Source organism: Alphaproteobacteria bacterium (assembly GCA_016870095.1).
Taxonomy (GTDB): domain Bacteria; phylum Pseudomonadota; class Alphaproteobacteria; order Paracaedibacterales; family VGCI01; genus VGCI01.
In genome coordinates this window covers 230,687-333,508 of the sequence record VGCI01000001.1, presented here as the reverse complement: position 1 = coordinate 333,508, position 102,822 = coordinate 230,687, and the positions used below count along the sequence as shown (strand labels likewise).

The following is a 102,822-nucleotide window of genomic DNA, read 5'->3' as shown; positions in this document are numbered from 1 at the left end:
AGGTTTTACAAGAGACTTTGCCGCAGTTGCAGGTTCGCCTGCAGCCGTTGAAACAGAAGGATCTGCGGCAGCTAATTTACCTGACTTCTTCTTTTTTGCTGGGAGTGGCGGTGGAGCAATGGGTGCTTCCACAACTGAGGCATTAGCTGCTTCTGCGCTCAGATTCGTCGCATCTGATTTTTTCTTCGCTCTCTTTGCTATCTCTGCCTGTAAATCTTGATCTGTAGGTTTTACAAGAGACTTTGCCGCAGTTGCAGGTTCGCCTGCAGCCGTTGAAACAGAAGGATCTGCGGCAGCTAATTTACCTGACTTCTTCTTTTTTGCTGGGAGTGGCGGTGGAGTTGGAGCGATTGGCGCATTGGCTGTTTCTGCGCTCGGATTCGTCGCATCTGATTTTTTCTTCGCTCTCTTTGCTATCTCTGCCTGCAAATCTTGATCTGTAGGTTTTACAAGAGACTTTGCCGCAGTTGCAGGTTCGCCTGCAGCCGTTGAAACAGAAGGATCTGCGGCAGCTAATTTATCTGACTTCTTCCTTTTAGCTCGCGGCAATGGGGGTGGTACAACTGTTGAAGGTACAATTGCTGCATCAGGTTGTCCTAGATTGCTGGATTGAGGCTCTACAACAGGGGATTGCTGAATCGGGGTTTGTTGTACAAAGGATTGTTGTGCCGGCATTTGCAAAGCGGGCGGCTGTTGAGTTTGAAATTGAGGTGTTTGAGTTTGTTGCGGTGAAAACTGCTGCCCAAAATTTGACTGAGGAATTTGAATTTGACTCCCTTGTGTGTTAAAACCAACTCTTCCTTGCGCCGAGAAACCTGCTTGAGAATTATTCATTGGATTTCCATAAGACATCTGGTTCCCATAAGGCATTGCCCCCATCTGACCGCCAAATTGCATTGGATTCCCATAAGACATTCCCCCCATGTAGGGAGATCGATTCATCATATTGGCATTATATTGATTGGTCATGGCTTGCTGAGTCAGAGCTTGTTGCATACCCATATTTTGAGAAGCAAGCCCGTAGTTTTGTGCTGCCTTAGCTTGGGCTGTTGTTGCGCCTGTCGTAAGGGCAGTCGTTGCCACATTGGCATTTGCCGTTGTGTTGGTATTGGCTATACTTCCAATCGTTCCAAACAAGGCCGCAGCGTCACTTCCTCCAGCCGTAGCAGGAGCTGCAGTACTTTGAGCTGCCATATTTGGTTGAGACATAGGTAAAGGGGGCGGTGCCGCAACCTGTTGTGGATATTGTTGCATCTGGGGTTGAGGTGGGTAAGGCATTGGTGCAGGCGTTGGTTGCGGATATTGTTGACTTGGATCCATGTATGAAGATTGGCCTGTTCCGTAGGGATCCATTCCCCCCATGCCTAATTGACCTGATAATGAATTATCCATCCCTAAACCTGATGGATCCACACCATATTGTGAATCTGGATCTGAATAGGAGCTATCATAACTGGAATCATAGCTTGAACCATCATTATAACCACTAAGGGATGGATCATTCATTCCCATAAGGGAGCTTGAACCTTGCGTTTCACCACTGAGAAAGATAGATGAAAAAATGAAAAGTATTGAACCAAAATATTTTGCATATTTATTCATTAAAGCCATCCTCAAGCGGATAATTACAACATAAAATCCTCCTATTATCTTATTATAAAATGTATTAATGGCCCGTTAATGGTATATCGACTACTTACTGATTACTCAGTACTTTAACTCTAGTTTTTGTTGCGATGAAATGTTTGTAGATTATCATTTTAAATATCCAGGATAGGGAATGACAAAATTTTATTTCTTATATGAGCCCCATTGACTTTAAAGATGTATGGCCACCTTTTCCAATAATGAGGTGATCATGCACTTCAATACCTAAGTGACGAGCAGCTTCTTGAACTTTTAAAGTCATTTCAATATCTCCTCGTGAGGGCGTTGGGTCACCACTGGGATGATTGTGAACAATGATAAGTGCGGAGGCGCCTAACTCAAGAGCGCGTTTTACAACTTCTCGAGGATAAAGCGGAGCATGATCTACTGTCCCGGTTTGCTGAATTTCATCGCCAATAATTTTGTTTTTGCGATCCAAAAATAGCAATCGTACACTTTCTATCTGATCATACGCCATTGAGGCTTTGCAATAATCTAGAACACTTTGCCAACTGGCAAGTAAAGGTTTATCGATGACTTCTTGTTGCAGTACATTAACCATGAGAGTTTGTATGAACTCAATCACATGTAAAGCAGATACCCCCACACCTGGTGTTTCTAAAATTAACCCTTTATCTGCTCTGAAGAGAGCGGCTAAAGATCCAAATTTTTGAAGGAGATTTTTGGCAATTGGTTTTACATCACCACGAGGTATCGCTAAAAATAAAAGCAATTCTAAAAGCTCATAGTCTGCAAGACCCTTGCCTTTTGCTTGGTCAAACTTAGCACGCAACCGCGCTCGATGCCCATGAAAATGGGGCATTTGGCGGGGTGAAGATTCACTTTTCTGAACGCGTAAAGATTTCGTAGCCATTTGTTGTTACACCCAAGGAGTGTTCGAATTGCGCGGAAAGAGACTTATCTCGCGTCACTGCCGTCCAATTATCAGATAAAATTTTGACTTCATACCGACCTGCATTAATCATTGGTTCAATTGTAAAAAACATCCCCTCTCTTAGCTCAAGGCCTTGTCCGGGTTTGCCAAAGTGAACAATATTGGGAGGGCTATGAAATATTTTTCCAAGGCCATGACCACAAAAATCGCGTACGACAGAAAATCCCTGCTTTTCAACAAAGGATTGAATAGCATATCCAATATCCCCAAGAGTAGCGCCCGGTCGAACAACTTCAATCCCTCGCATCATCGCTTCATAAGTGACGTCTATTAATTTCTTTGCTCTCACCCCAACCTTACCCACAGTAAACATACGACTGGTGTCGCCATGCCAACCATCTACAATAACCGTGACGTCAATATTCAAAATGTCACCATCCAAGAGTTTTCGATCTCCCGGAATACCGTGACAAACAACGTGGTTAATTGAAGTACAAATAGACTTTGGAAACCCTCTATATCCTAAGGGAGCGGGAATAGCACCTTTTTCAACAATAAATTTATGACATAACTGATCCAACTCTTCAGTGGTAACGCCTGCTTTTACAAAAGGAGTAATAAAATCTAAGGTTTGCGATGCCAATTTGCCGGCTTTGCGCATTCCTACAAAATCTTCAGCCCCATGGATGGTAATATCATTGTTTTCCTCTTCCTCACCATGGTCGTGGTCACAAGGGCCCTCATGATGGTGATGATGCAAGCGTTTTCCCATTCCAAACATAAAATATCTCAATTCTCTAAAAGGTTAATGCGTTTCATTCTATAGAACTTTAAATAAGAAAGAAAGCGAAGGATTACAAGCGTTTTGAGTCAACAAATCTTTTGGCCTCTTCCCATAATTCAAGCATGATATCAAAAGATTGATTTTTTAATGAATCATAACCCCGAACTTTCATTATAGTTTCAAGAGCATCAAGGCGTCCCTGAAATTTATTTGCCACATCCGCTATGATTTTTTCAATATCTAGTCTTTCATAAACACTCAAAGATAAAACAGATAATAGCAAATCTCCAACTTCCTCTTGAAGCCTATCATTGCCTTCTTTCAACGTGAGAGATTGACGAATCTCATCACATTCACTTACGACTTGATCAATGATTGCCAAGGTATTGGGCCATTCAAAGCCTAACGCTTCTGCTTTGAGTTCAAGGGAGATCAGTTTTTGCAATGAGCTCATAGCTTACTCCTGAATGGTCAGGCAAACCTTTTCCCAAGGGAGACGGGGCTTTGGTTAAGCTTGAAGAGGGTAATAGGGTTTGAATCATAGCCCAAATACGTTCAAATACGCGGCATAAAGCACCATTTGCCATAACATTACAACTTGTAATTAAAGGATCTAAAACCACATTCAACGCAAGAATAATGGCGATCATTTCCGGTGTAAAATTAAGATAAGATTCATAAATTGGCAACATAATAAAGATCGCACCCCCAAGGACAGCTGCAGTAGCAAATCGGGCAAGAACGAATACGCTACTAAACAGAAGCCACGTCATCATGTCAGGGTTATGGCCGAAAAAATGTCGATAGATTAAAAAACATAGAAAGGTGTTTGCAAAACAATCTCCAATTTGCTGTATGTTCGTCGTCGCTGGAATTATGGCTTTTGCCAATAACGGATTATGAAGGTTTTTAGCAGATCCTTCAATCGTCCAGGGCATAGTGGACATACTGCAACTGGACGTTAAAGCCATTCCCCCTGCCGGGAGCATATTTTTAATATTTGACAGAATACGGGTTACAGAAAATCCGGCTCCGAGGAAGAATAGAAATATTAGATATACAAATAAAAATGCCGTTAGCCACATAACCAAAACAGCATAATGAGTCATTACATGGTCAAGTAGTTTTGTTTGAATCATATGGGCAGCAAATCCCAAAACAAAAATCGGGATAAGCTGTGCAAAGACACGCGTCAGTATCCATTCAACTGTGTTCTTACCCTTTTTCAGGAAAATCTTTAATTGCGAACCTTTAGTAAAAGCAGAAAATATTCCCAATACAAGGCCAATAAAAGCCCCTTTTTCCGTAGACCACCAGCGGGGGCGATCGAACGGTATACGCCATAATGCATTAAAATCACTCTCTAAGCTTGTGGCTTTAATTAAGGGCAAATAGTCTGCAGCAAATGTAGCACTTCCAAAAGCATACCAAACACTCGAGAAGTTTGAGCATGTTTCAAAGATCAATAAAACAAGAACAAAAAGGGGAGCTTGTCGTTCAAAGGAATTAACCGTGTAAGCAATAAAAAATCCGACGGTTAAAGGCATAATCCATATTAAGGTATCCTTCATAAATAAACTTATTGTATATAATCCTTCATGGATTTCACGGGGCAAATAAGGGGCAATCAATACATAAGCTACGAGAAAAAGGATCGTTTGAATGCTCCTTTGTTTAAGAGAGTCCCACAACGTTACAAGAAAATTATCCATAAACAAATACCTTAGTTGTTATCCAGCTTTATGTGCCCTATTAAGAGAACTACTGTAAAATACAGGTTTTAATATTACTTGTCACCAAAGATCGGTTACATAAAATAATATATTCCCCTTAATGGCTTAATTTCCATGCATCCATGTGTCCACAAACTGTGAAGCCCGCGTGACAGCCTGTTCATTTATATTTGTGAGATATCCTTCTTCCTTTAATGCAGCTAGAATCGCTTCTGTCGCCACATTTCCCGTGGCTTTTTCGCCATTTTTACCCGTTGCATAAGGGCACCCCCCTAGCCCATAAATCGCTGAATCAACAATACGAATACCTTGGCGTAAGGCTTCAAGAACATTCTGGATCGCACCCCCATAAGTATCATGACAATGAATGGCCAATTTTTCTACCGGCACCTGATTTCTTACAGTTTTAACAAGTGTGCCAATTGTTTGAATTGTTCCCTGCCCAATCGTATCCCCCAAAGAAATTTCAGCACATCCTAAATCCATCAAGCGCCAAGCAATATTTCCAACAACATCTGCAGAAATTGCTCCTTCAAAAGGACAAGCAATGGAACAAGAGACATAACCTCGCACTCGAATTTCCTGATCTCTCGCTGTCTTCATGAGGGGCTTAAAGCGCTCAAAACTTTCATCAATTGAGCAGTTAATATTTTTTTGGCTAAAGGTTTCTGAAGCGGCTGTAAAAATTGATATTTCATGAACACCTGCAGCAACCGCCTGTGCCATTCCTTGTTCATTGGGAACGAGCACAGAATAGCGACAAGTCATATTTTGTTGAATTTGACGATAGACAAGGTCTGTATTCGCCATTTGAGGAATCCACTTTGGCGAAACAAAACTGCCCACTTCAATTTCTGCAAAACCGCAATCTGATAATAAATCTATGAGTTGAACACGCTGTCCAACTGTCATGATTTTTGATTCATTTTGAAGTCCATCACGTGGACCAACTTCAACGATGCTAATAGCTGGCTTGGTCATAAAGCTAAATTATTTCCATAATTGTCATCTAGAAAACACTCATCTTCATCCTATCACGGAGTAGATTGAGAAATAGGACTTTTTTTAAAGAAGACCTTTTAGTCGAATCAATTCAACTCCCTCATCGCAAAAATCCCCGGATGAAAATGGAAGAAGATCTACAATACCATTGTGGGGTGCTCGAATCGTATGTTCCATCTTCATTGCTTCTAAAACAACCAAGGGTTGGCCCGCTTCAACCATTTCATTCAAGGCCACCATGACTGAGACAATGCGTCCAGGCATAGGTGAGGTAAGAGGAGCAGATCCTTGATTTATGATCTCTTGCTGCGAAGTCAATGTTCCCAATTTCAAGATATAAAACTCATTTTCTAAACTCACATGAATTTCCTGATCTTTCTTAACAATTTTACCCTGATATTTTTTTCCATCGATTGAAACATCAATTTCATTACCCAACGAAATGCGGGGGAAGTGAGATTGATAATTTTTGCCCTCAAAATGAAGCGCCAATTTACGTTGTTTTGGGAGAACAGAAACAGCTTCTTTTCCTTGAAGGGGAAAATAATGAACGGGGGGAATATTGAGGCGCCAACCATCCCCCTGCTCCCAAGGTGATACGTTTGGAGCGCGTAAATTATGATCATATAACCATAATGCAGCTAAGAGATAAGCAACTTCTGGTACATTCTTCTTGAGGTGATCAACATACCGATCAATAAAATCAATATCAGGTGCCCTCGTTAATACCTCGGGATGACTCAGCAAATTTTGAAGAAAGGATTGGTTTGTTCTTATTCCCTTTAATTGAGTTTCAAATAAAGCATCTGATAACCCTTGCAAAGCTTCTTCGCGGTTTTTTCCCCAAACAATCAACTTAGCAATCATCGGATCGTAATATATGGTAACCGCATCGCCTGCACGACTGCCTGTATCAACACGCAGATTTGTTTTAATGGGGAAATTCAGCTTTGTAATTGTTCCTGTTGAGGGTAAAAAGTTATTTTCTCCATCTTCAGCATATAGTCGAGCTTCAACAGCATGCCCTTGCGGATATTGCACTTCTTGCAAAGATAAGGGTTCTCCCGCAGCTACGCGTATCTGCCACTCCACAACATCTATCCCCAGGATTAACTCCGTAACGGGATGCTCGACTTGTAATCTCGTATTCATTTCCAAAAAATAGAATTCACTGTCGTGGGTTACTAAAAACTCTACTGTTCCCAAGCCTTCATAAGCAACTAACTTTGCAATGCACAAGGCGGCTTCATGAAGTTTAGTCCGTAAAGAAGAGGAAAGATTAGGGGCAGGAGCTTCTTCAATGACTTTCTGATGGCGGCGTTGTAAGGAACAGTCCCGATCAGACAAAACGATACATTTTCCAAAAGAATCTCCAAAATTTGTACTTCTATATGACGAGGTCGAACCAAGTACTTTTCCAACATAACCTGATCATTACCAAATGCAGCCATCGCTTCACGTCTGCAAGCCGCCAAAGCGTCATTAAATTCGCTGACTTCATTGACCCGACGCATCCCCTTCCCACCCCCACCGTAAGAAGCTTTAATCAGCAAAGGAAATCCTAGATTTTCTGCTTCATTAAGTAGATCCCCTTCTCCATGATATCCGCAAATAACCGGTATGTGAACAGACTCAGCTATAGATTTTGCTTGAGTTTTTGATCCCATTACGCGAATGGCTTCAGATGAAGGTCCAATAAAGATTAAACCCGCTTTCCTTACCTCGTCAGCAAAATCTGCATTTTCAGACAAAAAACCATAGCCGGGGTGAATTGCCTCAGCACCATACTGAAGAGCCGCTTGAATAATAGCATAACCATTTAGGTAACTATCCCTTGCCTCAGGGGTCCCAATGACCACGGCCTGATCGGCCATTTGCATATGGAGAGTGTCTTGTTCTATAGAAGAGCCCACTGCAATGGTTTCGATACCAAGACGATGGCATGTCGCTTGAATACGGCAGGAAATCTCCCCCCGGTTTGCAACCAGAAGCCGCTTAATACCGTTTATTTGACACTCTTTCACAAGGCCCATGAGGGTGTCCGTTTTGCTAAAAATGCTTCTATTCCTTCTTTACCTTCAGCAGATAATCGAGCCGAAGCAAGCCGACGCGCTGTTTCCTTGTGAGTTGATGAATCGATGGGTCGAGATTCAACGAAACGAATCAATTCTTTTGAAGCTTTTATAGCCGCCGGACTTCCTTTGAGAATAGATACAGCTAATGTCTCAATTGCTGCTTCCAACTCCCCTTGCATTACGACTTGGTGGACTAACCCGAAATGCAGAGCATCCCCAGAACTCATACGGTCTGCAGTTAAGACATAGCGACGAGCCTGCCGTTGCCCTATGGCATTAATAATATAAGGGCTGATCGTGGCTGGAATGAGACCCCATTTGACTTCCGAGAGACAAAAAACAGCCTCTTTTGCACAAACAGCAATATCACAAGCGGCGATTAACCCAACACCACCACCAAAAGCGGCACCTTGTATACAAGCAATCGTTGGTTTAGGACAAGTATCAATAACGTCGAGTAACTGTGATAGTTTCATCGCATCTTCAATACTCTTATCTTGAGACAAAGCTGAAACCCGTTTCATCCAATTCAAATCGGCACCAGCACAAAAAACTGTCCCATTAGCTGCCAACACAATTGCTCTTACGGATGGATCTTGGCTAAGTTTGAGAAAAGCTTTGGTTAATTCCTCAATTGTTTTTTCATCCAAAGCATTGTGCACATGTGGGCGATTCAATGTAATTTTAGCAACACCTGTTAACTCTTCCATAAATTCATGGATTATGAGTGGTGTCATCGAGGTCGTTTCGGATTTTGCTCGCGTAGACATTCTTAACTCTCTTTCGTAAAAACTACAGTCTGAAAACACCAAATTTTGTGGTTTGCGTATGATTTTGCTGGGCAAGTGCCAAACCTAATCCTAAAACACGACGTGTGTCTTGAGGATCAATAATGCCATCATCCCAAAGGCGGGCCGAAGAATAATAGGGATGGCCTTGTGTTTCATATTGTGTTTGGATCTGAGCTCGAAATTGGGCTTCTTGAGCTGAATCTCTTGTCTTGCCTTTGGCCACGTCTGCATCGGTTTTTATCTGATTCAAAACCATAGCCGCCTGCTCACCCCCCATCACAGATATGCGCGCATTTGGCCACATCCACAAAAAACGAGGTGCATAGGCACGCCCACACATAGCGTAGTTACCAGCTCCAAAACTTCCCCCGATAACAACTGTGAATTTCGGAACAGCTGCACAAGCAACCGCATGAACTAATTTGGCTCCATCTTTGGCAATACCTCCAGCCTCATATTTTCGTCCCACCATAAAGCCACTAATATTTTGCAAAAAAACGAGAGGAATATTTCTTTGGCAGCACAATTCTATAAAGTGAGCCCCTTTTTGAGCACTTTCGGAAAATAATATGCCATTATTGGCGATAATGCCTACCCAATGCCCAAATATACGAGCAAAACCACAAACCAATGTTGCACCATATAGAGGCTTAAATTCATCAAATTCACTACCATCTACTAAACGAGCAATAATTTCTCGTACATCATAGGGATGTTTTAAATCTTGACTCACTATCCCATACAAATCAGAGACATCATAAAGCGGGGACTGAACATCTTTTAAAAACTTAACTTCGCTACGGTTTAAAGAGGCAACGATTTGTCGGGCCATACTCAAGGCCTCTCTATCATTTTTTGCAACATAGTCCACAACGCCTGAGGATCGAGCATGCACACTAGATCCCCCTAACTCTTCAGCTGAAACTTCTTCACCGGTTGCGGCCTTTACTAGTGGTGGCCCGCCTAAAAAGATTGTACCCGTTTTTTCCACAATTATTGACTGATCTGCCATTGCTGGGACATAGGCCCCACCAGCTGTACACGAACCCATTACAACAGCAATTTGAGGAATACCCGCAGCTGACATATTAGCTTGATTATAAAAAATTCGGCCAAAATGATCGCGATCCGGAAAAACTTGATCTTGGTTAGGGAGATGCGCACCGCCAGAATCAACCAAATAAAGACAGGCCAAACAATTTTCCCTAGCAATTTCTTGTGCACGCAGATGCTTTTTTACTGTTAAGGGAAAATAAGTCCCGCCTTTTACTGTCGCATCATTGGCTACAATCATGCAGGGTTGATTCTGAATCATTCCAATACCTGTCACAAGGCCAGCTGCGGGGAGAGCTTCATCATAAACATCGTAAGCTGCAAGTTGAGAAAGTTCGAGAAACGGACTACCCGCATCTATCAAATGATCGATACGATCACGAACAATCATTTTACCTCGGGCTTTATGTTTCGCCTCACAGGCTGGCCCGCCACCTTGAGCTATGAGAGCAACTTTATCTCGCAAATCTGCCACCAAAATCTGCATTGCCAGTTTGTTTTTCTGATACTCTTTAGATTTTGGCTCTACCAGGGTCTGCAACACAGTCATCACTTTGAACCCATTTTGTTATAAAAAATTTTCAATAAACTCTCTTAAAAAATTCACGCTGCATTCTAAACTCGCACAAAGGCAAGGCATACAGAAAACATCTTAATAAAAGTATAGAGAATTTTTCGTTAAATAGAAGTTAAGGAAGAAAGCGCTGAAAAAAAGCTTTATTGAGTACAATCACAAAGACTTTTTCTAATGCCTCATGCGGTAGGCATCAAATTCCCGAAACGGGTTAAACTACCCTCAAAATAGAGTCGAACGGTCCCAACAGGGCCGTGGCGCTGTTTGGCGATAATGACTTCAGCTTGATTCGCAATTTGATTCATGCGAGCTTGCCACTCTGCATGCTTATCGGTACCTTCAGGAGGTTGGCGGCGCACCTCATAGTATTCTTCTCGAAATATGAACATAACCACATCAGCATCTTGCTCAATGGATCCTGATTCTCGCAAATCTGACAATTGGGGACGCTTATCCTCACGTTGTTCAACAGCACGAGACAATTGCGAAAGGGCAATTACGGGCACATTTAATTCCTTGGCCAAAGCTTTCAAAGCTCGGGTAATGTCTGAAATTTCTTGTACACGGTTGTCCTGTCGGCGGTTTGAACCACCAGATTCCATAAGTTGAAGATAATCAATTACAATCAAACCAAGACCTTCTTGACGTTTCAATCGTCTGGCGCGTGTTCGCAAAGCCGATACACTTAAAGCCGGCGTATCATCAATAAATAACGGTATGGAACTCAAACGCCTGCTCACCTCAACAAATGTTGGAAAATCTTCAGCTCGAATCTCTCCTCGTCGAATTTTATCAGATGAGACACCCGACTCAGACGCCAAAATACGGGTGGCAAGTTGTTCAGCTGACATTTCAAGAGAAAAGAAAGCCACAGATGCCCCATTTTTGTTGGCTTCCATAGCCGCAATTGCCGCATTAAAGGCAATATTTGTTGCCAAAATTGTTTTCCCCATAGAAGGGCGTCCCGCAATAATAAGCAAGTCGGAAGAATGAAGCCCTCCTAGCCATTTATCTAAATCCAGCAAACCGGTTGTTACACCCACAATATGGCTATCTCGACGATAAGCGACTTCTGCCATTTCAATAGATCCGGTCAGCGCATCGCGAAAACTCTGAAACCCACCAGAAACATTGCCCGATGTGGCTAAATCAAATAACTTCTTCTCAGCTTCTTCAATTTGTTGCACAGCATTGATATCTAAATCATGTGTTCTGGCCGTAAGGACCATATCCTCACCGATTCCCATTAATTGACGGCGCAAGAAAAGATCGTAGATCAATTGACCATAATCCCCAACACTGATGATAGAGACCACACTTTGAGCAAGATCAATTAAGTATCGTGCTCCCCCAACGGGCTGCAAAGCTTCGTTTTTATCAAAATAATCTTTTAAGGTAATGGGGTCTGCAACTTGTCCGCGTTCAATGAGACGCACAATGGCTTCAAAAATTTGACCATGTATAGCGTCTGCAAAATGAAGGGGACGTAAAAAGTCTCCCACTTGCTCCAAAGAGCTATTATTCAGGAGAAGTGCACCCAATATGGATTGTTCAGCCTCCAAATTGTAAGGAGGTGCGTCCCCCTCAAGTTGAGAAGGTCTATCCACGGCAGTAATACTGTCGCTGCGTATAATTGTTAATTCTTGAGTCATAGTTATACTTTTAACAGAACCCCACCTATTTTGAATAGCCCTGTTAACTCCGTTTTAAGAGAATCATTCCTATAATTATTTAGAGATTCTCGAGGAACTAACTGGATAAAAGATGAAAAGCAATTTGATGAATATTTTTCGTGTCATACTGTTGATAGTAATTATCCCTACCGGCACGACAAAAGCCATGCTTCCTTTTCCCCCTCTTTATACGCCACAATACTATCAAACAAATCCTGCATTTAGAATGGATCCTCAAAGGCGTTTCGCTGTACAACAAGCCTTCATTTGGGCTGAAAATGCTTTCCGACGCAACCATTATATTTGCCGCAATCGAAATGAATGCCTAAATCTTGATTTAAGATCTTTAACGAGTTACATCTATACTTATCCGATGCATCCCGCAACTTTAATATTTAAAAATATTTATACAATTATTAGTCAAGACTCGCAGCAGCAAAAATTTGTCAGTGAATGGGTTGTATTTCAAAGCTTATCCCCCATTCGTCAAATGGAGTATCGCAATGGGCTTCGTGTCACCCCGATCCAACCACAATATGTGAGAGCTCCCTGGGGATCAACTTGGGTCTCAACACCTGGCTTTTTTAATCAAGATGATGTTTTGACTGATCTCATTCAACAATTAGGTCACAACCACAGAAACTGTGATAGATATGTAAATTGCTTAAGAGGCGATTTGCAAATTGTTACAAATTTGATGAATCGACTTGCTCCCCTTGATCCGGTCAGAATAACTTTGTCAAACGTAAGACAAAATATCAGCAGGCTTGCGGAGACAAAGATATTTAATACATCTCTTTATTTATCATTGTACAATCCCTTAAGCCCTTCATGGAATGATGTGCTTAAGAAACAAAAAGCGAAAAAATTAGCGGGATATGGATATATTGAATGGCAACAAATAGAAAAGAATACCCGCGCCACCAATTGGCGCAGCCCTAGATTTACAAATGGAACGCCCATTCAACAACCTCTACCCTATGGCAGCAACCGACCGTACTAGATCTATTGAAATATCTAAGACGAAATCAAGCTGGGATTCTTTTCCTTGGGAAATTTATTTTTTATTTGCTGAAAGTTTAATAACCCCACCAATAAATAGAAATAAATAAGAACAACCAAACTACGTCAACAAAATGCCAATACCAGGCAGCCGATTCAAACCCCACATGATGATCAGGCGTAAATTCAAACCGATAAGCCCGAAACCAACAGACCATTAAAAAAAGGGTCCCCACAATTACATGAAAACCATGAAAGCCCGTCGCCATAAAAAAAGTTGACGGATAAATGCCTCCCTTAAAGGAGAAAGCGGCATGAGAATATTCAATAGCCTGCACTGTCGTAAATAAGAGTCCCAAGCCAATAGTGACCCCCAAACCCGTTAACACGTCTTTTCGATTATTCTCCAGCAAGGCATGATGAGCCCATGTTATGGTCGTCCCGGATAATAATAACAATAGCGTGTTAAAATAGGGCAAATGAAAGGGATCAAAAGGAATAATATTTTTGGGCGGCCAAACAGAACCAATAGCTTCTGTAGGGGCCAAAGCTGCATTGAAGTAAGCCCAAAAGAATGCAACAAAAAACATAATTTCTGAACAAATAAACAACAGCATACCAACACGCAAACCCCGTCGTACAGCTTGGGTATGTAAACCAGGAGTGTTGCCTTCTCGCACAACGTCTCGCCACCAACCAACCATAGTCAAAAGGATCATAAACACCCCTACCGGAAAAACTCCCTTATCAAGACCATGCATTGCTAAAACAGCCCCTACAGCTAGGACTAAAGAAGAAAGCCCCCCCACGAAAGGCCAAGGACTTGGATCAACAAGATGGAATGAATGCTTTATAAGACTCGTTGTCGTTTCTGGCACCGAATTCCCTCCAACTTTCCCTCTGCTTTGACTTTGAGTCTTATCTTCAAAATTAGCCATCTGATTCATTCCTTTTCCAAAAAGATTAAGATCAGTATACAAAACTTGAAGTTAATTATATCCTACTATTTGCCCATAATCCAAGATAGCTTTGACTGTATCCACGCCCCAAACCCACGACTTTCAGAGGATTTTGTAAGGCTCTTATCGGCTACAATGGGGGTTGGTTTTGCCCACCACCATTCCAAAGTATTCGTTCCTACTAATGGATTGAAAGGCGGAAATTCAACTCTATCCGCCCAATAGGCCCAATAAATTGTATTATCATAAAACATGGGAACAAAGTAATGACGTCCCATCACGACACGATCCAATGCGCGAACAGCAGCTACATGTTCCTCAGCTGATTTTGCGTTAACCACATTTTCAGCAAGGGCTTCAACTACAGGATCCTTCATACCAATATAATTGCTGCTTCCTTTTACATCGGCATTTTTTACACTAAAGTAATAAACTTGCTCATTGCCTGGGCTGAGAGAATTTGACCATAAATGACTGATCATATCAAAATCAGACTCCCCAACTCGCGCTTCATATTGTACAGAATCCACAAAACGTAAGCGCAAGTTAATCCCGAGTTGAAGAAGATTTTGTCGGAAAATTGTGAGAAATCTTTCTAAACGGGGATCTTTATACATATACTCAATAACCAAAGGTTCTTTCGTTTCTTTATTGATACGTCGTATAACATTTTGCTGCGTCACAGGGTCTTTTTCTGTGACAACAACCCACCCAGCTTCATTTAATAGTTTATCTGCTGCTTCTAGATTTTCACGCGCATCCCCGTCCCCTTTTGTCGTTGGAGCCCTATAGCCATATTGAAGTAAATCTTTTGAAATACTATCTTTATAGGGGGCTAAATACTTTAATTCTAACCCTTGAGCTGGACCTGCGTGTGCGAGATGTGTATTCGCAAAAAGGCTAGTTGTGCGCTGATAATCATCGTTACAAATCATTTTGTTCACGGTTTCCCAATCAAACGCTAAACCAATAGCTTGTCGGACTCGAATGTCTTGAAACAAAGGGCGTCGCATATTAAAGATTGATGTGCGAACCGTCACAGGTCTTTTATGCTTAGCTTCAACTTTTAAGATTTTTCCCGATCGAACGGCAGGAGTATTATACCCATCTCGCCATTGTTGAGAATTTACCTCAAAAAATGCATCAAATTCTCCCGCTTTAAACGCTTGAAACTGAGCTTCTGCGTTTTTGTAATAATCGAGCTGAATAATGTCAAAATTGTATTTCCCCTTATTAACGGGCAAATCCTTACCCCAATAATCTTTAACTCTTTCGTAAGTAATTGAACGTCCGGGTTCGGCCTTAACCACTTTATAGGGGCCACTTCCTAATAAAGGAGTCATGCCGGTTTCCCGAAAATTTTTTCCCTCATACTGTTTCTTGGAAAAAACGTGTAACATAGAGGTAATTAAAGGAATTTCAGGATCATAGTCTCCCGTTTCTGTTTTTTTGAAAGTGAGCTTAATTGTTGTTGGATTGATAATATCAATTTTCTCTATTTTGCCATAAAATTGCCGATACCGGGGCAATCCTTGTTCTTTCAACATTTCATAGCTAAATTTCACATCTTCTGCTGTGATTGAGGAGCCATCATGGAATTTAGCAGCGGGATTCAGATAATAAATTATAGATGAGTTATCAGCCGCAAGATCAACTTTTTCTGCTATAAGCGCGTATAGAGAAAAAGGCTCATCCACCGCTCTTGTCATTAAAGAGTCCATAGTTAAAGAACCACTCTGAATAGCAAGAACAACAGGGGGAATTCCTTTAGCAATGTATTGATTTAAGGTATCAAATGTTCCAAAAGTCCCCATTTTTAGTTTACCCCCCTTAGGAGCTTCGGGATTAACATATGAGAATGCTTTAAAGTCAGCAGGATACTTTGGGTTACCAAATCGAGCCAAACTATTTTTAGGTTCTGCCGAGGTTGCTGAAACACCCAGCATGATCATAAGGGAGATATTGCGAATCCATAATTTCATATTTTTGTAACCTTATTATTTGTTGAGTTTAAAAAAAGTGTAGGAAAGGGTTATGGTGTTTACATCTTTCAAATCTGGATCGCTAGCAAAGTCAGGATCAATAAAAAACTGAACTGGCATTTCGACCCGTTGTTGGGGGGATAATACTTGCTCCTCAAAGCAAAAACAAGCAACTTTATTGAAGTAAATCCCTGCTTTATCAGGAGTAACGTTATAGGTAGCCATACCACATACCGGCTGATCTGACCAATTTTGAGATTCATAAAATGCTAGCGCATTTTCACCAACCTTAACTTTTATCTCCGTTTGGAGAGGACGAAAGTGCCACGGCAAGTCTCGATGGGTATCGCCATTAAAGCGAACGGTAATGATTCTATCTATGACTTGAGTCGAGGCACTTTCTGCTCTCTGGGTAGTCCCTCCATATCCGGTTTTTTGACAAAACATTCGGTATAAAGGCACGGAAGCATATGCCAGGACTAACATTGTTACACACACGCCTGTCAGAACAACACCCAGGTTGCGTGTCGCTACCATTGCCCCAATCGCGCGAAGGAAATAAAGTATAATAGGAGAGAAAAACCACCCAAAGCGTAAAGCATGGCTTTATTGCGAAGAGCTAGTTTAGTGTTTAAAGAATTTTTCATAGACATATCCGATCCATAGTCATCACCAAAAATAAAGCAAATAAATACACAATAGAATAGACAAACAACTGCACGGCAATTTTAGGATTACCATGACGCATGACTCGCAAGGCTAAAATCATAAATCCTACCCCCAGAAGACTGGCTATTCCCCCATATATCCACGTAACCATCCCGATAATCGATGGTAATAGGCTCATGAAAAATAACAAAAAACTATACAATACAATTTGGCGTTTGGTTGCTGCAATACCAGCCGTAACAGGTAGCATGGGTACGTCGGCCCGCGCATAGTCTTGGTGATTATAAAGCGAGAGCGCCCAAAAATGAGGGGGAGTCCATAGGAAAATAATACCAAAAAGTATCCAAGCTTCCATGGGTGCCGTTTGTGTTACAGCACACCATCCAATAACAGGGGGTAAAGCGCCAGCTGCTCCGCCAATAACTATATTTTGTGGCGTCCAACGCTTCAGCCACATTGAGTAAATTACGATATAAAATAGAATAGTGGTTGCCAATAAGGCTGCGGCAAACCAATGAATAGCCACACCCATAGTTATCACAGATAAAACGCTCAAAATGACTCCAAAAGATAGAGCACTATCAGGATCGATACGACCCGCAGGTATAGGACGCTTTTGCGTACGACTCATGAGTTTATCTATGTCCCTATCCCACCACATATTTAAACAACCAGCAGCTCCCGCTCCCACAGCGATTGATAAAATTGCTGTGAAGGCCAGTAGGGGGTGAATAGTACCAGGTGCCATTAAAAGTCCGCACAGACCAGTAAAAACCACCAGAGACATGACTCTGGGTTTTAAAAGATCAAAGTAGTCTTGAACGTCAGCCTCATAGGGTGGGTTAAAAGTCGCTACAGCTATTGTCATATCAATTTCCTATTTAATAATCGGCTGATATTTAAAGGTATGGAAGGGTGGCGGGGAGGAAACATCCCACTCTAAAGTGGTTGCCCCATCGCCCCAAGGATTTGCGGGACATATTGCTTTATCCTTAAATAGCCGATAAATGATATAAAAGAAAAATAGGGCCGAGAAACCTGAAAGAAAAGCTCCAAGGGAAGAAACATAATTCCAACCGGCAAAGGCATCTGGATAATCCGGTATACGTCGTGGCATGCCCGAAAGCCCTAAAAAGTGCATGGGGAAAAATAGTATGTTAACACCCAAAAAAGTCAGCCAGAAGTGAATGTTTCCCAAACGTTCATTATATTGGTAACCTGACATCTTCCCAACCCAATAATAAAAGCCTGAAAATAGCCCAAAGACCGCCCCCATGGATAGTACATAATGAAAATGAGCCACAACATAGTATGTATCATGTAAAGACATATCCACTTCACCATTGGCAAGCACAATCCCTGTTAAACCACCGATCGTAAACAATAAGACAAACCCAAGCGCAAATTTCATCGGCACTCGAAATGATATCGCTCCTCCCCACATGGTTGCAATCCAGCTAAAAACCTTAATGCCTGTCGGAACGCCTATAATCAAAGTGGCAACGGTAAAATAGGCACGCGTGTTGGCACTCATCCCTACAGTAAACATATGATGCGCCCATACAACAAATCCTAATACACCAATGGATACCATTGCATAAGCCATACCCAAATAACCAAAGACGGGTTTACGAGAAAATGTAGAAATCACCGTACTCACAATACCGAATGCCGGCATAATCATAATGTAGACTTCCGGATGACCAAAGAACCAGAACAAGTGTTGGAACAACACAGGATCTCCCCCACCTGCTGGATCAAAAAACGTGGTTCCAAAATTTCTATCCGTAATTAACATCGTAATCCCCCCTGCTAACACAGGAACAGACAACAGCAACAGAAAAGAGGTAATGAGCATGCCCCAAATAAATAGAGGCATTTTATGAAATCCCATACCAATGGTGCGCATATTAAAAATTGTTGTGATAAAATTGATCGCACCTAAAATCGAAGATGCACCCGCCAAATGGAGACTTAATAAGAGAAAATCAACCGCCGGCCCGGCATGGCCAATGACAGAACTCAAGGGGGGGTAAAAGGTCCATCCCGTGCCTGCACCCGTTCCAACTGTACCGGCTAAAATTAATAAGATTAACGACGGCGGCAAGAGCCAAAAACTTATATTATTCAATCTGGGAAAAGCCATATCGGGTGCCCCAATCATTAAGGGAATAAACCAATTCCCAAAGCCTCCAATAAGAGCAGGCATAACCATAAAGAAAATCATTAAGAGGCCATGAGCAGTAATAATCACATTATAAAGTTGATGGTCCCCGCCTAATATCATGCTGTTGGGATACATGAGCTGCAGCCGAATGATCATAGAAAGAGTTCCACCTAGCAATCCGCCCACCATGGCAAATATCAAGTAAAGCGTTCCAATATCTTTGTGATTTGTTGATAGCAGCCAACGACGCCACCCTGTAGGATGATCGCTTCCATGGTGAATTTGGCCTTGTACGTTATGGTCTGCTTTTTGGCTCATTTTTTCTGATCCTTATTCGATTCTTGAGTTGTAACCTCAGGCGTTTTTTGACTTCCTGCCCCTTTTGTTTCCGGCACTTTTTTATTGCTTTTTAATTGTACCCACGCTTCGTAATCTGGTTTGGAAACGGCTTTAACATGAATAGGCATGAAACCATGTTTAACACCACACAATTCAGAACATTGACCATAATAATTTCCGATTTTTCCTATACGAAGCCAAGTTTCGTTTAATCTGCCCGGTACCGCATCTTTTTTAATTCCCAAGGCAGGAACTGCAAAACTATGAAGCACATCTTGAGAGGTAACCAAAATACGAACTGTCGTATCAATCGGAACAATAATCGGATTATCTACAGATAGCAGGCGAATTTGATCAGCCTTTAGATCCTTTTCTTCAATCATATAACTATCATAGCTAATTTGGGTTTCAGGATATTCATAAGACCAGTACCATTGATGTCCAATTGCCTTCACGGTCATGGTAGCATCTTGTGCCTTATCGAGAGAAAAGAGCAATTTTAGGGAGGGAATAGCAATAGCAATCAAAATAAACACAGGGATGATTGTCCAAACGACCTCTAACAAACTATTGTGTGATGTCTTGCTGGGAATCGGGTTACGAGAAGCTCGGAAACGAACCATAACATACCCCAATAAAACAATAACCAGCAAAGCAATGAGGGTAATAATGACCAACAGCAGATCATGCATATGGCTTATACCCTCCATCATCGGCGATGCAGCGGGCTGAAATCCTAACTGCCAGGGTTTCGGAACCGAAGCCAAAGTTGGACAAACCATGCCAAGTATTAACCCCCATGCTTTTATAAGATAAGATCCATATAAGGGGTTTAAGATAGATTTTATACGTTTCTTAAAAAGCTGCATTCATATCTGCCTAAATTTAATTTCTCACCATAAGCATTTTGACGCTAACGCCACATAGACACAAGAGGTTATAGTGAGAAAAAATGGGTACAGATTTTTTATGTTTATATTATTTCTACAATGATATAAATAAATTAATGACTTACATCTAAAAAATATTCAGCAATCACTTCTTCATTGACATCACTCAAATTTGAGGGACTCCAGGAGGGATTTTGATCTTTATCAATAAGTAAGGCTCGAATCCCTTCAAGAAAATCATGTTTTGCCACGCAGTGCTGACTCACCTGAAAGTCTAACGCCAAAACATCCCTTAAGGACATTCCTTTGTTACGTCTTATCATTGATAATGCCAATTTTAAACTCGTCGGCGACTTCTTCCAGCTCTTCTTTAACCATTCACGGGCAACTGAATCTGATCCTTGCTGAAGAGCTTCAAAAATCTCCTCAATGGTGGAGAATGAAAAGCAGCGATCAATAAGATTGCGATGGGTTTGTAAGAAACAATCGCTCTGCCCGCCCGCTGCGTCTTGCAAAATATCATCAACTTCTTCCTGGGATTGCGCTTCAGTTAAGGCATTGTAAATGGCTTCAACATCCCGAGATGCGAGGTGATGGGTGGCCAGACCAGCATAAAGCGCATCTTCACCTGAAATACTCTCCCCCAATACTCCAAGAAAAGTTCCAATTTCCCCCGGACATTGATTGAGAAAGTAACCTGCGCCCACATCTGGGAAAAAGCCAATATTGGTTTCCGGCATTGCTAAGAGGGCTCGTTCGGTTACAACCCGATGACTGCCATGAATAGAAAGTCCTAACCCCCCGCCCATGGCGATGCCATCAATAAGGGATATATAGGGTTTTGGGTAAATACTGATCATAAAATTAAGAAGATATTCTTCTTGAAAGATATTTACTGTTAACTCTTTATCGCCCTGTAAACGTGCATCGTAAACAGAACGAATATCTCCCCCAGCACAAAAGGCTTTATCAGTACTGCTTCGAATCAGAATGGTTCTTACATGCTTATCATCTTTCCACCTTAATAAGTTTTGTGTAATTTGGCGAATCATATCCAAAGAAAGGGCATTTAAAGCTTTTGGACGATTTAAGGTAATGACACCAGCATTGCCCTCAATTTGGCACAAGATTTCTTGATCATCAGCTGGTTTAGCGGAGGGCACAAGGGTCATTCTTTAAACGTCTCAATCAGTTTACGGGCAATAATAACCCGCATAATTTCATTTGTTCCTTCGAGAATTTGATGAACACGCAAATCTCGCAAATAACGTTCTACCTGAAAATCCTTAATATAGCCATACCCCCCATGCAATTGAAGAGCATCATTTGCCACTTTAAATCCTGTATCTGTGGCCAGTCGTTTGGCCATAGCACAGAAAAGGGTAGCGTCAGTATTTCCCTTATCCAACATGCATGCCGCCTTATGAACCATTAATTGTGCAGCAGCCAATTCTGTAGCCATATCTGCTAGTCGAAATTGGGTTGCTTGAAATTCGTTAAGTTTGTTGCCAAATTGTTTTCGCTCATTGGCATATTTTAAGGCAAGTTCTAAGCAAGCTTGCGCACCCCCTAAAGAACATGCGGCTATATTTAGCCTTCCCCCATCAAGACCATTCATTGCAATCTTAAATCCATCGCCTTCTTCGCCTAAACGGTTTGCAACAGGTACACGAACACCATCCAACACAACCATCGTTGTTGGTTGGCAACGCCACCCCATCTTATCTTCACATTTCCCAAAGCTTAATCCTGGCGTATCTTTTTCAATTAAAAACGCGGTGATACCTTTTGCCCCTGGCTCTCCAGTCCGTGCCATACATAAATATAGATCACTCACCCCTCCCCCAGAAATGAAGGCTTTTGTACCCGTTATTTTGTAAAAATCACCCTCACGTATGGCCTTAGTGGCAAGAGATGCGGCATCACTTCCAAACTCCGGCTCTGTTAAACAGTAACTTGAAAGCCATTGCATGGTCGTTAATTTAGGTAACCATTTCTGATGTTGGTTGAATGATCCATACCGATCCAGAAGATATGACACCATATTGTGAACAGATAGGTAACCTACTGTGGAAGGACAACCTTTAGCTAATTCTTCAAAAATCAATACACTATCTAAACGTCCTAAGCCACATCCCCCAAACTCGGGGCGAACCATTATCCCTCCAAATCCTAATTCAGCCGCCTTTCGTAAAGTGGGAACGGGAAAAATTTCCTCCCGATCCCACGTACTCGCAAAAGGGGCCAATTGGTCGTTGGCAAAATTTCTGGCTAAGATTTGGAAAGAAGCTTGTTCTGGTGATATTGAAAAATCCATGAGGCCCCGCAATCGAAATGCTTATCCACTGAATATAATACGTAACATTAGCGTATAAACTTTAAAAATCAGTCAGATATTTCCTGTCTCTCATTTCCTAAATTGATTTTCGCAATGATACTGACTTTAAGTCCACAAAAAAATATGTTGTTTTTTGAGAAATATAGAAAATGGCATTGCTTTAAATAATGACAATCACATTAAGTAAAATATCCTTGAAAGACTTATGAAGGGTCTATTGCTAATGATGTTAGATTCTTTTATAAATTGAGGAAAGTTGAAACCCAGGGACAAGCTTATGAACTTCGGACAGTTTCCCGAAACGAGATTACGACGCTTACGCACTCATAGTTGGTTGCGTGATATGGTCCAAGAAACGCAGCTTCATCCTTCTGACCTCATTCTTCCCCTTTTTATTCGCTACCCCGATGGACAAGCGGATATTCCCAGTATGCCAGGTGTACGACGATGGAGCCTTGCAGAGCTTCCTCAGATTATTGAACAAGTCGTTGAAGCTGGTATTCCCGCAATTGACTTGTTTCCCCTAACCCCTCAAGGTCTTAAAACTCCAGATGGGCGAGAAGCCTTTAATCCAGAAAATCTTATTTGCCAAGCCATCCGCGCCATTAAAGAATTAACACCTCTTGTTGGCGTGATAACCGATGTGGCTCTTGATCCCTACACAACTCATGGCCATGATGGTGTCTGGAATGGTCAAACTATTGATAATGATTTGAGTCTTGAATTGTTAGCCAAACAATCTGTTGTACAAGCAGAAGCGGGTGCGGATATTATTGCACCCTCCGATATGATGGATGGCCGCATTGCTGTCATTCGTAAAGCTCTGGATGATCATAATTTTCAAGATAGAGCTATAATGAGCTATGCAGCGAAATATGCTTCGGCTTTTTATGGTCCCTTTCGCGAGGCCGTCGGTGCTGTAAAATTGCCAGGTCAAAATGGACGCCCTGTCGGAGATAAGAAGACGTATCAAATGAATCCAGCTAATGCACAGGAAGCTTTACGAGAAGTCGCTATGGATCTGCAAGAGGGGGCCGACATGGTTATGATCAAACCGGGCCTTCCTTATTTGGATATTATTTCCCGTGTTTCACAAACATTTAAGGTGCCTACATTTGCTTATCATGTTAGTGGAGAATATAGCATGATAAAAGCAGCAGCAGCCAACGGTTGGCTTGATGAACAGGCGGCGTTGCTGGAAACGCTATTATCTTTGAAACGTGCAGGTGCAACGGGAATTTTCACCTATTCTGCTTTGGAAGTAGGTAAAAGACTAAAATCTAATTGAATTTGGGGAACAATAGGAAGTTTAGAATCACTATTTCATTAATCACCCAAAAATATCCCTAAGCCACGAGCTGTGCGAACCATAGCACCGTGGATATCAACCTCTTGAAACTGATTGATCGCATCTTCGATGGGTACATCTTCGACCTGCCGATTATGCCATGCCACCATTCGATCAAATTTTCCTTGCGAAATTAAATCCACAGCATGTACACCAAACGCTGATGCGAGAATGCGATCTTGGGCACACGGCTGCCCGCCACGTTGTACATGACCCAAAGCCATCGCTCGAACTTCAGCCCCTGTGGATTCTGTAATTTTTTCTGCCAAATACGATGAAATACCCCCATAGCGAGCCCTCGTGCCTTCATTGGCTTGGATAACAGGGCTACCATCTTCAGTTTTCACGGCTTCTGCAACAATAATAAGGGCAAAAGTTTTTCCTAAATCAGCAAGAGATGAAATTTTATGGGTAATTTTCTCTAAGGTATAAGGAATTTCAGGTATAAGAATAATATCTGCACCACCCGCAATGCCGGCACTTAAAGCAATATGCCCCGCGTCCCGCCCCATTACCTCAAGAATCATAACGCGTTTATGGCTAGCCGCTGTGGGTTGAAGACGGTCTAAAGCTTCCGTTGCAACCTCAACAGCTGTTGGATAGCCAACTGCACTTTCCGTATGGCCTAAGTCATTATCAATGGTTTTAGGAATGGTCACGAGATTCAAATTTCCCTGCTGAGCCAGTTGCCGCAGGATCCGCATGCTTCCATCCCCCCCAATCCCGATTAAAGCATCAAGACCTAGTTCGTTGTACCCATCTATGAAATCTTGAGAACGATCGGTGCGATTGCCACGGCTATCTGGGAAGCTAAAAGGGTCGTTTTTATTTGTGCTTCCTAGCATCGTGCCGCCACTGCGCATCATCATGCTGTTGCAGGTAGTCAGAGTCAATTCTTGGTAATCTAGTGGTCGAACAATTAATCCTGTCGTACCATTATGAATACCGATCACATGCCAACCATAAGTTTGAATTGCCCGATAGGTAATAGCGCGAATGGCCGCATTTAACCCCGCGCAATCTCCCCCACTGGTTAAAACACCAATTTTTTTAATCAAAATTTTTCTCCCGTGTGGTTTTTATGTACCGTAACATTTTTTTTGAAGGTGTGTTAAGCTTGATTTTGCAAAGCATCATGGGAAATATGGATTTTATCAAAAAGCTTATCTTCCAAGCGATTATAATAATTATTTGATTTTTTTGGAAATTTTCACATGACAACTCTGATTATCGGAATAAGTGGAATCTCCGGGGCTGGGAAAACAACAGTCACTCAAGCTCTGTCAAAAGTTCTAAACGCAACAGCTGTTTTTTGGGATGATTTTGACGAAATTTCTACAAGTCCAGATGATTATGTTGCTTGGCATAACAGTGGGCAGGGATATGAAACTTGGGATTATCCAACTTTAGCTACAACTTTAGATACCTTAAAGAAGGGGAATTGTGTAATCCACCCTGTATTAAATAACGAATTATTCCCCACAAAGTATATTATTTTTGATGCGCCTTTAGGTCGCTTTCACCAACAAACAGGTCATTTCATCGATACATGGATTCATATTGATACGCCCTTAGATGTTGCACTTGCACGACGCACTTTACGAGATTTTAAAAAAGATCCTCGAACGGTAAACCATGTTCTTGAAGATCTTCAATATTATCTTGATCATTCTCGTCCTTTATTCTTTGATACTGCCGAGAAAACGGCTGCGGATTTTGTCGTGGATGGCACATTAAGTATTGAGAAGCAGATAAGATCTATTCGAAATTTTATAGGCAAGTAAAGTAAATACGGGTTATTCCTCACTTGGCTTTCTCCAACCTTCTACCAACTTCCCCCCACTTACTGGCTGATTAACACCCGTTGTGGTTGGAAAACTTGTGGGCAAACCCGCTTTTACACGAACCGCCAGATAAGCAAATGCGAAGGCTTCCAATAAATCTCCATCCCAACCTAGGTCTTCCACACTATCAACAGAATAAGAAGCAAGCGCTCGTAAGCGCTGCATTAAATGTAAATTCCGCCGCCCTCCCCCAGTCACATACAATTTTTGGGGCAATGCAGGCATTTGAGTTAATGCATGGATAATACTTCTGGCCGTTAATTCCACGAGTGTTGCCGCTCCATCAGCGGGAGACATGATTTCAATATCCTTAATAAGGCCGTTAAAATCATTTCGATCTAATGACTTAGGATATGATTTAGCAAAATAAGCCTGTGCAAGCCACTGCTGAACGCAAGCTTCATTTACCTTTCCTTGGGAACTTAATAGACCATTTTCATCATACGGCAGTCCGATAGTCTTTAATGTCCAATCATCCAACAAGGCCCCCCCTGGACCTGTATCACAAGCGATTAAGGGCCAATCTTTTTGCATCCATGTCATATTTGCCACACCGCCCACATTAACAATAGCTATGGGAACTTCAGTTTCGATGAGGGCTCTGTGAAAAATGGGAACCAATGGGGCTCCTTGACCGCCTTGCTTCATATCTTGCGAACGAAAATCATAAATAACATCAACTCCCACTTCTTTTGCGAGAAGTTCTCCGTCACCAATTTGTCGTGTAAAAGGGGGAGCATGAAATATTGTCTGACCATGAAATCCAATGACATCAAAAGACTGGATTTTTTGGGCCTCTTTTACGATCTGAGCTTGAAAAAGAGTCAATTCCCGTTCAATAGATTTGACCTCAAGAGTCATGACATTTTGCCCAAGAATTGAGCGAATTTTTTCTCGCAAAGGCATTGGATAGGGGACCATAAGTCCCTCGCCTATTTTTTTTATCGTCGTGCCATCTGTCTGCAACCACGCAACATCGACGCCGTCTAATGACGTACCACTCATTAATCCTAAGGACCAAATCGGTTCCATTTTGCCATTCCGTTTTAAATGTGATACATCATGTATAATGTCAATTTATTGAATTAATTATTCGTAGTATACCCCGAAAGACCCACGATGAAATCAGAATTTTTGCAAATTATTCAATCCCGCGGTTTTTTCCATCAAGCAACAGACATCGAAACCCTTGACACGCTTATGTCAACCAAAAGTATCACAGGATATATCGGATTTGACATGACAGCAGACAGTCTTCATGTGGGTAGTTTGGTGCAAATTATGATGTTACGCTGGTTGCAAAAAACCGGCCATCGCCCCTTAATCTTACTGGGAGGAGGCACAAGTAAAGTTGGCGACCCTTCCGGTAAAGAGGCAGCTCGCCAAATGTTGGACAATGCGGCCATCCAAAATAACACCATAGGTATTCGAAAATCTTTTGAACCATTTATTGATATGAATCAGGCCATCATGCTCAATAACGATACCTGGCTCAGTACGCTCAATTATATCGAGTTCTTAAGGGATTATGGTCGACACTTTTCCGTAAATCGAATGCTGGCTTTTGATAGTGTGAAGTTGCGCCTAGAACGAGAACAAAATTTAAGCTTTCTAGAATTTAATTATATGATTTTACAAGGATATGATTTTCTTGAATTGTTCCGTCGTCATGACTGTGTCCTTCAAATGGGCGGATCTGATCAATGGGGAAATATTGTCAATGGAATTGAACTGACACGCCGATGTTTAAGTCAACATGTCTATGGACTGACTTCACCCCTTATAACAACTTCAAGTGGAGCAAAAATGGGTAAGACATCTAGTGGTGCTGTTTGGCTCAACACAGATCGCTTGTCCGCCTATGATTATTGGCAATTTTGGCGGAATACGGAAGACGCCGATGTGGGTCGCTACTTACGACTCTTTACGGAACTTCCTCTCGATGAGATTAACCGACTGGAAGCCCTTCAAGGGGCAGAAATTAATGATGCTAAGAAAATTTTGGCTGATCACACCACTGGTCTTGCTCATGGAAATGAATGTTTAACAAACATACATGATACCACAGCCAGTTTGTATGAAAATCAATCTGGCTCTCTTGATAGTCTCCCTACTTTTGAGATTTCCTCAACAGACGTTAACAAAAATATGCTGATCATTGATCTCTTGACTCTGTCAGGATTAGCAGCCAGTAGAGGGGAAGCTCGACGCCTTATTCAGGGTAATGGAGCTCGTTTGAATGATAGGCCAATTTTAGACGAATCTCAAAAAATTATCCCAGAGCTTTTCCAGGACGGAATTTTAAAGTTGTCAGCCGGGAAAAAAAGGCATGTGGTGATAAAATATAATGAATAACTCACTTAAAAGCCTTTAGAAATAAAAAAGCCCCCCTTTATATAAGGGGGGCTTTTCTTAGGAGCATAACCATAAACTAGCCAAAATTCGAAACTGTTTTTACAACTTCTCTCTCTTGAAGGTTCGGAGCAATACCGGCGGTCGTTACTGCGCTCTTTTCAACGCGCTTGGCTTCATCGGATGTCAATTCTCTAAGGACATATCCCCGGCCCCAAACTGTTTCGATATAATCCTCCCCATTTAAGGCTTCAGCCAACTTGCGACGAAGTTTACATATAAATACATCGATAATCTTCAATTCAGGTTCATCCATTCCACCGTAAAGGTGATTTAAAAACATTTCTTTTGTAAGCGTTGTGCCTTTACGTAAAGATAACAACTCAACTATGGCATATTCCTTACCTGTCAGATGAAGAGGTTTGTCATCAACGCTGGCGGTGCGATGTTGCAAGTTCACACTCAACCGACCGGTGCGAATAATAGACTCTGAATGGCCCCGCGAGCGACGAATAATAGCATGAATACGGGCTAGCACTTCTGCTTTATTAAATGGCTTTGTCAAATAGTCATCCGCACCAAACCCAAGGCCACGAACTTTATCATCAATTTCAACTAGGCCAGATACAATTAATATAGGAGTTTTAATTTGAGCTGCTCGTAAGCGACGCAAAACTTCATAACCGTCCATGTCGGGTAAAATTAGGTCCAGAACAATAAGGTCATACTCATATAGTTTACCAATTTCTAGGCCATCTTCCCCTAGATCTGTTGTATCACAAACAAATCCTTCTGAGCGAAGCATCGTTTGCAATGTTTTTGCTGTAGCGGAATCATCTTCGATTAATAGTACTCTCATCAAAACCTCCAAATGATTGAACTGCTAAAATGATCGTAACAAATAATTTTTATTATAACTAATAGAATATTTTTATTTTTTTTCGTATATCTTAACGATTTGTTTACTATTACTCTTAAAGACGGATTTTCTTTTATTATAATTGAATTTAAGGGTTATAATCTTGAAGATCAGTCTAAATTCGCTAGCAAGGTTGCATTCCCACCAGAGGCTGTTGTGTCCTGACAAAATGTCCGCTCAACTGTAAATCTGAGGAGATAATGAGGCCCCCCTGCCTTAGGGCCTGTTCCCGAAAGCCCTTCTCCACCGAAAGGCTGCACACCAACCACGGCTCCTATCATGCTACGATTAACATACAGATTCCCAACTCTCGCTTTTTTGCGAACAAGCTGAATGGTTTCATCAATACGACTGTGGATGCCCAAGGTTAATCCATAACCCGTTGCATTAATTTGATTAATAACCTTATCTAAATCTGTACTCTTGAATCGCACAACATGTAATATAGGGCCAAATACTTCCTCAACCATATGAGAACCATCTGTTAACTCCCAGACTTGAGGGGAAAAGAAGCTGCCCTCTTGATGAGTCTTATCCAATTCCACTTTATAAACGAGCCGTGCTCTATTCTGAAGACTGACTTCATAGGCTTGCAAAGCTTTACGGGCTTCATGATCAATGACAGGGCCCACATCTGTGGACAATAGACTTGGATCTCCAACAGAAAGTTCTGCCATGGCACCTTTAAGCATTTTTAAAAATGCATCCCCAATTTCTTCTTGAATATAAACCAAGCGTAAAGCGGAACAACGCTGGCCTGCACTTTGAAATGAGGAAATGATAACATCTTGAACCACTTGTTCTAGTAAAGCGGAGGAATCAACAATCATTGCATTCATCCCCCCTGTTTCAGCAATTAAGGGAACAATAGGCGCATTGCGGCGGCCAAGAAGTGTTTTTGCAATTGCCTGAGCCACAGCTGTTGAGCCAGTAAACGCAACACCAGCTGTACGTAAATCTGCAATAAGTTCTGCGCCTAAAAGGCTTCCCGAACCTGGTAGAAAATGCAAAACCTCCTTTGGTATTCCCGCTTGATAAGCTAATTTAATAGCCTGGCAAGCAACTAGAGGTGTTTGATGGGCAGGTTTGGCAATTACACAATTTCCTGCAGCCAATGCAGCCGCAACTTGCCCTATAAAAATTGCCAAGGGGAAATTCCAGGGACTAATGCATACAAATACTCCCCGCCCATGAAGAGTTAATTCATTGGTTTCCCCAGTCGGACCTGGAAGGGGAAAAGGAGATTTCATTAATCGTCGCGCTTCACTCGCATAGTATCGACAAAAATCAGCGGCTTCCCGAACTTCTGATAAAGCGTCAGGAACTGTTTTTCCACCCTCATATATCAATAACGACATCAATGCTTCTCGGTGACTTTCAAAAAGATCTCCTAAGCGATCTAACGCTTCTGCCCGAAATTCTGCAGTCGTTGTACTCCAATTCTCAAAAGCATCATTAGCAATCGTCATGGCTTGATTGGCCAACTCAACTGTTGCCTCACCCGCTCGGCCCAAAATTTGAGAATTTATCGCTGGATTTTGTCTCTGAGTAGTCTTACCTGGTTCAATCTTCTTTGACCCCACAAGCGGGGAAGAATTCCAAAGAATCCCTTGAGGGATACTCGCTAAGTGAGCTTCATTTTTAGCATAAAAATCTTGAATATCTGCTAGGTCATAAAAATCAATACCCAGCGCATTCTGCCGTTGAGGTTGCAACAAATCTAAGGGAAGTGGAATCTGTGGGTGTGGAATAATATTAAGACTCCGCGTTTCTTCTACAGGATCAGCAACCAAAGTCTCAATGGGTACAGATGGACTATAAATCTTATGGACAAAAGATGTATTTGCCCCATTTTCAAGCAACCGCCGTACAAGATATGCCAATAAATCTTGATATTCCCCAACAGGTGCATAGATACGACAAGGAATGGCAGGTGACATTCGTTTCATAATTTGGCTGAAAAGCGACTCACCCATTCCATGAAGGCGTTGGAGTTCAAATTCATGGGTAGGTTTAGCCAGCTCTAAAATCGTCGCAACCGTACGTGCATTATGAGTTGCAAACTGCGGATAAATAGCATCGGGTGCTGCCAGCATTTTTTGAGCACATACCTGGTAGGAAACATCTGTAAAAACTTTTCGGGTAAAAACAGAATAGCCTTTCAACCCTTTTTCTTGCGCTCGCTTAATTTCAGCATCCCAATAGGCTCCCTTTACCAAGCGAACACATAAACGTCGTTGGTCTTTTTTGGCCATTTCAATAAGATAATCAATCAGCAGAGGAGAACGCTTTTGATAGGCTTGTACCGCTATTCCTAATCCATTCCACCCCCTTAAATCCTCATGGCCAGACATATACTCAATAACTTCTAGAGATAAATCTAATCTTTCAGATTCTTCTGCATCAATTGTGAGGCCTATCCCCTTCTCTTTAGCGAGTTTTGCAAGACATAAAACTTGAGGAAATAGTTCTTCGCGAATACGCCTAATTTGAGTCAGATCATATCTTGGATGAAGAGCTGAAAGCTTAATAGAAATACTCGGTTGAGAAAAAATAGAACCTTCTGCTTTTGTTTGGCCAATTTTTTCAATAGCTTGAGCATAAGATTGATAATAGCGCTGTGCATCTTCTTTTGTACAAGCCGCTTCACCTAACATGTCATAGGAATAAAGATATGCTTTATTATCAGAAGACTTTGAGCGCTTCAAGGCATCCGTAATGGTTTCTCCCATAACAAACTGATAACCAAGAATTTTCATGGCTTGGGCAATGCTCTTGCGGATGACAGGCTCACTTAATCGTCGAGTCAAGTTACCGATAGCGTCCATAAAACCCTTTTTTTCTAATCCCCAATTCATTAGTTGTTCGGCCGTCGCCAGACCAAAGTTGGTGAGTTTTGCAAATAGTGTTGTTTTCTGTTTGCCGCTTTGAGAGGTATGATTCATCCAATCTATAGATCCAATCTTATCTCGAATCAGGCGAGTCTTTGTTGCCGTATCTGGTACGCGCAACAAGGCTTCTGCCAAACACATTAACACAAGACCCTCTTGACTATTTAACGCATAGGTTTGAAGAAAATTCTCAATACTAAAACTTGACACTTTACTTGCTCGAACGCCTTCGACCAATCTGTACGCTTCCTGCTTAATCTGCAAAGATTGTTCTGGAGTTTGCTGAATTTGATTTAAAAGGTAAGCAACGACTTCTGATTCTTCAAGACGATAAAAATGATTAAAGCGAGAAGGCCGTGCAAAAGGGTAAGAACTAGGGGGTGAATCAGAGTAAAGAGTATCCTCCTCTTTAAGAGATTTTGTGCTCTTAAGCTTTGGTTTCATTCTATTTTCTCCAAACAAGACAACTTAATTAAAAACTCTAGCAAGATTTAAGGCTTCTCCCAACTGGTTTTATGGTTTTCTATGAATTTTTATTGCATAGGAAGCAAAAATATTAAGTTGGCGGGGTGGTCATAGATAAGCTTTTCGCCAAGAGAACAAAATCAGCTACGGTTAACTCTTCCGCTCGAACACAAGGATCCAGCCCTAATTCTATCAACTGGCTTTCCAAAAATAACATCTTCAAACTTGAGCGAATCATTTTTCGCCGTTGTCCGAAGGCCTGGTGAGTAACCCGTTCCATAAAAGGAAAAAGAAGTTTATTTTGGGGAGTTAGGGGTCTGGGAACCAAATGAACAACACTCGATGTAACTTTTGGTGCTGGCATGAAAGCTTTTGGAGACAAGTCAAATAAACGCTGAGCTTCACATAGCCACTGAATTAAAATTGACAATCGACCATAAGATTTTGTTCGCGGTTTCGCAATCAATCTTAAAGCAACCTCTTTTTGAAACATCAATGTCAAAGATACAATGCGATCAAGATTAGAAAGCCACTGAATTAAAAGAGGAGTTCCTATGTTGTAGGGTAAATTCGCAACAATTTTGATGGCTCCGACAGGAATAATGGATTGGGGAGATATTTTAAGGGCATCGCCCTCAATTAGGCTCAGCATTTTTTGGGCAGATTCACCAGACCCCCTTAAATACGCGAGCTGAAGATCCCTCAAAATTTCAACACATCGATGATCTCTCTCAATGGCAACAACTTGAGCTTTTGCTTCAAGTAAAGCCCGTGTCAATCCCCCAGGACCGGGACCAATTTCAAGAACGGTGAGATCTTCGAGATTTCCAGCCGCTTTAACAATGCGGCGTGTCACATCCATATTGAGAAGGAAATTTTGGCCAAGACTTTTTTTAGCTAATAAGCCATGACTCTCGATAACTTCTCGTAAAGAAGGCAGAGAGAAATTATTTCCACTCAACAAAAGCTGCCGACTTCAATTTGGCCATTTCTTGTGCTGCACGCTTACCTAACTTTTCTTGCTCGATTGCAACTGATGCTGTGTCTCGAGTTTGGGCGGGGGGTGGCGCTACTTTTGGCATCGTTTTTGAGCAAACCATTGTCAAAACAAGCCCATTAGGTGTCATGGTAGGCTCCATACATTGTCCTGCCTTTGTCTTATGGACTAAAGACTTCAAGGCAGTTGGCAATTGTCCCAACTTAACCGTACGATTTTCTTCAATTTTTGCCCCAAAACCTTGAGCGGCTTTTACGAAAGAACTACATCCTTTTGCTTTTTGAGTTTCCTCGATCTTTGGCCCCAGAAGTATCATCATTTCCTCTGGAGAATCTGGCTTAAGATCAAAAACCACCTGACATAAAGTAATATTCATGTGCTCCACAGGTTGTTCCTCAATTTTTACATCCTTGGATTGGGAGAGGAACTTGTCGACTTCCTTATCGGCTATATGAACCAATGGACCATACACTTCGCGAATATAACGACCCCAGGCCATCTGTGCACGAAGTCTTGTTAACATTGTTTGCTTAGAGATGCCATTTGTTTTAAGCATTTTGACCATGGCATCTAACGACATATTATTATCCTTGGCTAAATTCTCCAGGGCTTTTTCAACTTCCGCATCCTCCACCTTAATATTTTTTGATTTAGCGGCTTGAAGTTGGAGAAGTTCATCAACCATCCCTTGAATAATTTGTTTGCGAACAGGGGCAGGAATGGTACTCGTAACCGGTTGCGCGGCGCTCAAATTGGTCAAACGTAATCTCTCGTCTACGTCGGAAGCGGTAATTGCATCCTTATTTACAATCACAATAATGCTTGATGTTTTTTCTTTTAGACCAATAGCAAAGCTTGGTAACAAGCTGAAGCCCGTTAAGATTAATAAGCCTAATAACTTCATTCTCTCTTATCCTCTAATTGACACACTTTTAAAATCTTAGGCCATTGCCTTTGTTCATTGTTTTATAGTAAACCTGGTAAAAGATCTATTCATGTTTTTTAGCCAGTTGAATAATATATAAGTTATTCAATGTTCAGATGCTAGGAATATATTAATAAAATGCTTATTTTGAAAGCATTTTTGGCAAAAACTTCTTAGATTTAAGGCATCTAGGTTTGATAAAGAGTGCTGATTCAGTGACGAAATATATGCCACCCCCCTTCTCAAGAAGTTTAACTTACCTCAAACTAATTAACTTTAAACAGAAAAAAATGATGGTTTTTGTTTGGAGCGCTTCTTTATGAGTTTGGTTACGCGCCATATATTTAAATATTTATTGACGAGCTTAGCTTTTCTCACGACGGTATTAACAACAGGTGTATGGCTCACTCAGTCGTTACGATTTGTGGACATAATTGTCAATCAAAATGTCTCAATTGGAGGTTATTTTACTCTTGTTGGTTTTCTCATCCCAGACTTGATTGCCATCGTACTCCCCATTTGTATCCTCATCAGCGTTTTATTTACTTACAATAAGCTTATTACAGACCATGAACTTAGCATTTTTCGGAGTTGTGGGCTAAGTAATTGGCGGTTGGCGCGCCCTGCTCTCATTTTAGCATTTTTCACCGCAATTTCTGTTGGATTTATAAATATCTACTTTGTGCCCATATCTTTTCGTAATCTAAGAGACATGGAACATAAGTTGCGCAATGAATTCTCCTCAAGTTTCGTTCAAGATGGAATGTTTAACACTTTAAGAGGTGTAACAGTTTATGCAAAAACGCGCTCCGTAAATGGTGACTTAGGCGGCGTATTTATTCATAGTATTGGCCAAAATTCTTCCTCTTCTCGAGCCAAGAAAAATCCATTTACGATCATTTCCAAACATGGAGCCATTATCGAAAAAGATGGGAAAAAGTCACTGCTCATGTTACTGAATGGGACACGTCAAGAAAAAGATGAGAGCACAGGAAAAGTTAGTTTTTTTCATTTTAAGACCTTAAACTATGATTTAGATCAGCTTGCATCTAACCTCCAAGAACGTATCATCAAGCCCTATGAACGCTCTCTTAGTCATCTTTTAGACCCGCCAGATAAAGCAACTCTTTCCCCAGCAATAAGGGCACAACTATACGCTGAAGGTCACCAGCGCCTTCTGCCCCCCTTATTAGTTTTGTTGTTTTCTCTTGTCGGCTCAAGTGCTCTCTTGTCTCAAGAACTAAACCGTCGGGGTCGTCAGAAACGCATTGGATTCGCTATCGGGATAGCCATTTGTATTAACATTGGTTTGATTGCGCTCATCAATATGAATGGTCGTTGGCCTTTAACGATTCCTCTAGCCTATTTCAGCGTAATTTTAATTGGGATCACTTCCCTAATTATTCTAGAAAAACAGACATTTAAAATATGGTGGAATGGATTTGTTTTCAGAAAAGGTTTCCCCATCCCTGTGAGCAAAGAGGCTGCCGAATGAGCTATCTTTTTTCAACACTTAATACCTATTTTTGCCGCGTTTTTTTTCTCTGGTTTGGAACATGTACGGCCATAATAGGAACCATTATATCTCTGTTTGAGGGTACGGAGCTTGTTCGACGCTCCATGGGTAAACCTTACATCCAGTTGTCCATTATTCTAGAAATGATTATTTTAAAACTCCCCAACCATTTCCAAACTTTAATGCCCTTTATTGTTCTTTCTGCAACAATGATCACTTTTTATCGACTCAATCATACCCAAGAAATTGTCGCAGCTCGTACCGCTGGTCTATCCATTTGGCAACTTTTAAAGGGTCTTATGGCCTGTATGCTTACATTTGGTTTGTTACAACTCATCATACTAAACCCTTTTAGTGCCGCGATGAGTAAACGCTACATGAATCTTGATGCTCTTTATTTTGCTGGAACAAGTGGTCGTATTTCTATTTCAGAAGAAGGGTTGTGGTTGCGAGAAATTACCCCAGACAGACAGAGTATCATTCACACCACTTACGTCCAACCCCAAACAAAAACCTTTAGGAAAGTTACTTTCCATAATTTTCTGCCCGACGGCTCTTATAAAGCACGTATTGATGCGGATTCAGCGATATTACATCGCGGTTATTGGGAGCTAAATAATACAACAGTGTGGGAAGGTCAAGAAGGGACTTCCACAAAGAATCTCACAATGAAAATTCCTACATCTTTAACAATTGAAAAAATTCAAGATAACAATACCGACCCCGAAACAATCTCATTTTGGTCTTTACCAAAATTTATAGATATTCTTGATAGATCGGGTCTCTCTAGCGTTACTTATCGTGTTTATTGGCATGGTCAAATTGCAAAATTAGGTATGATGTTGTCAATGATTTTACTTGCAGCAACCTTTGGCATTCGCCCCATCCGGCAAAGAGGCACTTTCATGTACATTACCTTTGGTATTGGCAGTGGTTTTGTACTCTACTTTCTCAACGATATTGTCTATGCTTTAGGTGTCGGCGGCCAAATTCCAATACTTTTAGCGGCTTGGGCTCCTACACTGATTATGGCTTTATTGAGTCTTTCTTTCCTTTTACACCTTGAAGATGGTTAAAACATCATGAGTATTTATTCTCGTTTTTTCTCCGTATTTGTGATCTTCAATTTGCTATTGTTGACGCTTCTCTCAACTGCGTCCACAACATCTGGTAGGAAAAAAAATGAAGTTACTAACAAGCTAAATGCTTTTAAAAATGATGAAGACTCATTAGCTACACTTGATGAGAAGCCCCCCATTATATTAAATGCAGAAAAAATCGACTACAATCAAGAAACTCATATCGTCAATGCCACGGGCAATGTACAGGTCGTCCAAGGTAATCGCACTCTTCGTGCCCATAAAGTTATTTACAATAAAAAAACAGGGCAAATGTCTGCCTATGGGAACGTGTGCTTAAGAGAAACCGAGAGAAGAAAGCTTTCAGCAAACTCTCTCGTTCAAGCTCACAATGAATTTTTGAGTCATCAAGATTATGTTCTCAATAGATTAATGCAAAGTGGCACTATTGTTTCCAATCCATTAAATTTACCTCAACTGGGAAAGCAAATAAATTATTCTTCACTTTCTCTAGAGGAACAAAACAATCTTGCTGTTTCCAACTATAATCTTCTGTTTTTTTCCTCTGCTGAATTTTCAAATGAGTTACAAGATGCAACAATTGAAAATGCTAAGGTATTAACAGCTGATGACGCCCGAATAGCAGCAAATTTTGCGAGACGTATCCAGGGAAAGAAAACTATTTTTCGTCAAGCTGTTTATAGTCCTTGTAATGTTTGTAAAATTAATCCGAAGAAAATGCCACTTTGGCAATTAAAAGCTGACAAAATCATTCATAGCAAAACGGATCAAATCATCATTTATCACCATGCTCGCCTTGAAATATCAGGTGTTCCTGTATTTTATTTACCCTACTTTCGTCATGCGGACGGAACGGTAAAACGGAAAACAGGCTTTTTAATGCCGGCTTATGGCTCTATATCAGATCTTGGTCTCATCGTTAGCACCCCCTTTTATTATGATATCGCTCCAAATCGTGATCTTACACTTTCCCCCATAATCACAACAAAGCAAGGACCCATCATGGTTGCTGAATATCGCCATCGTTTTCGAGATGGTGATTTTACCGCCAGCACAAGCTACACACAAACCCGTGATTTAAAACACATTACAAAGGGCTCAAAGTTACCAGGAAAAGATCGTTGGCATATCTATACTCAAGGACGATTTGAACTTAATGATGAAAGTGTTGCAACTTTTGATATTAATCGCGCAAGTGATACGACATATCTACGGCGCTATCCTATCTTTCCTCAAGGTTTTCGTCTAAAATATCCAACAAAAAACATGGCCAGCACAGCTTCCTTAGAGCAATTTCAAGACCACAATTACGCCGTGGTTCGTGCAACTGTATTCCAAACTGACAATCCAAATACAACCCCCTATCTCCTTCCTCATGCCTGGTATAATTATCAAACAGATCCGGGACAGTGGAACGGAATATGGAATTTTGATGCAAACCTTCTCTCTCTAGGGCGGCGTCGAGATACTCCCGGACAAAATGCCCGTCATATGCAAAGATTATCCCTCACAGGCGGTTGGCGGGTTCCCTATGTAACATCTACCGGACATATTTGGGCATTAAATATGACTTTGCGCAGTGATTCTTATGCCCTTGAACACTACCAACCTGCAAGGAACAAACCTGTGCTTTCCTCAACCTTTAAAGGGCGATTTTTTCCTACAGCTTCAGCTCAGTGGCGTTACCCTTTAATCAAGCGTCTCAGTTACTCAGATTGGGTTCTCGAACCTACAGCAATGATTGTGGGTACAACACGCGTCAATAATTCTTCTATTCCCAATGAAGATTCGTTGAATGTGCAAATTGAAGATACATCCCTATTCTTAGCTCAACGATTTTCTGGATTGGACCGTGTGGATACGGGAGGGAGATTTATATATGGAGGAAATTCCACTTGGTTTTTCCCTGAGAAACGCTTAATTCAAATTTTCTTGGGCCAAAGCATTCGCCTCGATAAACATCAAGTTTTACCGAGTCGTTTCTGTGGTGAAGATAAACGAGCTTCCGATATTGTCAGCCGCTTACGTGTCAATCCTATACAGAGCATTCAAATACTTAATCGCATGGCAATGGATAAGAACCGATTGCGCCCGCGTATTTCGGATACATCTGCAATTTTTGGCAAAAAATTACTAATTTTCCAATTAAATCATACATATGTAAACAAAAAATCGACCGTCAATGATGTAGGTATTTCTCAAGCAACGTGGATTGTTGGTTCCAACCCGGTGGAACATTGGAGTTTTTCCCTTGGAGAAACACGGAACTTAAAAAAGCATCAACGAGGAGCCTTATCGCATACGGTTTCTGCTCTTTATCACGATGAATGTTTTCGCATGACTTTAAGTGCTTTTAAAACGCGCTCATTAGACAGAGACATTCGTCCCAATTCTGGCTTCATAGTGCAATTTGATTTCAAGAATTTAGGATCCATTGACCCTCTTGGCACTTTGGGGATCAATGCCAATAATTTACTCTAGGTATTTGACGATGCGTCTTGCCCTTTATCAGCCAGAAATTCCCCAGAATACAGGAACATTAATGCGATTATGTGCTTGTATGGGCCTTCACCTTGATATTATACACCCGTGCGGATTTGTATTTGATGATCGTCGTTTGCGACGAGCAGGTATGGATTATGCCGATATCGCAACGGTTCAGCATCACACAACTTGGGATAATTTTTATGAATGGACACAAGCTGTAAATCACAGAATTATACTTTTAGATGCCCAAGCTGAAATGCCCTATACAGATTTCTCGTTTCATTCGAATGATATTTTATTAATGGGACAAGAAAGCTCAGGGGTTCCTGAAGATATATTTCACCTTATTCCCCAACGTCTTCTTATTCCTATGGTACCCCACTGTCGATCCTTAAATGTTTCTTTGGCAGCTGCGATGGTTGTTGGAGAGGGTATGCGTCAATTGAATACACATCAATAATGGAGATAACAAATGACAACCATTGACCAAAAAATAAAACTGCATACTTGGTTTTCAAGCTTACAGGGACGAATTTGTGCTTTGTTAGAGGAAATAGAAGATGAAGCTGTAACGCTTAATTTACCCCCAAAATACTTAGACGCAGGTCGTTTTTCTCGAGAAAACTGGAAGCGCAAAAGTGCTCTTCACCCTGATGAAGACTTAGGGGGAGGAACAATGGCAATACTCAAAGGACGTGTTTTTGAAAAAGCTGGGGTCAATATTTCAACGGTTTATGGAGAATTTTCTCCTCAATTTGCCAAAGAGATTCCGGGAGCAACAGATGACCCTCGATTTTGGGCCAGTGGCATTTCCTTAGTTATACATCCCCTTAATCCCTTTATTCCTGCTATTCATTTGAATACGCGGCATATTGTTACCACACATTCCTGGTTTGGGGGAGGCTCTGACCTCACGCCAACTTTTGAATTTGACCAAGATACAACGGATTTTCACAATGCATATCGCACTGCGTGTGATGCTCATAATCCGGATTATTACCCTCGGTTCAAAGCTTGGTGTGATGAATATTTTTATTTACCTCATCGTAAAGAACCCCGCGGGATTGGGGGAATTTTTTATGATCAATTATCAAGTGGAAATACTTCAGCTGACTTTGAGAAAGATTTTGCTTTCACACGAGATGTTGGAGAAGCTTTCTTAACCATTTATCCCGCCTTAGTGCGCCGTCATATGCACAAACCTTGGTCAGAAGCTGATAAACAAAAACAAATGATTAAGCGTGGCCGATACGTTGAGTTCAATCTTCTTTACGATCGAGGAACACATTTTGGTCTTAAAACTGACGGAAATATTGATGCAATTCTCATGTCTTTACCGCCAATGGTCAGTTGGACTTGATTTTTTTAAATAATTATCTTTTATACCCTATAGGCGCATTAAAGGAGTATACTTTAAAAATAAACCATAAAATGTTGAATTAGATAAATGATTTTAAAGCAAATACAAATATTGTTCGTCATTATACTTCTCATTTTCCCTTCTGTTGTGAGAGCGATGGAGTGTGAAGAAGATAGTAATACTCCTCGTCTAACCGTTAAAGAAATTGTTCTCCATAATATAAATGGGAGTCTTTGCGATAATGGGACTGAAGGTAAGGGAAAAAAATTCCATGTTCAACTCGGTTTTTTTCTGCTTAAACAAACATCCGGCAAATCAATGGCAAGTTCCAATATAATAACCATTAATCCGGGGGAGAAAAAAACTATTGTTATTCCCGTGCTTCCCTTGTGGCCATGCAGGGATAGTCAAGCCAATCAGGGGCTTGTTTTTTATAATCAAATAGATTCGAATGAGGTATTTCTTAAAGTCATCTGGTCAACAGGTGATCTTTTAAATGACAGCCCTCTACAATCTGTTCTTATAAGGCCTTTTTTCTCTAATAATTCAATGAAACAGACTAATATGAGACGGTCCCATCATAGCGAGCACTTACTATCCTCTTGCACATGGTTTCGGCTTAAAGAAGCAACGACTATCCAAATAGATGTGGGCACAAGCCAGATAGGTAATGAAAATTACCCAATTGTAAAATTTTTACAAAAGGATGAAGACCATAAAGACGGTGGATAAGAAAAGTGAATATAAAATAACCATTAATCGATATTTTCAATAAGACTTGACAATATATGGCAATACCATAATTATAGCAGCAATAAACTTGATTATCTCAATTTATCCCTTCCCTACCGTTTACATGAATTGGCACATTCTGCCGTTATCCTAATTTTATAAATTATAGAAAGCTATTTAAATGCCTCGCTTCTTTTTACCCCTTATTATTTTGTCTATTGTCGCTTGCTGTATAGAAGTAGATATTTCAGTCCCTAGTTTTCCAGATATGGCTCATTATTTCAATGTTTCAGGTGACATCATTCAGATGACCATTGCCTATAATTTACTAGGATTTGGAATAGGAGCGCTTGCCTATGGTCCATTATCTGATAGTTATGGTCGCAGGCCTATTATGCTTTGGGGAAATGGCATTTTACTCATTGGCGCTGTGGGATGTGTTATTGCCCCTTCTATCCCCTTTTTACTTGCTACCCGTTTTCTGCAAGGTATTGGTGCCGCCGCTTCCGCTGTTGTTGCATTTGCCATGATTGCCGATGTTTACCCAGGAAAAGAAAAATCCGCGGCCCTCTTAGGGATTATGAATGCTGTCTTCACGGGTATTATGGCTTTTGCCCCCCTATTAGGAGGATTTATCAATGAAGCCGTTAGTTGGCGTGGTAACTATGGTGTTGTTGCTCTCATTTGTCTTGTGTCTTGGATTTTTCTTGTCTTCACACTCCCAGAAACTAAAAAATCTCAAGAACCTTTCCGCCCTCAAAAAATTGGTCTAGACTACATCCAATTGCTTACAAATTTTCCATTTTTTTGTGCCTCTATAGTGCCCAGCATGCTTTACGGCATTTATTTGTCCTTTATTGCTCAAGCTTCATTTCTTTACACGGAAACATTCCAGCTTTCTGTAATGGAATATGTTTTTCATCAAGCGGTCATTCTTATCACCTTTGCAGTGGTGAGTTTATTTTCGGGAAAAATTACTCACAAAATTGGAGCTAGAAAAAGTGTAAACCTAGGAATGCTTATCTCACTCGTCGGGTCAGTGGCTCTCGTAGGATCATCCATTATGTTTCCCACTTCACCCATTTTGACAACTCTTTTTATGAGCCTTGTTTGTTTGGGGTCGGCCATTTCCTACCCCGTAATTTTTGGAGCTTCACTTGAGATTTTTCCTGAAATCAAGGGAACATCTTCCTCACTCATCATGAGTATGCGATCACTGGTTTGTTTTGGCATGGTAGCCGTAACAGGTTATTGCTATAATGGTCATTCCTTACGCATTGCTCTTCTGGTTTTGATGATCTTTGGACTCAGTACTCTTTTTACTCTATTCCTTTTGAAATCTAATATTTTTAAGGGAGGAGATACTGCGGACACAAACCATTCTTTAGAGCAAAATTTGATGGGGTCTTATCAAAAGGCACATCATTAAAATAACTCTGGTGAAATAAAAAACACCATTCACATTGAGTCCGAAAGAAACTCTGTGCTAAAAAAAGATATTCCGTTAACGTTTAAGGGTAGAAATTTTATGAGCCAAGGCTTACAAAGCTGGAAAGACGAGATCAATCACTGTCAATCATTGAAAGATCTAGAAGATGTACGCCTTCGTCTTTTGGGCAAATCCGGTGAAATTACACAAATGCTTAAGACATTGGGAACTTTGGATGCCGAACAACGGCGGGAAAAAGGTGCCGAGATTAACCAGGTGAAGGATGGGATACTCTTATGTTTAGAAGAAAAACGTATTCATCTTGCGGCCCATGCTCTAACAGATAAATTAGCAAAAGAAGCTGTAGACATTACCTTGTCACCAAGACCCGAAGCTATCGGCACTCTGCACCCCCTCACCCGAACCATTGAAGAAGTTTCTGCCTATTTTGCAAAAGCTGGTTTTACCGTTGCAGAAGGCTCCGACATTGAGGATGAGGAACATAACTTTACTGCCTTGAATATCCCCGCTCATCACCCGGCTCGACAATCCCATGATACATTTTATTTAAATGGTGTGGATCGTTTGCTTCGAACCCAAACATCTCCTATTCAAATCCGAACAATGAAATCAACCCAGCCACCCATTCGCATTTTGTGTATGGGTCGTGTATATCGGTCTGATTTTGATGCAACCCATACCCCTATGTTTCATCAGTTAGAAGTGTTGGTAGTCGATAAAGGAATCCACATGGGTCATTTGAAAAGCACCTTAAGTGGTTTCTTGAGTCATTTCTTTGAAATTGATGACCTACCCATGCGCTTTCGTCCTAGCTTTTTTCCCTTCACCGAACCATCAGCTGAAGTGGATATTCAATGTTCTCGAGAAGGGGGCACATTAAAAATTGGAGAAGGAAAAGGATGGTTAGAAATTCTAGGCTGTGGCATGGTTCACCCTAAAGTCCTTCTCAACTGTGGAATTGATCCTGAAGAATATCAGGGTTTTGCATGGGGGATGGGATTAGATCGAATTGCAATGTTAAAATATGGCTTACCAGATTTACGTCCATTTTTTGAAGGAGATACGCGGTGGTTAAAGCACTATGGATTTTCTCCCTATTTTGCGCCAGGAGCGTAACCCCATGAAATTTACCTTATCCTGGTTAAAAGATCATTTGGAAACAACTGCTTCCCTATCTGAAATTGCGGACAAGCTCGTAACCTTAGGTTTGGAAGTCGAAAGCATTGACGATCCTGCTGAAAAGTATAAAGGATTTATTATTGCCACTGTTATCGAAGCTGATCGTCATCCCAATGCTGATCGCTTAAGCTTATGTTTTGCAGATGCCGGAACAGGAGAGCGCATCCAAGTTGTCTGTGGGGCATCTAACGTGCGACAAGGCATGAAAGTGGCATTTGCCCCTGTTGGTGTGACCATTCCAGCTACAGGAACTATTTTGAAAAAGGGCAAAATCCGGGATGTTGAAAGTCTAGGAATGTTCTGCTCTGCCACAGAATTAGAACTTGGCCAAGACGCCGATGGTATTCTAGATCTTGACCCCTCCCTCGTTCCAGGCACACCTTTAGCCGAAGCATTGGGGTTATCAGATCCTATTATTGATATTGCAATCACACCCAACCGTTCTGATTGTTTTGGTATTAGAGGTGTTGCACGAGATTTAGCAGCAAGCGGCATTGGTAAATTAAAACCTTTATCATATAAACCTACCAAAGGGGTATTCCCATGCCCAATACAAGTAAAAATTGAGGACAGCGAGGGATGTCAAGACTTTCAGTTCCAAGTCATTAAAGGAGTTCGAAATGGTCCTAGCCCTGATTGGATTCAAAGAAGACTTCGAGCTATAGGTTTGCGTCCCATTTCTGCCCTAGTTGATATGACCAACTATTTGACTTTTGATTTAGGAAGGCCTTTACACGTATTTGATTTGGCAAAAGTGAAGGGAAATCTAACCATTCGAAAAGCCAAAGCTGGCGAAACACTCGCCGCCCTTAATGGCAAAGACTATAGTCTTGAAAATGGAATGTGCATCATTTCTGATGATTCAGGCCCCATTTCGCTTGGCGGAATTATGGGAGGCGCAAGTACGGGATGTTTGGAAGACACGGTTGATGTTCTTATTGAATGTGGGGCATTTGATGCCATTCGCACAGCCAATACGGGTCGCGCCCTTTCCATCTTAAGCGATGCGCGAACACGTTTTGAAAGAGGTGTTGATTTTCATAGCATTCGGCCAGGATTAGATGCAGCCATAGATCTTGTTTTACAATGGTGCGGTGGAACAGTTAGTGAAGAAGGGGTGGCAAGTCATACTACACCACAGACACCTTCCCAATCTGTCCCCATTACTTTGACAAAAAGCAAATTAGCCTCTCTCAGTGGAATTAACATTCCTATGGAAGAAGCTAAAGGATATTTAGAATCCCTAGAATTTTCTATACTTTCTTCAAACGCCGAGCAAGTTACCGTTCACGCTCCAACTTACCGCTTAGATATTGAAGGTCCGGCTGATTTGGTGGAAGAAGTCTTACGACTCAAAGGTTATAATCATATAGTTGAAGAACCTTTACCTGCCACACATTTGAAAAGCCAAACAACTTCCATTCCGTTTGTTGCCAAACGAGTCTTAGCATCACGGGGGTTGAATGAAGTAATAACCTGGTCTTTTATGGAAGAAGCGTTAGCTGTTAAATTTGGGGGAGGTGACCCAACTCTACGACTATTAAATCCCATCAGTGTCGAATTGGGATACATGCGCCCCTCCATTATTCCAAATTTAATTCAAATCACTATTCGTAACCAAGATCGGGCTCAAGGGTCGATTGAATTATTTGAAGTGGGTCCTCAATATGAACTTGAAGGACAACGTCTTGTGGCAGCAGGTCTGTTAGCTGGACAAACAGGTCCCCGCCATTGGGAACAAACACCTCGAACTTTTAGTGTCTTCGATGCCAAAGCCCATGCTCTTGCCATCCTAAATACCTTGGGTATATCAGAATCTTCTCTCCAAATTGCGCCCACTGGACCGGAATATTATCATCCTGGACGTAAAGGCACCTTTAAACAAGGTAATCGAGTCCTCGCTATTTTCGGGGAAATTCATCCTTTACTGATTTCCCAGCTCTCCGGAGACGGTGTCTTTGTTGGTTTTGAAGTTTTTCTGGATCAACTTCCGCCGTTACGGATAAAGAAATCAACACTTCATCTTTCTCCTTATCAGCCAGTTACCCGTGATTTTGCTTTCGTTGTTGATGATACCATTTCCGCAGACCAGTTGGTTAAAGCCATTGGGAAAGTGGATCGAGACTTAATTTCAGCAATTCATATCTTTGATGTTTATAAGGGAGAAAAGCTAGAAAAGAACCAAAAGTCTTTAGCCATCCAAGTTCGCCTGGAACCGCAAACAGGCACTTTAACTGATGCGCAAATCACAGATGTCTGTGATAGGATTGTTGCAAATGTATCTAAGGCTACGGGTGGAGTGCTCAGAAAATCATGACAGACTTGTCAACCATTCGAAATTTTTCGATTATTGCCCACATCGACCACGGAAAATCTACACTAGCAGATCGCTTGATTGAATTTTGTGGCGGTTTAGAAATCCGAGAAATGAAACAGCAGATTCTCGACTCAATGGATATCGAGCGGGAACGCGGCATTACAATTAAAGCCCAAACTGTGCGTTTAAATTATAAGGCAAAAGATGGGATAATTTATACCCTGAACTTGATGGATACCCCCGGACACGTAGACTTTGCGTATGAGGTTAGTCGTTCTTTAGCCGCGTGTGAAGGTTCCCTTCTTATTGTGGATGCTAGTCAGGGCGTTGAAGCCCAAACTCTCGCGAACGTTTATCAAGCTATCGATAATAATCATGAAATTATACCCATTCTCAACAAAATTGACCTACCCGCAGCCGAACCCGAACGTGTTAAAGCCCAGATTGAAGATGTCATTGGAATTGATGCCAGTGATGCTCTTATGATTTCAGCCAAAACAGGGATTGGTATTGAAGATGTTCTTGAGGGCATCGTCACCCGCTTACCGGCTCCAAAAGGAGAAGTCAATGCTCCTCTAAAAGCCATGCTGGTTGATAGTTGGTATGATGCCTATCTCGGGGTAATGATCTTAGTCCGTATTAAAGACGGCATCCTTACCAAAGGGGCAAAAATTCGCATGATGGGTACCGGTGGAACCTATGAGGTTGAACGGGTTGGGGTCTTTACACCTAAGAAAGTACTTGTCGACAAACTTTTACCTGGAGAAGTTGGTTTTATAACGGCCAGCATCAAACATGTCGCTGATTGTAAGGTTGGGGACACCCTTACAGAAGAACGTCGTCCAACTCTAGACCCACTCCCTGGATTTAAACCTTCTGTACCTGTTGTTTTTTGCGGCTTGTTTCCTGTAGATGCTGCAGACTTTGACCATTTACGAGAAAGCTTAGGGCGTTTGCAACTTAATGATGCCAGCTTTCAATTTGAGGCAGAAAGCTCAACCGCTCTTGGGTATGGATTTCGATGTGGATTTCTGGGATTGCTCCATTTGGAAATTATTCAAGAACGTCTCGAAAGAGAATTTGATCTTGACCTTATCACTACCGCGCCGAGCGTTGTCTACCGCTTACATATGACAAATGGCACGATGAAAGAATTACATAATCCCTCCGATATGCCCGATATTATGAAAATTTCCATGATTGAAGAGCCCTGGATTCGCGCAACTATTTTGGTGCCAGATACTTACTTGGGGTCAATTCTTACCTTGTGCACAGAGCGTCGAGGAGAACAGATTGACCTTACCTATGCCGGAAATCGCGCCATGGTTGTCTATCGTTTGCCATTAAACGAAGTGGTTTTTGATTTTTATGATCGATTGAAATCCGTCAGCAAAGGCTATGCTTCCTTTGATTATCACCTTGATTGTTACCGCGAAAGTGACGTTGTTAAAGTTAGTATTTTGGTTAATGCAGAACCGGTTGATGCCTTATCCATGATCATTCATAGAGGTCGTGCCGAAGCAAGGGGTCGTGTTTTATGCGAACGCCTTAAAGAATTAATACCCAGACAATTGTTTAAAATTGCTATTCAAGCTGCCATTGGCGGAAAGGTTATTGCGCGAGAAACCATTTCCGCTATGCGTAAAGACGTTACCGCTAAGTGTTATGGTGGAGATATAAGCCGTAAGCGAAAACTGCTTGATAAACAGAAAAAAGGTAAAAAGCGCATGCGTCAATTCGGAAATGTCGAAATTCCTCAAAGTGCTTTTATTGCCGCCTTAAAGATGGGTGATGATTAATGAGTACTGGCATTCCTTTAAATGAGAACGAGCCATGTTAAATTTTCCTCAAATTGACCCTGTTGCTCTTCATCTCGGACCTGTTGCTGTGCATTGGTATGGTATTGCATACATTGTTAGTTTATTAGTGGGGTGGCAATATGCTATTTGGATCGCTAACCGCTTTTCCCCGACTATTACAAAGGCCCAAATTAATGACTTCATGCTATGGGCCCTTGGAGGTATTGTCATTGGGGGTCGGTTAGGACATATCCTATTTTTTGAATTTGACAAATATTTGGCCCACCCCCAAGAAATTTTTATGACGTGGAAAGGGGGCATGTCTTTTCATGGCGGTATGTTGGGAGTCACTATTGCCATCCTTGCTTATTGCTACAAAAACCATATTTCAAGTTTTCGATTTGCTGATATTTTGGCCGCTATTACGCCGCTTGGACTGGGGTTGGGTCGTATGGCTAATTTCGTCAATAGCGAATTATATGGACGGGTAACTGACGTCTCTTGGGGTATAATATTCCCAAACGGCGGTCCCTTCCCCCGCCATCCCAGCCAAATCTATGAAGCTTTTCTTGAAGGATTTATCCTTCTGATACTTATGCATATCAGTTGGCAAATCCCAGCAATTCGGAATGTTCCAGGACGCTTGACTGGGATTTTTTTATTAGGTTACGGTCTGGCCCGCACTTTTGTTGAATTTGTCCGCGAACCTGATACGTTCTATCCCTTATTTGGCATGGACTTTACGACCGGCCAAATTCTCTCGCTACCCATGATTATGGCCGGCATCATTTTTATATGGCAACCCATGAGATGTCGTGAAAAAGTATGATGTCCCTAGAAGATCGTCTTCGAAAAAAAATTGAGACAACAGGCCCCATAAGTATCGCTGACTTTATGACCATAGCTTTGTATGATCCACAAGATGGATATTACACAACAAAAATCCCCATCGGTGCCAAAGGTGACTACATAACAGCTCCCGAAATGACACAAGTATTTGGGGAAGTCATTGCAGGATGGCTCATCAATGTATGGCATAAGGCCGGGTCCCCCACCCCTTTTCATATTGTTGAGATAGGACCAGGTCGTGGTACTTTAATGCTTGATATTATACGTACAATGCAGTCCTTAAAGGTTCCCGTATCAGAAATGACTGTGCATTTGGTTGAAGTAAGCCCTCTTCTAAAAGACCTTCAGAAAACAATCCTGTCAGCTTATTCTGCCTCTATAAGTTGGCATGAAGACCTTTCCACCCTACCCCACACCCAAGGATTTTGCCTTATGGTTGCCAACGAATTTTGGGATGCGCTGCCCATACGTCAATATGTCAAAATTAACGAAGAATGGGTTGAAAGGTATGTCAGTTTTGAAAACAATAGACTATGTTTTATTCCCACAGGATCAACTATTGTAAAAGAAGTATGCCCGGCCATGCCTGAATGGGTCTCTAAAATAGCCATGCATATGAAGAACAACAAAGGAGCTGCCCTCTTTTTAGATTATGGCTATAACCAGCCCGATGCCACAGGCGATACATTACAAGCCTTGCAAAATCATCAAAGGCAATCCCCATTAATCAATGTAGGGAAATCTGATTTAACACATCATGTAGATTTTTTTAGACTCTTTTCTTTGTTTAAAAAAGCTGGATTAACCGTTCAAGAACCTATTTCCCAAGGGGATTTTTTAACAGCCATGGGCTTGGAAATGCGCACCGAATATTTATGTAAAAATGCGACACCAGAAACGCGCGGATCATTACGAACAGCCGCGGTACGGCTAACACACCCCTCACAAATGGGGAAATTATTTAAGGCTTTAACAGTTGCAAGTAATTAATCCATTCATCTAAATTTTATGTATATTAATTTCTCAAAATATATTACACTAATATTTATTTTATTTAGGTATTGTGTTTTATATTTTAATCACCACATTAAACGTAAATAAAAAATTTAAAAACGTAATTACACAAATTTATTTACTTTAAAGGATTAAAAATGAAATTCACTACACTCTTAAAATGTGGACTATTGGCAACTTGTTTAAGCGAGTACACTCTGGCGGCTCAAAACTTGACATATTCGCCTTTTTCTCTTTCGCAGGAACAATCAACAAAAATGATTCAGAGTCACCATCCAGAAGAATTTGGTGTCAATAAGATAGACCAAGGAGTAATTAAGGGTCATCGTGCGAACCTCGAACAGTATAATGGCAAAGTACCAGAAGATTTTTATGCTTCTCATGATCCAGCAATCGCTCCTCTATTTGCAAAATTCGAAGCATATCTTAAACAGTATGCGCACAGTAATCCTCATCATATATTTACGCGGCGTTTATTACGTGAAATGACGTACCAAAAAGAAGATCAACATATTAGCCCACTTTGGCTTTTGGGTATGCATCTCCGTTTTGCGGCCTCTATTAGCACCATAACTGACGATGAAAGGAGCTTATTTTCTCATGTTCCGTTTCCAAATCTCTTTTTTGGAATAACTGAAAATGATGCATGGAAGAATAGTTTATCTACCTATGTCAGTTTGGAGGGGTATCCAAACAAGGGGTTTGAATTACCTGATATGCACTGGTCTGTAAAGTTAAAAGCACCCATGATCGACTTATTTGCTGATCGTACGAAAAAATTACTCCCATCACCCATTCTTTATCCCCTTCCTGGCGAAGGAAAGCTTGGTGTTTCCTTGATGGTCGAATCTAATTTAAATGATGTGTACCCTGCTTGTTTTCCAACAACAACCAATAAGGGACATGGTATAAACTTTAGCCAATTTGGTTTTGGAATTCATGATATGCTTCATAAATATGCTGATCGCCGACACTATAATGTGGTAGAACATGTTCTCCGTCGGGCTGAAGTTCATGCAAACAATAATGGCAACACTTGGAAATTCGCAGAAATTTATCCCCCTGTCGCAGCTCAAAGATATCGAGTCATCATGAGTGGTTTAAAAAGCATTTACACTGATATGGTGACCAAATTACTGCCTCGAGATGGCAAAACAGCTTTTAATAGAGCGATGGTTGGTTTCTTCTGGAGCTTACATGAGGCCCCCAATTTTACTCCACACCTTTATAACATGAATGATTTTGGTAAAGTTTTAAAAACGATCACCGCATCTTCACATCATAACACAGTAGCGGTTGCGACTGATAACTTAGATTCTTGGGAATCGTCTTACGATCCTTTTGCAACTTCTCCTATTGATGGCACAACTAAACTGACTGATGCAGAAATTTTGGATCATCCCGTCATTAAATCCCTAACTATAGATCAGGCACAAGGGCATAAGTATGGATTTCAATATTATCCTTCACCACTCCTCACCACCGTCTATAGTGATGATAGCATTGTTTCAAAGACCGTTATCCGCAATTCTCGGTTCATTGATGTTGTTTTTAATATGTTAGACGGAGAGGAATTAGTATATTCCTTCCCAACCCTCTTCCACAAATGGACGAATCTAGACGATAACCTTGGATTATTGCAATATGGTGGCACAAATCTTACAAAACCAATTTTACCTAGTGATGAAAGTCAAAGAGATACAGCTAGATTGATAGCTCAAGATTTGTTGGAGCGTGTGAAATTACAAATTTCTGACCATGTTAAACATTTCCATGATGTCGCATCGTTTTTTTCAAAGGATGATTCAAGAGGAAGTAAAAGAAGTTTAGAAAATCGATTCTTTTATACTCACTTTAACCAAGAGCAGATGGTTGAAAATGCATTGAAACCCATTCCACCTGTTGCGCCTTCAGCTCCACCTGTTCCCGCACCTGTATTCGTAATAAGACACTCTAACGGAGACAAAGAGATCCAATTTCCAAATGGAGACATAGAAATGCAATTTGCTGATCAGAGTGGGCAAACAAATTTTGGCACAACAACTGGGGCTGTGTTATAACCACTTCTCGAAAAGCTAGAGTATTCACTAACCGAATCGTATCTATTCTGACAATTTGACCAAAATCTTTTTTAGATTGCAGGGAACTTCAGAAGAATAGATACGATCTTTTCATTTATGCATAGTTTTTATTTGCCTTTTTATGGTATGGATATCTTATAATATCAATCCTGACTACGATTAAAGGAGACAATTAATTATGACAGCCCTATTAGTCATCCATATTTTTATCACCTTAGCCATGATTGGCGTTATTTTAATGCAACGCAGCGAAGGGGGAGGTCTTGGTATGGGCGGCGGTGCCTCTAGCAGTATGTTCAGCGCACGGGGCACATCTAATCTTCTAACGCGCATAACCGGTATTTTAGCGGCGTTATTCATGGGCAATTGTTTGCTAATGGGCATTATTTCTAAACATCAAGTGAAAGAATCTAATTCCATTCTTGCGCCCATCAACAATCAAAAGAAATAGTTTTTCTGTTCGATTACTGATTTAGATTGTTGAAACGGGTCGAGTAGATTCAGGAAGAGCATTGGAATTTTTTTTCAAAGTTCAAATCCTCTTCCCCTTTTAGCGACGCAATGTAAATGTCTTTTTACTGAATCGTTATTTAATTTGGTATTATTAGAGGTTCCCTTTGACAAAGTTCATTTTTGTAACCGGTGGTGTTGTTTCTTCCTTAGGAAAAGGCATTGCCGCCTCTTCTTTGGGTGCCCTACTCCAAGCACGAGGTTACACCGTTCGCCTACGCAAGCTTGATCCTTATCTTAATGTTGATCCTGGCACCATGAGCCCCTTCCAGCATGGAGAAGTCTACGTCACAGCTGATGGAACGGAAACAGATTTGGATTTGGGTCACTATGAAAGATTTACAGGTGTTTCTTCACGAGCCAGTGACAGTACAACAACGGGGAAAATCTATTCTGCTGTCTTAGCGAAAGAACGTCGGGGAGATTACTTAGGGGCAACTATTCAAGTTGTTCCTCATATTATTGATGAAATCAAATCATTTATTACAGCTGATTTAACCAACGAAGACTTTGTCATTTGTGAAATTGGGGGAACGGTTGGCGACATTGAAAGTCTGCCATTTTTAGAAGCCATTCGGCAACTTAGTAATGATAGGGGACGAGATAATACACTTTTTGTGCATTTGACTTTGATTCCTTATATTGCTGCGGCAGGAGAATTAAAAACCAAGCCGACACAACACTCTGTAAAAGAACTCTTAAGCTTTGGTATTCAACCAGACATTTTGTTATGTCGCGCAGATCGACCCATCCCAAAAGATGCAAAACAAAAACTTGGACTATTTTGTAACGTGCGCCCCGAACGGGTTATTGAAGCGAAAGATATCGACACCATCTATCAGGTTCCCATTAGTTATCATAATGAAGGCCTTGATTTTCAAGTTTGTCGTTATTTTGGCATTGAAGGTGAAAAGGAAGTTGACCTCTCAAAATGGCACAATGTTGTTGAGAGGATCCACCATCCTGATGGTCAAGTTGATATTGCTATCGTTGGAAAATATATTCAATTGCTGGATGCCTACAAGTCACTGTCGGAAGCCTTTGTGCATGCCGGAATAGCCAATAATATGAAGGTGAATCTTCATTGGTTTGATGCAGAAAATACAAATAATCTTGATGGTGATCTTGTCGGAATGCACGGCATTCTTGTTCCAGGGGGATTTGGGGAAAGAGGGATTGACGGAAAACTCAAAGCCATCCAAATTGCACGAGAGAAAAAAATTCCGTATTTGGGCATCTGCTTTGGAATGCAGCTCGCTGTCATTGAAGCCGCTCGGAATTTATTAGGTCTTAAAGAGGCTTCCTCAACAGAGTTTGGGCAAACATCTACACCCCTCATTGGAATGATGACTGAGTGGATGGATGGGAAAACCCTTCAGAAACGATCCCAAGAAGGTGATCTTGGGGGCACAATGCGGTTAGGTTCCTATATTTGCAAACTTCAAGAAGGATCTCTCGCTCACAAAATATATGGGGAATCTTCCATTGAAGAACGACATCGTCATCGATATGAAGTGAATATGACCTATCGAGATCGTTTAAAAAGTGTGGGCCTTATTATGTCAGGTTTATCCCCTGACGAACAATTACCAGAAATTGTTGAGCGACAAGACCATCCGTGGTTTGTCGGCGTACAGTTTCATCCGGAGTTGAAATCGCGCCCATTTGATCCTCACCCTCTATTTGTCTCTTTTATTGCCGCAGCTGTCCAACAAGAAAGGTTAGTTTAACATGAATAAGAACCTAAAAATTCACAATATTAACATGGGAAATGATCTCCCCTTCGTGCTGATTGCAGGACCATGCGTCTTGGAAAGTCGCACCCATGCCTTAGAAATGTCTGCTGCCATCAAAGAAATTACCGATAAACTGAACATACCCTTCATATACAAAACATCCTTTGATAAAGCAAACCGAACAAGCATTAATGGTGTTCGCGGCGTAGGCTTGAAAGAAAGTATGCCCATATTAGCTGAAATTCGTGAAAAAATGGGATGCCCAATCGTTACAGATGTTCATTCAAGTGAACAATGCAGTCCCGTAGCAGAAGTCGCCGATATTTTACAAATTCCTGCTTTCTTATGCCGACAAACTGACTTATTAAAGGCCGCCGCGGAAACGGGCAAAGCCATTAATATTAAAAAAGGCCAGTTTTTGGCTCCTTGGGACATGGCCAACGTCGTCAAAAAAATGGAATCTTTTGGAAACCAACAACTGATGTTATGTGAACGAGGCGCTTCATTCGGATACAACACGCTCGTATCTGACATGCGCTCCCTTCCTATAATGGCCCGATTTGGCTATCCTATCGTGTTTGATGCCACCCACTCAGTTCAACAACCTGGCGGAGCTGGCGCCTCAACCGGGGGAGAAAGGCAATTCGTTCCTATTCTTGCAAGAGCCGCTGTTTCAGTAGGTGTAGCTGCAGTCTTCATTGAAACTCACCAGGACCCAGACAATGCCCCCAGTGATGGCCCCAATATGGTCCGTTTAAAAGATCTCCCTCAACTCTTGCTAGAGCTAAAAGAATTTGACCGTCTCTCTAAGACTTACCCATGTGCTGCTTGATTCGAGAACTTTTAACAATAAGGTAAATACCATGACCCAGATTCATAATATTTTTGCCCGAGAAATTTTAGATTCGAGGGGTTTTCCCACCGTTGAAGTCGACGTTGAGCTATCTTCAGGTGCCATGGGAAGAGCCGCAGTTCCGTCCGGCGCGTCAACAGGTTCTTTCGAAGCCTTAGAACGTCGAGATAAAGATGCATCCCGGTATAATGGCAAAGGTGTCTTAGAAGCTATTGAAGCGATTAATCAAGAAATTTTTGCGGCCTTAGAAGGATTAAATTCTTTGGATCAACGACACATTGACCAAGTTTTGATTGAATTAGATGGTATGAAAAACAAATCAAACCTTGGCGCCAATGCCATTCTGGGTGTAAGTTTAGCGGTTGCCAAAGCTGCAGCTGAAGCCCAACAATTATCCTTGTACAAATATTTAGGAGGGGTGGATGCTCACCTTCTCCCCGTTCCCATGATGAATATTATCAATGGCGGCGCTCATGCAGACAATCCCGTCGATATTCAAGAGTTTATGATTGTCCCCGCCGGAGCCGTATCATTTCAAGAAGCTGTACGATTTGGTTCAGAAGTCTTTCACTGTTTAAAGGCGTTACTTAAAAAAGCAGGACATAATACAAATGTTGGGGATGAAGGCGGCCTTGCGCCAGCATTGAGAAGCAGTACTGAGGCTTTAGATTTTATTATGGAAGCTATCGAATCTGCCGGCTACACGGCTGGTGAAGATATTTTTATAGCCCTAGATGTTGCCGCTACAGAGTTTTATCAAAATAAGCAGTACACCATGGTGGGAGAGGGAAAAACTTTTACCTCCGATCAAATGATTGAATATTATGAGCAATTAATCAATGAATATCCAATAATATCCATTGAAGACGGGTTATCAGAAGATGATTGGACCGGGTGGGTAAATCTTACTAACGCTCTTGGAAAACGCATTCAGCTTGTTGGGGATGATCTATTTGTTACCAATCCTGAACGTCTTAAAAAGGGTATTGAATTAGGGGCTGGGAATGCCATCTTGATTAAACTCAACCAAATTGGCACCTTAAGCGAAACCCTAGATGCCATTCGTATTGCCAAAGAAGCTGGCTATAAGACTATCATTTCGCACCGTTCCGGAGAAACAGAAGACACAACCATTGCCGATCTTGCCGTAGCCACGAATGCAGGACAAATTAAAACGGGATCCCTATCCCGCTCTGATCGAGTGGCAAAATACAATCAACTTATGCGTATTGAACAAGAGCTTCTTACCCAAAGCCGCTACGCGGGCAAAGAAATTTTTGAACCCTGGCTATCAGCACAACATTCATTAAAAATTCCCTCAAGAAAGAAATAGGAGTTCTCATATGGGATTAACAAGTCGTCTTAATCATATTCTAGGGCCCCTTATTGCCCTTCTTTTGATGATTTATTTTGGTTATCACATTGTTCAAGGAGAACGCGGTCTTTTCTCGTGGATGCGGCTTAGGCAAAAAATTTCTGAATCCGAACAACAGCTTGCAGAAATTCAGTCTGAAAAGGAGACCCTAGAGCGACGCGTTCACCTTCTGCGACCTAATAGTGTTGATCAAGACATGCTCGAACAGCGTGCACGAGAGGTATTAAATCATGGTCACTCGGATGAAGTTGTCATTTATGATGAAGAACTCAACAGCACGTTTGAAACTGAAAGTACAAAGAAATAACTGTGGCGAAATTTCCCTTCAAAGCTTCGCTTAATTGGCTATTCTGAAACTGTAAGAGCATAACTTCCAGGGGCCTCCTCAAGAATTTGATTCTCATCAATAGGGCGAGCAGGAATTGTCCCTTCCCCATATGTATCTAGCCATTGTCGCCACTCATTCCACCAAGAACCTTCATGCTTTTGAGCTCCTTTTAACCAATCGTCCGCCTCACTTGGTAAATCTTTCGATGTCCAATAAAAGTACTTTTTTCGACTGGGGTGATTAATGACACTCGCGACATGGCCGGAAGTGCTTAATAGGAATTTTTTCGAAGTTGAATGAACCATTTGAGTAATAGGATAAGCAGAACGCCACGGAGCAATATGATCTTCATGGGCAGCCATAACAAACAATGGCGTCGTAATGGTTTCAAAATGAATGGGGACACCCTCTATGTCGATACTTCCGGGAGACATAAGACCATTTTGGACAACCACCTGGCGCAGGTACGTCATATGCATTTTTGCCGGCATCCTTAACGCATCACAATTCCAATACAACATATCAAAGGGAAAAGGCTCACGACCCAGAAGATAATTATTGACGTAAGAAGACCAAATGAGATCATTTGCCCGTAGCAATGTAAAGGCCTGAACCATGTACTTTCCTTCTAGAAAACCTTTTTTATAGACATGTTCTTCGAGCTTACGCTGCTGGTGTTCACACCGATAAATTCCCATTTCATCGGCTTTGCTAAAGTCAAATGGAGAAACCAACAAGGTTGCACTGGCAATGGGATTTTTCTTCTTCGCTTTTAAATAGACCATCAAAAAACTTAAGAGTGTCCCGCCATTGCAATAACCTAAGACATTTATTTTTTTCTCTGCTGTCACTTTACAGACTTGATTAATCGCTTCCCCAACGCCCTTTAGGGTATAATCTGACAAGGTCTTGTTTGCATGTTTTTTATCCGGATTTACCCAAGATATAATAAATACGGTGAGTCCAGACTCCACGGCCCAACGTACGAATGAATTTTCCGCCCTTAAATCGAATATGTAATACTTATTAATCCAGGGAGGTATAATTAAAAGTGGTCTTTTAGCAACTCTCTTGGTTAAAGGTTCATACTGAATGAGTTGAAATAAGTCATTTTGATAAACGACTTTTCCAGGCGTTGTGGCAATTGTTTTACCTAATTGAAATGCTTTCATATCTGTCATGCGGGTATGCCATTGACCGCTCCCCATATCTTCCAAATATTTTTGAAAGCCCATAGCCAGATTCTTACCCGAAGATGCCAGTGTCTCTTGTAAAACTGTCGGATTTGTTAAAGGAAAGTTTGTTGGAGACAACGCATCACATACATGAGATGTGTAAAACTTCAACTTTTGTTGAGTGATAGGATCTAATCCTTCTATCGAACTGACAAGCTTCTTCAAATACTTAGCATTAAGGAGATAGGCTTGCTGGAGAAGTGAAAAAAATGGGTTATCAATCCAGGCGGGGTCTTGAAAGCGCTTATCATTTAAATCGGGCTCTAAAGATATTTTTGTCATTTTACCTTGAAGCCCACCCATTGTCGTTTTAAGGAGTTGCTCAAAATCTTTTAAGTATTGATTACGTAATTTTTCAAATTTTTCTGGCTTTTCTGCCATTTTCTGGAAAGCTATATGAAAAGTTTGCATCATGACTTCTGGATCAAAAACAGCATTACCTATTGTTGCGAACGAAGGCATACCAAACATTTTAACGCTCTGTGCCAATGCCTTTTTATTAGCATCCTGAACCATTTCCCATAAATCATTCCATGGTGAACCCTTAGGAGGATCAATTTTATCGAGAAAGGAGTCCCCGGTAAAATTTTTCATATTTTGAACAGTTGCTTTTTGGCAAAGTGTCGTAAACGTGGTTGCCATTTTTTGCCAAGCTTTAGCGTCTCCTGGAATATTCATAAAATCATCAGAATCAGAATAATTTTTTGAATTTTTTTTCATTCCCTCAACCTTGGTAAATAAGCAGCCATACCTATAAAATAATGACTAAATATTAATAAAAACTTAAATAAGTGCTTGTTAATTTTCACAATTGGACCATGGAATTTGTTAAAGTTAAAAATGTCTTGCTTATTCATAGCGTTAAAAAAAGGGAGCCCGTTGGCTCCCTCTTTTTTTATCTTCACCAATTAAAAGTGTGGCGATTTTTATTAACCTACCTTTGCAGGTTTATTATAGATATTTTCAAAAGAATCTCTAACAAATTCAATTGCTTGAGTTGCTTCTGGCAATATATCGAAATATTGAGCGAAGACATGGATTGTTTTGGGAATGACTTTATGATCTACATATATTCCCAGTGATTTTAAACGCTTGGCAAATGCTGTGCCTTCTTCAGTTAAGGGATCACATTCAGCATTCACAAGTATCACAGGGGGAAACTTAGAGAGATCCTCATCGATTGCCAGAATGGGCGATACTGTAGGATCTTTAGCCAATTCTTGATTATGATTTGTATAATTGTTGACGTAGGCATTAATACTGTCACGTGTCAAAAAATAACCATTTGAGTATGGGTTGGCTGTTTTTTCAGGAATGCGTAAATCTAAAGCAGGGTAAAAAAGAATAACACCATCGGGGGTACGCTTTTTCTCCTTGATAAATTTTATAACAAGGCCAGAAGTAATATTTCCCCCGCCACTATCCCCAGCAATAAAGACTTTTTTGTTTGTTGCGTGTTTTTCTACGAACCATTTATACGCAGCTTCTGCGTCTTCAAGTCCAGCTGGATAAGGATGTTCAGGGGATAAGCGATAATCAACTGCTAAAACCGTTGCTTTTGTTGCCTCACTTAACTTACGGCATAAAGTATCGTGCGTTTCCAAATTTCCGCGTGACCATCCACCTCCATGAATAAAGAGAATGAACCGCTCACTATCTGTTCCTTTATAGAGACGAACGGGAACTTCGTGAGTATTATCTTTTCCTGGGATTTTTAAATCGGTCGTTTCAATGTTTGGTTTGATTTTTGCAAACTCATTGCCCAAAAGCTCATAAGCTAACCTGCCCGCAATTTGCGGGTTTTTCTTCATTTCTTCTGCCGTAAACTTACTTTCCGCTATTCCTGCAAAAGAAGGGACAACATGAAGAAATACGTTCGTCGCGCAGGAAAGCGCGGGATTAATTACAAAGGTCTTATCATGAACTTTGTATTGAGGGGGTAGATTACATTCTTGAATGGTCGTCACTCCTAATACAGGGTTAATAAATGTAAAAACATACAATGATACAAATTTTATAATTTTTTTTAATTGATTTATCATTTTTTAATACCTCTAAACAAATTCATTAAAGTCCGCCGTAGACCGCACACCAATATGATCAAAATTTTCATCCAACCATTTCTCTGCCGTTTCACGACCTTTTTCAAATAGAAATTGAAAGAAATCCCAATCAGAATTTAATGCACTTGTATGATCTAAATCCGCAAAGACTTGAGGATTTTCAATAAGATGCATATTTATTTTCTTTATCTTAGTGGCATCGGCAATCCCTTCGTCTATAAGCTTTGTCACAAAGGAAATAGCGCGAATTTCTCTAGCTAAAGTATTAATTAAGCTTAATTCTGTCATTCTCCAGTGAATTTCATCAACCGTTTTTGGTGTCATATGTCTGTACTGAGGAGTCAGCAAAAGCACCATAATATCGGGCGTTTGGCAATTATAAATGAGAGGGAATATAGCTGGATTTCCAATAAATCCACCATCCCAATAATCATCACCCTCAATATTAACCGCCTGAAATAATGTTGGTAAGCATGCTGTGGCTAAAACGGCTTCCAATGTAATTTCGTCCCCACTAAAAATTTTTAATTTTGATGTTCTCACATTGGTTGCGCATAAAAAGACTTTTAATTCCTCAAATGATGCAATTTTTTTAAAGTTAAACAGCTCCTTGATCAGATCCTGCAACATATTTTGGTTTTTAGGATTCCACTCATAGGGAGACATATTCTTTGAGATCATTCCCATGAGAGAAAATATTGGATTCGTCGCAATTCCATACCCGCCTTTGAATTTATCTAAAGGCGTCGGGACCATGCCTATTTTTTTGGATTTTTCACTTAAGATTTTCCAGTAGCGGAATAGACTTTTACGAGCCCCCTTTTTTCCACCTTCAGCCATACCTTGAGCCAAAGCAAGGCAATTCATGCCTCCTGCACTCGTTCCACTTACACCTTCAATATCTAATCGGCCATCTTCAAGGATATAATCTAAAACACCCCAGGTAAAAGCGCCGTGAGCACCGCCCCCCTGCATTCCAATAGCAATTTTTTTATTTTTGGATGCAGCATCTTTAGACATCATACTTTTCCCTTCAATTCTGAGACAGAGAAATGATCTTTCTCATCGGCCCATAGTTTATAACCTGAAGTCTAGATTATATGAAATTTCTTAATATTCCTTTAAAGTTGGGGGTTATCTTCAGTTAAATGAGAAGTGATATGGGATAATTTGATTAATCTGCCGCACAAAATGACAGTAAAGCTAAAATATATTAAAATTTGCCCGACTGGGAGCATTTAACTTAATTACATAACAAACCACCATTGATATTGAGTGTTTCTCCCGTTATGTAACTTGCATGATCATCGGCTAAAAATAGAACTGCACGCGCAATCTCTTCGGCTTGTCCAAGACGGCCAAGGGGAATGGTATTAATAATTTGTTCTAAGACGGGTTCACTAACGGCACGAACCATATCGGTGTCGATATAGCCGGGAGCTATAACATTAGCCGTAATCCCCTTTTTTGCATTTTCGAGCGCTATCGCTTTGGTAAAACCAATAATACCTGCTTTTGAAGCACAATAATTAGCTTGTCCAATTTGTCCTTTCAATGCATTCACGGACGAAATATTGATAATACGCCCAAATCCACGTTCGCGCATAGATTCAATGACACACCTGGTCATATTGAAGCAGGATGTCAAATTTGTATTAATAACATGGTTCCAGTGATCTGAACTTTGGCGGTGTAAAACACCGTCCCGAGTGATACCTCCATTATTAATTAAAACATCAATAGGCCCATGATCTCTAATGACGGCATCTATTCCTTTTTGGCAAGCTTCAAAATTGCTGATATCCCATTGATAAACTGGGATTTTAGTCGTTTCTTCAAACTTTTTGGCAACTTCCATTTTACTATGATAGGTGACAATAACTTTGTAGCCCTTGTCTTTTAATGCTAATGCAATGGGAGCCCCAATTCCCCTTGTTCCCCCCGTAACCAAAGCAACTTTTGTCATTTCGCATTTCCTTTACAAGTATTCGTTAAAATATTTCATTAAAATTTATAAGTGATACCCAAAGTAAAGCGATTTGCTTTACCAATAAAATTACCTACTGCTTTTCGCTTTGCGTACTCATATTCAATTCCGACATCTAACGGCGGTACGGGCGAATAAATTAGGTTAAGATAAAGTTGATCATAAGATTTTGTTACGCGCGTAGCCCCTGCAAACATGGGGACAAATTTTGAAACGTAAATTTTGGTATAAGCATATATAATATTGGAACGAAATAATTCATTCCAGTAATGTTCAAACCCCAGAATAGCATTTGTTGCTTTTTGAGGATCTAGCACTCGAGATTGACTATTGTACTGCGAGGACTGACCATTAATGATTGGGATATATCTTCCAATACCATTGCCAAAGTTAAACTGTGCAAATAAGTTAGATTTATGATAAACAAACAATTTCCCCGAAGTACCAACCCCCCACCCATTCTTTCTAGCTATAAAGGGTTGAGATGAAGAATAGTCTTTTATTCTTAATTGACGTGCTACGCCTCTTAAAGACACATGACCAAAATTATCTTCATGTTTTAAGTGGACCGTTAATTCGGGTAAGCTCGTCGCTGAACTGACTGCACTTAAATTTCCTTGCGGATCTGTATAATCCAAGGCGCTGCGTTCCAAAGCCACATTTAAAGACGTTTTGGGATTGAGAGGAAAGCTATATTTAACTAAGCCATGACGAAATGATATACCTAAGACACTTCCATAATCGACTGTTTCCCCAACAGCATCTAAATCTAGGAAATTACTTGTTGTTTGACCGACGGTCCATCTTCCAATCTCTATATAAGCAAAACGAAGACGAGGCTGATAAGCAGGATTGTTTGGAATCGCAACAGCACTGTCTCCCCAAAAATCTAAACTGAACTCAGTTTTAATATCCCCAATATTTGTGTGAGATAAAGTTTTAAAACCAAATTGCGTGGCACGCCCTTGAGCTGTAAATCTATTTTTTCTCAAATTCGCCACATCACCCATCAGCGGCAATGCAGGGGGATACATGTAGTCTGCTGTATAAGAGCTGGCATCATAAGCAATTGCAATATTGGGATTAAAAATGAGTCTAATGGCACTATTTGAATTGGGAATAGGTATATAGCTAGCAGGCCAGTCAGATTGTGTTTCATAAACTTTATGTTCTGGCTCTTTAGAATTAAGCCGCTTCTCTAAGATAAGAATTTTTTGATTGTTTTTTGCAACTTCTCGCTTCAATTCGCTTAATTCCCGTAAATTGGAAGCAGAATTTTCTCTCTTACCACCTTGGATAGGTGAGATAGTTACAAGAGTAACGGCAAAAAAAAGAACTGTGGGGTAATAGGATAGATTCAAGATTCAACCTTATTAAAAATAACTAAATTTAAATAATTTTTATCTTTATTGTTAACTATGTCAAGCTTTAGGTAAAGGCAGAGACAGGGGCAGAGACAAAGATAACAAAGATGAATACCCTTAAGACTTAGCAGATCTCTCACTTAACAGAATGAATTCATAACGTTAAAAAAATAAAGTGAACGTACTGTAAAACTTTTTATTGAGAAGAGAAAAATTAATTTTTAAGTCTTATAAAAAGGCCACATTTTTTAATACATTATTAATAATTGCTAATTATCCTAGAATGAGAGCAACAAATTACAAAGGTCGTCTCATGGCAAATAAATCCAAAAAAAATTCTGGTTTTTCTGATTTTACAGATACTTCAGGAATATCTGATGAATGGCAGAACATATCAGCGCAATTTATGAATCTTTTGCAACAGACTGTGACGGAAAACTCAAAAGCCTTTGGCGAAACATTATCTGCTGATACAAAAGCAACGCATACATCCGCCGAATGGAAAACATTCTGGAATAAGGTTTTTGAAGAAACCCAAAATACAATTAACAAAAATTTGAAAGATCTTGGCACACCTGCCGCAAAACAAAAAATTCCGACAAATCAGGAACAATGGAAAGAATTTTGGGAAAATATTGCAAATGAAACGAAAAAAAATATGACTAAGCATAGTCGTAATTTGAGTGAATCTGCATTTCCGAATATGGGGGATATGTCTCTTGATTCAAAATTTATTAAGGGCGTCTTCCAAAAAAACAAAGAAAAATGCAAAAAACTTGAAGAACTACAAGCTCAATATTTAAAAGAATATAGCAAATTATTTCACTCAACCATTAAGACCTTTCAAGAAACGATGATGAAAGGCTTTGAAAATGTTGAGTCAAAAGGTAATGACTTTAATCAAGCTTCGTGGGGGAAAAATCCTTACGCTTACATCGCAAAACAAGCATACCTCATGAATCTAAAATTCTTTAAGGATGTAATGAAATCATAAGAAGACAAGCTTCCAACTTGTTTAAAAATTAAGGGAGGTCAGCAAAAGCTGACCTCCCTTATAACATTTAGGTTGACTCACTTCATTGGTATTTTTGTAAAATATTTACCGCTTAATTCCTTGTCCTGGCCCAAGAGTTGTTAAAGTTTGTGGAGTGGCAAACATTCTTTTTGCAAGGGCTGTTACTTGATCCATTGTTACTGCATCAACTTTCTTTAAAATTTCATGGGGAGGAATGGGGCGACCATAAATCATCATATGATTTGCCAATTGCTCACAGCGGGATGTGGTGCTCTCCAAACTCATCATCAACCCCGCTTTCAACTGGGCCTTTGCACGATTTATTTCAGAGAGCTCCAGCGTCCCGGCAAATCGGTCCAGTTCTTGTGTAACAACGGGTAACAATTCTGCCACTTGTTGAGGACTTGTCCCTGCATATATGCCAAAAATACCCGTATCGCGATAACTTGAAGAAAAAGAATAAATCGTATAAACGAGCCCCCGCTTTTCTCGAACTTCTTGGAAAAGACGGGAAGACATCCCCCCACCCAAAACTGTTGAGAGGATTGAAGCTGCATAATAATCGGGATCTCCGAATGGAAGACCCTTCATTCCTAGGATAATATGAGTTTGCTCCAGATCACGCTCTTGATGAAATGTGCCCCCTGTATAAACAGCTGTAGCGCCTTCCTTAGGACAATCAAGTGGCAAAGCTGAAAATTTCTCACCAACCCAATCAACCATCTCCTGGTGTTCCAACTTTCCAGCAGCCGCAAAGACCATTTGCTGGGCTCCATAATGATCTTTCATGTAAGTTTTAACCTGATTGGGAGTCAAAGAACGAACAATCTCAGCCGTTCCTAAAATAGCACGCCCCATGGGTTGCTCTGGAAAGCACGTGTGCTGAAAGTAGTCAAAAATGATATCATCAGGTGTGTCATATGTCTGGCCAATTTCTTGGATAATGACAGATTGTTCTCGCGCAAATTCAGTTGCATCAAACGTAGAATTTTGCAAAATATCAGCTAGAATATCAATAGCCAAAGGCACATTTTCTTTTAAAATACGTGCATGATACGCCGTTGCTTCTCGCGAAGTATAAGCATTCAAATATCCACCAACAGCTTCAATTTCTTCCGCAATTTCAAGGGCTGAACGTCGAGTTGTCCCTTTAAACGCCATATGCTCAAGAACGTGGGAGATGCCATTAATCGGCGCGGGTTCATGGCGGGCCCCTACCTCAACCCACAATCCACAAGTTACAGTCTCCACATGAGGAATTGAACTTGTCACAACACGCAAACCATTGTCTAACGTTGTAATAGATGGGGTATTCTGTTGAATGGTCATGGGGTCTCCGTTATTCTTTAATTTAAAGGGCTTCCCCTTTTGCTACAATGAAAATTTCGAACATAGAAAAATTATGAGAAGGTATTTTATTAAAAAGAATTAAAATAAACTCTACTTCGTTTCCTGATAAAATACTTCGTCTATTCGGTCTATTTGACCATTATGGGCGCGAATAATAGCTATAACTTCAAAACGTCCAGCTTTTTCTGAGGCAAGAAAGTATCTGATCGTACATTTCGTATTGTCTTGAGAAGGAATAATCTCTTGACTATCAATAGCCCACTTTCCGGCAAAATCTTTGACTGAAAAAAGTTGTGCTAAAAGCTGAGATCTCTTACTGGCCAATTCACTGCCATTGGCAATTTTTTTAAATTCGGAGGTAAACATAGTGTTTATGATTGCCTCATAGTCTTTCTCAACACCTTGGCCAAAAGCATGTTGAAATTGATTATACTGCTCAGCAAGTGCTAATATTGTCATAGTTAATCAGTCCTCACAAAAATTCTCGGGCTACCCTCAATAGCGAAAATGACAAATGCTCAATTTATTTGCAAAGGTCTTGCGAATGTTGCTGGGCTGCATACTCGCGCCCTACATCACTGGAAGTTACCCCTGATTTCTTTGCAATTTTGTTATAAGAAACGTCACGTGCTTTATTAGTAGCTGAAACGTAGCCCGCCATTTCTGTTTCATTGCCCGGTGTAGCCCGAATAAATCCATCTGGACCTTCGCATACTTTCTTAGTCTTTAAAACCTCAGCTACCGTTGTCGCATCGGCATGGCAAGTCACAATACCTAGGGCCAGCAATAGTATAATACAATTTATCATCATCTATATCCTTTTTTTCACGCAAAGACTTCTGGGTTTTCTTTCTTTGCTTTTTCTAAGCCATCTTTAACTTTGACTCTGACTTTGTGATCAATTTTCATATTCATATTAATAACAATGGGTTTATCTGGTGCTTCTACCTTAACTGTAGGATTACATCCCATCATAATTATTGTAAGCCCCATGAGTCCCAACAATGATTTAGCCATTAATTATCTTCCTATTCTTATCTTTAAAATTTTTCACTGCCCTTACTCTTTTTATTTTTTTCCGCGATTTCACTTTTTTTCGTACATGAATCACTTGTGCGCGTTTTGCAATCCTAGGTTTGTTAACCCCTTTTTGTTCATGGGTCGCCTGAGAAACTTTAAAATCTAAATTTTGCGCAACTTCTTGGGAAGTTTTTGCCGCTTTAGCCTCAGCACTTTCCTCAGAGGATGCTTCTTGGGCAGTATTTCCATCCTCTGGTCTAGGGGTAGAAACCTTTTCTTTCTCCAAAGCCTTAGCGGCTTTTGTTTCTTTTATTGCTTGATTCAACTTCCCTAAATCAGTCGGGGGTTTCATGTGGTGCAGTGTATTGATCACCAAGTCTTTCAGCTTACCCGTTGTCACAATATTAAACTCAAAAGGATAACCATTCAAGACTTTTGGATTAGACCCCAACATTTTTACAATACCTTGCATCTCGGCAGGATTATCTGCCAAATGTTCGAGTCGAACATTAAAAACTGTAAAGTTAAGATTATCAAGAACTTGAAAGGCCATTGAAGCGCCCCCTTGTCCTAAATGACTGGCTTCAATTTTCCCGTCTGCGGGCTGATACTGAATGAGTCCTGTTTCGGAAATAGAATGAAGTTCAGCTTGATTAACGTCTAACCCTCCCTGTAAATCATAACTCATAGACGCATTACCGGCCAGCTTTGCCCGCCCGGAAAGGGTTTTAAGATCCGTTAATTTTAAGATATCAGCCAATTCAATATTTTCAAAATCAGTTTCAAACTGGAAAGATGGCCCAGCCGCTTTCTCAATTCTTTTAAATTGGTGTGCTTTTAGGGTTCCACTTAACGTTTCAGCTGTAAATTTCTTAATTTGAAAAAGTCCGGTGGCATCAAACAGGCATTCAAAAGCAACTTTCGATAAGTCAATACCTGAGGTGGTGAGTTTGGTCGCAGATATCCGTTGCGTACCTTTTGTCGTCAGAGGTTTCAATGTGTTAAAAAGAACTTGTGTACTTGCTCCTTCAAGAGAAAAACCATCTTTTTTAAGGGATCCACCTTTGAGATTCAAAGCTAAAACAGAAGTTTTCAAAACCCCTTTATCCCAAAAAAGCTCACTTGTTAAATTTAGTTTTCCGTTTACGGTGACTTTATCACCGTTATGGCCAGCAATGAGGGGCGTAAAATCCCACAAATTGGACAGTTGGTTAATTTGAGTCGTGAGAATAAGTTGCCCCGAATTTTCAGAAGGTTTAAAATTCCCCTCAAGTTCAAGCAAATCATTATCTTTTCCTAAAGTCTGTACTCTCAATTCATCAAAAACGATGTAATCGGGTGTACCCTCTCCTTCTAGATTGACTTCTAAAGGCGCTTTTAATGAGCCATATCCATCCAGTTTGAGTTGGTTAAGTTTCGCAAATCCATCAATTTTACAACCCTCTTCCCCCTCACTTCCCGTACTCCCTCGAAAGGAAACCTCAGGAGCTATAATTTGAAAAGTGGGTGTTTTGATGTCTAGGTTGGTGGTGTGAACATCTAGAACTGTCCCTTTTCGACTTATATCTAAGACAAGTTGCCCAGAAAAATTATTTCCGCCGGCTTCTCCCAGATCAATAGTCAAAACTTGGTTACGCGTGACGGTGGTTTCAGTGACCGCATGAAGAGGTAGTTTTATCGAGCCATGGGATGAAGGGAGAATTAAAAGACAGTCTCGCATAGCAAGGGAAGGAATATTCATTTGCTTTACCGATTTGAGAATTTTTCCAATACCCCCTAATTTCTCGTGCAAATTATTTTTGGAAAAAGAGATTTTATCACTGTCTTTGAGTTCGAGGGTAGCCCCTACAATATCGATAGCTTTCACCTTAAAAAAAGGTGAAATGGCCATATCCATTTCCTGAATCGTTAAGCTTGGGGTTGAGTTTGTGGGTTGGGAGCGAATATCTCGAAAATATAATCTTCCCCACCCAAAATTAATGGATTCAATATTGATCTGATGTATACCGAGAGGGCGTAGGCTTTTCTCTAAAGAAACTTGTGCCATATTTTTTGCAATCGAAGGGCCCTTAAAAATTAAAAGACCGCAACCTAAAAGTAGGACACACCCGCAGGCAATCAAGCCTCTTTTAACGTAGGGCCACATTGTGCTTCCATTTACAAGATTCTCTATCATGGCTTTTCCCATAGTGTTATGGTAATATTCTTTGTTTAGTGTGAGTGAATTTGGAGACAGAATCAAGATGCTGCATGATCCTCTATTTTTTTCTTTACTTTGGTTGATCCCGTTTGGAGGATTTTTGGCTTCTCTGGCCTTTATTCCCGTCTTTGCTTCTAAATTCTGGCATCAAAGATTTGGAATTATTTTGGGGGGATGGATCACCAGCTTTATTATTCCTTTAGTTTTTCAAACTGGTTTTTTTTCCACTCTTTCTATTTTAGCTTATACCTTACTCCATCATTACGTGCCTTTTATGGCTCTCATTACTGTTTTATACACGATTGGGGGAGGCATTCACATTTCTATGAAAGGAAAAGCCTCCCCCTTAATTAATGCCAGTATATTAGGGTTTGGAGCTATGCTTGCGAATCTTATAGGAACAATGGGTGCTTCCATGCTTCTCATTCGCCCTCTTATTGCCTTAAATCGTTATCGACACTATAGATCTCATATCATTATTTTCTTTATTTTCCTTGTTGCAAATATTGGGGGAGTACTAACTCCCTTAGGTGATCCACCCCTGTTTATTGGTTTTTTAAACGGGGTTGATTTTTTTTGGACTACAACTCATTTAATTTATCCGTTTTTAATAGTGGGGGGGGCTATTTTAGTCGTTTTTTGGGCTATTGATCATTATTATTTCTACCATGATCCTTCTGTTCTAGATCCAGACCATCTGCAGGGAGAAGCCAAAATCACAGTTAAAGGACAGCAAAATTTTCTTTTCTTAAGTGGCGCTATTTTTATCGTAATTATGGAAAGTATGATTACACAAAAACCTCATGTCACACTCGCAGGGGTGTCCATAGATTTAGCTGCTCTCATCCGTGATACTACCCTTTTCTTTATTGCCATAGCCTCCTGGAAATTCACACCATCTACAGTACATGAAGCTAACCGCTTTACGTGGGCCCCCCTAGAAGAGGTTGCCATGGTCTTTTTAGGGATATTTATAACCGTTATTCCTGTTTTGGGCATGTTAAAAGCCGGAGAAGCAGGACCCTTGGGCTCACTTATTCTCATGGCAAATCCCCATAATATTCCCGATGTTAATCTGTATTTCTGGCTCACAGGTCTTTTTTCTGCCTTTCTTGACAATGCGCCAACTTACCTCATTTTCTTTAACATGGCAGGAGGCAATCCAGTATCCTTGATGACTGAATATGCGCCAATTTTAGAGGCTATTTCTCTTGGCGCCGTTTTCTTAGGCGCTATGACGTATATAGGGAATGCCCCAAACTTTGTGATTCGTAGCATTGCAATCCAATCCCACATAAAAATGCCAGGATTTTTAGCCTATATCCTTTGGTCATCTTGCATTTTACTACCGATTTTTATTATATTTAGTTGGTTTTGGTTTGGATGAAGATTTGGACTTAAGAAGTTCATCATAAAAGCAAAAGCGCCCTTTACCAGATTGCTTTACAACATACATTGCCTCATCAGCTTCCTTTAAAAGAGATTCGCTGTCTTCTATTCCTGACGAATAAATGGCAATTCCAATACTTACCCCAACACTCATTGATATACCCTCTCGAATGTAGGGATTTGAAATTGATTTCAAAATACGACTCGCAACTAACTTAATCTTGGTACGATTGACGGGGTAATTTAAGATAATACAAAACTCATCTCCACCAAACCGAGCCAGCGTATCATCTCCTCTTAAGCATCTTCTTAACCGTTGTGCAACCTGATTTAATAACCAATCCCCCATATCGTGACCATGGGAATCATTGATGATCTTAAATTCGTCAAGGTCAAGAAATAAGACAGCAAAATGAGCTGTTTCAGAATTTTTCACACTAAAGATAGATTGGGACAATTTTTGGTGAAAAGCTTTACGATTTAATAATCCCGTCAACGAGTCATGGTAAGCCAAAAAGGTTAGATCTTGATGATGAGCCTTATCTTGCGAAATATCTTTTACGACCAAAGCTCCCCCCCCATCAGGTGTTCGATAGGTTGTAACGCCCAGCACCAGGCCATTCGATAAGGATTCTTCCCATTGACTGGCAGGTAGGAAGAAATTCGCTTTCTTTTCAGCAATCCAAGATCGACGAGCTCTCTCATTCTCAAACAAATATATTCCTGCGGCAAGATTAGCTTCAAGATAGCCTTCAAACGTTAATCCCCCTCGGGTCATTTCATCTCTATGTTTTAGGTGTGGATAATATTCAAATAGTTTTTCATTATGCATAACCAAATGGTTGTTTTGATCAAAAATACCAAACCCATCTGGCAAATCTTGAATGGCCGCGACAAGTTCTTGACGCGTCCTCTGCATTTCTTGCGAACGCTTAACCCGCTGTTCAAAAGCGTATTTTTTTTCTAAAACAGCGTGGACTTGCATTTTTAACAATGTAGGATTAACGGGTTTTGCCAAATAATCGCCCACACCTAATTCCGTCATTTTCTCCATAACATCAATGTTTTCAGGAGCTCCAATAACAATCACAGGTATGTAGCCGACAAGGTGATCTGCTTCGATTTTTTTTAAAAAGTCACAAATTTTGTTCTGGAACATTATGTAATCCACCAAAATGGCTTCAACGGCATGAGATCGCAGATAAGCAAATCCTTCAGATTCTGTGGCGGCATTCAATACGATGTGTCCTTCACGGGTCAAGCGGCGCATCAATGCTTGAGAGGTATTGGGATTATCATCCAAAACCAGTAACGTTCCTGTGCGAGACATCCACTCCGGTTCGTGAAGCGAGGCCGCATTAATCATGCTTACAATTTGATCAAACCCTATTGAGTGCAGAAACTGTGTTCCCGTGCTCGTTTCCTGAGGGTCATAGTCTAGAATGATATGTTCTTGCAAATTTTCCACTAATCTTTGAAAAGTCCAGTTTAACTCCTTACTTTCCCTCCCCTTTTCCGCACGTATATAGTCTTGAATTTTTCCAATTTGCATAGCAATTTCATTTTTTAATTTTACCATTTGCCCTTTGTTTTTGTTTGTTGCCACAATATTCTTATTGATTTTCTTCAAAATTAGTAAAGAATTTTGAATATTGAGGACTGCTGCAGAGTGCTTGGGAAATTGTTGGGCAAGCCAAGCCAAATGTAATTCTGTATCATCCAAGGTTCCTTTAACGGTACATTGATTTTGTACAGACTTTTTATCATCAGGCTTTTTTTCATTTTGTTGCATTAGCAACAATTCCCTTCCTACCTTCTAAGCATATAATTGGCCCTATTCCTCAATAAGACTATCCCTTAGAGTTTATCAGAAATGCATTAAAGAGGAATTAAAGTGTAAGGGACAATGCCCCCCACACTTAACTTCAAAAATTTTCTTGATTCTTCAAAGCGGTTTGTGGTTAATCTTGGAAGCGAATTAAAAATTCTATTTCAGCACAAAACTCTGAGCTTTATTAAGGAGAAAAAATAATGACACGGTCTGAACTGATTGCCAAAGTAAGTGCATCCTTTCAAAACCTAACTTATGCCCAAGTGGAAGAGATGGTTTGTAAAATATTTGATGAAGTTATGGACGCGTTAGCAAAAGGCGGTCGCGTAGAATTGCGTGGATTCGGTACTTTTTCAATTCGTCATCGCAACCCTCGTAAAAGCCGCAATCCTCGCACAGGTGAAGTTCTTATGGTCGAAAGTAAGAGTGTTCCCTTCTTTAAGACAGGAAAAGAACTTCGTCAATTGTTGAATGCCTAGAAGGTTTATACCTTAACGGCTACGTGAAACTGACCTTTTGATAAACTGAAAGGTATATTCTGATGAATTGGCTAACAAATTTTGTTCGTCCTAAGATACAAGCTCTCATGCACAAAAATGAAGTGCCTGATAATTTGTGGGATAAGTGTGATGCCTGTGAACATATGATTTTTCATCGGGATCTGGTTGAAAATACGTATGTCTGCCATCACTGCGAAAATCATATGCGTATGACGGTTCAAGATCGTCTTGAGTCTTTATTTGATCACAAAACCTTTATTAAGGCTCCCTTATCAAAAGTTATTTCTGACCCCTTAAAATTTAAGGATAGCAAACGATATACAGATCGTTTGAAAGATTATCGCAGTCGAACTGGGCAGGATGACGCCATCGTTGTTGCGAGTGGTAAAATTGGCGGACAGTCTGCCGTGGTAGCTGCCTTTGACTTTTCTTTTATGGGAGGCTCAATGGGCATTGCCGTTGGCGAGGGGATTCTGACAGCTGCCGAGTTGGCCGTTAACACCCATGCTGCCTTAATTATTATCCCCGCTTCAGGGGGCGCACGAATGCAAGAAGGCGCTTTATCCTTAATGCAAATGCCGCGTACAACGATTGCTGTGAAAAAAGTGAAAGAAGCGAATTTACCCTATATTGTCATATTAACAAACCCAACCACCGGGGGGGTCTCAGCTTCTTTTGCTATGCTGGGAGATATTGCAATTTCTGAACCCAAAGCAATTATCGGGTTTGCCGGGGCACGGGTCATTGAAGAAACGATCCGTCAAAAATTGCCAGAAGGCTTTCAGCGGGCAGAATACCTCCTAGACCATGGAATGATAGACATGGTTGTGCACCGCCATAAGTTAGCTGAAACGGTGGGGCGCATATTGAGCATGCTTAATCCCCAATCTGGAACAGCCAAAGTGCGTTTTCAAAAATAAAAATTTTTATTTACCTGGTAACGCATTGTGAAAGTTATTATATATAACTTGAAAGCTTGAAAAATAATTCTCAATATTTAAAATTTTTTTAATCAGCTTTTACAATATTAAAAAATAATAAGCATGCAGCATTAACTAGGATTATCAGGAGACAACTAATGAACAAAAATATCTATTTTATTATGGGCCTTGTTTTAGCCAGTATAGGAGCTGCAGGGTTTTGGGCATTAACTGCAGAATCTCCCGCCCCAGAAGCCGATAAAAAGCAAACCCGAAAAGTGTCTTTACTATCCATCAACTATATTCCAACTTCCCCCTCAAAACCCATTGATGAAGGAAAATTTTGGCATGCTGATTCTGAAACTGTAACCGAAGCTACAGAAATAAGTCTTAAAGAATTTTCAGGAAAACCCGTCATTCTACATTTTTGGGCAACCTGGTGTGGCCCTTGCCTGCAAGAACTGCCCCAACTTGATGCGTTTGCTAAAAAATACGGGGACACCGCTCATATTATCGCCGTAGCAACTGATATAAAGGACATAGAGAAAATTCGCAATTTCTATAACTCCAAAGGCATTAAAAATTTAAAGATTGCTTACGATAAAAAAGGTATTTTAGCACAATCATTTCGCACTCCCGTCCTCCCCACAACCGTGTTTATTAATTCCCAAGGACATGAAATCGGCCGCATTCAAGGCATTGTTGAGTGGGAGGGAAAAGCGGGTAGGCTCATTAATAGTCATCTAAGCCGAAACTAACTTGCAAAATTGTAGTAGCGCCATCCCCAATCGCTATCTATACTTGAGAGAAAACTCGAAAGAAAGATAAGATTAAGGATGGCAAAGCTCTATTTTTATTATTCCGCAATGAATGCGGGGAAAACCACGACCCTCCTCCAATCCAGTTACAATTATCACGAGAGGGGAATGGATACTTTGCTCTTCACGCCTATTATTGACGATCGGTTCGCTCCCGGCAAAATTGCCTCCCGTATTGGACTTGCTAAGGAAGCTATTCCATTTGATCGTACCTTCAATTTTTTCGACCACATTCACCACACACGCCTCCAACTGCCCAAGTTACGATGTATCTTGATTGACGAAGCACAATTTATGACAAAAGATCAAGTTATGCAGTCCGCACAAGTGGTCGATCAATTGAAATTACCTGTACTCACATATGGCTTACGTACAGATTTTCGCGGAGAAACCTTTGAGGGAAGCCGATATTTACTCTCATTGGCTGATGAGCTAAGTGAAATAAAAACCATATGCCATTGTGGGAGTAAAGCCATTATGAACGCCCGCCTAGATGGAAATGGCAAAATTGTGCGTGAAGGTGAACAAATCTTTATTGGCGGAAATGACCGCTACATAGCCCTATGCCGCAAGCATTTTCTAAGCGGTGATGTAGGCTAGTGAAATTTCTATACCTTCTCTAAATTATAATCTGCGGAGCGTATAAGGTCTTCATACTTTTTAAGGTCAGCAATTAGGCTGTCAAATTTAGTAAAGATACGCTCCAAAGCAATATTTCCTAAGGGTAATCGCAAGGGAGGATCTCTTAATTCCGTAAGATGTATCATAATTTTTGCGGCTTTAATCGGATCGCCCGGCTGATTTGTATGTATATTTTTTATATAATCTCGTGTGCTGTGAGCTGAGCTGTCTTTATAATCTGGATGAGCGGGAGGAATTTTAATAGATCTTCCTGCAAAATCTGTTTTAAAAGGGCCAGGTTCTATAAGGGTTACCTTAATACCAAAGTTTGAAACGTCTTGAGCCAAACTCTCAGAAAAACCTTCTACCGCAAATTTCGTTCCACTATACATTCCAGACCCTGCCCCAGCCACAAGCCCAGCAACAGAAGATATGTTAATTATGTGACCAGCTTTTTGAGCTCGCATAGCTGGCAAAATTGTGCGAGTAACGTTCATCAAACCAAAAACATTGGTCTCAAACTGATTGCGTATTTCCTCCATTGAGCATTCTTCAAGGGCGCCCACCAACCCATACCCGGCATTATTAACTAAAACATCAATACGTTTAAATCTTGTAAGGGCTTCTTGAACCCCAAAATCAATATCATTTTGTTTGGTAACATCTAATTTTAATACCAACAATTGATCGGGGTATTTTTGTTGCATTTCTTTTAAAAGGTCTGGGTTGCGAGCCGTTGCAACAATACAAGCGTCTGTTTTAAGGAGTTCTTGGGTTAATTCCCAACCAAAACCTTTTGAACATCCCGTGATAAACCAAACTTTTGACATGAGGTTCTTCCCTTTCAAATATTAGTCTTGCTCAAATGTGACATTATGAAATTCAAAAGACAATATCTTGATTAACACTGACTACCCGCGGCATATCCTGACGACCAAGCCCACTGAAAATTATAGCCTCCAAGCCAACCCGTCACATCCACAACCTCACCAATGAAAAATAATCCTGGCACTTTTTTAGCCGCCATTGTTTTGGAAGATAGCTCATCCGTATCTACCCCTCCTGCGGTGACTTCGGCTTTTTGATATCCCTCGCTATCCTTGATCTTTACTTTAAAATGGTGAAATTGATCGGCAATAGCAAAAAGAACGTCTTTTCGAAGATCTGTAATGCTTTTATGAAAATCAGGAGCTAAAGCCAAGGTGTCCACCAACCGGTTTGTCAAACGATGTTTCAAAACGTTTGCCGGTGTTTGCTTATTAGTTTTGTTTGTTATGAAATAGTCTTTCAAATTAAGATCAGGAAGCAAATCAATATGAATATCTTCATTGTCAAATTTTTCAAGATAAGAAGAAATTTGTAAAATTGCCGGTCCACTTAAACCACGATGGGTAAATAAAATATTTTCCCGAAAATTAACTTTCCCATAGGTGACCACGGAATCATTGGACACCCCACTTAAACTAGCAAAAGATGATCTATCAGTTTCATTCACAATTAAGGGAACCAAAGCCGGACGAGGAGGAATGACTTTCAATCCAAACTTTCTGGCGATTCGATACCCAAAATCACTGGCACCAATTTTAGGAATAGATAATCCGCCAGCAGCAATGATCAGAGCCTCACAGGTCAAAATTTCTTCTGACGTTTCAACCTTAAAATTGGTCTGTCGACATACATCAAGCACACGTAAATTAAGACGAATCTCAACACCATTTTTTTGACATTGATCCTTAAGCATATAAATAATTTGCTTCGATGACCCGTCACAGAATAATTGCCCCAACGTTTTTTCATGATAAGCAATATTATAGGACTCTACGAGTTTGATGAATTGATGCTGTGTGTATTTAGCAAGGGCTGATTTCATAAAATGGGGATTGTTGCTAATATAATTGTGGGGGGCTGCTCGTAAGTTTGTAAAATTACACCGACCTCCTCCAGAAATACGGATTTTCTCCCCCACTTTATCCGTGTGTTCAATGAGAAGTGTTTTTTTACCCCGCGCACCTGCAGATATAGCCGCCATTAATCCAGCGGCTCCTGCACCAATAATTATGACATCGTACGTCGTGTTTTCTGATTTCATATATTTTTACTACGCTACTCTCAGCGGAAATGCCACTCATAAACGGACTCCTTGACATTAGAACAGGATATACGGTCGTGTCGCTTATGCTTTTAGAAAATTAAGTGAGTGTCAAAAATGAGGTCAAAGGCCAAAAATGCGGTAATCAACCTATATTTGTATTCATGAAAGGGCTAGATATCGCGACAGCATCTTGGACTATAATCATTCCCCTCCAAAGGCAGCGATGCCTGTTTGGGCACGACCAAGGATGAGCGCGTGAATGTCATGCGTCCCCTCGTAAGTGTTAACCGCTTCCAAATTCATAACGTGACGAATAACATGATACTCATCCACTATGCCGTTACCGCCGTGCAGATCACGAGCCGTCCGAGCGATGTCCAAAGATTTGGCACATGTATTACGTTTAATGAGGGAGGTAGCTTCTGCAGCAACATGCCCCTGATCTTTTAACCGCCCCACTCGCAAACACGCTTGTAAGGCAAGAGTGATTTCCGTTTGCATATCTGCCAACTTTTTTTGAACCAATTGATTCGCCGCAAGAGGGCGACCAAATTGCTTTCGATCGAGGGTATATTGACGTGTCGCGTGCCAGCAAAATTCTGCGGCACCTAAAGCCCCCCAGGCAATACCGTAGCGAGCATTATTTAAGCAACCAAATGGCCCCTTTAATCCTGTGATAGTTGGGAACATGTTTTCTTCAGGCACAAAAGCATCTTCAAGGGAAATCATACCCGTAATAGAGGCCCGCAAACTAAATTTACCCTCAATTTTAGGGGTTGAAACACCCGGTGTATCTCGATCAATTACAAAACCCCGGATCAATCCATCTTCTGTCCGCGCCCAAACCACCAGAACATCGGCAATTGGTGAGTTTGTTATCCACGTCTTCGTACCGTTTAAAAGATAACCCCCTCCCGTTTTACGAGCGGTGGTCCGCAAATTTCCCGGGTCAGATCCTGCATCAGGCTCCGTGAGCCCAAAGCATCCTATACTTTCTCCTGTCATTAAACGTGGCAAGTATTTTTGCTGCATACTTTGTGTTCCATAAGTTGCGATTGGATAGATGACAAGTGAAGATTGAACACTCAAAGCAGAGCGATAGCTAGAATCCACTCGTTCAACTTCTCGCGTAATGAGCCCATAACTTACGTATCCAGCCCCCGAGCCACCCTGAGAAGGAGACAGCGTTGCCCCCAAAAATCCCATTTGTCCCATTTCTGTTAAAATGGCAGGATCAAAATACTCTTTGCGATTTGCTTCGAGAATTCTTGGCATTAGTTTTTCTTGGCAATAAGCATGTGCTGAGTCCCGAATTTCGCGCTCTAGAGCTTCCAGTTGATCTTCAAGCAGGAGAGGATCTGCCCAAATAAAGGTTGAGTTAGACATTAAATTTTATTCCTTGCGCTAAAGGGAGGACTTTAGAGTAATTAATTGTATTGGTGGCACGGCGCATATAAGCCTTCCAGGTATCTGTCCCTGACTCACGCCCCCCACCCGTTTCTTTCTCACCTCCAAATGCACCGCCAATTTCAGCACCACTGGGTCCAATATTGATATTAGCAATGCCACAATCACTTCCTTGTGTAGATATAAATTGCTCAGCTTCTCGAACATCGTTTGTAAAAATGCATGAAGACAATCCTTGCATAACTTCGTTATGAAGAACCAAAACCTCTTCAAAATCTGTGTATTTCATAACATACAAAATGGGAGCAAAGGTTTCGGTGCGTACGATCTCTGTTTGTCCAGGCATTTCAACAATTGCCGGGCGAACATAAAAAGCATTAGGATAGGCCTCTTCTAAGACTCTTTCGCCCCCAAAAACAACCCCCCCCTCCTTTTGGCTAGTGGTAAGAGCATTTTGCATGTGCTGAAACGAGGCTTGATCAATAAGGGGGCCGACGAGAGTTCCTTTCTCTAATGGATTACCAATGGGCAATGTTTCATAGTTCTTCTTTAGTTTCTGAACAAGGGAGGTGTAGATTGAATCATGAACAAAAATGCGACGAAGCGAGGTGCACCTTTGACCAGCTGTACCAACTGCACTAAACAAAATGGCCTGAAGGGCTAGGGATTGATCCGCGCTTGGAGCGACAATCATAGCATTGTTCCCCCCAAGTTCAAGTAAAACTTTCCCGAAGCGAGCCGCAACTTTTGGACCAACATATTTGCCCATACGCGTACTACCGGTTGCACTGATAAGAGGAATGCGGGGACTATCAACCACCATTTGTGCAATTATTTCATTTCCCAACAAGACTTGGTGAAGATGGGGAGGAGCTGCACCGAACTGTTGTACGGCTTTTAAAAGAAGATTTTGACATGCCAAGGCCGTAAGGGAAGTTTTTGCTGATGGCTTCCAGATCAAGGAGTTTCCACAAATTAGAGCTAAGCAAGCATTCCACGCCCACACGGCTGCAGGAAAATTAAAAGGAGTGATAATTCCCACGATCCCTAAAGGGTGCCATGTTTCCATCATGCGGTGTTGAGAGCGTTCTGAGACAATGGTCAGCCCATAAAGTTGTCGCGACAAGCCAACCGCAAAGTCGCACATATCTATCATCTCTTGAATTTCCCCTCGACCTTCTTCCAATATTTTCCCTGATTCTAAAGTGACGATATGGGCCAAATTTTCTTTTTCTGCTCTTAATTCTTCCCCAAATAGACGAATTAATTCACCCCGTTTGGGAGCGGGAATATTTCGCCAGAGCAAAAAGGCAGCTTGAGCTTGATCAATTATTTTATCAACATCAGACAAGGGAGTTTCTGCGAGACGGGCAAGCTCGCACCCATCAATCGGCGACTGAATAGAGATAGCGCCCATTTGCGTAAGATAAGGAGTTAAGTTCAGCTCTGCCAAAATTTGTTGATAGGTCATTTACATCCCCTTAGCTCATCTGCTCAAGATAGAGTTTCTACTTAATCCTGGCGCAAAAGTACGGGCTTGGCAAGTAGGGGCTGGAATTGCATTTATGCAATATTCCAAGTTATTTAAATTTAAAATTTATGTTGTTGTTTTTTATTTAATATAGTAAATGTGAAAGTAACAATAAAACATTAATTCAATAAAGCAAGTTCAACAAATTATAAAATATAAGGTATTGACCGATGGCTAGATCAAAATTTATCATTACTTTCATCCCTCTATTATTATGTGGATGTGTGACAGAATCAAGTTATAGATACGAAAGTGTACATAGACAATTTGTTCCTTTTTCACAAATTCAAAAATCAAATTTTTCTGTTAAAAGAAAACACAAAATTATAAAAAATAATAATTTGCAAAGTGTACATATCTATAATCAAAATCCTGCATATTCTCCAAATTACGTTTATTACAAGAAACCCAAAAAATATCGCCAATCCTATCGTACTCAGACCTACCCTTCGCATCAACAAACTGTCCATTCTATTCACTCAAAGTATAGAGCAAACTCTCCTTATGATAACAAATCGAGATATGAACCTCAGCAAACTCAAGCTAACCTTCAAAGAGAAGAGGCGCGCCAATTTGAGCAAGCGCGTCAAAATTCTTTAGTGACTGCACGGCAGGAGGAAGAAGCCCGTCAAATAAAACAAGCAAAACAAAATTCGCTCGTAACCGCACATCAGGAAGAAGAAGCCCGTCAGATGGAGCAAGCCCGTGTGGCATCTTTGCAAACTTATGCGGAAGAACAAGCCGGACGACAGTAGCCTGCGACAATTGAGCCCATTTACAGGTTCTGGCACTTAAAAATTGGTTCAATTGTTAATTTTTAGAATTTGCCCTTAGGGATGGGAGAAACCTCATTCCTCCTTTAGGGGATTGCTTTCATGCCGAAAATTATGCTTGTGTAATATTTTTACCCATCTATAATTTCGGAGTTGCATCTTGTTTCAGCAAAAAAAAGGCCTTGTAAGTATGTTGTTATGCGCTGTGTGCGTAACTTTTTTCATATGCAATGGCATCTTTAGCAAATGCTATGCATTTTCAAAAGACTACCGAATGGGCTACGTTTCTTGCATAATCAATGATATAATTCCTGAAGAAAAAGTTGAATATTACATTCAAAATGAAAATTTAATTATTCATCTCTTAAAAAATGAACTTGATGTTTCTACAAAAGAAAAACTTGTGCATCGATTAAAAGAAACCAAATTTTTTAAGTACGTAGAAATTAAAAATCCTGAAAGTAAAACGAATTCAACGCCTCCAAAAGATGCCATGGTGGTTGAACCTCAATCCTCTGTTTCTACCTTGAAATTGTTACCCGCCGGGGTATTGTATGATTCACCCATAGCGGATCCAAAATGGCCAAAGTTTTCAGCTGGATATCAACGACATTTAAAAAAGATTTATGGCAAAGATATTTTCAGTCTTTCCTTTGGAGAGAATTTAGCCCTGCTTCGCTATAGTAACAATTCATGGAGCTATGAACTAGGGGCTCAAGCTGGGTTGTTTGGATTAATGGATATTGGCTCCAATCCTACTCGATTGATCAATTCTGATTATTTTATTGGGGCCGGTTTATCCATTGTTTATGAGAGAAAGTGGCAGAATCTAATTCAATTTGCCCATACAAGTTGTCATTTAGGAGATGAATTTCTTATTAGTCGGCCCGATTATCTTAAAAAAAGAATCAATCTTAGTTATGAATATCTAAAATGGTATACTGCCTATAAATTTAAAACGATACGACCTTATATAGGTATAGCTTATTTGGTGCACCGAGACCCCTCTTCATTAAAACCTCTGACTTTGGAGGTGGGTGTAGATTACGTGTCTGAGGCAAAATTCATGTTTGATACAACTCACTACATATTAGGTGTTCACACACATCACTGGTCTGAAAATAATTTCAAGCAAAGTTTGAATATCAGAACTGGATTGCAGTTAGATAACCCTGTATGGGGTGGAAGACATTTGCAATTCATGATAGATTATTCTGTTGGCAAATCACGACATGGACAATTTTTCAAGAAAAATGAACATTACATAGGTCTGTTGGTAGCTATTTCCAGTTAGACACTGTCTTCCCAATAACTCGCTCACTCTCCTTATTGCAATGAGCGTAAGCAACGGGACAATCTATATATTTCTATTTATTAAGAAAAAATTTTAACGTCCAATATGCTTTTGATTGCGTTCCTTAGCAAGTTCTACTTGGCGGTGACGTTCCGCCGCCCGATGAAGTTTTTTAGCAGGGACAGAATCAAGGCAATGGGGACAAGCCACTCCAGGAATATACTTAGAAGATTCTTTGTCTTGAAGAGAAATAGGATGACGGCATCCATGACACAAGTCAAATTCACCTTCTTCCAAACCATGTTTTACAGCAACTCGATTATCAAAAACAAAGCATTCACCATCCCATAAACTCTCGTCTGCAGGCACATTTTCAAGGTATTTCAAAATACCCCCTTGAAGGTGATACACAGTTTCGAAACCTTGCTCTAACATATAAGAAGATGCTTTTTCACATCGTATGCCGCCGGTACAAAACATAGCGACTTTTTTATGGTGAGATGGATTAAGGTTTTTCGTCACAAATTCAGGGAATTGACGGAAAGTCTCCGTGTTCGGATTTATGGCCCCTCTAAAAGTTCCAATGCCATATTCATAATCATTACGGGTATCGATAACGACAACCTCGGGATCAGAAATTAATTCATTCCATGCTTCCGGCGCCACATAAGTACCCACTTTTTTCCCAGGATTCACCCCCGGAACCCCAAGGGTTACAATTTCTTTCTTGGGACGAACTTTCATACGGTAAAATGGGTGCTCAGAAGCAAAAGACTCTTTATGTTCTATATCTTTCAAGCGTTCATCTGAGTGCAAATAGCTTAATACCGCATCTATTCCTTCTCGTGTACCCGCAATAGTCCCATTTATTCCTTCTGACGCTAATAAAAGAGTCCCCTTAACTTTATGAAGATCGCACAAAGCTTTTAACGGCGGAATCATCTCCTCAAAATCGGGCAGATCAGCAAATTTGTAAAGAGCAGCAACAACAAATTGGGTCATGAATTATACTCCATTTCTCTTATATTTTGTACAGAGGAGCGCCCTAAATTGCAAGAGAATCAAACTCATCATTTAAAAAAGACTTGTTAATCACTCTTAAAATATGAGACTTTACAAAAAAATACACATTTCAAGGAGTTAATTATTATGACACAAATCGTTAAGACTGCTTCCGGCCTACAATATGAAGAAACGCTAGTGGGAACGGGCGAGACGCCTAAAACAGGTCAACGCATCAGTGTGCACTATCGGGGAACGTTAAAAGATGGGACACAATTTGATAATTCCTATGATCGTGGTTCTCCTATTCAATTCATGGTCGGTGTAGGTCAAGTTATTCCTGGGTTTGATGAAGGCCTAGCTACGATGGCAGTCGGGGGAAAGCGCCGCCTACATATTCCAGCAAACCTAGGATATGGCGAAAGAGGCGCGGGGAATGCAATCCCACCCAACTCAGATCTCATATTTGAGATTGAATTGGTTTCCATAGACTAAATTTTTTAGAATCATACAATTTACGCTCACCTTTCTTGACAACTAAAGTCCTTTTGTGGCCTTTTATAGATATATGTGTACCTATTCAAGTTAAAGGTAAATACTCGCAAAATTTGTGAATTTGCGGAGAAACTTCTTACGGTTAACAAAACTCTCCAAACGCGGATATTTTTGCAAAATAGTATTAACTTGAACGCGTACAGACAATGTTCGTCATTAAACTGAGGTAAACATGCATTCCTATCGCACACATCATTGTGGTGAACTTCGCCACTCCCATACAGGTCAAAGTATTCGTTTATCCGGTTGGGTTCACCGGAAAAGAGATCATGGAAACTTACTTTTTATTGATTTACGAGATCATTATGGACTGACACAGTGTGTGATTAACGTTGATAGCCCTGCCTTTGCCTCAGCAGAATCATTACGCAATGAAAGCGTTATTACCCTCAATGGAACTGTAGTTCAACGTACACCGGACACAGTCAATAAAAAGATGCCCACGGGAGAGATTGAAATTCAAATTGAGAGCTTAATTGTACAATCTCAAGCAGAAATGTTGCCCCTTCAAGTCAATAGCAATGCAGATTTCCCTGAAGATACTCGCCTCACTTATCGTTTTCTAGATTTGCGAAGAGAAAAATTGCACGCCAATATCATTTTGCGTTCCTCTATTATTTCATCGATTCGTCGTCGGATGATTGAGCAAGGATTTATGGAATATCAAACCCCCATATTGACTTCATCTTCCCCCGAAGGCGCTCGAGACTTTCTTGTGCCTAGCCGTTTGAACCCGGGTCATTTTTATGCCCTCCCCCAAGCTCCTCAACTTTTCAAACAATTACTCATGGTTGCCGGATTCGACCGCTATTTCCAAATTGCCCCCTGTTTTCGGGATGAAGATGCCCGAGCTGACCGATCTCCCGGTGAGTTTTATCAGCTAGATATGGAAATGTCCTTTGTCACACAAGAAGATGTATTTGCCGCAGTGGAACCGGTTCTTCACGGCGTATTTGAGGAATTTGCTCAAGGAAGAGTGGTCACTGTCCCCCCCTTTCCTCGCATTGCCTATGATGACTCAATGTTAAAATATGGCTCTGACAAACCTGATTTGCGCAACCCTATTGAAATTTGTGACGTTACCGACGTATTTCGCAATTCTACATTCACCGTGTTTCAAAATGCCATTGATAATGGAGCTGTTGTCCGTGCCATACCTGCGCCAAAAGCTGCTACCCAACCGCGCAGCTTTTTTGAAAAATTGAATGATTGGGCTCGAGGGTTGGGTGCTCCAGGATTAGGATATATCATTTTCTCCGAAGGCGTTGCAAAAGGTCCTATTGCTAAATTTCTTGATGAAGAGCGTCTTAACCAACTTAAAACAATAGCCAACATTAGTGAAGGTGATGCGGTATTCTTTGTTTGCGACAAGGCGACCCCAGCCGCAAAACTTGCAGGGTTGGCACGTGCAAAAGTTGGACAAGACCTAGACGTATATGAAAAAGACACATTCAGATTTTGTTGGGTTGTAGACTACCCTATGTATGAGCTGGATGAAGATACAAAAAAAATTGATTTCAGTCACAATCCTTTTTCCATGCCGCAAGGAGGCTTAGAAGCTTTATTATCTCAAGATCCGCTAACCATTAAAGCTTATCAATACGATATTGTTTGCAATGGAATTGAATTATGTAGCGGCGCCATTCGCAATCACTTGCCAGACGTTATGTTTAAAGCTTTTGACATTGTTGGTTATACAAAAGAAGACGTTGAAGAACGCTTTGGCGGTCTTTTAAATGCTTTCCGATATGGGGCTCCTCCTCACGGCGGCTGTGCACCCGGAATTGACCGAATTGTGATGCTCCTTGCCGATGAACCCAATTTAAGGGAGGTAATTGCTTTCCCCATGAATCAACAAGCGCAAGATTTACTTATGAAAGCTCCATCCTATGTGGCACCAGAGCGCTTGAAAGACCTCTTCATCGAAGTTAAATTACCTCCTAAGAAGGTGGAGAATCCTTCCCAGAAGTAACACAATCGGGCTAGATAGACTGTGACCCCTCCTGGGAAATGAGATTTGATAGATTTTGATAAATCTCCAACTCCTCTTCGAGTTGATTATTCAGGAGCTGCACAGTGTTATCAAAATCCCAAACAATTTCGCAAGACTTCATTGCGAGACTTCGCTTAATACGAAGTGAAAAAATTGGTCCTATCACTTTCTGGCAACTCATTCATCGGTATAAAAGCGCTTCTGAAGCGATACATGCCCTGACCCAATCCATTAAAGACGGAAATTATAAATATAGATTAGCTACAGAAAAAGCTGTAGAGCAGGAAATCAACGCTCATAGAAAAGCAAATTATACCCTTTTATGCGCGTCGGACCCCAAATTTCCCCAGATGCTGCGTTCATTACCCGACTGCCCCCCTTTTCTCAGTGTGTCTGGTCATCTTGATATTTTAAACCAACCCACTTTAGGAATTGTCGGTTCTCGAAATTCTTCTCTTCATGGTCGTCAATTTGCGGAAAGACTCGCCGTTGATTTAAGTAAAGTCGGCTGGAAAATTACCTCTGGACTTGCACGAGGGATAGATCGTTTTGCTCATCAAGGTGCCCTGCCCTATGGTACAATTGCTGTTATTGCTGGAGGTGTAGACATCATTTATCCCCCTGAACACAAAGAGCTTTATCATGCGATTGCCCAGACAGGAGCCATCATTTCGGAGATGCCTTTATCCCTTTTTCCAGGAGCCAGCCATTTCCCGAGGCGTAACCGCTTGATCTCGGGACTCAGTAAGGGTGTTGTTGTGATTGAAGCTGCCCTGCAGTCCGGATCTTTAATAACAGCTCGCACAACATTAGAACAAGGCAGAGAGTTGTTTGCCGTTCCCGGTTCGCCTCTTGACCCTCGATGCCGAGGAACCAACAATCTCATTCGACAGGGGGCCTATTTGGTAGAGTCCGTTCAAGATATATTAGCGGTATTGGATGGTCCTTGCATTCCTTGCCTTCAAGATGAAAATAACAAACACTATGAACCGCCGGTTGTGCTGAATTGGGATACCTTAGAAACAGATGTCTACCAAGATTTGAGTCTAACCCCAATATCTTTGGATGCATTAATTGCACGACACAGCGCACCCCCTCAGACAATACTTACGATGATGCTCGAATGGGAACTACAGGGAAGAATTAAAAGACATCCTGGGAATATGGTTTCTGCAATTTTGTAAGTATGCCCCCGGCTACTTTGGCATTCCTTTGTAAGAAATTAAGGCAGCAAGAAACATAGCAACGCCTAAAGCTACCATGGGAATGAAGACTTTATTCCCGTAAACTAAATTACCATAAAACTCTGGCCCTAAAATCGTCAAACCCAAAATTATAAATACCAATGCAATATGTCGAGCGTGGCGCGCACTCTTTTTATTGAGAATAAATTTTCCACTCCACTCGCGTATTTGATTTTCCAAGTTTGCCTGTTCATTACAAACTTCTCTACAGGAGAAATGTAGCCCGGATTGAGGTTTACAACACTCTTGGCAAAGACCTTTGTAACAATTCTTACAAAGCGCAACACTCATCTTTCCCGAATGGTTAAAGCATTCCATCATCCAACTCCCCCATGACATTAGCGTGGCTCAACTTTACTCAAAAGATGTTCACAAAGTCAAATAAGCCCTTGAGCACTTAACGAAGTGTATCCAAAAAATCTGTGACACGCACTTCCGGAGTTGCAAGATGCGGTGCACTCATAACATATACAGAGTGTAATTTGCCATCCAAATTTTGAGACCAAAACGTTAAGAAATGGTGCAATTTAGGAAATTGAGGGGGAAGATCATAATCTTGCCATATAAAAGATTGTAAAACATCAGGATGATCAGGCATATGGTAAATAATTTCAGCTGTTGTTAAGCGAAAATCATCTAATAAACTGCGAATTTGACTCATGAGAGACCTCTTAGGTTAAACCAACAATTACTAATTTTAATATAGTATTATTTTAATAAAATTGAAGATGTATGAACTAAAATTTTGATATAAGATTTAACATTTAGTTTATTTATGACTTAGTATTTTCAGCCTAAACATCAAGAATCTTCTATTGAAAATAGTAACTAGATTAACTATGATAACTTTTAGAATTATTTTTTTATTTTTTTAGAACTCATGCTTAAATCATACCGGCGCGACATAGTTATTTTGTTTGCTGTTAAACTTATATTATTATGTGGCTTATTTTTCCTCTGCTTTTCACCTAAAAATCGTCCCAAAGTAAGCGCTACAGAAATGACTAATGCTCTGTTATTAAATTCCCAAGAGTCTTCCCATGCTAGATCTTGATGTCTCTCAACTTTCCAGATTGCAGTTTGGCCTTACAGCACTTTATCATTTTCTTTTTGTACCCCTGACTATTGGGCTTTCTCTTCTCCTTGCAATTATGGAAAGTGTCTACGTAATGACCAACCGAGAAATTTGGCAACAGATGACCAAATTCTGGGGCCTGCTTTTTGGAATCAATTTTGCTATGGGAGTTGCAACTGGAATCACGATGGAATTCCAATTCGGCACCAACTGGGCATACTATTCCCACTATGTGGGAGATATTTTTGGTGCCCCTCTTGCGATTGAGGGCTTAATGGCCTTTTTTCTCGAAGCCACTTTTGTCGGATTATTCTTCTTTGGATGGGACCGATTGACCAAAGTGGGACATTTAACTGTAACCTGGCTTGTTGCAATTGGCTCTAACCTTTCAGCATTTTGGATTTTAGTTGCGAATGCGTGGATGCAAAATCCGGTAGGGTCTCAATTCAATTATCTAACCATGCGCATGGAAATGACGTCTTTTTATGACGTTATTTTTAATCCAGTGGCGCAGTCAAAGTTTGTCCATACAGTTAGTGCCTGTTATGTGACAGGTGCTGTCTTTGTTATGGCTATCAGTGCTTACTATCTCTTAAAAGGCCGCCATCACCATCTTGCTAAACGATCTCTTACCGTAGCGGCAAGTTTTGGATTGGCATCGGCTTTATCTGTGGTCGTTTTAGGTGATGAAAGTGGCTATACTACTTCTCAAAATCAAAAAATGAAATTAGCTGCTATTGAAGCCATGTGGGAAACAGAACCTGCGCCTGCTGGATTCACAATATTTGGCTTGCCTAACCTGACAACTCACACCAACAATTATGAAATCAAAATTCCTTGGGTGTTGGGGCTAATTGCAACCCGAACTTTGAATACGCCTATTCCCGGCATTCTTGACCTTGTCACTCAAGCTGAAGAACGAATTAAAAATGGAATTATTGCGTATGATGCTCTTTATAATCTTCGCAAAAGCAAAAACAATCCTGATCCTAAGGTACTGTCTCTTTTTCAAAAACATCAAAAAGATCTTGGATATGGATTACTGCTAAAACGCTATACTACAAATGTTACGGATGCAACAGCTGCTCAAATTACCAAAGCTGCATGGGATACAGTTCCCAATATCCTCCCCCTCTTTTGGTCTTTTCGTTTTATGGTAGGGATTGGATTTACGCTCATAGCTCTTTTTGCTATGGCTTTTTATATTTGTGCAAAAAGGCGAATAGAAGACAATCGATGGTTCTTAAAAATAGCCCTCCTCTCTCTCCCCTTGCCATGGATTGCTTCTGAACTCGGGTGGATTGTTGCCGAACATGGTCGTCAACCCTGGGCTATAGAAGGAATTTTGCCAACAAACTTAGGCGTCTCGAGTATCTCCTCCGGTCAAGTGTGGTTTAGTCTTATTGGATTTGTTGTATTTTACTCGCTTCTTGCAATTGTTGATGTTTTTCTAATGATTAAATATATTCGAATTGGTCCCACACAATACCCCACACCCATTGAACAGTTTACCAATAAAATTTCTAAAGGTACGTCATGATTCACGAAATAATCGACTACGAGACTTTACGTGTAATTTGGTGGATTTTATTGGGAACTCTCTTAATTGGTTTTGCCATAATGGATGGCTTTGACATGGGTGTCGCCATTCTTTTGCCCTTCGCAGCAAAAACAGACACGCAACGTCGAATTGCTATAAACAGTATTGGCCCTGTATGGGAAGGCAATCAGGTATGGTTTATTTTAGGAGCTGGAGCCATTTTTGCTGCCTGGCCAATTGTTTATGCAACTGCGTTTTCAAGTTTTTATGGGGTTTTGTTTTTAGCACTTATAACGCTTATTATTAGACCTGTTGGCATGAAATTTCGGAGTAAAGTTTTCCACCCTGTATGGCGCTCGATATGGGATTTTGGCCTGTTTATCGCTGGCTTTGTACCCTCCCTCGTTTTTGGTATCGCCTTTGGGAATATATTACAAGGCATTCCCTTTCATTTTGATGAATCATTAAGATCTTTCGCAACGGGAAGTCTTATGGACTTCTTTTCGCCCTTTACTCTCATTTGTGGTCTATTAAGTTTAAGTCTCTTTACTATGCATGGCGCAACTTATTTAACTTTAAAAACACATGAGCCCATAGCCAATCGTGCGAAAACAGCTGGTATATGTGCAGCCGTGGCAACTTTATTTTTATTCACTTTAGGATGGTTTTGGATTAAAAATGGTTGGGTTCCCGGATTTCGTATCGTTGATATTGAAACCTTTAATGGTCCGTCTAATCCTTTAGGAAAAAGCGTGATTCAAGACCCAATGGCTTGGCTTACCAATTATAAACTTTATCCCTGGATGAGAGCGGCGCCGCTGCTGGGGTATGGAGCAACAATTTTAACAGCCGCTTTTCTCCTAATGAAATATCCTGGAAAAGCATTTATTTCAAGTGCGCTCAGCCAACTGGGGATTATTTCCACAGCGGGGTTAAGTCTTTTTCCGTTTATTTTACCCTCTTCCTCTCATCCGAACAGTAGTTTAACAATTTGGGATGCTTCTTCTAGTCATATGACTTTATTTATAATGCTCATCTCAGTAATTATTTTTTTACCCCTGATCCTTTTATACACAGCTTGGGTTTTCCGAGTCATGCGAGGTAAAGTATCAGCCGATGAAATAGTATCAAACCCCCAAAGTTATTAAGGGAGCTTAAGGAATGTGGTATTTTAGCTGGATATTGGGTTTAGGACTGGCCTGTAGTTTTGCAATTTTAAATGCTATGTGGCTAGAACTTGATGAGAATGAACCCTCATGATCTCCCGCCTCATTTCTTTATTTATGGCAATAAGTCTGAGTATAACCCTTTTATTTGCAGCCCCCCTTTTTGCAGATAAAATTCAAGGTATGGGGCGAGGAATTTTAATTCTAGGCCTCCTGGGTATTGCAGGTGGTTTTGTCCACGGAGTTGGTTTTGAACCTCGGCATGTACTCTTTAAATTCCTGTTTAACCGTTGGATTTCCCGATTATTGATGGCGAGTACTTTCTTATTTTATGACTAAATATTTTTCTAAAAAACACCCTCCTTAATAAAAATTTAATGACTTATCTGGTAAAAATAAAACATCAAACTAATAATTTTAAAGGAGTTATTTGAGATGTTAAAGAAAACCTTGCTTGCAAGTATTGCCCTTATAAGTTTAAGTTCCATAAATGCTGGTCAAACTATGCATGCTCAGCATCCCCAAGCTCCTGGAAATTGCCCCCCTTGTCCCGCTGGCGGCGTACAAGGGTGGGTCTTGCTTCCCGCGGGACCAGGGATGCCTTGTATGCAAGGTACGGGTAACACTACGGGCATAAATACGCACCCAAATGCTGGTACGGGCGCAACAGCGGAAATGAGCGCCACTAAGCCCGAAGAAGTTACCCCTCATCATCCTACACACCACACGGCTTCAACAACGGGAACGCCAAAAAAGTTGATGCACCCAGAGGGACGAACTCCTGAACAAGAGAGACTTGAGGAAGAACTCAAAAATGTTACACCTCATATCTTTTTAAGAGCCAACCCAAATAGTACACCCCCGAATCAAAAAGAAGGTGAATGGGGGAAAGAACTTAATGGGAAAGTTTATTTCAGACATATGGGCAGTTGGCTACATGATGCCAGTGTAAAGCCAACAGATAAAGTTACAACAGGTGTTAAAGATAAAGTCAAAGCATTGAATGCGACTCCGTCAACCAGCAAAACGTTAGGTGGCACGAGACCAACAGCCCCTAAAGTGGCGGCAAATGTACCCTCAGATATGAAACCTGCAACCAGCACTCCAGAAGCAACGGCAACAACTCCCCCGCCGCCTCCCCCTCCACCATCCGCTACAGGCTCAACGGCTCGGAAGAATTGGCCAACCGTCACACCTCCCGATGTTCTTGGTACAACGAATCGTCCAAATCCAGTTAAAAGCGATCCAACCAAGAAAGGAGCTCCTGCCGTACCTGCTCAAGGAAAAGTCAATCGGGCGCAAACAAACCTTGATCAAAGAAATGCTCCCCAAGAGACGAATGCCAATCAATTTATTGAACCAACGGCAACTGAGTAAGGCTAATTTTACAGTTGGATAAACAATGTGGATCATGGTAGAGCTACACGAATCAACAGAACCGGTAAGATACTTTTACAGATCTGTTTGATAATTTTTCTGCTGAAAGAGGCAACTCTTTCAGCCGCTCCATCTGTTGCGCCTTTTCCTAGCCACTCCGTAACTATGCATCACTCAGATCTCATCAAAACATTAGATGAGTTGGGTATTCCGCCAAATTTAATAGATGAAAAATTAAATCAAACCAAATGTGTGATTGTTCACCCCGTATTTGCTAAATCTGTATGCGCCCGTCCCGTATGTGCGAGCCACGTCTGCTCAACTCCCATTTGTGGGCAACCTTGCGCAACGGATAAATTGAATCCGGAGCAAAAGCAAGAAACTCTGGTGCCAAAGATAAAGGTTAAACCTGAAGAAATCTCAAAGCCTCAACTTTCTCCTGAAATAGGGGATGGTCCCCCTAAAATATTACCAGAAGATAGGATACTGGAGGGCAAGACTCCAACACTTGATCCTAATCCAACAACAAATCCAGAACCGAGCCCAGAGCCGAGTTTAGAACCAAGGTCAGAACCGAGTTCGGAACTTATTCCTGAGCCTCTACTTCTACCATCACCCCAAATCTTGCCGCAACTATCCCCTGAGATATTGCCTCAAAACACGCCCCAAAGGTTTCCGCCGCAACCCGTGCAACCTTTTATGCCACAACCTATACCCCAGCCGATAGCCCAAACCATACCCCAAAGTGTTTCGCCACAGGTCCCACAGCCGGTACAACAATTTATGCCACAACCTATACCCCAGCCGATAGCCCAAACCATACCCCAAAGTGTTTCGCCACAGGTCCCGCAGCCGACACAACAATTTATGCCACAACCTATACCTCAACGCTTTCCTCCGCAGCTTCCGCAGCCGGTACAACAATTTATGCCACAACCTATGCCCCAACGCTTTCCTTCACAGGTCCCGCAGCCAACACAACAATTTATGCCACAACCTATACCCCAACGCTTTCCTTCACAGGTCCCGCAGCCGTCACAACAATTTATGCCACAACCTATACCCCAACGCTTTCCTTCACAGGTCCCGCAGCCGCCACAACAATTTATGCCACAACCTATACCTCAACGCTTTCCTCAAGCTATGCCGCAAGCGGTTCCCCGTCCGATGACTGCACCATTTGCACCCCAATTGGCCCCTAGACCCAACAGTCTACCAAGAGGTCTTGCGGCTCCCCTGACTCAACCCAGAGCAATGCCAACAACCCGACCTGCTAGGGCTATTGCCGGTGGTAATCCGTCAACTCCATCACGCCCCTCTGCCATAGGGGGTCCCTCAATCCCCCCCAGAGCCGCTTTAAAAAACCGCAAAGGATTGCCCGTTATCACAAAATCTTTGACAACAAAACCAGATGCTCTCCAACCGGCAGCTTATGTACAACGTGATCTTCCAGAGGTTTTAGCCCCACCAACAACTGCTCGCACACCTCAAGAAGCGGAAGAATTCATTAAAAAATTAGTGAGAACAAGTGGAAATTTTGATTTGAGAGAACCAAGGGTAAAAATGGCCAAGGCAGATGTACCAACACCCATTAAGCCACGACCCTATGGTTCATTTCCGACCAGTAGCCCTTTTTACTTGCCGGAAAATCCCCCAGAGGCGCCCGCACCCACATCCTTAAAAATTACAGAGTATTTAAAGAAGCGCCCCCCCATTCGTGAACCTGAAGAGATGATCACTGAAGATTTATCCATCAAGGATGCGAAGGAACAGTAGACTCTAGCTTTGATAAAAATGAACATATTTGTTTAGCACCTTTCATCCGCGCCTCCAGAGAATCCCAAGGTCGAATTATTACAAGCTTATGATCGGGACGTATTTTAGCTGTCCCTTTCTGACATTGAATAAAATCAAGCAAGCCTTGAATATTTCTAAATTTATTATTGCGAAAGGTCATGAGTGCCCCTTTGGGACCTATGTCAAGTTTTTCAATATTAGCTTGTCTACAAAAACCCTTAATTTCAATGAGTTCAAATAGATTTGATACTTCGGAAGGTAAGGAACCAAACCGATCGATCATCTCAGATGCAAATATATCAATTTGATCACGATTTTCTAACGCAGCAATCCGACGATAAAGACCCAGCCGTAAACTTAAATCTGCTACATAGGTTTCTGGAATTAAAACGGACGCCCCTAAATTGATTTGGGGAGCCCATTCAAAGTCAGGGGTAGTTCCCAACTCTTGCTCTGCCCTCACCATTAAGATAGCTTCTTGAAGTAAATGCTGATAAAGCTCGACGCCCACTTCACGCATATGGCCAGATTGCTCTTCCCCCACGATATTACCTGTACCCCGAATATCCATGTCATAACTAGCCAAAGAAAATCCTGCGCCTAAATTATCGAGTGTTTGCATAACTTCTAAGCGCTTGGTTGCATTGGTAGTTAGAATCTTACCTTCTGGCAAAGTTAAATAAGCATATCCCTGGGTTTTTCCGCGCCCTACGCGACCTCTGAGTTGGTACAATTGCGCCAAACCAAACAAATCTGCTCGATGAATAATAAGAGTGTTCGCTGTAGCAATATCAATACCTGATTCCACAATATTGGTTGAGAGAAGTAAATCATAATCTCGATCATAAAATGCATTCATGACTTCTTCTAATCGAGTAGCACTCATCTGACCATGTGCAGTAATAATGCGTATTTCTGGCGTTAGTTCTCTCAATTGTGTTTCAAGTTTTGCTAGATCATCCAACCGAGGGCTGACGCAAAATATTTGACCTCCTCGATAATATTCACGCAAAATAGCTTCGCGTATCACAACGTGATCAAAAGGCATGACAAAGGTGCGTACCGCTAAGCGATCAATCGGTGGCGTTGTGATGAGACTCATTTCTCTCACCCCACTTAGCGCTAATTGAAGTGTGCGAGGAATGGGTGTCGCTGTCAGGGTCAATACATGAACATCTGCACACAATTTCTTTAGCTTTTCTTTCTGCTTGACCCCAAAGTGATGTTCTTCATCAATAATCAATAACCCCAGATCAGCAAAAATTGTTTTGTCAGATAATAAACCATGGGTTGCGATTATAATCGGAACTTTGCCTTGCGCAATCTCTTGACGAACTTTTGTAGCGTGGCTTGTTTTCACCAATCGAGAAATTTGTTCTACTCGATAGGGGAATCCTTGGAAGCGATCTCGAAATGTCCGATAGTGCTGACGACATAACAATGTTGTGGGTACAATAATGGCAACTTGTTTGCCTTGAGATACGGCCACAAAAGCTGCCCGTAATGCAACTTCTGTTTTCCCAAATCCAACATCTCCACAAACCAACCGATCCATGGGTTTTCCGGAAGACATATCCGATAAGACTTCCTCAATTGCTCTTTGTTGATCTTCTGTTTCCACATAAGGAAAACGCGAACAAAACTCTTCATACTGAGTGGGATGCTTTTCCAATATTTGCCCAGAGTGAAGCGCTCTTTCCGCAGCAATTTTAATTAAATAGTCTGCCACTTCTCGGATGCGCTTCTTAACTTTCGCTTTTCGCATTTGCCACGCTGAACTCCCCAAGCGATCTAAGTGAGCCGCAGCCCCTTCCCCACCATACCGCGTGATCATTTCAATGTTTTCAACAGGCAAGAAGAGTTTATCGCCCCCCTCATAAATTAAGCACAAACAATCATGGGCAGCGCCACCCACCACGATAGTTTTTAATCCTTCATAACGACCAATCCCATGATCACGGTGGACAACCAAATTATCCGGTGCCAATTGGGCTGCTTCCAGAAAAAATTGATCTGCTTTTCGGCGCTTAGATGTTGCTCTGGCGACTCGATCCCCTAGAAGGTCTTGCTCGCTTAACACCAATAAATTCGGCAATTCAAATCCACGCTCTAAGGGATAGACAAGAGCAATACTCTGACTCAAATTATCAAGAGGTATCTTTGTTGGCCAGAAATCCTGCACTTGCACATTATGGATCTCATGCTCTTGTAAAATTGTCAGGAGACGATCTCTTGCCCCTTCCGTAAAGCTTGCCAAGATGACAAGCTTTTTGTCATCTCTTGCCTCTCTTAGTTTTTGAGCCACTATTTCAAATGCTTTACTTCTTGGCATATTTTGCGATAAACCCAAATCATGAAGAGCCTTGCCTTCAAAATCTTCTACGGGAATACCTTGAGGAGCTTTCTCCACTTGAAATGGCGTTACTTTTGACCAAGCTTTAGTTTGTAAGAAGTTTTCCCAATCCTGAGCAGTCCAATACAATAATTCTGGGGGTAAAGGTCGATACGGTAAGCTGTGTTCACCTGGAATCGGCATTAGACGAGCTTGATAATAGTCATTAATGGTTTGAAGATGTGAAATTGTTGCGCCTTCGCTCCCTTCTTCTATAAAAATGGATGCGCCAGTTAAATAATCAAGCAAAGTCTCACATTGGGGAAAGAAAAGGGGGAGCCAATGTTCCATTCCCCCATATTTACGTCCAGCTGATATAGCTTCATATAGGGGGTCGCTAGCGGCTCCGAATAATTCGCGATACCGTATTCGAAAATGGCTAATACCCTCAGCTGTGAGAGTGAGTTCGCTGACAGGTTTCAACACCACTTTATCTAAAGATTTGAGGGATGTCTGAGCCATCGCATCAAAACTTCGTAAGTGATCCACTTCATCACCAAAGAAATCCACACGCACAGGATCCGCAACACCGGTGGGAAAGAAATCAACGATACCACCGCGAACGGCATACTCTCCGGATTCTCGAACGGTTTCAGATCGAACATAACCCATCTGATTTAAAAAACGAAGTAATTCATCTCGTTTGGTCGATTGACCGGATTGAATTTGAAAAGATTGGCCTTCTAGAGCGCTTCGAGGTGGCAAGCGTTGCAAAAGCGCCGCAACAGACGTGACCAAACAATAGTTTTGTTCCTTTTCGAGGAGTGTTGTGAGGACATCAATACGGGTAGTCATAACATCAAGCCCCGAAGAGACTCGATCAAAGGGCAAACAATCCCAAGCTGGAAAATAAAGAAGTCGATTTGGAGAAGCGATAATTGCTAACTGATCCCTTAACCTTTGCGCTTTTGCTTCTGTTGCACAAACGTATAGGACAGTTCCTGGGCTCAATAGGCGGTGAAAAAGAGGCGCTTCGGCTCCATCAGGAACACGCGCATAAATTTGGGTTAACGACATTGATGATAATCCCGAATCCGTAATATCATAGGCTCCGTTTTGGGAATGGAATTTTGACCTGTAATCCAAGCAAAAATGTCCGCATCATCATGTTCTAACATCTTCTGATAGGCGTTAAGATCTGATGCGGTAAATGTCGGTAAAATGGCGTCTGCAAAAGGCCCCAAGAGAAGATCATTTTCCCGCGTGCCTCTATGCCAACTTTGGTATTGTAGTTTTTTCAATAGGTCCATAGGGCTGTTATAGACTTTTGCTGTCCTAAAGGCAAGAATTGGGAGGAATTTGAAGAAAATCCTTTTATGGGAAAGAGCATTACAACTTTTTGTGTACCCCCCGCCTTACTCCTAATTTTAGGTCTTTAAAACCACATCTTCAGGGTCAATTTCCAAAGTAATATGAAGGAAATTTCTTAAGGATCGGCGATAGGCCGGATCTATAGGGCCATCTCGTTGGGAATGGTCAGGGATAGTCCATACTTTTCCATTTTGAGCTGTCGCTTTTTTATGCTTGGCGCCGTCCTCAATCCTACAATTGAACGCAGTCAAAATTACAATCACTTCTTTTATGGTAATTTTTCCATTTGCATTTATTTTCTGATAAATTTCAAATTCTATTCCAGAAAGCCTAACCAGAGTTGCTTCTTTTGATGAAATAGATTCCTCTTTCGTTCCAGACTTAATTTCTTGACTATCTGGCACTGAGGCAACACCTCGCCTTTTTTCCTTAACTTTAGGGGCCAAGATTTCTGGTTTAGGAAGTTCAGATGGTGAGTATTCATAGGATGGAGATGAGATTGTAGAAAAAGGTACGGTTCTAGGGCGACTCTCTGACTGTAATCTTTCTTCAGCAATTGCAGCCTGCCTTTCGTTCTCAATCTGTCTGGCTAGCAAATTTGCTTTGATAGCCTCCACCATTTTTTGATGCCTGGCTTGTTTGCGTTTAGCATGTAATTCTTTATAGAAATTATTTAACGGGTGTGGATTGCCAATGAGATCCTCTAAGTGAGCAAAAATAAAAGCCTCTTCCATCGGAAGATCATTTGCAAATTCACCTTGATAAACATATTTTTTATAGGCCGCACTGGCAACTTTTCGTGAAATATCATTGTTAAGGTCTTCTTGATACACGCCCCATAAAATTCCACATTGAAAGGTCCGAATCCGGTCTAAAAAATCCTCTGCATCCAAAACGGGTGGTAATGCTTTGAGTAAATCAAAAAAAGGAGAAGTAACATCAACGACACCGGCGGCAGTATTTTGTTTCCTACCGGTTCTCTGAGTTTGCTTAACACTTAGTTGTGGCGGAAAAATGGTGCAATTAACTTTACCACCTACGATTCTTTTTTCCCAAAATTTTACCAAGTTAGAGGTATCTGATGAACACATTTTGAATGAATAATTAGCGGGCACAGAATGATCTTTTTGTTTAAGGCGGCTGCAAAGATCATCAAATATGCCTCCTATCACATTGTATAAATTCAACATTTTATGTACTGCTAAAGCTTGATAATGGGACAAGCTTACGTTTTCTAATTGTCCAGAATGAAGAGAACAACTCCGTTCTTTTGAAGCAATACACTCTTCATATAAAGCGACGCTCACACTCGGCTTTGTCTCTATTTCAGCACGAAAAGCGCATAAAGTTGCGAAAGCTTCAAGGGCAGGAACTAATGATTGACTTGTAATAACAACATTCTGTTGATCTTTAATACTAAAATATAAATTGTAGCTTTCTTCCAAATGTTGGATTGCTGCTCGCACTAAGTTTAGGAAAGACTCTGATACTTTTTTAGGATCTCCGAGTCCTTGCATAGCTATATTGTAGCGTAATGAACCCAGTTGTCTTTGGCTTATGGCTTGTAATTGGACGCATGTTTTGTAAACGTCAGAAGTATTAACGGGCATATCCACTAGCGCTGCACGCGTTATCTCTATTACTTTTAAAAAAGCCTGCTTTGCCTTTTCTTTTGAGGGACTATCTAACTGTGCCAAGTTGCAAGCATGAATATAAAGCTGAGAAGCATCGGTCATTTGTTGTATTGCAGAATTTACCTTTGATTTATTAGATTGCGTGCTACTTTCTGCGGCATAAGAAGAAAATATTGCAAATGATACTAATATAGTAAGTGTGATTGATCTTATGAAATTGCCAAACATAATTTTTACCTTTGCAATTTTATTGTTTGTAATTGTAATTACATATATATAGTTATTTTATTTACTAAAACAAGAAAATTAATAAATCACAATAAATCTATCTGTAGGTATATCTTAAGAAATTGTTTTAATAAACAAATCCCCACTCATATCGGTTACTTTAAGATCACCTCTTTCCTCTATTGCACCACTAATTTTTTGAATGATAAATTTTAAGTACAGTGTATCAACTCTTCCTTCAAAAACGAGATTTTTATCGATTACAGAAAGATCTCGCTCATCTTTTAGTTTTGAGACCATATCTCTTAAGTCAATAGTCAGACGAGACTCAGATCCATTCTTTCTCTCAAAGCTAAGTTTTTGACTGTGTTTATCGAATTTAATTTTAATAATAATCTTAGAAGGTCCTGGTAAAACTTCTTCAACTTGTGAAAAATTCTGCGTGTTGAAATGGAAATCCTTTAACAAATAATTCTGCCCCTCCAGAGGTACCCATTTAGAATTATTCACGTGGCGTTTAAAAGAAAAGGTATCATTCTTCAAATTCCTCTTGGGTACTAAACCAGATTGTATACCCATGAGTAGGGTTAAATCCTTTCCGTTAAGCTTTGATTGATCGGGTATATCAAAAAGTTTTTGATCTTCTAAACAAAACCACCCCTTTAACATTTTAGGATTTCCGTGGGCAATTATATAATTTATTATGTTGTTAATTTCAACTTCGTCTTGCAAATCAACGGGAGGGTGAATTTTTAAAATTTTGTCATTCTCAAGAATATGATTTTTTTCGAGTAAATGCTGCAATCTTTTAAATTGACTGAACGAACTTAGCTCCACGATACCCCAAGGCCCAAATGAGCCTAACAAAAATAGACTTGAAGTCCATATCAACATAAAACGAGTTATTCTTGCCCGACTGTCCACAAAAGAATACGTTGTAATGATCAATAAATTGGCGAAAACTAGACACACAAAATATCGGCTTATTGTAAGCCCATACTGATGAACCCGGACTCCAATTCCGATTCCCATCAGAACGAGAGGAATGATCATAAGATGGAAAAAGTGCTTCCGAAAAAATTTATGCATCACTGAAAGGGACATTTTCGCTGTATCACCTAATAAATAAGCAAAACAACCAAAAGCCCCTAAACAAGCGACTAAATACGCTACTTTTCCCCGAGGAAGATTTTGAGCGATAAAAATTTTAATGGAATAGACAACAAGAATCAGACCGAAAACCAACAAGATGGGTGTCATTACATAATTCAGTAAAAATTGGACATTTTTAGTTTGTGTCTTTTCCACCGGTTCGTTAAAACGAGAGGGTATTCCCAGCATAAGTATCATGGGCATAAAGAAACAAACTGTGATTTTAACTAGTTTTTCATATTGATCATAAATTAATATCACGTGAAAAAGATAATCAAGACTTATAAGTATCAGACCTATTCCACTGCAAATAATAAATGATAGCAAAAGGGCAAATACAGCGTTTATTCCAAGTTTATAATGATAGTACCATATATATTCTCTGTTCACAGATTTGCCCATAAAGGGTGCAACGAATATTAAAGTTATGAATCCAAAAGCCATGAGCAATGTAGAAGGAAAAACAGGAGAATGGGTGTAAAGATATTGGGCAATCAAGCCAAAGACGAATAACGCTAACGTTGTAGAGAAAGCCTTGCTCCATTTTTGACTTTCGGCAATAAGCTCAATAGATACGAACCATAAAATATTGATAACAAAAATGGAGATTAAAGCCTGCTTGTGCCATGATTCAGGCCAAAAAGATGGGTTCATAACATAGATTGTCAAGAAAAGGCTAGAAAGAACGGCTAAAGGAAAACGGTAAAGAACATGAAAAAACTCTTCATGTAATTTTTGAAATTTTAGGTTAAACATGTTTAATCTCTTACAAATTTGAGGACAATAATAGAACACTTATATCATTGTCTTATCTATTAAAATGCAGAGCTTAAAGTACTTTTAAATCAACAGATTTCAACATAAAGGCTGGAACATCTAATCCAAAACCAATACGGGTCTCTTCAGGCCCATCATCTGGCTGATTCAATTTGCGCGATGTATGTCTTGATTTCGATTTACCTGATTTCTTTTCTAATGAGCTCTGATCTTGGGTTGGCTTAAGTTGATCCCTATTTTTTTCAGAAACTTCTTTTTTCTTTTGAGGATGACGTCGATTGATATCATCAATCTTCTCTTTAACCTTTGACTTGACTTGGTCATCATCTTTGTCTGTCACTTCTAATTTTGCAGAAGCCGTCTTTTCAGATGATTGAGTCTCTACTTTTGCACCATCCAAAACCATCACAGGAATTTCCTGCTGGATAAAAGCTTGAACACCCGTTAAATACTTTTCATCACGATGGCTTACAAGGGTAATCGCTACACCCGTATTGCCCGCACGTCCGGTACGGCCAATACGATGGACATAATCTTCAGCATTCATAGGAACATCAAAATTAACAACTAAACTCAACCCATCAACATCAAGCCCACGTGCAGCCACATCACTCGCTACCAAAACTGTAATTTTACCACTCTTAAAATCTTCCAGCATTTGGTTTCTTTGACTTTGTGCCATATCACCATGAAGACTTCCCGCTTCATAACCATAGCGCTTTAAAGAGCTTGTAAGAACTGAGATGTCTCGCTTTCGATTGCAAAAAATAATTATGGGCCCCGGATTTTCTTGCAGGCTTAAGATTTGGCGTAAAGCTTCACGCTTCTTTGTATCATCAGCCCGCACAACATGTTGCTTAACAGTTGTTGCTGTACGCGTTGCGGGAGCAATAATAATTTCTTTAGGATTAATTAAATAAGATTGAGATAGCTTTTTAATCTCTCCCGGCATCGTCGCACTGAAAAGTAACGTTTGACGCATCTTTGGCAATGTTGCAACAATACGATCCACATCTGGAATGAATCCCATATCCAGCATGCGATCGGCTTCATCAATAACAAGAATTTTAACATCTGCCAGAAGAATCTGACCTCGTTCAAATAAGTCTAATAGGCGCCCCGGCGTCGCAATAAGCACATCTACACCGCGCTTCAACTGTTTTTCCTGA

At 40.8% G+C, this 102,822-nt stretch carries 87 protein-coding genes (1 of these 87 running past the window's edge); 39 read left to right on the top strand and 48 right to left on the bottom strand.

Annotation, left to right across the window (positions count from 1 at the left end):
* The 11 genes from FJX03_01490 to FJX03_01440 form a co-directional block, all read right to left on the bottom strand.
* Positions 1-1,602 (bottom strand): hypothetical protein (locus tag FJX03_01490; GenBank protein ID MBM3632370.1); only part of this gene is annotated, 1,602 nt, incomplete at its 3' end.
* A 196-nt stretch (positions 1,603-1,798) separates the two neighbouring features.
* Positions 1,799-2,521, bottom strand: a complete 723-nt coding sequence (gene radC, locus FJX03_01485; GenBank protein ID MBM3632369.1) for a DNA repair protein RadC — start codon at positions 2,519-2,521, stop codon at positions 1,799-1,801.
* Entirely contained in the window at positions 2,487-3,314 is an 828-nt protein-coding gene (map, locus tag FJX03_01480; protein MBM3632368.1) for a type I methionyl aminopeptidase, read from the bottom strand. The genes radC and map overlap by 35 nt, the downstream gene beginning before the upstream one ends.
* 82 nt (positions 3,315-3,396) lie before the next feature.
* A complete protein-coding gene (locus FJX03_01475; protein MBM3632367.1) occupies positions 3,397-3,780 on the bottom strand; it encodes a nucleotide pyrophosphohydrolase in 384 nt (127 codons plus the stop codon).
* Complete coding sequence (locus FJX03_01470) at positions 3,749-5,038, bottom strand: dicarboxylate/amino acid:cation symporter (protein MBM3632366.1); 1,290 nt, start codon at positions 5,036-5,038, stop codon at positions 3,749-3,751. The genes FJX03_01475 and FJX03_01470 overlap by 32 nt, the downstream gene beginning before the upstream one ends.
* A gap of 126 nt (positions 5,039-5,164) precedes the next feature.
* Positions 5,165-6,040: a hydroxymethylglutaryl-CoA lyase gene (locus FJX03_01465; GenBank protein ID MBM3632365.1), complete on the bottom strand. Its 876-nt coding sequence runs from the start codon at positions 6,038-6,040 to the stop codon at positions 5,165-5,167.
* 84 nt (positions 6,041-6,124) lie between these two features.
* On the bottom strand, positions 6,125-7,408 hold the full coding sequence (locus FJX03_01460) for a hypothetical protein (protein ID MBM3632364.1): 1,284 nt from the start codon (positions 7,406-7,408) through the stop codon (positions 6,125-6,127).
* On the bottom strand, positions 7,282-8,094 hold the full coding sequence (locus FJX03_01455) for a hypothetical protein (GenBank protein ID MBM3632363.1): 813 nt from the start codon (positions 8,092-8,094) through the stop codon (positions 7,282-7,284). The genes FJX03_01460 and FJX03_01455 overlap by 127 nt, the downstream gene beginning before the upstream one ends.
* Positions 8,082-8,906 carry an enoyl-CoA hydratase/isomerase family protein gene (locus FJX03_01450; GenBank protein ID MBM3632362.1) on the bottom strand — a complete coding sequence of 275 codons (825 nt, stop codon included), beginning with the start codon at positions 8,904-8,906 and terminating at the stop codon, positions 8,082-8,084. Before FJX03_01450 ends, FJX03_01455 begins: the two co-directional genes overlap by 13 nt.
* 22 nt (positions 8,907-8,928) lie before the next feature.
* Complete coding sequence (locus FJX03_01445) at positions 8,929-10,530, bottom strand: methylcrotonoyl-CoA carboxylase (protein MBM3632361.1); 1,602 nt, start codon at positions 10,528-10,530, stop codon at positions 8,929-8,931.
* Positions 10,531-10,733: 203 nt separating this feature from the next.
* Positions 10,734-12,206, bottom strand: a complete 1,473-nt coding sequence (locus FJX03_01440) for a replicative DNA helicase (protein MBM3632360.1) — start codon at positions 12,204-12,206, stop codon at positions 10,734-10,736.
* A gap of 112 nt (positions 12,207-12,318) precedes the next feature.
* Here FJX03_01440 and FJX03_01435 point away from each other — a divergent pair, with 112 nt between their 5' ends.
* Positions 12,319-13,230, top strand: a complete 912-nt coding sequence (locus tag FJX03_01435) for a hypothetical protein (protein ID MBM3632359.1) — start codon at positions 12,319-12,321, stop codon at positions 13,228-13,230.
* 76 nt (positions 13,231-13,306) lie between these two features.
* On the opposite strand, the gene FJX03_01430 is transcribed toward FJX03_01435, so the two are convergent.
* From FJX03_01430 to FJX03_01395, 8 genes are all read right to left on the bottom strand, one after another.
* Positions 13,307-14,167 (bottom strand): cytochrome c oxidase subunit 3, encoded by an 861-nt coding sequence (locus tag FJX03_01430; GenBank protein MBM3632358.1) that lies wholly within the window; start codon positions 14,165-14,167, stop codon positions 13,307-13,309.
* 65 nt (positions 14,168-14,232) lie between these two features.
* Positions 14,233-16,170 (bottom strand): ABC transporter substrate-binding protein, encoded by a 1,938-nt coding sequence (locus tag FJX03_01425; protein ID MBM3632357.1) that lies wholly within the window; start codon positions 16,168-16,170, stop codon positions 14,233-14,235.
* Positions 16,171-16,185: 15 nt separating this feature from the next.
* Positions 16,186-16,707 (bottom strand): cytochrome c oxidase assembly protein, encoded by a 522-nt coding sequence (locus tag FJX03_01420; protein MBM3632356.1) that lies wholly within the window; start codon positions 16,705-16,707, stop codon positions 16,186-16,188.
* 106 nt (positions 16,708-16,813) lie between these two features.
* On the bottom strand, positions 16,814-17,707 hold the full coding sequence (locus FJX03_01415) for a protoheme IX farnesyltransferase (GenBank protein ID MBM3632355.1): 894 nt from the start codon (positions 17,705-17,707) through the stop codon (positions 16,814-16,816).
* 9 nt (positions 17,708-17,716) lie between these two features.
* Entirely contained in the window at positions 17,717-19,324 is a 1,608-nt protein-coding gene (gene ctaD, locus FJX03_01410; protein MBM3632354.1) for a cytochrome c oxidase subunit I, read from the bottom strand.
* Positions 19,321-20,127, bottom strand: coding sequence for a cytochrome c oxidase subunit II (gene coxB, locus FJX03_01405; protein MBM3632353.1), 807 nt, complete (start codon positions 20,125-20,127; stop codon positions 19,321-19,323). The genes ctaD and coxB overlap by 4 nt, the downstream gene beginning before the upstream one ends.
* A 221-nt stretch (positions 20,128-20,348) precedes the next feature.
* On the bottom strand, positions 20,349-21,407 hold the full coding sequence (locus FJX03_01400) for an enoyl-CoA hydratase/isomerase family protein (GenBank protein ID MBM3632352.1): 1,059 nt from the start codon (positions 21,405-21,407) through the stop codon (positions 20,349-20,351).
* Complete coding sequence (locus FJX03_01395; protein ID MBM3632351.1) at positions 21,404-22,552, bottom strand: acyl-CoA dehydrogenase; 1,149 nt, start codon at positions 22,550-22,552, stop codon at positions 21,404-21,406. The genes FJX03_01400 and FJX03_01395 overlap by 4 nt, the downstream gene beginning before the upstream one ends.
* Before the next feature lie 298 nt (positions 22,553-22,850).
* On the opposite strand from FJX03_01395, the gene hemB reads away from it, so the two are divergent.
* Positions 22,851-23,861 carry a porphobilinogen synthase gene (hemB, locus tag FJX03_01390; protein MBM3632350.1) on the top strand — a complete coding sequence of 337 codons (1,011 nt, stop codon included), beginning with the start codon at positions 22,851-22,853 and terminating at the stop codon, positions 23,859-23,861.
* Positions 23,862-23,899: 38 nt separating this feature from the next.
* On the opposite strand, the gene FJX03_01385 is transcribed toward hemB, so the two are convergent.
* A complete protein-coding gene (locus FJX03_01385) occupies positions 23,900-24,979 on the bottom strand; it encodes an ATP-dependent 6-phosphofructokinase (protein MBM3632349.1) in 1,080 nt (359 codons plus the stop codon).
* A 156-nt stretch (positions 24,980-25,135) separates the two neighbouring features.
* On the opposite strand from FJX03_01385, the gene FJX03_01380 reads away from it, so the two are divergent.
* Positions 25,136-25,705, top strand: coding sequence for a uridine kinase (locus tag FJX03_01380; protein MBM3632348.1), 570 nt, complete (start codon positions 25,136-25,138; stop codon positions 25,703-25,705).
* A gap of 12 nt (positions 25,706-25,717) precedes the next feature.
* Here the strand turns inward: FJX03_01380 and FJX03_01375 are convergent, their stop codons facing one another.
* A complete protein-coding gene (locus FJX03_01375; GenBank protein ID MBM3632347.1) occupies positions 25,718-26,788 on the bottom strand; it encodes an anhydro-N-acetylmuramic acid kinase in 1,071 nt (356 codons plus the stop codon).
* A gap of 96 nt (positions 26,789-26,884) precedes the next feature.
* Between FJX03_01375 and FJX03_01370 the strand changes: the two genes are divergently transcribed.
* Positions 26,885-28,120, top strand: coding sequence for a tyrosine--tRNA ligase (locus tag FJX03_01370; protein ID MBM3632346.1), 1,236 nt, complete (start codon positions 26,885-26,887; stop codon positions 28,118-28,120).
* Positions 28,121-28,196: 76 nt separating this feature from the next.
* Here FJX03_01370 and FJX03_01365 read toward each other — a convergent pair whose 3' ends face one another.
* The 4 genes from FJX03_01365 to FJX03_01350 form a co-directional block, all read right to left on the bottom strand.
* The gene (locus tag FJX03_01365) at positions 28,197-28,976 is read right to left on the bottom strand and encodes a response regulator transcription factor (GenBank protein ID MBM3632345.1); all 780 of its coding nucleotides are present in this window, start codon (positions 28,974-28,976) and stop codon (positions 28,197-28,199) included.
* A gap of 170 nt (positions 28,977-29,146) precedes the next feature.
* Entirely contained in the window at positions 29,147-32,371 is a 3,225-nt protein-coding gene (putA, locus tag FJX03_01360) for a bifunctional proline dehydrogenase/L-glutamate gamma-semialdehyde dehydrogenase PutA (GenBank protein MBM3632344.1), read from the bottom strand.
* 112 nt (positions 32,372-32,483) lie between these two features.
* Positions 32,484-33,353, bottom strand: coding sequence for a 16S rRNA (adenine(1518)-N(6)/adenine(1519)-N(6))-dimethyltransferase RsmA (rsmA, locus tag FJX03_01355; GenBank protein MBM3632343.1), 870 nt, complete (start codon positions 33,351-33,353; stop codon positions 32,484-32,486).
* Positions 33,340-34,293 (bottom strand): hypothetical protein, encoded by a 954-nt coding sequence (locus FJX03_01350; protein MBM3632342.1) that lies wholly within the window; start codon positions 34,291-34,293, stop codon positions 33,340-33,342. Before FJX03_01350 ends, rsmA begins: the two co-directional genes overlap by 14 nt.
* A gap of 340 nt (positions 34,294-34,633) precedes the next feature.
* On the opposite strand from FJX03_01350, the gene FJX03_01345 reads away from it, so the two are divergent.
* The 18 genes from FJX03_01345 to FJX03_01260 all read left to right on the top strand — a co-directional run bounded on the left by FJX03_01345 (position 34,634) and on the right by FJX03_01260 (position 56,979).
* A complete protein-coding gene (locus FJX03_01345; protein ID MBM3632341.1) occupies positions 34,634-35,809 on the top strand; it encodes a YjgP/YjgQ family permease in 1,176 nt (391 codons plus the stop codon).
* Positions 35,743-36,906 (top strand): LPS export ABC transporter permease LptG, encoded by a 1,164-nt coding sequence (gene lptG, locus FJX03_01340; GenBank protein ID MBM3632340.1) that lies wholly within the window; start codon positions 35,743-35,745, stop codon positions 36,904-36,906. The genes FJX03_01345 and lptG overlap by 67 nt, the downstream gene beginning before the upstream one ends.
* 6 nt (positions 36,907-36,912) lie before the next feature.
* Positions 36,913-39,411 carry an LPS-assembly protein LptD gene (locus FJX03_01335; protein ID MBM3632339.1) on the top strand — a complete coding sequence of 833 codons (2,499 nt, stop codon included), beginning with the start codon at positions 36,913-36,915 and terminating at the stop codon, positions 39,409-39,411.
* Positions 39,412-39,421: 10 nt separating this feature from the next.
* Positions 39,422-39,877 (top strand): tRNA (cytidine(34)-2'-O)-methyltransferase, encoded by a 456-nt coding sequence (locus FJX03_01330; protein MBM3632338.1) that lies wholly within the window; start codon positions 39,422-39,424, stop codon positions 39,875-39,877.
* Positions 39,878-39,889: 12 nt separating this feature from the next.
* Positions 39,890-40,777 (top strand): oxygen-dependent coproporphyrinogen oxidase, encoded by an 888-nt coding sequence (hemF, locus tag FJX03_01325; protein ID MBM3632337.1) that lies wholly within the window; start codon positions 39,890-39,892, stop codon positions 40,775-40,777.
* Positions 40,778-40,864: 87 nt separating this feature from the next.
* Positions 40,865-41,509 carry a hypothetical protein gene (locus tag FJX03_01320; protein ID MBM3632336.1) on the top strand — a complete coding sequence of 215 codons (645 nt, stop codon included), beginning with the start codon at positions 40,865-40,867 and terminating at the stop codon, positions 41,507-41,509.
* 181 nt (positions 41,510-41,690) lie between these two features.
* Positions 41,691-42,938 (top strand): multidrug effflux MFS transporter, encoded by a 1,248-nt coding sequence (locus FJX03_01315; protein ID MBM3632335.1) that lies wholly within the window; start codon positions 41,691-41,693, stop codon positions 42,936-42,938.
* A gap of 99 nt (positions 42,939-43,037) precedes the next feature.
* Entirely contained in the window at positions 43,038-44,075 is a 1,038-nt protein-coding gene (gene pheS / locus FJX03_01310; protein MBM3632334.1) for a phenylalanine--tRNA ligase subunit alpha, read from the top strand.
* 4 nt (positions 44,076-44,079) lie between these two features.
* Positions 44,080-46,455 carry a phenylalanine--tRNA ligase subunit beta gene (locus FJX03_01305; protein ID MBM3632333.1) on the top strand — a complete coding sequence of 792 codons (2,376 nt, stop codon included), beginning with the start codon at positions 44,080-44,082 and terminating at the stop codon, positions 46,453-46,455.
* The gene (gene lepA, locus FJX03_01300; protein ID MBM3632332.1) at positions 46,452-48,254 is read left to right on the top strand and encodes an elongation factor 4; all 1,803 of its coding nucleotides are present in this window, start codon (positions 46,452-46,454) and stop codon (positions 48,252-48,254) included. The genes FJX03_01305 and lepA overlap by 4 nt, the downstream gene beginning before the upstream one ends.
* 34 nt (positions 48,255-48,288) lie before the next feature.
* Entirely contained in the window at positions 48,289-49,083 is a 795-nt protein-coding gene (locus FJX03_01295; GenBank protein MBM3632331.1) for a prolipoprotein diacylglyceryl transferase, read from the top strand.
* Positions 49,080-50,093, top strand: coding sequence for a class I SAM-dependent methyltransferase (locus FJX03_01290; protein ID MBM3632330.1), 1,014 nt, complete (start codon positions 49,080-49,082; stop codon positions 50,091-50,093). Before FJX03_01295 ends, FJX03_01290 begins: the two co-directional genes overlap by 4 nt.
* A 161-nt stretch (positions 50,094-50,254) precedes the next feature.
* On the top strand, positions 50,255-52,177 hold the full coding sequence (locus FJX03_01285; GenBank protein ID MBM3632329.1) for a hypothetical protein: 1,923 nt from the start codon (positions 50,255-50,257) through the stop codon (positions 52,175-52,177).
* Positions 52,178-52,376: 199 nt separating this feature from the next.
* Positions 52,377-52,649 (top strand): preprotein translocase subunit SecG, encoded by a 273-nt coding sequence (secG, locus tag FJX03_01280; GenBank protein MBM3632328.1) that lies wholly within the window; start codon positions 52,377-52,379, stop codon positions 52,647-52,649.
* A 166-nt stretch (positions 52,650-52,815) separates the two neighbouring features.
* Entirely contained in the window at positions 52,816-54,438 is a 1,623-nt protein-coding gene (locus FJX03_01275) for a CTP synthase (GenBank protein ID MBM3632327.1), read from the top strand.
* Between the two features lies 1 nt (position 54,439).
* The gene (locus FJX03_01270; protein MBM3632326.1) at positions 54,440-55,276 is read left to right on the top strand and encodes a 3-deoxy-8-phosphooctulonate synthase; all 837 of its coding nucleotides are present in this window, start codon (positions 54,440-54,442) and stop codon (positions 55,274-55,276) included.
* A 31-nt stretch (positions 55,277-55,307) separates the two neighbouring features.
* Positions 55,308-56,630 (top strand): phosphopyruvate hydratase, encoded by a 1,323-nt coding sequence (locus tag FJX03_01265; protein ID MBM3632325.1) that lies wholly within the window; start codon positions 55,308-55,310, stop codon positions 56,628-56,630.
* Between the two features lie 10 nt (positions 56,631-56,640).
* Complete coding sequence (locus tag FJX03_01260) at positions 56,641-56,979, top strand: septum formation initiator family protein (protein ID MBM3632324.1); 339 nt, start codon at positions 56,641-56,643, stop codon at positions 56,977-56,979.
* Positions 56,980-57,017: 38 nt separating this feature from the next.
* Here FJX03_01260 and phaC read toward each other — a convergent pair whose 3' ends face one another.
* The 5 genes from phaC to FJX03_01235 form a co-directional block, all read right to left on the bottom strand.
* Positions 57,018-58,955 (bottom strand): class I poly(R)-hydroxyalkanoic acid synthase, encoded by a 1,938-nt coding sequence (gene phaC / locus FJX03_01255; protein MBM3632323.1) that lies wholly within the window; start codon positions 58,953-58,955, stop codon positions 57,018-57,020.
* A 209-nt stretch (positions 58,956-59,164) separates the two neighbouring features.
* Complete coding sequence (locus FJX03_01250; GenBank protein ID MBM3632322.1) at positions 59,165-60,277, bottom strand: alpha/beta hydrolase; 1,113 nt, start codon at positions 60,275-60,277, stop codon at positions 59,165-59,167.
* Between the two features lie 12 nt (positions 60,278-60,289).
* The gene (locus FJX03_01245) at positions 60,290-61,321 is read right to left on the bottom strand and encodes a patatin-like phospholipase family protein (protein ID MBM3632321.1); all 1,032 of its coding nucleotides are present in this window, start codon (positions 61,319-61,321) and stop codon (positions 60,290-60,292) included.
* A gap of 220 nt (positions 61,322-61,541) precedes the next feature.
* Positions 61,542-62,264 (bottom strand): acetoacetyl-CoA reductase, encoded by a 723-nt coding sequence (phbB, locus tag FJX03_01240; GenBank protein MBM3632320.1) that lies wholly within the window; start codon positions 62,262-62,264, stop codon positions 61,542-61,544.
* Between the two features lie 38 nt (positions 62,265-62,302).
* On the bottom strand, positions 62,303-63,646 hold the full coding sequence (locus FJX03_01235; GenBank protein ID MBM3632319.1) for a hypothetical protein: 1,344 nt from the start codon (positions 63,644-63,646) through the stop codon (positions 62,303-62,305).
* Between the two features lie 202 nt (positions 63,647-63,848).
* On the opposite strand from FJX03_01235, the gene FJX03_01230 reads away from it, so the two are divergent.
* A complete protein-coding gene (locus FJX03_01230; GenBank protein ID MBM3632318.1) occupies positions 63,849-64,643 on the top strand; it encodes a hypothetical protein in 795 nt (264 codons plus the stop codon).
* A 105-nt stretch (positions 64,644-64,748) separates the two neighbouring features.
* Here the strand turns inward: FJX03_01230 and FJX03_01225 are convergent, their stop codons facing one another.
* The 5 genes from FJX03_01225 to FJX03_01205 all read right to left on the bottom strand — a co-directional run bounded on the left by FJX03_01225 (position 64,749) and on the right by FJX03_01205 (position 69,276).
* The gene (locus tag FJX03_01225) at positions 64,749-65,993 is read right to left on the bottom strand and encodes an insulinase family protein (protein ID MBM3632317.1); all 1,245 of its coding nucleotides are present in this window, start codon (positions 65,991-65,993) and stop codon (positions 64,749-64,751) included.
* 111 nt (positions 65,994-66,104) lie between these two features.
* The gene (locus tag FJX03_01220; protein ID MBM3632316.1) at positions 66,105-66,473 is read right to left on the bottom strand and encodes a hypothetical protein; all 369 of its coding nucleotides are present in this window, start codon (positions 66,471-66,473) and stop codon (positions 66,105-66,107) included.
* Between the two features lie 64 nt (positions 66,474-66,537).
* Positions 66,538-66,825: a DUF1318 domain-containing protein gene (locus FJX03_01215; protein MBM3632315.1), complete on the bottom strand. Its 288-nt coding sequence runs from the start codon at positions 66,823-66,825 to the stop codon at positions 66,538-66,540.
* Between the two features lie 14 nt (positions 66,826-66,839).
* A complete protein-coding gene (locus FJX03_01210) occupies positions 66,840-67,031 on the bottom strand; it encodes a YnbE family lipoprotein (GenBank protein MBM3632314.1) in 192 nt (63 codons plus the stop codon).
* Positions 67,024-69,276 carry a hypothetical protein gene (locus tag FJX03_01205; GenBank protein MBM3632313.1) on the bottom strand — a complete coding sequence of 751 codons (2,253 nt, stop codon included), beginning with the start codon at positions 69,274-69,276 and terminating at the stop codon, positions 67,024-67,026. The genes FJX03_01210 and FJX03_01205 overlap by 8 nt, the downstream gene beginning before the upstream one ends.
* A gap of 1 nt (position 69,277) precedes the next feature.
* Here FJX03_01205 and FJX03_01200 point away from each other — a divergent pair, with 1 nt between their 5' ends.
* On the top strand, positions 69,278-70,621 hold the full coding sequence (locus tag FJX03_01200; protein MBM3632312.1) for a sodium:proton antiporter: 1,344 nt from the start codon (positions 69,278-69,280) through the stop codon (positions 70,619-70,621).
* On the opposite strand, the gene FJX03_01195 is transcribed toward FJX03_01200, so the two are convergent.
* Positions 70,580-72,415, bottom strand: a complete 1,836-nt coding sequence (locus FJX03_01195) for a diguanylate cyclase (GenBank protein MBM3632311.1) — start codon at positions 72,413-72,415, stop codon at positions 70,580-70,582. The genes FJX03_01200 and FJX03_01195 overlap by 42 nt on opposite strands.
* Before the next feature lie 239 nt (positions 72,416-72,654).
* Between FJX03_01195 and FJX03_01190 the strand changes: the two genes are divergently transcribed.
* From FJX03_01190 to FJX03_01175, 4 genes are all read left to right on the top strand, one after another.
* Entirely contained in the window at positions 72,655-72,933 is a 279-nt protein-coding gene (locus tag FJX03_01190; GenBank protein ID MBM3632310.1) for an integration host factor subunit beta, read from the top strand.
* Between the two features lie 62 nt (positions 72,934-72,995).
* Positions 72,996-73,874 (top strand): acetyl-CoA carboxylase carboxyltransferase subunit beta, encoded by an 879-nt coding sequence (locus tag FJX03_01185; protein ID MBM3632309.1) that lies wholly within the window; start codon positions 72,996-72,998, stop codon positions 73,872-73,874.
* Positions 73,875-74,032: 158 nt separating this feature from the next.
* Positions 74,033-74,632: a redoxin domain-containing protein gene (locus tag FJX03_01180; protein ID MBM3632308.1), complete on the top strand. Its 600-nt coding sequence runs from the start codon at positions 74,033-74,035 to the stop codon at positions 74,630-74,632.
* 78 nt (positions 74,633-74,710) lie between these two features.
* Positions 74,711-75,292: a thymidine kinase gene (locus FJX03_01175; protein MBM3632307.1), complete on the top strand. Its 582-nt coding sequence runs from the start codon at positions 74,711-74,713 to the stop codon at positions 75,290-75,292.
* A gap of 8 nt (positions 75,293-75,300) precedes the next feature.
* On the opposite strand, the gene FJX03_01170 is transcribed toward FJX03_01175, so the two are convergent.
* The 4 genes from FJX03_01170 to FJX03_01155 form a co-directional block, all read right to left on the bottom strand.
* Entirely contained in the window at positions 75,301-76,143 is an 843-nt protein-coding gene (locus tag FJX03_01170) for an SDR family NAD(P)-dependent oxidoreductase (protein MBM3632306.1), read from the bottom strand.
* A gap of 71 nt (positions 76,144-76,214) precedes the next feature.
* The gene (locus FJX03_01165) at positions 76,215-77,402 is read right to left on the bottom strand and encodes an NAD(P)/FAD-dependent oxidoreductase (GenBank protein ID MBM3632305.1); all 1,188 of its coding nucleotides are present in this window, start codon (positions 77,400-77,402) and stop codon (positions 76,215-76,217) included.
* A gap of 204 nt (positions 77,403-77,606) precedes the next feature.
* Positions 77,607-78,791: an acyl-CoA dehydrogenase gene (locus tag FJX03_01160; GenBank protein ID MBM3632304.1), complete on the bottom strand. Its 1,185-nt coding sequence runs from the start codon at positions 78,789-78,791 to the stop codon at positions 77,607-77,609.
* On the bottom strand, positions 78,784-80,283 hold the full coding sequence (locus tag FJX03_01155) for an aldehyde dehydrogenase family protein (GenBank protein ID MBM3632303.1): 1,500 nt from the start codon (positions 80,281-80,283) through the stop codon (positions 78,784-78,786). Before FJX03_01155 ends, FJX03_01160 begins: the two co-directional genes overlap by 8 nt.
* A 230-nt stretch (positions 80,284-80,513) precedes the next feature.
* Here FJX03_01155 and FJX03_01150 point away from each other — a divergent pair, with 230 nt between their 5' ends.
* Complete coding sequence (locus FJX03_01150) at positions 80,514-81,098, top strand: hypothetical protein (GenBank protein ID MBM3632302.1); 585 nt, start codon at positions 80,514-80,516, stop codon at positions 81,096-81,098.
* A gap of 178 nt (positions 81,099-81,276) precedes the next feature.
* Positions 81,277-82,410: a DUF1207 domain-containing protein gene (locus tag FJX03_01145; GenBank protein ID MBM3632301.1), complete on the top strand. Its 1,134-nt coding sequence runs from the start codon at positions 81,277-81,279 to the stop codon at positions 82,408-82,410.
* Positions 82,411-82,503: 93 nt separating this feature from the next.
* Here FJX03_01145 and FJX03_01140 read toward each other — a convergent pair whose 3' ends face one another.
* Positions 82,504-83,412: a rhodanese-related sulfurtransferase gene (locus tag FJX03_01140; protein ID MBM3632300.1), complete on the bottom strand. Its 909-nt coding sequence runs from the start codon at positions 83,410-83,412 to the stop codon at positions 82,504-82,506.
* Between the two features lie 147 nt (positions 83,413-83,559).
* Between FJX03_01140 and FJX03_01135 the strand changes: the two genes are divergently transcribed.
* The 3 genes from FJX03_01135 (at position 83,560) to dprA (ending at position 87,144) form a co-directional block, all read left to right on the top strand.
* Positions 83,560-83,907: an FKBP-type peptidyl-prolyl cis-trans isomerase gene (locus FJX03_01135; GenBank protein MBM3632299.1), complete on the top strand. Its 348-nt coding sequence runs from the start codon at positions 83,560-83,562 to the stop codon at positions 83,905-83,907.
* 232 nt (positions 83,908-84,139) lie between these two features.
* Positions 84,140-85,939, top strand: coding sequence for an aspartate--tRNA ligase (gene aspS, locus FJX03_01130; GenBank protein ID MBM3632298.1), 1,800 nt, complete (start codon positions 84,140-84,142; stop codon positions 85,937-85,939).
* 104 nt (positions 85,940-86,043) lie between these two features.
* A complete protein-coding gene (gene dprA / locus FJX03_01125; protein ID MBM3632297.1) occupies positions 86,044-87,144 on the top strand; it encodes a DNA-protecting protein DprA in 1,101 nt (366 codons plus the stop codon).
* A gap of 12 nt (positions 87,145-87,156) precedes the next feature.
* Here the strand turns inward: dprA and FJX03_01120 are convergent, their stop codons facing one another.
* Positions 87,157-87,525: a hypothetical protein gene (locus FJX03_01120; GenBank protein ID MBM3632296.1), complete on the bottom strand. Its 369-nt coding sequence runs from the start codon at positions 87,523-87,525 to the stop codon at positions 87,157-87,159.
* A 76-nt stretch (positions 87,526-87,601) separates the two neighbouring features.
* Positions 87,602-87,865: a Usg family protein gene (locus FJX03_01115; GenBank protein ID MBM3632295.1), complete on the bottom strand. Its 264-nt coding sequence runs from the start codon at positions 87,863-87,865 to the stop codon at positions 87,602-87,604.
* A 379-nt stretch (positions 87,866-88,244) separates the two neighbouring features.
* Between FJX03_01115 and FJX03_01110 the strand changes: the two genes are divergently transcribed.
* From FJX03_01110 to FJX03_01085, 6 genes are all read left to right on the top strand, one after another.
* Positions 88,245-89,819 (top strand): cytochrome bd-I ubiquinol oxidase subunit CydA, encoded by a 1,575-nt coding sequence (locus FJX03_01110; protein MBM3632294.1) that lies wholly within the window; start codon positions 88,245-88,247, stop codon positions 89,817-89,819.
* Complete coding sequence (gene cydB / locus FJX03_01105) at positions 89,816-90,967, top strand: cytochrome d ubiquinol oxidase subunit II (protein MBM3632293.1); 1,152 nt, start codon at positions 89,816-89,818, stop codon at positions 90,965-90,967. Before FJX03_01110 ends, cydB begins: the two co-directional genes overlap by 4 nt.
* A 13-nt stretch (positions 90,968-90,980) precedes the next feature.
* Positions 90,981-91,079 (top strand): cytochrome bd-I oxidase subunit CydX, encoded by a 99-nt coding sequence (cydX, locus tag FJX03_01100; GenBank protein ID MBM3632292.1) that lies wholly within the window; start codon positions 90,981-90,983, stop codon positions 91,077-91,079.
* Positions 91,076-91,324 carry a Cyd operon protein YbgE gene (locus FJX03_01095; GenBank protein MBM3632291.1) on the top strand — a complete coding sequence of 83 codons (249 nt, stop codon included), beginning with the start codon at positions 91,076-91,078 and terminating at the stop codon, positions 91,322-91,324. Before cydX ends, FJX03_01095 begins: the two co-directional genes overlap by 4 nt.
* A 96-nt stretch (positions 91,325-91,420) precedes the next feature.
* Positions 91,421-92,362, top strand: a complete 942-nt coding sequence (locus FJX03_01090; GenBank protein MBM3632290.1) for a hypothetical protein — start codon at positions 91,421-91,423, stop codon at positions 92,360-92,362.
* Positions 92,363-92,389: 27 nt separating this feature from the next.
* Positions 92,390-94,138 carry a hypothetical protein gene (locus FJX03_01085; protein MBM3632289.1) on the top strand — a complete coding sequence of 583 codons (1,749 nt, stop codon included), beginning with the start codon at positions 92,390-92,392 and terminating at the stop codon, positions 94,136-94,138.
* Here the strand turns inward: FJX03_01085 and mfd are convergent.
* The 5 genes from mfd to FJX03_01060 all read right to left on the bottom strand — a co-directional run.
* Positions 94,116-97,568, bottom strand: coding sequence for a transcription-repair coupling factor (gene mfd / locus FJX03_01080; protein MBM3632288.1), 3,453 nt, complete (start codon positions 97,566-97,568; stop codon positions 94,116-94,118). The genes FJX03_01085 and mfd overlap by 23 nt on opposite strands.
* Positions 97,559-97,801: a succinate dehydrogenase assembly factor 2 gene (locus tag FJX03_01075; GenBank protein ID MBM3632287.1), complete on the bottom strand. Its 243-nt coding sequence runs from the start codon at positions 97,799-97,801 to the stop codon at positions 97,559-97,561. The genes mfd and FJX03_01075 overlap by 10 nt, the downstream gene beginning before the upstream one ends.
* Before the next feature lie 117 nt (positions 97,802-97,918).
* Positions 97,919-99,598, bottom strand: a complete 1,680-nt coding sequence (locus tag FJX03_01070) for a hypothetical protein (GenBank protein MBM3632286.1) — start codon at positions 99,596-99,598, stop codon at positions 97,919-97,921.
* A 240-nt stretch (positions 99,599-99,838) separates the two neighbouring features.
* A complete protein-coding gene (locus FJX03_01065; GenBank protein ID MBM3632285.1) occupies positions 99,839-101,632 on the bottom strand; it encodes a DUF4153 domain-containing protein in 1,794 nt (597 codons plus the stop codon).
* A 73-nt stretch (positions 101,633-101,705) separates the two neighbouring features.
* On the bottom strand, positions 101,706-102,822 hold the 3' portion of the coding sequence (locus FJX03_01060; protein ID MBM3632284.1) for a DEAD/DEAH box helicase. 341 nt of this gene lie beyond the right edge of the window; 1,117 of the gene's 1,458 nt are visible here — the last part of the coding sequence; its start codon lies off the right edge, out of view; it ends in the stop codon at positions 101,706-101,708.

What these genes read in the sequence shown, in the direction of transcription:
- radC (MBM3632369.1), bottom strand. Translation starts at nt 2,521, where the DNA reads ATGGCTACGAAATCTTTACGCGTTCAGAAAAGTGAATCTTCACCCCGC.
- map (MBM3632368.1), bottom strand. Translation starts at nt 3,314, where the DNA reads ATGGGAAAACGCTTGCATCATCACCATCATGAGGGCCCTTGTGACCAC.
- FJX03_01475 (MBM3632367.1), bottom strand. Translation starts at nt 3,780, where the DNA reads ATGAGCTCATTGCAAAAACTGATCTCCCTTGAACTCAAAGCAGAAGCG.
- FJX03_01470 (MBM3632366.1), bottom strand. Translation starts at nt 5,038, where the DNA reads ATGGATAATTTTCTTGTAACGTTGTGGGACTCTCTTAAACAAAGGAGC.
- FJX03_01465 (MBM3632365.1), bottom strand. Translation starts at nt 6,040, where the DNA reads ATGACCAAGCCAGCTATTAGCATCGTTGAAGTTGGTCCACGTGATGGA.
- FJX03_01455 (MBM3632363.1), bottom strand. Translation starts at nt 8,094, where the DNA reads ATGGGCCTTGTGAAAGAGTGTCAAATAAACGGTATTAAGCGGCTTCTG.
- FJX03_01450 (MBM3632362.1), bottom strand. Translation starts at nt 8,906, where the DNA reads ATGTCTACGCGAGCAAAATCCGAAACGACCTCGATGACACCACTCATA.
- FJX03_01445 (MBM3632361.1), bottom strand. Translation starts at nt 10,530, where the DNA reads ATGACTGTGTTGCAGACCCTGGTAGAGCCAAAATCTAAAGAGTATCAG.
- FJX03_01440 (MBM3632360.1), bottom strand. Translation starts at nt 12,206, where the DNA reads ATGACTCAAGAATTAACAATTATACGCAGCGACAGTATTACTGCCGTG.
- FJX03_01435 (MBM3632359.1), top strand. Translation starts at nt 12,319, where the DNA reads ATGAAAAGCAATTTGATGAATATTTTTCGTGTCATACTGTTGATAGTA.
- FJX03_01430 (MBM3632358.1), bottom strand. Translation starts at nt 14,167, where the DNA reads ATGGCTAATTTTGAAGATAAGACTCAAAGTCAAAGCAGAGGGAAAGTT.
- FJX03_01425 (MBM3632357.1), bottom strand. Translation starts at nt 16,170, where the DNA reads ATGAAATTATGGATTCGCAATATCTCCCTTATGATCATGCTGGGTGTT.
- FJX03_01420 (MBM3632356.1), bottom strand. Translation starts at nt 16,707, where the DNA reads ATGGTAGCGACACGCAACCTGGGTGTTGTTCTGACAGGCGTGTGTGTA.
- FJX03_01415 (MBM3632355.1), bottom strand. Translation starts at nt 17,707, where the DNA reads ATGACAATAGCTGTAGCGACTTTTAACCCACCCTATGAGGCTGACGTT.
- ctaD (MBM3632354.1), bottom strand. Translation starts at nt 19,324, where the DNA reads ATGAGCCAAAAAGCAGACCATAACGTACAAGGCCAAATTCACCATGGA.
- coxB (MBM3632353.1), bottom strand. Translation starts at nt 20,127, where the DNA reads ATGGTTTGTCCAACTTTGGCTTCGGTTCCGAAACCCTGGCAGTTAGGA.
- FJX03_01400 (MBM3632352.1), bottom strand. Translation starts at nt 21,407, where the DNA reads ATGACCCTTGTGCCCTCCGCTAAACCAGCTGATGATCAAGAAATCTTG.
- FJX03_01395 (MBM3632351.1), bottom strand. Translation starts at nt 22,552, where the DNA reads ATGGATTTTTCAATATCACCAGAACAAGCTTCTTTCCAAATCTTAGCC.
- hemB (MBM3632350.1), top strand. Translation starts at nt 22,851, where the DNA reads ATGAACTTCGGACAGTTTCCCGAAACGAGATTACGACGCTTACGCACT.
- FJX03_01380 (MBM3632348.1), top strand. Translation starts at nt 25,136, where the DNA reads ATGACAACTCTGATTATCGGAATAAGTGGAATCTCCGGGGCTGGGAAA.
- FJX03_01370 (MBM3632346.1), top strand. Translation starts at nt 26,885, where the DNA reads ATGAAATCAGAATTTTTGCAAATTATTCAATCCCGCGGTTTTTTCCAT.
- FJX03_01365 (MBM3632345.1), bottom strand. Translation starts at nt 28,976, where the DNA reads ATGAGAGTACTATTAATCGAAGATGATTCCGCTACAGCAAAAACATTG.
- putA (MBM3632344.1), bottom strand. Translation starts at nt 32,371, where the DNA reads ATGAAACCAAAGCTTAAGAGCACAAAATCTCTTAAAGAGGAGGATACT.
- FJX03_01350 (MBM3632342.1), bottom strand. Translation starts at nt 34,293, where the DNA reads ATGAAGTTATTAGGCTTATTAATCTTAACGGGCTTCAGCTTGTTACCA.
- FJX03_01345 (MBM3632341.1), top strand. Translation starts at nt 34,634, where the DNA reads ATGAGTTTGGTTACGCGCCATATATTTAAATATTTATTGACGAGCTTA.
- lptG (MBM3632340.1), top strand. Translation starts at nt 35,743, where the DNA reads ATGGTGGAATGGATTTGTTTTCAGAAAAGGTTTCCCCATCCCTGTGAG.
- FJX03_01335 (MBM3632339.1), top strand. Translation starts at nt 36,913, where the DNA reads ATGAGTATTTATTCTCGTTTTTTCTCCGTATTTGTGATCTTCAATTTG.
- FJX03_01330 (MBM3632338.1), top strand. Translation starts at nt 39,422, where the DNA reads ATGCGTCTTGCCCTTTATCAGCCAGAAATTCCCCAGAATACAGGAACA.
- hemF (MBM3632337.1), top strand. Translation starts at nt 39,890, where the DNA reads ATGACAACCATTGACCAAAAAATAAAACTGCATACTTGGTTTTCAAGC.
- FJX03_01320 (MBM3632336.1), top strand. Translation starts at nt 40,865, where the DNA reads ATGATTTTAAAGCAAATACAAATATTGTTCGTCATTATACTTCTCATT.
- FJX03_01315 (MBM3632335.1), top strand. Translation starts at nt 41,691, where the DNA reads ATGCCTCGCTTCTTTTTACCCCTTATTATTTTGTCTATTGTCGCTTGC.
- pheS (MBM3632334.1), top strand. Translation starts at nt 43,038, where the DNA reads ATGAGCCAAGGCTTACAAAGCTGGAAAGACGAGATCAATCACTGTCAA.
- FJX03_01305 (MBM3632333.1), top strand. Translation starts at nt 44,080, where the DNA reads ATGAAATTTACCTTATCCTGGTTAAAAGATCATTTGGAAACAACTGCT.
- lepA (MBM3632332.1), top strand. Translation starts at nt 46,452, where the DNA reads ATGACAGACTTGTCAACCATTCGAAATTTTTCGATTATTGCCCACATC.
- FJX03_01295 (MBM3632331.1), top strand. Translation starts at nt 48,289, where the DNA reads ATGTTAAATTTTCCTCAAATTGACCCTGTTGCTCTTCATCTCGGACCT.
- FJX03_01290 (MBM3632330.1), top strand. Translation starts at nt 49,080, where the DNA reads ATGATGTCCCTAGAAGATCGTCTTCGAAAAAAAATTGAGACAACAGGC.
- FJX03_01285 (MBM3632329.1), top strand. Translation starts at nt 50,255, where the DNA reads ATGAAATTCACTACACTCTTAAAATGTGGACTATTGGCAACTTGTTTA.
- secG (MBM3632328.1), top strand. Translation starts at nt 52,377, where the DNA reads ATGACAGCCCTATTAGTCATCCATATTTTTATCACCTTAGCCATGATT.
- FJX03_01270 (MBM3632326.1), top strand. Translation starts at nt 54,440, where the DNA reads ATGAATAAGAACCTAAAAATTCACAATATTAACATGGGAAATGATCTC.
- FJX03_01265 (MBM3632325.1), top strand. Translation starts at nt 55,308, where the DNA reads ATGACCCAGATTCATAATATTTTTGCCCGAGAAATTTTAGATTCGAGG.
- FJX03_01260 (MBM3632324.1), top strand. Translation starts at nt 56,641, where the DNA reads ATGGGATTAACAAGTCGTCTTAATCATATTCTAGGGCCCCTTATTGCC.
- phaC (MBM3632323.1), bottom strand. Translation starts at nt 58,955, where the DNA reads ATGAAAAAAAATTCAAAAAATTATTCTGATTCTGATGATTTTATGAAT.
- FJX03_01250 (MBM3632322.1), bottom strand. Translation starts at nt 60,277, where the DNA reads ATGATAAATCAATTAAAAAAAATTATAAAATTTGTATCATTGTATGTT.
- FJX03_01245 (MBM3632321.1), bottom strand. Translation starts at nt 61,321, where the DNA reads ATGATGTCTAAAGATGCTGCATCCAAAAATAAAAAAATTGCTATTGGA.
- phbB (MBM3632320.1), bottom strand. Translation starts at nt 62,264, where the DNA reads ATGACAAAAGTTGCTTTGGTTACGGGGGGAACAAGGGGAATTGGGGCT.
- FJX03_01225 (MBM3632317.1), bottom strand. Translation starts at nt 65,993, where the DNA reads ATGACCATTCAACAGAATACCCCATCTATTACAACGTTAGACAATGGT.
- FJX03_01220 (MBM3632316.1), bottom strand. Translation starts at nt 66,473, where the DNA reads ATGACAATATTAGCACTTGCTGAGCAGTATAATCAATTTCAACATGCT.
- FJX03_01215 (MBM3632315.1), bottom strand. Translation starts at nt 66,825, where the DNA reads ATGATGATAAATTGTATTATACTATTGCTGGCCCTAGGTATTGTGACT.
- FJX03_01210 (MBM3632314.1), bottom strand. Translation starts at nt 67,031, where the DNA reads ATGGCTAAATCATTGTTGGGACTCATGGGGCTTACAATAATTATGATG.
- FJX03_01200 (MBM3632312.1), top strand. Translation starts at nt 69,278, where the DNA reads ATGCTGCATGATCCTCTATTTTTTTCTTTACTTTGGTTGATCCCGTTT.
- FJX03_01195 (MBM3632311.1), bottom strand. Translation starts at nt 72,415, where the DNA reads ATGCAACAAAATGAAAAAAAGCCTGATGATAAAAAGTCTGTACAAAAT.
- FJX03_01190 (MBM3632310.1), top strand. Translation starts at nt 72,655, where the DNA reads ATGACACGGTCTGAACTGATTGCCAAAGTAAGTGCATCCTTTCAAAAC.
- FJX03_01185 (MBM3632309.1), top strand. Translation starts at nt 72,996, where the DNA reads ATGAATTGGCTAACAAATTTTGTTCGTCCTAAGATACAAGCTCTCATG.
- FJX03_01180 (MBM3632308.1), top strand. Translation starts at nt 74,033, where the DNA reads ATGAACAAAAATATCTATTTTATTATGGGCCTTGTTTTAGCCAGTATA.
- FJX03_01175 (MBM3632307.1), top strand. Translation starts at nt 74,711, where the DNA reads ATGGCAAAGCTCTATTTTTATTATTCCGCAATGAATGCGGGGAAAACC.
- FJX03_01170 (MBM3632306.1), bottom strand. Translation starts at nt 76,143, where the DNA reads ATGTCAAAAGTTTGGTTTATCACGGGATGTTCAAAAGGTTTTGGTTGG.
- FJX03_01165 (MBM3632305.1), bottom strand. Translation starts at nt 77,402, where the DNA reads ATGAAATCAGAAAACACGACGTACGATGTCATAATTATTGGTGCAGGA.
- FJX03_01160 (MBM3632304.1), bottom strand. Translation starts at nt 78,791, where the DNA reads ATGTCTAACTCAACCTTTATTTGGGCAGATCCTCTCCTGCTTGAAGAT.
- FJX03_01155 (MBM3632303.1), bottom strand. Translation starts at nt 80,283, where the DNA reads ATGACCTATCAACAAATTTTGGCAGAGCTGAACTTAACTCCTTATCTT.
- FJX03_01150 (MBM3632302.1), top strand. Translation starts at nt 80,514, where the DNA reads ATGGCTAGATCAAAATTTATCATTACTTTCATCCCTCTATTATTATGT.
- FJX03_01140 (MBM3632300.1), bottom strand. Translation starts at nt 83,412, where the DNA reads ATGACCCAATTTGTTGTTGCTGCTCTTTACAAATTTGCTGATCTGCCC.
- FJX03_01135 (MBM3632299.1), top strand. Translation starts at nt 83,560, where the DNA reads ATGACACAAATCGTTAAGACTGCTTCCGGCCTACAATATGAAGAAACG.
- aspS (MBM3632298.1), top strand. Translation starts at nt 84,140, where the DNA reads ATGCATTCCTATCGCACACATCATTGTGGTGAACTTCGCCACTCCCAT.
- FJX03_01120 (MBM3632296.1), bottom strand. Translation starts at nt 87,525, where the DNA reads ATGATGGAATGCTTTAACCATTCGGGAAAGATGAGTGTTGCGCTTTGT.
- FJX03_01115 (MBM3632295.1), bottom strand. Translation starts at nt 87,865, where the DNA reads ATGAGTCAAATTCGCAGTTTATTAGATGATTTTCGCTTAACAACAGCT.
- FJX03_01110 (MBM3632294.1), top strand. Translation starts at nt 88,245, where the DNA reads ATGCTAGATCTTGATGTCTCTCAACTTTCCAGATTGCAGTTTGGCCTT.
- cydB (MBM3632293.1), top strand. Translation starts at nt 89,816, where the DNA reads ATGATTCACGAAATAATCGACTACGAGACTTTACGTGTAATTTGGTGG.
- cydX (MBM3632292.1), top strand. Translation starts at nt 90,981, where the DNA reads ATGTGGTATTTTAGCTGGATATTGGGTTTAGGACTGGCCTGTAGTTTT.
- FJX03_01095 (MBM3632291.1), top strand. Translation starts at nt 91,076, where the DNA reads ATGATCTCCCGCCTCATTTCTTTATTTATGGCAATAAGTCTGAGTATA.
- FJX03_01090 (MBM3632290.1), top strand. Translation starts at nt 91,421, where the DNA reads ATGTTAAAGAAAACCTTGCTTGCAAGTATTGCCCTTATAAGTTTAAGT.
- mfd (MBM3632288.1), bottom strand. Translation starts at nt 97,568, where the DNA reads ATGTCGTTAACCCAAATTTATGCGCGTGTTCCTGATGGAGCCGAAGCG.
- FJX03_01075 (MBM3632287.1), bottom strand. Translation starts at nt 97,801, where the DNA reads ATGGACCTATTGAAAAAACTACAATACCAAAGTTGGCATAGAGGCACG.
- FJX03_01070 (MBM3632286.1), bottom strand. Translation starts at nt 99,598, where the DNA reads ATGACCGATGCTTCTCAGCTTTATATTCATGCTTGCAACTTGGCACAG.
- FJX03_01065 (MBM3632285.1), bottom strand. Translation starts at nt 101,632, where the DNA reads ATGTTTAACCTAAAATTTCAAAAATTACATGAAGAGTTTTTTCATGTT.